Here is a 110,426-nt window from a genome sequence, read left to right as displayed (position 1 = left end):
CAGCGCATCGCGCAGGCCGTCACCCAGATAATTTACACTGAGGACGGTAAGTGAGATCGCCAGTCCGGGCCAGAACACGCGCTCGGGGTATTGCTGCAGATAGTCGACGCCATCGAAGAGCAGCCGACCCCATGTCGGGAAGTCCGGCGGAAATCCGAGGCCGAGGAAGGAAAGCGCGCTTTCGGTGATGATCGCAGTTGCAATCCCCAGCGTGGCCGACACCATGATCGGAGACAGAACATTCGGCAGGATGTGCCGGGTGATGATCTGGCCATTGCTGGTGCCGATGGACCGGGCGGCCAGAACGAACTCACGCTCTTTGATCGCCAGCACATCGCCGCGCACGATCCGCGCTGTGGGCATCCATGAGGTGATGCCGATGGCGCAGACGATCAGGATGAAGATTCCACGCTCTAACCCGAAGGCAGCAGATAGCGGCTCGCGGAAGAGCAGCATCATGACCAGCAGCAGCGGTAGCAACGGCAAGGCCAAGAACAGATCCGTCAGGCGCATCAGTGGGCCATCCAGCCGTTTGAAAAACCCGGCCAGAACACCGATGAACGAGCCCAGAAACAGCGCCAACAGCATCGCGGTGATGCCGACTGACACCGATGTCTGACCGCCTGACATCATGCGAGCTAGGATATCGCGGCCCAACTGGTCGGTGCCAAAGGGATGCGCCCAACTGGGGCCCTGATTGCGCGAACGGATGTCGATCTGAGTGGGGTCGATGCTCCATAAGTATGGGCCCAGATAGACGCCTGCGACGATGAAGATGAACAGAATCGCTCCGATCATCGCGCCTTTGTGGGTCTTGAACTGATCCCAGACATCGCGCCATTGGCTCCGTGGTGGGGTGGCCAGTTCTTCCATCACATCGGTGGTTGGCAGCGCTGTCGAGGCGGGCGCAAGCCCTTCGTCCGGGACCAGGGTATCGGTACGATCATGATCAGTCATAACGAATCCTCGGGTCCAGAATGCCATAGAGAACGTCGGCGATCAGATTGAACAGGACGATCAGCACGGCAAATATGAAGGTCAGGGTTTGGACCATCGGCAAGTCATTGGCCTGAATAGCCCCGATCAGCAACTGGCCAATGCCGTTCACTTTGAACACCTGCTCGGTAATGATCGCTCCGCCGAAGATGGCCGGAATACCCAGCGCGATAACGGTGACCACAGGGATCATCGAGTTGCGCAGGACGTGGACCATGACGACCGTGTATTCGCTGAGGCCCTTGGCGCGGGCGGTGCGGACATAATCCTGATTAAGGTTGTCCAGCATCGAGGCGCGCATGAATCGGCTGAGCTGCGCGGTGATCTGCAGAGCCAGAACCATGACCGGCATGATCATCTGTTTCAGCTGTACAACAAAGCTGTCCCAGCTATTGACCACATGGGTGGTGTCATAGATCGACGGGAACCATCCAAGCTGGACTGAGAAGATCACGATCACCAATACGCCCGAGAAGAACGGCGGTACCGAGAAGCCGACCATCGACACGAATGTGCCCATTTGGTCGAACCAGGAATACTGGCGATAGGCCGAATAGATGCCGATGGGCAGGGCGATCAGGATGGCGACCACATAAGCGGTGCCGACAACCCACAGGGTCTGCGGGATGCGCTGAACGACGATGTCCATGACGGGTGAGCGGGTCTGCCACGAAATCACGCGCAGGTCACCTTCGGAGAAGGTTGTACCAAAGATCGAGTCGACCAGAACCTGCGGTTCGATCCAGAAGAACTGCACGATCCATTTCCAGAACCGGATATGCATCGGCTGACCGAGGCCCAGTGCCTCGCGCATCTTCTCTTTGACTTCGGGAGGGACGGTAAGTGGAACCTGCGCCATCGGATCGCCGGGTGCGAGTTCGAGGAGCAGGAAGATGACGAGGCTGATGAACAGTAGCGTGGGAACGGCCAGCACCAGTCGTCTGATGGTAAAGTTGAGCATTAAGAGGCGCCTTTATATGCGTCTTCTTGTTGGAGTGGTCTGCAAATGACCGCGCCCCGATATGGGTCGGGGCGCGGTTTTGCAAGATTAACGCTTAGGAACCGGTCTTGCGGTACCAGTCCGCAATGTTCCACAGCTCGCTGTCCCAAACGTTCAGGACAACGCCACCCAGCGTGTTGGCGTGTGCCGACAGACGACCACGGTGCACCAGCGGGATCATTCCGCCATTTTCAACCATGATGTCGTTCAGCTGACGCGCGATCTGCGCGCGCTCATCCGCACCTGCGGTTTCGGCCAGTTTGCCATGCAGCTTGTCGAACTCTTCGTTGCAGAAACGGCTGATGTTCTCGCCCTGCCACTGGCTTTCAGGCTTGGGTGCCTTGTCGCACAGGCCGTTGCCCAGATAGGACTGCGGGTCAGTGCCGTTGAAGGTGTTGGCATACATTTCAACGTCGGCATAGAACTTCTGGAAGGTGTCAGGCGAACCCGGATCACCACCAAAGAAGACCGAAGCATTGATGTTGCGCAGCTCAGTTTCGATACCGATTTGGCTCCACCATTCTTTGATCAGCGCCTGGAAGTCCTGGCGAACTGCGTTGGTAGAAGTCTGGTAGACAATCTTCAGCGGTACACCGTCTTTTTCACGGATGCCATCGCCATCGGAATCAACGATACCCGCGTCATCCAGAAGCTTCTTGGCACCTTCGATATCTTGAGTATCGCAGCTGAATGTGTCGGAATTCACCGCGGCAGGCGCAGGTACCCAGTTGCAGGTAACCTTACCGGCCTGACCGTAGCCGATTTCAACCAGCAGCGGCCGGTCGATGGCCAGCGACATGGCCTTGTAAACAGCAGGGTCCTGCAGGAACGGGTGCGGATGCTTTGCAGTCGAACGCTCGCCCTCCGGCAGATCTGGCGACGGGTTGGTCTGGTTCAGCATGATGCGTTCCACCAGCGGGCCGAAGCCTGCGACCGGAGTACCTTTGCCGCCTTCCTGCATCTGCGCGATCACTTCAGGCGCAAGCTGCAAGTTCCAGGCATAGTCAAATTCGCCGGTTTCCATGACCGCACGACCAGCAGCAGTTGCATCGCCACCGCCTTTGAATGTTACCGTTGCGAACGCAGGCTTTGCCGGGTCACGGTAGTTATCATTGGCCTTGAAAGTGATCACGTCATTCGGCTTGAATTCGGTGACAACAAATGGGCCTGTGCCGATCGGGTTAAAGTTCTGCTCGGTGCATTCGGGCGCTTTGGCTCCCATGCAATCCGCGAACTGTGCCGCCTGGATGATCGGGCTCTCACCACCCACGAACGGGCCGTAAGGGAACGGGGTCGGCGCATCGAATGTGACTTTGACGGTCAGATCATCGACAGCCTCGACATTGGTGACACCTTCAAATTTGGTCACCTGAGCACAACCGCCTTCTGGGTCCATGCAATAGTTTGCAGTGAACACAACATCAGCGGAGGTGAATGGCGTGCCGTCTGACCAGGTGATTCCCGGCGCGATTTTCCAAGTGATCGAGGTCAGGTCTTCGCTGACGCCACCATTTGCAACTGTCGGAATTTCGGATGCCAGGAACGGAACCATTTCGCCATCTTGATTGTACCGGGCGAGCGGCTCAATCACTAGCGACGCGGATTCCACATCCTTGGTGCCACCCGAAAGGAACGGGTTCAGGATCGATGGGGCTTGCCAGTAAATGATGCTGACATTGCCGTCCGATCCACGCTCGGCCATGGCCATCGGGGCCATTGCCGTGCTTGCAATCGCACCAAGCAAAAGGGTTTTGATTTTCATCATACACTCCATGTTGGACACATACGTGTCTCGATTATCTCCGCGATGCCCGCGGGTTAGGCGTGGCCGTCAAAAGGGATAAGGATTTGGAATCAAACGGAAACGATTGTATCGCCTTCGTGTATTCAGACCTCTCCCCAGAACGGTTACGCGGCGTATCGAAACAGAGTTTTGGAAAATTGCAAGCCTTGCCTTGCGAAATTTGACCTATCGGTTTGACTTTTCACATCTGCCCGCCTTAGCGTTTGGCACCCAATCCGAAAAGCCGCCAAGGGGAGAGCGCGCGTGCTGGATCAGCCAATTGCCCAGATCAAAAAACTGCGGGTCGAATTTCAAACTAAAGATGGCCCGGTGGTGGGCGTCGAGGACGTCTCGTTCGAGGTTAACCCAGGCGAAACCGTCTGTATCGTGGGCGAATCGGGGTCGGGCAAATCAGTCTCATCTCTATCGCTGATGCGCTTGGTCGAGTTCGGCGGCGGTGAAATTGCTGGCGGACAACTGCTTTTCGATCGCCGCGGCGGCGAGGAAATGGATCTGTCCCACGCCGATCAAGATCTGATGAAGCAGATTCGCGGAAATGAGATCGGAATGATCTTTCAGGAGCCGATGACGGCCTTGAACCCGGTTTTCACCGTCGGACGGCAGCTCACCGAAGGATTGCGAATCCACAAGGACATGAACAAAGCGCAGGCCGAAGAGCGCGCGCTGGAACTATTGCGTCAGGTGCGCATCCCCGAGCCCGAGCGACGTTTAAAGCAATATCCGCATGAACTGTCCGGTGGCATGCGCCAGCGTGTGGTGATCGCCATGGCCATGGCGTGTGAGCCTCGCCTGCTGATTGCGGACGAGCCCACCACCGCGCTGGATGTGACCATCCAGGCCGAGATTCTGGCGCTGATGGACCGCCTCAAGCGCGAGACCGGAACGGCAGTAATGTTTATCACCCATGACATGGCTGTGGTCGCGCAGATGGCGGACCGCGTGGTGGTTATGTTCCGCGGCAACAAGGTCGAGGAAGGCACCGTCAAAGAAATCTTCGAAAACCCGCAGCACGATTACACCAAGGCGTTGCTGGCGGCGGTTCCGAAATTGGGCGAGATGCAGGGCAAAGCCGCGCCCGAGCCAATGAAACTGCTGGGTGAGGAAGGCCAGAAGATCGCTCCGATCCCGGGTACGAACGAAGTGTTGCTGACGGTCAAGAACCTGACCACGCGATTTGCGGTGAAAGGCGGATTGCTGCGCCGGACCATCTCGAACGTGCATGCAGTCGAAGATGTCTCGTTCACGCTGAACCGGGGGCAAACACTCAGCCTCGTTGGCGAATCTGGGTGTGGCAAGTCGTCGGCAGGGCGCTCGATCCTGCGGTTGGTGGAGCCGATGGCGGGTGAGGTTGATCTGGACGGTGTCGACATCATGAAGCTGGACCAGGCCGGCCTGCGCAAAGCGCGGCTGGACATGCAGATGATCTTTCAGGATCCGTTCGCCTCGCTGAACCCTCAGATGCAGTTGGTTGATCAGGTCGCTGAACCGATGCGGAACTATGGGGTTGCCTCGGGGTCAGAACTGCAGGACCGGGTAGCGCAACTGTTCGACAAGGTGCAACTGCCGCGCAGCTTCATGCGCCGCTTCCCGCATGAGATGTCGGGTGGTCAGCGGCAACGGATTGCGATTGCGCGAGCACTGGCGCTGAATCCCAAGCTAATCATCGCGGATGAGGCCGTTTCGGCGCTGGACGTCTCGGTTCAGGCGCAGGTGCTGAACCTGATGATGGAGCTGCAATCGGAACTTGGCCTAAGCTATCTGTTCATCAGCCATGACATGGCGGTGGTCGAAAGGGTCAGTCACCATGTCGGTGTGATGTATCTGGGCCGCATTGTCGAACTGGGTCCGCGTGCTCGGGTGTTTGAGAACCCACAGCACCCTTATACGCAGGCGCTGATGAAGGCGGTACCAATTGCCGACCCGAACAAGCGCAAGTCGGAAAAAGACCTGAACTTCAAACCTATTCCGTCCCCGATTCATCCCATCGGCTACAAGCCAGAACCATCTGAATACAATGAGGTCGAGCCGGGTCATTTCATTCTGACCACTGACAGCGGATATTGACCCTCATGGTTGAACGCTTGACGCCGTTAGAAATCATGACCCGGCTGATTTCGTTCCCGACAGTCAGCCGCGACACGAACCTGCCTCTGGTGGATTGGGTCGAAGACTATCTAACAAGTCATGGGATCGAACCACATCGCTGGCCTGATCCGGATCAGCCTCACAAGGCGGCACTATTTGCGCATGTCGGTCCGTGGGAAGAAGGTGCAATCGTCTTGTCGGGGCATACGGATGTCGTGCCCATCGATGGTCAGCCCTGGGATACCGATCCTTTCGTTGTGACCGAGAAAGACGGCAAATACTTCGGTCGCGGTACTTGCGACATGAAGGGCTTCGACGCTCTGGCGATTTGGGCTTTGGTCGAGGCACATCATTCAGGTATCAAACGTCCGCTTCAACTGGCGCTGAGCTTTGATGAAGAGGTCGGATGCACCGGCGCGCCGCCGATGATCGCCCACATGCAGGAGGATCTGCCCAAAGGATCAGCCGTGATTGTGGGCGAGCCGTCGATGATGCAGGCCGTCACCGGCCATAAAGGCGGGTTTGGCTTTGACACGCATGTGGTGGGGTTCGAAGTTCACAGCTCAATCATGCACACAGGCGTCAATGCGATCATGGAGGCCGCGCCGCTGATCAATTGGGCCAATGATCGGAACGCCGAGAATATGGCGACGCAACCTTCAGACATTGCGTCAGTGTTCGATCCGCCTTGGACTACCTGCCATGTTGGTATGATCGAAGGCGGGACCGCGCATAACATCACCGCCAAGGATTGCCGGTTCATGATGGATTTTCGCACCGTTCCGGACGATAAAAAATCGGTCTGGCAGAAGGCCTATTTCGATAAGGTTCGTGAGATCGAGGCGCGGATGCAAGCGGTTCATCCCGACGCCCGGATCGAGCTGTCCGAGCATTTTTCGATCCCAGGTCTTGTGCCTGAAGAAGATGGCGAGGCTGAGACGCTGGTGCGCGCGCTCACCGGTGACAATGCGACACATGTGGTAAGCTATGGCACTGAGGCGGGGCAGTTTCAGGAAGCCGGTTATTCCGCTGTTATCTGCGGCCCAGGTGATATCGCGCAGGCCCATCAGCCGAATGAGTTCATTACGATTTCTCAATTCAACGCAGGTCAAAAATTTATGGAGCGTCTGGTAAAGAGGCTCTGCGAATAACATCTCAAAGGAGAGGTTAAAGATGCCCGTCAAGAACCGGCTCGCCGAAATGCATGGCGAGATCACCAAATGGCGTCGTCACCTGCATATGCATCCCGAGCTGATGTATGATGTTGAGGAAACGGCAGGGTTTGTGGTCGACCGACTGAAGGAGTTCGGTGTGGATGAGATCACGCCCGGCATCGGCAAGACTGGCGTGGTTGCCGTCATCAAGGGACGTCAGGATACGCTAGGCCGTGTTATCGGGCTGCGTGCCGACATGGATGCGCTGCCCATAGAAGAGGCGACGGGACTGGACTATGCTTCGACCGTTTCTGGTAAGATGCATGCCTGTGGTCATGACGGTCATACCTCGATGCTGTTGGGCGCCGCGCAGTATCTGGCCGAGACGAGGAATTTTGACGGTACCGTTGTGTTGATTTTCCAGCCTGCCGAAGAAGGCGGGGCAGGTGGTCTGGCCATGTGTCAGGACGGGCTGATGGAGCGCTGGGGTATTCAAGAAGTCTATGGCATGCACAACATGCCTGGGATGCCGGTTGGTGAGTTTGCCATTCGACCAGGCGCATTGCTGGCTTCTTCGGATGAATTCGAAATTGTTGTAACGGGTAAAGGCGGTCATGCTGCCGCCCCGCATGAGGCGGTAGATACAACGCTGATTGCGTCGCACATTGTTGTAGCTTTGCAATCAGTGGTGTCGCGTACCGTGGACCCTATCAAAAGGGTGGTGCTGACCGTCGGGACTTTTGAAACCGATAGTGTGGCCTCGAATGTGATTGCCCATACGGTGCGGTTGCGGGGAACTGTTCGTACACTTGACCCAGAATATCGAAAGGTCGCTGAAGAACGCGTGCGCAGGATCGCCGAGGACACTGCCTCGGCCTTTGGAGCTTCGGCTAAGATGACGTGGACACCAGGCTATCCGGTGACGGTGAATTCGGACGATGAAACCATCTATGCTGCTGAGGCCGCGCAGGCCGTGGCAGGCAAGGTCAATGACAGCACCGATCCAATTATGCCGTCAGAAGATTTTGCTTACATGCTTGAAGAACGGCCCGGAGCCTACATCTTTATCGGAAACGGGGACACGGCCATGTGCCATCACCCAGAATACAACTTCGACGACGACGCCATTCCCGCCGGTTGCAGCTGGTTTGCCGAGCTGGTGGAACGACGATTACCCGTCGCCTGATTTGGGAGGATCAGATGCCAATCAAGAACCGACTTGCCGAAATGCACGAAGAAATCACCGGTTGGCGGCGGGATATTCATCAACACCCTGAGATCCTCTATGACACCCACCGCACCAGCGCCTTGGTGGCTGAAAAGCTGAAAGAGTTCGGTTGCGATGAGGTTGTGACGGGCATTGGCCGCACCGGAGTTGTTGGCGTCATCAAGGGCAAGACCGACACGCAGGGTCGAGTGATCGGCCTGCGTGCGGATATGGACGCGCTGCCGATGCAGGAGCAGACGGGCCTTGATTATGCCTCGAAAACCGATGGCGCCATGCATGCCTGTGGCCATGATGGCCATACGGCGATGGTGTTGGGCGCGGCGAAATACTTGTCTGAGACGCGGAACTTCGACGGCACGGCCATTGTGATTTTCCAACCAGCGGAAGAAGGTGGCAATGGGGCCGAGGCGATGTGCAAGGACGGTCTGATGGATCGGTTCGGCATTCAGGAAGTCTATGCCATGCACAATGTGCCAGGTGTGCCGACGGGGCAGTTTGCGATCCGGTCTGGCCCGCTGCTGGCGGCTGCGGATGAGTTCGACATTCATCTGGAAGGCCGGGGCGGCCACGCGGCGAAACCGCATGAAACAATTGATACTACAGTGATGTTGTCGCAACTGATCGTGGCACTTCAGACCATCGTGTCGCGTAACGCGGACCCTATTTTACAAGCGGTTCTGTCTGTGACTTCGGTCGAGACCTCATCCAAAGCGTTCAATGTGATCCCTCAATCGGCGCAGGTGCGCGGTACTGTACGAACGCATTCGAACGAAATGCGCGACCTGATCGAGACGCGGCTGACCGAGGTGGCTGAGGGTATTGCTGAAACCTTCGGTGGCACTGTCAAAGTCTCATACACGCGTGGAGTTCCGGTGACGATCAACGCCGAAGAACAGACGGAATTTGCCGCTGAGGCCGCCATTTCCGTAGGTGGCAGCTGTGATGAGGCGCCGATGGTGATGGGGGGCGAGGATTTCTCGTTCATGCTGGAAGAACGCCCCGGGGCCTTCATCGTGCTGGGCAATGGCGACAGCGCCGGGCTGCACCACCCTGAATACAATTTCAACGATGAGATCATCCCGATGGGATGCTCATGGTTTGCCGAAATGGTCGAGCGCCGGATGCCGGCGGCTTGAATTAGGAGAGAGAAGACATGCCAGTTAAGAACCGCTTTGCCGAATTGCAGGCCGAAATCACCGAATGGCGACGGGATATTCATGAAAACCCCGAGATTCTGTTTGAAACCCACCGCACCAGTGCTTTGGTCGCGGACAAACTGAAAGAGTTCGGCTGCGACGAGGTCGTTACCGGGATCGGTCGCACCGGGGTTGTCGGTGTGATCAAGGGCAAATCAGACTCGAGTGGCAAAGTCATCGGTCTGCGTGCTGATATGGATGCGCTGCCGATTCACGAGGCGACGGGGTTGGATTACGCCTCGAAAACCGATGGGGCGATGCATGCTTGTGGCCATGATGGACATACGGCGATGCTGCTCGGGGCGGCGAAATACCTTTCGGAAACGCGTAATTTTGACGGTACTGTAGTGGTGATCTTCCAGCCCGCTGAAGAAGGTGGCGGCGGTGGTCGCGAAATGTGCGAAGACGGCATGATGGCGCGCTGGAACATTCAGGAAGTCTACGGCATGCACAACTGGCCGGGCCGTCCGGTCGGCAGTTTCTCTATCCGTCCGGGTTCGTTCTTTGCCGCGACCGATCAGTTCGACATCACCTTTGAAGGTCGCGGTGGCCACGCCGCGAAACCGCAGGAGACCGTGGATACGACCGTGATGACCGCGCAGGCCGTGTTGGCGTTGCAGACGATTGCCTCGCGCAATGCCGACCCGATCGATCAGGTCGTGGTGTCTGTGACATCGTTCGAGACATCCTCGAAGGCGTTCAATGTCATTCCTCAAACAGCGCAGATCAAAGGCACCGTACGCACCATGAGCAAAGAGATGCGCGATCTTGCCGAGAAACGGATCAACGAGATTTGCGCAGGAGTTGCAGCGACCTTTGGTGGCACGGCGGATGTGACCTATATTCGTGGCTATCCGGTGATGGTGAACAGTGACGAGCAGACCGATTTCGCGGCCGAGGTGGCGAAATCGGTCTCGGGCAGCTGTGACGAGGCGCCCCTTGTCATGGGGGGTGAGGATTTTGCCTTTATGCTCGAAGAGCGTCCGGGGGCTTATATTCTGGTGGGCAATGGAGATACGGCCATGGTTCATCATCCCGAGTATAATTTCAACGACGAGGCCATTCCTGCCGGGTGTAGTTGGTGGGCCGAGATTGTTGAGCAGCGGATGCCTGCTGCTTGATGGGAAGGGTGGGGGCTCTGCCCCACCCCCCCGAGGTATTTTTAGCCAGATGAAGAGGGATCGGTGCGTTTTGTCAGCCGAGAGACAGGCGGGAGCAGAGCGTTTCGATCACCGCATCCAAAGCCGAACTCTGTGTTTTCACGCAGGCATCGGCTGCCATTCGAGCGGTGTGCAGTTCGGCTTTGTCCGACAGCCAGAGGGTGACAGCATCTGACAATGCGTTGGCCGAGTTGATCCGGACGGCGCCGCCCGTTTTGATGAGCGGCTCAAATGTCTCGGCAAAATTGAAATAACCAGGGCCGGTGATCACCGCAGCCCCCGCCTGAACCGGTTCAAACGGGTTATGGCCGCCGATCTCTTTCAGCGATCCCCCTAGGAAAACGATGGGGCAGAGGGCGTACCAGGTTCCGGTTTCACCCAATGTATCCGCGACATAGACCTGTATGTCTGATGCTATCTGTTGGTCAGCGCTGCGTCGTGCATGCGAAAGACCAGCATCACTCACCAATTTAGCAACGTCGTCTCCACGCTCCGGATGGCGAGGGATCAGCAGCAATAGCAGGTCGGGCCAGCGCTGTAGCAACGCTTTGTGGGCTGCCAGAACCGTTTCTTCTTCCCCTGCATGGGTCGAACTGGCAATCCATATCGGGCGACCATCTATCTGCGCTTGGGTTTCGGTCAGGACATCCTGATTTACGGGCAGCGGGTCAGACATGGCCTTGAGGTTGGTGCCGGGCTGTACGCGATTCGCGTCGGCACCAATTGCGATCAGATTAGCGGCGGTTTTGTCGTTCTGGGTCAGAAATACCTTGAAATGATCCAGAATGAAGCGCGCCGTGTTCGGGCGCTTGTTCCAACTATCCACTGATTTGTCAGATAGCCGGGCATTCAAGAGCGCCGGTGGCGTGCCGCGATTTGCGGCCTCTACGATCAGCCGGGGCCAGATTTCACTTTCTACAAAGATGCCTGCATCGGGTTTCCAGTGGTCCAGAAACTCGCGCACCGGAGCGGCGCTGTCCAATGGCGGATACTGGTGGCGCGTCCGGGCAGGCAAGCGCTTAGCAATCAACGTCGCCGAGGTCGGGGTGCCTGAGGTGATGAGAAACTCAGCATTCGGCAGGCGCTGCCCCAGACGGTTGATCAGGCTTAGAACCGATAGGCTTTCACCCACACTGGCCGCGTGAAACCAGATCAGCTGCCCATCTGGGCGCGGCAAACTGGCATGGCCAAGCCGTTCTTGCTGGCGGCTTTCGGGAACACCCGCAGCGTGCAGTTTGTTGCGTACTTTCCGCCAAATCAGGGGTTCGGCAATTGAAATGAGGCCGCAGTACAGTTTGTACAGCAGCGTTGGCTGCGCGGGTGTGCCGGGCATCTCAGCCGCCCGTATGACTCATGTGGCGGCTCATCTGACCGTCGACGGCTTGCCGGGAATAGTCGAAATCATGGCCCTTGGGCTTGAGGTTGATGGCTGCGCGGATCGCGTCTTCCAACGGTTTCTCGGTATCGGGATGATCGCGCAGGGGTGCGCGCAGATCAGCCATATCTTCCTGGCCAAGGCACATGTAGATCTCACCAGTGCAGGTCAGGCGCACGCGGTTGCAGCTTTCGCAGAAGTTATGGCTGAGTGGCGTTATGAAACCGATCTTTTGTCCGGTCTCCTCAAGCCTGACATACCGCGCCGGACCACCTGTCCGTTCGGCCAGATCAGTGACCGTATAGTGGTTCTGGTATTCCTTGCGGACGTCCTTGAGCGACCAATACTGATCCAGCCGGTCTTCGTTGCCTATGTCGCCCATGGGCATCACCTCGATCCAGGTCAGATCCATATCACGTTCGGCACACCATTCGGTGATCTTGGGTAGCTCGGGCTCGTTGAACCCTTTCAGAGCGACAGCGTTGATCTTGATCCGCAGGCCAGCCTTCTGCGCTGCGTCAATGCCGTTCAGCACCTGTTTCAGGCGGCCCCATCGGGTGACCTTGGCAAATTTGTCTTCATCCAGCGTATCGAGCGATACATTCACGCGCCGCACGCCCGCTGCGTAAAGATCATCCGCAAATCGGTGCAATTGTGATCCGTTGGTTGTCAGCGTCAGCTCCTTCAGGGCGCCGCTGTCCAGATGTCGGGTCATGCTGTTGAAGAATGACATGATGTTTCGCCTAACCAGTGGTTCGCCCCCGGTGATGCGCAATTTCTCGACGCCCAAATTGACGAAAGTCGTGCACATACGATCCAACTCTTCCAGAGTCAGAAGGTCTTTCTTGGGAAGAAACTTCATATCTTCGGACATGCAGTAGACGCAGCGGAAATCGCAGCGATCCGTAACGGAGACGCGAAGATAGGTGATGGCGCGGGCAAACGGGTCTATAAGCGGAGCTGTCATGGCTCATAGGTAAAGCGGAGGCATGTTCGCGGCAAGTGCCATCTGCGTTTTGGACTGGTACAGTTAGGCGCAGCGCTCTAGGTTTTGTGTTATGAAATATGCTTTGGTTTTAGCTTTTAGCCTCGTTGCCGGTTGCGATGCCGTTCGGTCCACGACGGATCGGGTGTTCGGAAGTTCATCCAACGAGACGGCGGCTGAACCCGTTACAGCAGAGGCGACGGAGGTAACTCCTGAGCCTGTGGCTGCCGCAGGGTGGTCTGGCGCCAAAACGACCGTTGCCGGGCTGGGCGATCCCAACACACCGGGGCGCTGGTTGCAGACGCCTCTGGTACAAACTGAAATCAACGGCCGCGTGGTTGTGCCGCGCACGGGTGCGCAGGCTTATGTCACGCTTGTTCCCGCACCAGGCCCCGAAGGCGGTGGCGGACGGCTGTCGCTTGAAGCCATGCGCGCGTTGTTGGTGCCATATGACGAGTTGGTGGAACTGGAAGTCTATTCCGACTGAGCGCGCAGGTATTTCCCAGCCTCTTTGCGGGCAAAGGGTTTCATGTTTGCGCCGTGCGTTTCCAGAAACGCGACTACGCGCCCTGGATCATGCTTTGACAATTCGCGCAGCCACCATGCGATGGCCTTCTGGATGAACCATTCCCGATCGGAGACATACGTGGCAGCCCAGCCGAGTATACGGTCGCGGCATGCCAGGTCTTTCGGTTTGGGATGGTTCTGTTTGGTCCAGGGCAAGGTGGCGACCAGCGCGGCGCGTTTGGTCCACATGTGGCCCGACGTGGTCCAACGTTCGACCTGGTCCAGCCGGATTGGATCAGCCGAAAGACGCTTTTGCATCGCCATACAGGCATGATCGGCCACGGCCCAGGCGTCAAAATCCGGTAGCCAGCTTTGCAGCAGGTCCCACACCGCGTCATCCGGTCGGATACGGGCTTGGGTCAGCAGCTTTGCTGCCGCGACCCGCGCTTCATGAATGTTGGTCTGCCATAAGCCATCGGCGACAGCGATGCGGTCGATGACTTCAAGTTCGCGCCGCCAAGCCTTGGTCAGATCGTTCAGAACCGGGTTCGGAACACCCAGATAGGCGCGGTCTACCTTGTGATAGGCCGCCACCTGTTCTGCGCGTTCGGGTTCGGCATGGGCTTTGATCTGATCAAGATAGGCTTGCATGCCTGATCACTCAACCGTGACGGATTTTGCCAGATTACGGGGCTGATCAACATCTGTGCCTTTGGCCACCGCCGTGTGGTAGGCTAGCAATTGCGCGGGCACCGAATAGAGAATCGGGGCAAGGCTGGTGTGCACATGTGGCATACGGATCGTGCTCCAAACTCCATCTTCTGCCTCAGCGATACCGTCATCATCCGAGACAAGGATTACCTTGCCCTTGCGCGCCATCACCTCCTGCATGTTCGAAACTGTCTTGTCGAAAACTGCGTCGCGCGGTGCCATGACAACAACCGGCATATGCTTGTCGATCAAGGCGATGGGGCCGTGCTTCAACTCACCCGAGGCATAGCCTTCGGCGTGAATATAGCTGATTTCCTTGAGTTTCAGCGCGCCTTCCATCGCCAGCGGGTACATGAGGCCACGGCCCAGGAACAGCACGTCGCGCGCTTCGGACAGGCGTTGGGCGGATTGGCGAATAGCGTCGTTCTGATCCAGCGCAGCATTCAGCACAGTCGGCAATCCGCGAAGGGCGGCCGCGTGATCCGCGATCTCTTCATCGCTAAGCGTGCCTCGATCTGCAGCGGCCTTAAGGGCAAGCATGAGCAACACGCTAAGCTGGCAGGTGAACGCCTTGGTCGAGGCAACACCGATCTCAACACCCGCATGGATCGGCAACGCCACATCGCTTTCGCGCGCAATCGAGCTTTCCGCGACATTCACGACCGAGACAATCTTGTCCGCCTTGCCTTCGCAATAGCGCTGGGCAGCAAGCGTGTCGGCGGTTTCGCCCGACTGGCTTACAAACAGCGCCAACGTCCGGTCCGAGATCGGAGGTTCGCGATAGCGGAACTCGCTGGCGATATCGACTTCAACCGGCATCTTGGCCAGCTGTTCGAACCAGTATTTTGCCGTCAGGCAAGCGTAGAATGCCGTGCCGCAAGCCACCATGGTCAGACGGTCCAGCTTGGTGAAATCCAGACCGTCACCGGGCAATACAACCTGATCGCCTCCGGTCGGAAGATACGAGCGGATGGCTTCGGCCACCACAACAGGCTGCTCGGCAATTTCCTTGGCCATATAATGCTTGTGGCCGCCTTTGTCGGCACGGGTCTGATCGATTTGAATTTGCCGAATTTCGCGGTTGGCAAGCTCTCCCGATTCGGTTCGAATCTCAAGCGAAGTGCGGGTCAGAACCGCCCGATCGCCTTCCTCAAGATAGGTGATGCGATCCGTCAGGGGGGCCAGCGCGATCGCATCAGACCCAACAAACATCTCACCGTCGCCGTGACCAATTGCCAGGGGCGAACCCTTGCGCGCTGCGACAATCAGGTCTTCTTGACCGTCGAACAGAAAGGCGAGCGCAAATGCACCCTTGAGCCGATCAATGGTTTTAAACGCGGCGTCGACCGGAGACAGCCCTTCGGACATGTAGCGTTCCGTCATCAGGGCGACGGTTTCAGTGTCGGTATCCGTCACGAAACCGACCCCATTATCGGCCAGTTCGGCCCGCAGTTCACGATAGTTTTCAACGATGCCGTTGTGCACTACGGCGACAGGCCCGGCCTTGTGCGGATGTGCATTGTTAACCGATGGGGCACCATGGGTGGCCCAGCGGGTATGACCGATACCGGATTTACCCGGAAGGGGGTTGTGAACCAGAAGGTCGCTTAGGTTCACCAACTTGCCGACGGCCCGTCGGCGGCCCAAAGCGCCATCGTTCACGGTCGCAATACCGGCGCTGTCATAACCGCGATATTCAAGCCGCTTCAGTGCTTCGACCAGGATAGGGGCAGCTTCGTGACTGCCCAGAACACCAACAATTCCACACATAACTCAGGCTCCTTTGTCGCGGCGAGCCTTCTTCGCCTTCAACATTTCAAACAATTTACGCGCATAGCCGGGTTTGTTTTCCTGCTTGGAACGCGCTACGGCCAATGCGTCTGGCTCAATATCCTTGGTCACTACGGTCCCCGTGGCGGTCATTGCGCCATCACCCAGAGTGACCGGGGCCACCAGCATCGTGTTCGATCCGATGAACACGTTTTCCCCGATGGTCGTTTTATGCTTCATCACGCCGTCATAGTTGCAGGTGATGGTTCCCGCACCAATATTTGTCGCCGCCCCGACTGAGGCATCGCCAATATAGCTGAGGTGATTCACCTTAGCGCCTTCGGCGATTTCGGCGTTCTTGATCTCGACAAAGTTGCCAATTTTGGCGTTTTCAGCCAGCTCTGTTCCCGGACGCAGCCGGGCATAGGGTCCTACCACCGAACCTCGGCTGACATGGCAGCCTTCGAGATGTGAAAACGCCCGGATCGTTGCGCCGCTTTCCACGGTCACTCCGGGGCCGAAAACCACATTGGGTTCAATGACAGTGTCGCGGCCAATGACGGTATCTGCGGCCAGATACACGGTTTCAGGGGCCATCAGAGTGACCCCCAGATCCAGCAATGCAGACCGTGCTTGCACCTGAAACACCGCATCAGCCGCCGCCAGGTCAGTGCGCGAATTGATGCCCAGCGTCTGAGCTTCGTCGCAGGCAACCGCAGTTACGGACAGCCCTTGGCTGCGGGCGATCTCGACTACGTCGGTCAGGTAGTATTCACCTGAGGCATTGTCATTTCCAACGGCATCGATCAGCGAGAACAAAGTCTCAGCATCACATGCCAAAAGACCAGAGTTACAGAAGGTTATAGTGCGCTCTTCATCTGTGGCATCCTTGAACTCGACGATCCGCTCTAGGGCGTCTCCGTTCATCACAAGGCGGCCATAACGGGCGGGGTCTGCAGCTTCGAATCCAAGAATGACCAGATCGTTTTTTGCGCGCGCTTCGATCATCCGCTGCAGGGTGTCGGGCTGTAGAAACGGGGTATCACCATAGAGGACGACCACATCCCCCTGAAAGCCCTCCAGCGCTGCACGCGCCTGCGCAACAGCGTGGGCGGTGCCAAGTTGTTCTTCCTGCACCGCAATGCTGGCGTTTTCATCTTCGGCTTCAGCCACACGCGCGACTGCTTCCGCACCGTGGCCGGTAACAATCACCGTGCGCTTGGGCGACAGGACAGCACCGGCGCGCATGGCGTGAACCAGCATTGGGGCCTGAGCGATCGGATGCAGGACTTTGGGAATATCAGAGTTCATCCTTGTGCCTTTTCCGGCGGCAAGAATGACAAGGGCAGTGCTCATGAAATCGTTTTCTCTTTTGTTTTGTCGCCGCCCGTTTTATCCGCTGTGGGCAAAGGCGCAAGCGGTTCAGCCATCAAAGAAGATTGCCGTTTGCAACACGACATGGCGGAATCCCGCCGGTTCAGGAGGTGAGCATGCGAACGGTAATCTTTGATCTGGATGGAACTTTGGCGGATACATCTGGTGATTTGCTGGCCGCTGCAAACCATTGTTTTCGCGAGATGGGTCATGGGGATGTTCTGTCGCCCGAGCTTGATGCGGCGGTATCGGTACGCGGTGCACGCTTGATGTTGTCCCATGGATTGAAGCGGGTCGGCGCCTATGACGCGGACGTCGTTGAAGCCTATTATCCGGTCTTTCTGGACGTCTATGGGCAAGCGATCGATACGCATACCTATTTCTATCCCGGTGCGCTTGAAGCCGTCGAAGCACTGAAAGATGCAGGTTATGGCGTGGGGATTTGCACCAACAAGCCCGAAGGCCTGGCTGATCTGCTGCTGACCCGGATGGGTGTCCGTGATCACTTTGCTTCACTGATCGGTGCAGACACATTGCCGGTGCGGAAACCCGACCCTGAACCGTTACGCGAAGCAGCGCGCCGCGCCGGAGGGCACCCTGACCACTGCGTATTGATCGGCGACTCAGATACCGACCGAAATACGGCGCGGGCTGCGGGAGTGCCGTCGGTACTGGTGACATTCGGCCCGTCGGGCGATGAGATGGCTGCGCTGGAGCCCGAGGCGTTGTTGCATCATTTTGATGATTTACCGAAACTGGTCTCCGATTTGATCGGAGCGGCGGCCTGATCCCTTGACCCGCTTAACACTCAGCATAAAAACGGATTCATGACTGAGACATTCACAGGTAATTTCACCCAGCAAGAACCCATTCCCGAAGAGGCGATCGAGGCCGCCATGGCCGTTTTGCGCCATGGTCGTTTGCACCGCTACAATGTTGCCCCTGGCGAATTGAGCGAGACGGCTTTGTTGGAGCAGGAATTCGCCGCCCAAATGGGTGCGAAATACTGTCTGGCAGTCTCATCTGGGGGGTATGCTTTGGCCACAGCTCTGCGGGCGGTGGGGGTTAAGCCGGGCGATCCGGTTTTGACCAACGCGTTCACTCTGGCCCCGGTGCCCGGGGCGATCGCGTCGGTTGGGGCAAAGCCGGTCTTTGTTGGTGTGACCGAAGCCCTGACCATCGATCTGGATGATCTTGAGGCCAAGCTGGATCAGGCGAAAGTACTAATGCTTAGCCACATGCGAGGGCATCTGTGCGATATGGATCGGCTGATGCAGATGTGCGACGCCGCCGGCGTGATCGTGATCGAGGATTGCGCGCATACCATGGGTGCGGCGTGGCGCGGACAACTGTCTGGGCGGCAGGGGGCCATTGGATGTTACTCGTGCCAGACCTATAAACATGTCAATTCGGGCGAGGGCGGGTTGCTGATCACGGATGATCCGGAACTGGCCGCCAAGGCTACGATGTTGTCCGGGTCTTATATGCTTTATGAACGCCATCTGGCCGCGCCTGGGCCGGAGGTGTTCGAGCAGATCAAATACACCACCCCCAATGTCTCGGGCCGGATGGATAATCTGCGTGCGGCGATCCTGCGCCCGCAGTTGCGCGATCTGGACCGGCAGGTGCAGCGCTGGAACGAACGCTATGTTGAGATTGAGCGTGGCCTGCGTGAAACGCCGGGTTTGACGATGGTGGAGCGGCCTGATGCTGAGACCTATGTCGGTTCATCGATACAATTCCTGTTGCTGGACTGGACACCCGAGCGCATTGCCGAGGTAATCCAGCGTTGCGCCGCGCGCGGGGTCGAACTGAAGTGGTTCGGGGGGGCTGAACCGTCGGGCTTTACCTCACGCTATGACAGTTGGCGTTATGCCGACAGCGCCCCGATGCCGGTCAGTGATCGGATATTGGCAGGGATCATGGATATGCGCGTTCCACTGACTTTTTCGCTGGAAGATTGTGCCCAAATTGCACGCATTATCCGGGCTGAAGTCAGCGCTGTCTATCAGTCATAGTCCAGCGGAGCGCGCTTTCAGCGCACGCTCGATTTATCTGAAAACGCCGCCCCTTGCCGGGCGGCGTTTTGCGTTGGCCTGCGTGTCGTCATTGACCAGAGGAGGAAACGCTGCTATCTGATTATTGAACGTTTGTTCATTAATGCAATCGGAGGAGCCCTGCATGTTTATGGCCACAATGCAATTCGATCTGGGCGAGGACGTGAACGCCCTGCGTGAGATGGTGCACCGCTGGGCTCAGGAACGGGTCAAGCCGATGGCGGCCGAGATCGACGCGTCCAATGCCTTTCCGAATGAGCTGTGGAAAGAGATGGGTGAGCTTGGTTTGTTGGGCGTCACAGTCCCTGAAGAATATGGCGGGGCCGGTATGTCCTATCTGGCGCATACGGTGGCAGTTGAGGAAGTGGCGCGCGCCTCGGCCTCGGTATCTTTGTCATATGGGGCGCATTCGAACTTGTGCGTGAACCAGATCAAGCTGAACGGAACGGATGAGCAGAAGAAAAAATATCTGCCCCGTCTGATTTCGGGTGAGCATGTCGGGGCGTTGGCTATGTCCGAGCCCTCGGCTGGGTCGGATGTGGTTTCCATGAAGCTACGTGCAGAAAAGCGAAACGATCACTATCGGCTGAATGGCAACAAATACTGGATCACTAACGGGCCGGATGCAGACACTCTGGTCGTCTATGCCAAGACCGATCCGGACGCCGGGTCAAAGGGGATCACGGCTTTTCTGATCGAGAAAGAGATGACCGGGTTTTCGACTTCGCCTCATTTCGACAAGCTTGGCATGCGCGGCTCGAACACCGCTGAGTTGATCTTTGAAGATGTTAAAGTGCCGTTCGAGAATGTTCTGGGCGAAGAAGGGCGGGGTGTAGCCGTTCTGATGTCCGGTCTGGACTATGAGCGTGTGGTTCTTGCGGGAATTGGAACCGGGATCATGGCCGCCTGCTTGGATGAAGTGATGCCCTATCTGGCCGAGCGTAAGCAGTTCGGAAAACCGATCGGGAGCTTCCAGCTCATGCAAGGCAAGATCGCGGATATGTACACAGCCATGAATTCGGCGCGGGCCTATGTCTACGAAGTTGCCAAGGCATGCGACCGCGGGGATGTAACCCGTCAGGATGCTGCAGCGTGCTGCCTATATGCCTCGGAACAGGCGATGGTGCAGGCGCATCAAGCCGTTCAGGCGTTGGGTGGTGCCGGATTCCTGTCGGATTCGCCGGTCAGCCGGATTTTCCGAGATGCAAAGCTGATGGAGATCGGCGCGGGCACCAGCGAAATCCGCCGCATGCTGATTGGGCGCGAAATGATGAACGAGATGTTGTGACGGAAAACCCCGCAGTTCATTGAACCACGGGGCTTTTTGCGATTGGATCAGAAACGATGAACGTAGGACAGGCCAATCAGGAACGGGTCGATTTCGGCGGTGCCGATGTTGTTGCCGTCAAGTTTGACGTCCGAGTCGATGTCGAACCAGCGCACGTTCAGACGCACCGCGCCTTTTTCCGTGACCATGTAATCCAGACCGGCCTGCAGAGAAACGCCGAAGGAGTTGTCCAGATCGAGATCGCCCAAAGGCGAGTCTTCCTCGAAGAAGATGGTGTAGTTCAGACCGGCGCCGACATAGGGCTTCCACGCGCTATTGGTCGGGAAGTGATAGTTCAGCGACAGAGTAGGCGGAAGATGCTTGACGCTGCCCGCGTCAACGCTGCCACCGAGAGTGACGTCATGCTTGTAGGGGGTCGAGGCCAAGAGCTCGATCCCGAGATTGTCCTGAACGAAGTATTCGACGGTGAAAATCGGACGGGTGTCCGAGTCGATTTCGGCGTCGAACCCGGCCAGAGTTCCATTGTCGGATTTGGGGTCCAGATAGCCGACACCAACACCGACAGTCCAATCGCCCTGGGATTGGGCGAAGGCTGGGGCAGCCAGAGCGACAAGTGCGGTAGAAAGGGTCAAAGCGGCGAGTTTCTTTGTCATATTCGTGCCTTTGCTTGCGTTGATGCCGATGTTTTGGATGCCGCGGCGCAGAAACGCTCTGATCTGCATCAAACTCCGGAAATTGCTGAAGCGGGGAGGCTAGCTGCAACCGCTAATGAAATAAGGGAAAATCAGCATGCATCCCGCTGAGCGCATACCGGGTTTGCGCGGCGACCAAAGCTGGGCGATCCCTGATCGGCTGAACATGGCGCAGCAATGCCTGTCGCAACAATCCGATCGGGTTGCTTTGCTGGATCTGACCCGGGGCGATCCGAGCGTGGTAACATTTGGCGAACTGGAGCTTATGGTTGACGGCATCGCTCGCGCGTTGATAGCTCGGGTCCAGCCAGGGGACCGGGTTGGCGTCTTGCTCAGCCAGTCGCCGTGGTGTGCCGCCGCGCATCTGGCGATCTGGAAGATCGGCGCGATTTCGGTGCCGCTGTTCAAGCTGTTCAAACACGATGCGCTGGCATCGCGCGTCAGAGATGCAGGTGCGCGGATCGTTTTGACGGATGCAGAAGGGGCCGCGTTGCTGGGGGATCTGGCCCAGCCACTTTTGGTTGACGAGATCAGGCAGGAGGGGGAACCGGTGCCCTTTGCCGATACCGGCCCCGAAGATCCGGCGGTTCTGATCTACACGTCCGGCACCACTGGCAGTCCCAAGGGTGCGCTGCATGGCCATCGTGTGCTGATGGGCCACCTGCCGGGCGTCTCGATCAGCCACAACCACCTGCGTGATGGGGATTGTCTGTGGACTCCTGCAGACTGGGCGTGGATCGGCGGTTTGTTCGACGTTCTGATGCCCGGGCTTGCGCTGGGTGTTCCGGTGGTTGGCACGCGTTTGGACAAATTCACCCCAAAGGCCTGCGCCGATGTGATCGCGCGGGCGGGGGTGCGGAACGTCTTCTTTCCGCCGACGGCTTTACGGATGCTCAAAGCTGCGGATCAGTCGATACCGGGATTGCGGTCAGTGGCGTCCGGGGGCGAGCCTTTGGGGGCTGAGATGTTGGCTTGGGGCCAGCAGGCGTTTGGTCTGACGATCAACGAGTTTTATGGCCAGACCGAGTGTAACATGGTCGTATCCTCCTGCGCCGAGGACTTCCCCGTTCGCCCCGGCTGTATCGGTAAACCGGTGCCGGGTCATGAGGTGGCGGTAATTGACGATCATGGCCAACCGACGACGGAGGAAGGCGACGTCGCCATCCGGCGAGGGTCGGCCTCAATGCTGCTGGAATACTGGAATAATCCGCAAGCAACGGCTGAGAAATTCCGAGGTGATTGGCTGATCACCGGTGACCGTGGCGTGTGGGAGGGCGATTATCTGCGCTTTGTCGGTCGTGATGATGACGTGATTACCTCGGCAGGATACCGGATTGGCCCGGCTGAGATCGAGGATTGCCTGCTGACCCATCCGTCAGTGGCAACTGTGGGCGTGGTCGGCAAGCCCGATGAGCTGCGGACCGAGATCGTGAAGGCCTATGTGGTATTGAAGCCGGGGGCTGAGGCGTCGGGCGCTGAGTTGCAGAATTGGGTTAAGGACCGTTTGGCGCAGTATTCCTATCCGCGTGAGGTGTCGTTTCTTGAAGAGTTGCCGATGACGGTGACGGGAAAGGTGATCCGGAAGGAATTGAAGGCGCGGGCTGTAGGGGAGGCAATTACATGATGCGAATTGCACTTGCTACGATGCTAGTACCATCGCTTGTTTCCGCTCAGAGCGCTTGGGTAGACCAGTCGTATATTCAACAATGTTTTTCTCAGACGCAGCATGGCGATAGCTTGTCATCATGTCTCGGTACAGCTGCCAATGCCTGCCAAACTCTACCGGGAAATGAAACAACCCTTGGCATCACCGAGTGTATTCAAGCCGAAACCCAAATTTGGGATTCATTTCTAAACGAACAGTATAAACTGCGTCGAGCAGAACTGGCTGAACAAAGTCCCGAACTTTCGGACCAGTTGCGAGATGCTCAACGCGCATGGATCGGATTTCGGGATGCTGAATGTGCTCTGGCCTACGGCATATGGTCTGATGGAACGATACGCTCGATTGTTGCCGCAAATTGCCTGCTGACCGAAACCGCTGAACGCGCTGTGGAATTGCGCGACTTGGGGAAGATGGAATGAAACTAAAATCCAAAGCCATACCAACCTCTGAGGGGTTTAAGGCGAACCGAGCCGCACATCTGGATGCGCTGGCACATATTGCGGATGCCGCCGAAGCGGCCCGCATGGGTGGCGGTGAAAAATCGCGGGCGCGGCATGAATCGCGGGGCAAGATGCTGCCGCGTCGTCGGGTGGCGAACCTGCTCGATCCGGGTTCTCCGTTCTTGGAAATCGGCGCGACGGCGGCACATGGGATGTATGGAGATGCCGCGCCCTGTGCCGGGGTGATCGCGGGGATTGGCCGGGTGCAGGGGCGCGAGGTCATGGTGGTGTGCAACGACGCCACTGTGAAAGGCGGCACATATTATCCGCTGACGGTCAAGAAACACCTCCGCGCGCAGGAGATTGCCGAGGAAAACCATCTGCCCTGCATCTATTTGGTCGATAGCGGCGGTGCGAACCTGCCCAATCAGGATGAGGTTTTCCCCGACCGCGATCACTTTGGCCGCATCTTCTATAATCAGGCGCGGATGAGCGCGAAGGGGATTGCTCAGATCGCCGTTGTAATGGGGTCGTGTACGGCGGGCGGGGCTTACGTTCCGGCGATGTCCGACGTGACGATCATCGTGAAAGAGCAGGGGACGATCTTTTTGGCCGGACCGCCTTTGGTCAAGGCCGCGACGGGGGAGGTTGTGACAGCCGAAGATCTGGGTGGCGGCGATGTGCATACGCGCCTGTCCGGCGTGGCGGATTATCTGGCCGAGGACGATGCGCATGCGTTGGCCTTGGCTCGGCGGGCCGTCGGGTCGTTGGGGGGTGCAGGGCTGAAGCCTGGCCTACAGTTCGAAACACGGGAAGAGCCTGCCTATGATCCCGAGGAAATTTTGGGCGTAGTTCCGGCCGATCTGCGGACGCCCTATGACATCCGCGAGGTGATTGCGCGGCTGGTCGATGGCTCTCGGTTCGACGAGTTCAAACCGCGATTTGGTGAGACGCTGGTGACCGGATTCGCCCATGTCAAAGGTTGCCCGGTTGGGATCATTGCCAACAATGGCGTGCTGTTTTCTGAGGCCGCGCAGAAGGGTGCGCATTTTGTCGAACTGTGCTCGCAGCGCAAAACCCCGCTGGTCTTCCTGCAGAACATCACCGGCTTCATGGTCGGCCGCAAATACGAAAACGAAGGCATCGCGCGGCACGGGGCCAAGATGGTGACGGCGGTGGCGACGACGAGCGTTCCAAAGATCACAATGCTTGTCGGAGGGTCCTTCGGAGCTGGAAACTACGGCATGGCAGGACGCGCCTATCAGCCTCGGTTCCTGTGGACTTGGCCGAATTCGCGTATCTCAGTGATGGGGGGCGAGCAAGCTGCAGGTGTCCTAGCGACTGTCAAACGCGACGGGATTGAACGGCAGGGCGGTACGTGGTCCGCCGATGAAGAGGCTGAATTCAAACGCCCGACGCTGGACATGTTCGAGGAGCAATCTCACCCGCTTTATGCCTCGGCCCGGCTCTGGGATGACGGCATCATCGACCCGCGCAAAAGCCGCGACGTGCTGGCCTTGTCGCTGAGCGCCGCACTAAACGCCCCGATCGAGGAGACACGTTTCGGCGTGTTCAGGATGTAAGATGAGCGTTTCATTGAATGAAGTAATGGCCCGCTACCCGGGCGCGCAGACCTTCAAGTTTGGAGACAGCGCATCGCTAAGCGCCGAGCTGCTGGCGTTGGTAAGATCAGGCCGAAAAACGGCGACATGTGGTGCTTTGCGAGACTACCCAGAAGGCAGTGCTGATACCCCGGTCGTTGGGCGGCAGGATATTGCACTGGAATGGGATGATCGCCCGGCTTTGGTGATCGAAACTATCGAGGTCTCGACCTGCCGATATTGCGATGTGACCGAAGACTTTGCGTTGGCCGAGGGTGAGAATGAAACGCTTGAGGGATGGCGCGAGGATCATCGCCGGTATTTCGAACGCAATGGCGGGTTCGATCCCAAGATGGAATTGCTGTGCGAACGCTTCCGCCTTGTCGAAGATCTGGCGGTTAAGGGGTAAGCTATGTTTAACAAAATCCTGATTGCCAACCGCGGCGAGATCGCCTGCCGGGTCATGGAAACTGCTCAGAAGATGGGCGTATCTTGTGTGGCTGTGTATTCGCATGCTGATGCATCGGCCAAGCATGCGCAAATGGCGGATGAAGCGGTGCATATTGGTGGCGCGGCCCCAGCCGAAAGCTATCTGAAGGGTGATGTGATCATTCAGGCGGCGCTGGATACAGGAGCGCAGGCGATCCATCCTGGTTATGGGTTCTTGTCCGAAAACCCGGATTTTGTGGATGCAGTCGAGGCTGCAGGTCTGACCTTCATCGGGCCATCGGCGGACGCGATCCGCAAGATGGGCCTTAAGGATGCAGCCAAGGTATTGATGGAGGACGCAGGAGTTCCCGTCGTCCCCGGCTATCATGGCGAAAATCAGGACCCTGAACATCTGGCTGGCGCGGCAGACACAATCGGTTATCCCGTTTTGATCAAGGCCGTTGCGGGTGGTGGCGGCAAGGGGATGCGGCTGGTCGAGGCGCCCGAGGAGTTCTCGGCTGCATTGGACAGCGCGCGCGGTGAGGCAAAGACGGCGTTCGGTAACGATGCTGTACTTGTCGAGAAATTCGTCGCCAAGCCCCGCCATATCGAGGTGCAGGTGTTCGGCGATGGCACCCATGCGGTGCATCTGTTTGAACGCGACTGCTCGTTGCAGCGGCGACATCAGAAAGTGATCGAAGAGGCCCCAGCCCCTGGAATGACAGCCGAGATGCGTGAGGCGATGGGGCAGGCGGGCGTGCGTGCGGCTGAGGCGATTGGCTACAAGGGCGCAGGGACGGTTGAGTTCATCGTCGATGCCTCGGACGGGCTGCGCCCGGATCGGTTCTGGTTCATGGAGATGAACACGCGCCTGCAAGTCGAGCACCCGGTGACCGAGGCCATTACCGGCGTTGATCTGGTCGAATGGCAGTTGCGCGTAGCAGCGGGTGAAAGCCTGCCGAAGCGGCAGGGCGATTTGTCGATCCGCGGGCATTCCTTTGAGGCGAGACTTTATGCCGAAGATGTGCCCAAAGGCTTTCTGCCTGCGACGGGTACGCTGACTCATCTACAGTTCCCGGAAGGCTGCCGTGCCGACAGTGGCGTGCGCGCCGGGGATACGATCAGCCCATGGTACGACCCTATGATCGCCAAGGTCGTGGTGCATGGCCCGACACGCGCGGTCGCTTTGGAAAATCTCCACCGGACCTTGCGCCAGACCGAGGTCGCCGGGACTGTCACAAATCTCGCCTTCCTTGGTGCTCTGACGCGGCACAGCGGGTTTGCGTCGGGCGACGTGGATACCGGGCTGATCGGGCGCGATCTTGAGGCTCTGGTAGAGGTCGCTGATTCAGGTCATGCGTCAACGGTGGCTGCGGCGATGACGGCGCTGGGCCTGATAGAGACTGCCTCTGAGACAGGCTTCACCCTTTGGGGGGCATTGCACCGGGCTGTGCAGCTAATGCGCGACGGAGAGGTCATTGATTTGGACGTGCAGGTTGAAAACCCGCATCGGCAGGTTTGGACTGTTAACGGCGCGCAGGTGATTGCGCAGCGAAATGGCGGTTGGATTATTGACGGAAAGCCAATGCCCAACGTCGCCATCGCAGGATCTCAGGTCACCGTGTTCGACGACTACGGGCAGGTGTTTGACGTTATCGATCCTCTGGATCGCGATGCAAGTGCGGCGGGCGACACCAACGTGATCGAGGCGCCGATGCCCGGTTTGGTCAAGGCCGTCTTTGCCGCAGCAGGGCAAGCGGTGAAAGAGGGCGACCGGCTGGCCATTCTGGAAGCCATGAAGATGGAGCATTCTTTGTTGGCCGCCCGAGATGGGGTGGTCGCGGAAGTGCTGGCCGAGGCGGGGGCACAGGTCGAGGCCGGTGCAGCGTTGGTTCGGTTGGCCGAGGATTGATCTGTTCGGCCCGCGGATTGCGTGGCAAAGTCGGGCCATCCGCAATTGAAACGATAAGAAACCGGGAAGGGATGCGCTGATGAAAGAACGGGTCGAAATATTCGAGGTCGGGCCACGCGACGGCCTGCAGAACGAACAGCGCGAGATCCCGGTGGCCGAGAAGGTCGCCTTGGTCGATTGCCTCAGCCGGGCCGGTTTCAACCGGATCGAAGTTGCCAGTTTTGTCTCACCGAAATGGGTCCCGCAAATGGCGGGCAGCGGTGAAGTTATGGCTGGAATCACACGGACCGAAGGCGTGCGGTACGCTGCGCTGACGCCGAATATGCGCGGGTATGAGGACGCGTTGGCAGCCAAGGCAGATGAGATCGCGGTGTTTGCTTCGGCGTCCGAGGGATTCTCGAAAGCGAACATAAACGCGACGATTGCCGAATCCATCGAACGGTTTGTGCCCATTCTTGAAGCGGCACGACATATTGATCTGCCCGTCCGGGGCTATGTCTCGTGCGTGACCGACTGTCCCTATGACGGCCCGACCCCACCCGAGAAGGTGGCCGAGGTGGCGGACGCGCTGTTTGCCCATGGCTGCTATGAGATTTCGCTGGGGGACACAATTGGGCAGGGAACGCCGGACAAGATTGCTCATATGCTGCTGGCCGTGCGCGAACGAGTGCCGGTTACCCGGCTTGCAGGACATTTTCATGATACCAACGGGCGGGCAATCGACAACATAGACGCTTCGCTTGCCTTGGGTGTGCGGGTATTTGATACCGCCGTGGGCGGGCTGGGTGGTTGCCCTTATGCGCCGGGTGCGGCCGGTAATGTCGCAACCGAAGCCGTGACCGCACATCTGGAACGGTTGGGATATGAGACCGGTCTGGATGTGCCGGTTCTGGAACAGGCGGCGCGCATGGCGCGGGCAATGCGGGCGGAATAAGATATGTTCGAGACCATTACGCTGAACACAGACGCGCGTGGCGTGGCTACTCTGACGCTGGATCGACCCGAGAAGCACAACGCACTGTCGGCGCAGATGATTGCAGAGCTAACCCAGGCCGCTGGGCAATTGGCAAATGATGATGCGGTGCGGGTGGTGGTTCTGGCCGCCGCGGGCAAGAGCTTTTGCGCCGGGGGAGATCTGGGTTGGATGCAGGCGCAGATGGCTGCAGATCCCGAGACGCGTTTTGCCGAAGCGCGCAAGCTGGCTGAGATGCTGAATGCCTTAAATACGCTGCCCAAACCCTTGATCGGCGCGTTGCAGGGAAACGCGTTTGGTGGAGGTGTCGGGATGGCCTCGGTCTGCGATGTGGCGATCGGTGTGGAAAGCCTGAAGATGGGTCTGACCGAGACGCGGCTTGGCCTGATCCCGGCGACGATTGGACCCTATGTCATTGCCCGAATGGGCGAAGCACGGTCGCGGCGCGTCTTTATGTCTGCCCGCCTGTTCGAAGCGGCGGAAGCGGTCGAACTGGGCCTGCTGGCCCGCGCAGTGCCCGCTGAAACGTTGGCCGAGGCGGTTGAAGCCGAGGTGCTTCCCTATCTGTCCTGTGCACCCGGTGCAGTGTCTTCGGCCAAGCAGCTGATCCAGTCACTTGGGCCGCGAATTGATGACGCGGTGATTGACCACACCATTCGACAGCTTGTCGCGCGTTGGGAAACTGATGAGGCGCAAGAGGGAATCGGCGCCTTTTTCGACAAACGAAAACCTGCATGGATTAGTTAGGTTTAGCCGATCACTTTGTTCCAGAAGTATTCTCCGCAATAGCCCGCTGGATGATTGTAACAATGCCGACCTGCGCGTTTCTGTTCGGTTGACCCTCTGACCCCACAGGGATAGAGAATGTCCAGTCAAATCGCCAATTGACGGCGCACCCTTTCGGGACTTGCGCAGGAAAGGAGCTATACGTGGAAGACCTGCTGCGGGAGTACCTCCCGATTCTGGTGTTTCTGGCCGTTGCCGTGGGCCTTGGAATCGTACTGATTCTGGCTGCTGTGGTCCTGGCTGTCCGCAATCCCGACCCCGAAAAGGTCAGCGCCTATGAATGTGGCTTCAACGCATTCGACGATGCGCGGATGAAGTTTGATGTCCGATTCTATCTGGTCGCGATTCTCTTCATCATCTTTGATCTGGAAATCGCCTTCCTGTTCCCCTGGGCCGTTGGCTTCAAAGACATCAGCGATGTTGGGTTCTGGTCGATGATGGTGTTCCTGGCGGTGCTGACCATCGGCTTTGCCTATGAATGGAAGAAAGGGGCCCTGGAATGGGAGTGATGACGGGCGCAAACACCGCCGGCGTCGACAAGGAAGTCGCCACCCAGGCCCTGAACGCAGAACTGCAGGACAAGGGATTTCTGCTGACCTCGACCGAGGACATCATCAACTGGGCGCGGACCGGATCCTTGCACTGGATGACCTTTGGTCTGGCCTGCTGCGCGGTAGAGATGATGCACACGTCGATGCCACGGTATGACGCGGAACGGTTCGGCATCGCGCCTCGTGCGTCTCCGCGCCAGTCTGATGTGATGATCGTCGCTGGAACGCTGACCAACAAGATGGCCCCGGCGCTGCGCAAGGTTTATGACCAGATGCCCGAGCCGCGCTATGTGATCTCGATGGGGTCCTGCGCGAATGGCGGTGGGTATTACCACTATTCCTATTCCGTTGTGCGTGGCTGTGACCGGGTTGTTCCGGTGGATATCTACGTGCCCGGCTGCCCTCCAACCGCTGAGGCGTTGTTGTATGGACTGATGCAGCTGCAACGCAAAATCCGCCGAACCGGCACCATCGTACGCTGAGGGAGAGGATAGATGAGCGAAGCACTCAAAGAACTCGGCACTCAGTTGGAGCTGAAACGTGCAGATTGCGTTCTGGCCTGGGATGTGACCCATGGCGAGCTGAACGTCGATGTGGCTCCTTCGAATCTGGTGGAATTCATTGAGTTTCTCAAAAGTGAGCGGACCTGCCAGTTCTCGACCCTGGTTGACATCACCGGCGTCGACTACCCCGAACGGGCCAAGCGGTTCGATGTGGTCTACCACTTCCTGTCAATGTATCAGAACCAGCGCATTCGCTTGCGAGTCTCGATCCGAGAAGATGACATGGTGCCTTCAATCGTGGACGTGCACCCCTCTGCCAATTGGTTCGAGCGCGAGGTGTTCGACATGTTCGGCATCCTGTTCTCGGGTCATCCAGACTTGCGACGCATCCTTACGGATTATGGTTTCCGCGGCTATCCACTGCGCAAGGATTTCCCGACCACTGGCTATACTGAAGTCCGCTATGACGAAGCGCAAAAGCGCGTGGTCTACGAACCGGTCTCATTGGTTCAGGAATACCGTCAATTTGATTTCATGTCCCCGTGGGAAGGTGCGAACTACATTCTTCCGGGGGATGAAAAACAGGAGTCGTAAGTCATGGAGTTCCTGATCTGGATTGCCGTCACGGTTGCCACGATTATCCCGATGCTGAAGCTGCTACCGCATTTCGGGATCGAGAAATACTGGGTCGTAGCCTGCGTCATCCCGATTGGAACGCTGATCCTGATTTGGATCATGGCCATGAAACTGCAAGAGATGGAGCGCCGCTGATGGGTCTGGGGGAACTGATTGCGTTGGGGGCGCTTGGGGTTCTGCTGGCTGGGGCCGCTGCCAAGGCAGCTGAGGCGGAAAAGGTCCGGGTACGGGCCGAAGCGAAGAAGAAACGAGGGCGTTGATGGACGGCTCAAGATACGATGACGGCAGCACGGACGCGCTGAGCGGAGAACAGAAGATCCGCAACTTCAACATTAACTTCGGCCCGCAACACCCTGCGGCGCATGGAGTTCTGCGACTTGTGCTTGAGCTGGACGGCGAGATCGTCGAACGTTGCGACCCGCATATCGGCCTATTGCACCGTGGTACCGAAAAGCTGATGGAAAGCCGGACGTATCTGCAGAATCTGCCGTATTTCGACCGTCTTGATTACGTGGCACCGATGAACCAGGAACATGCCTGGTGTCTGGCCATCGAAAAACTGACCGGTGTTGAAGTGCCGCGTCGCGGCTCGCTAATCCGCGTTTTGTATTCCGAGATCGGGCGTATTCTTAACCACCTGCTGAACGTGACTACTCAGGCCATGGACGTTGGCGCGCTGACCCCGCCTCTGTGGGGTTTTGAAGAGCGTGAAAAGCTGATGGTGTTCTACGAGCGTGCCTGTGGTGCCCGCCTGCACGCCGCCTATTTCCGCCCCGGTGGCGTTCATCAGGACCTGCCGCCGGAATTGCTGGATGATATCGAGGCTTGGAGCCACGAGTTTCCCGCCGTTCTCGATGACATTGACGGCCTGTTGACCGAAAACCGCATATTCAAACAGCGCAACGCTGATATCGGCGTCGTGACCGAGGATGACATTCAAAAATACGGCTTCTCGGGCGTGATGGTCCGTGGCTCGGGGCTGGCATGGGACCTGCGTCGCGCGCAACCCTATGAATGCTATGACGAGTTCGAGTTTCAGATCCCCGTCGGCAAGAACGGCGACTGCTATGACCGATATCTTGTCCGCATGGAAGAAATGCGCCAGTCACTGCTGATCATCCGTCAGGCCATCACCAAAATCCGCGACTGTCCCGGAGATGTTCTGGCGCGCGGCAAGATCACCCCGCCGAAACGGTCGGACATGAAGACTTCGATGGAAAGCCTGATCCATCACTTCAAGCTGTATACCGAAGGCTTCCACGTCCCCGCGGGCGAAGTCTATGCCGCCGTTGAGGCTCCTAAGGGCGAGTTCGGCGTCTATCTGGTCGCCGACGGCACCAATAAGCCCTACCGCGCCAAACTCCGCGCGCCGGGGTTCCTGCACTTGCAAGCCATGGACCACGTTGCCGGAGGGCACCAACTGGCCGACGTCGCCGCGATTATCGGCACCATGGACGTCGTATTTGGAGAGATTGACCGCTAATGCTCCGCCGTCTTCACGCCGAACAACCCGAAAGCTTCGCCTTCACCGCTGCTAACCAGCAATGGGCCGAAGCGCAAATAACCAAATATCCCGAGGGGCGTCAGGCCAGTGCGGTCATCCCGCTGCTGTGGCGCGCGCAGGAGCAGGAGGGATGGCTGAGCCGTCCGGCGATCGAATCCGTCGCCGACATGCTTGGTATGGCCTATATCCGCGTTCTTGAGGTTGCCTCGTTCTACTTCATGTTCCAACTGCAGCCGGTTGGTTCGGTTGCGCATATTCAGGTCTGTGGCACTACGTCCTGCATGATTTGCGGGGCCGAGGACCTGATTGCGGTTTGCAAGGAAAAGATCGCTGCAAAGCCGCATGAACTGTCTGCTGATGGCAAGCTGAGCTGGGAAGAGGTGGAATGCCTCGGATCTTGCACCAATGCCCCGATGGCGCAGATCGGTAAGGATTACTACGAAGATCTGACGACCGAGAGCTTTGGCAAGATTCTCGATGATCTGGTGGCGGGCAAAGTGCCGACTCCGGGTCCTCAGAACGGGCGCTATGCGGCGGAACCTCTGAAGGGGCTGACCAGCCTGACGGAGTATGAAAGCGGCAGAACGCAGTATAACGCAAGTGTTCAGCTTGCGAGCGATCTGGGTGATACCGTCAAGCGCATCGACGGGACCGAGGTTCCGATCCTGACCCCGTGGCTGGGCAAGGATGGCAAAGCAGCAGCGACCAAAGCCGCGCCGAAGCCACCCAAAGCGCCGACCCCCGCGAAACCTGCTGTGAAACAGGCCGCAGAAGCGAAAGCAGCGAAAGAGGATCAGCCGGAAACGCTGAAAGAAGCGCGGGGTGGCAAGCCGGATGATCTCAAGATGCTCAAGGGCGTTGGTCCGAAGCTGGAAGAAACCCTGAACGGGCTGGGCTTTTATCATTATGACCAGATCGCTGCATGGACGCCTGAGCAGGTGGCCTGGGTCGATGCACGGCTGAAATTCAAAGGCCGGATCGAGCGGGACGGGTGGATCGAACAAGCCGCGAAACTGGCTGCAGGTGAAGAAACCGAGTTTGCCAAACGTGCCAAAGAAGACGGCACTTACGAAGATTAAACGAGTGCCCGCCTAGGGCATCAGGACAAGATGGATACGGACAAGGAACTGGCCATAGCCCGCAAGGGCCGACATATCGGCATCGTCATTGCGGTGACGATGGTGATTTGGCTTGGAATGACCTTGTTCATTGGCCCTGCAATCGGATTGCCGGGGCGTTATGCGCTGCTGTTTGATTTTGCCGCTTTGGCAGGATTCATCTATGCGGGCGTCAACATATTTCAACTCTGGCGCATGCGTCAGGACAGCCAAAGGTAACACGCGATGCTGAAGGATCAGGACAGGATCTTTACCAACATCTACGGGATGCATGAGCGCACGTTGAAAGGCGCGCAGGCCCGCGGGCATTGGGACGGCACCGCTGGCCTGATCGAGAAAGGCCGCGACTGGATCATCCAGACAATGAAAGACTCAGGTCTGCGCGGCCGTGGTGGTGCGGGTTTCCCGACCGGTCTGAAATGGTCTTTCATGCCCAAGGAAAGCGATGGTCGCCCGGCTTATCTGGTGGTGAACGCGGATGAATCCGAACCCGGGACGTGCAAAGACCGCGAGATTATGCGTCATGATCCGCACACGCTGATCGAGGGGTGCCTGATCGCGTCTTTCGCAATGAACGCGCATACTTGCTACATCTACCTGCGCGGCGAATACATCCGCGAGCGTGAGGCTCTGCAGGCCGCGATTGACGAAGCCTATGACGCGGGTCTGCTCGGGAAGAATGCTGCTGGTTCCGGCTGGGATTTCGACCTGTTCCTGCATCACGGCGCTGGGGCTTATATCTGCGGCGAGGAAACTGCTCTGATCGAAAGCCTTGAGGGCAAGAAGGGTATGCCGCGCATGAAGCCTCCGTTTCCGGCGGGAGCGGGTCTTTATGGCTGCCCGACCACGGTGAACAATGTGGAATCGATTGCCGTTGTGCCCACGATTCTGCGGCGTGGTGCCGACTGGTTCGCAGGCTTTGGCCGTCAGAACAACGCGGGCACCAAGCTGTTTGCGATCTCGGGCCATGTGAACAACCCCTGTGTCGTCGAAGAGGCGATGTCGATCTCCTTCGAAGAGCTGATTGAAACCCATTGCGGCGGCATTCGTGGCGGCTGGGACAATCTGCTGGCGGTAATACCCGGCGGGTCTTCGGTGCCATGCGTGCGCGGTGAGAACATGCGCGACGCGATCATGGATTTTGACTATCTGCGCGGAGAACTGGGTTCGGGTCTGGGCACGGCAGCGGTCATCGTGATGGACAGGTCCACCGACATCATCAAGGCAATCTGGCGGTTGTCGAAGTTCTACAAGCACGAAAGTTGCGGCCAGTGTACGCCATGTCGTGAAGGCACTGGTTGGATGATGCGCGTGATGGACCGTCTTGTACGCGGTGAAGCCGAACTGGAAGAGATCGACATGCTGTTTGACGTCACCAAACAGGTTGAAGGCCACACAATCTGCGCCCTTGGCGATGCCGCCGCTTGGCCGATCCAAGGTCTGATCCGCAATTTCCGAGAAGAAATAGAGGACCGCATCAAGGCCCAGAAATCGGGCCGCATGGGTGCGATGGCAGCGGAGTAAAATCGATGGAAGTCTATGCCGAATATTCCCACGCGATCGCCGCTTTGGTGATCTTTACCCTGATCGTTCTGTTCATGTCGCCGTTCTCGGCGCTTGCAAAAGCGGGCAAGGGGCTGGCACCGGGGGCCACTCCGGATCAGGATTATTCGGACAGGGCCTATCGTTTGAACCGCGCTTATCTGAACGGCACTGAAACTCTGCCTGCCTTTTTGACTGTTACAGTCGCGGCGATCCTGTTGGGGGCCAGCCCGTTCTGGGTGAACCTGCTGGCCTCAATAGCGCTGCTGGCGCGGGTTGTTATGTTGGTGATTCACCTGCGCGGGATCGGCAAGCCGCATAGCGGGGTCCGGTCTGTTGCTTATGTGGTTGGATGGGCCTGCATGTTCATTCTTGGCCTTATTGCGTTGGTGGCCGCGTTTTGATCCAGCCCGAAGGATATCATCTGGCCGAGTTGAATGTCGGCCGTTTGTTGGCGCCAACAGACGATCCGCGCGTGGCTGAATTCATGGCCAACCTGGATCGCGTCAACGGGCTTGGCAAGCGGATGTCCGGCTTTGTCTGGATGATGGAAGGGTCCGGAGAACCGGGAACAGGCAACACCGAAAACAGCATCGGGGATGATCCGCAATTCGTCGCGAACCTGACGGTTTGGGAAGACGTCGCCAGCCTTGAGAAATTTGTTTGGGGGACTATCCACAAACAGTTCTACGAGCGTCGGCAAGAGTGGTTCGAAATCCTTGGCGAACAACATTTTGTCATGTGGTGGGTGCGGGAAGGGCATTGCCCCAGTTTGGCCGAAGCGCTGGATCGTCTGGAAAAGCTGCGCTCGGAAGGACCCAGCGAGCATGCCTTTGGGTGGGCAGAATTGAAACAGGCCAGCAAGTGGCGCGACAATCGTTGCGTACAGGTCGCGGCGGAGTGAACGGGATGTTGATTCATACGCTTTCTCCTGCGCATCAGCGGATGCCACAAGCGCCAGCCACGAAACAGGAGTGGTCATGATGGCGAAACGCGTATTCGTAATGACAATGGTATTGGTGGGAAGCTTACTTGTATCTGCCTGCGGTACAGCGAAATCGAGGGCGACCCGCGTGGCGTTTGACGGCATTTTCTTCAACGCCAACGCTAAACACGTGGATAAGAAGACGACACCTACCGATTTCACTGTGACTGTGAATGGCGTTTCGCAGTCATTGGAAGGCGCACGCGAAGCAGGCCGTTATGAGGGCACAAAATTCTGCATTCAGAATTTTGGATCGTCCAGAATTGTATGGAAGGTTGGGCCGGAGACCGAGCCGCAAAATCTACGGATCGAAAACGATAAGCTCACATATGCCGGAAGCTGTCAGCGACCATGAGCCACCGTATCGCATATCACGGCAAAACCCATGGGCTGTTATTGCATAGCAGCCCGGCTGACCGCCGTCTTGGGAATCCCAAGACGAAAGGAAATGTCATGACCGTTGTACGACTTCTGGCCGCGATTTGCGCGATTTCGATGCCTGTAATGGCCGAAGCCAAACCACCCTTGAGGGATGTCAAAGAGATCGACAACGAACTCTACTACATCGCGATCGCAAATGAGATTTCGGAGTACTGTCCGTCGATCAGCGGGCGTCGACTTAAGGCGATTGGGGTGATGTGGGATCTGCGGTCCAAGGCGAACAAATTGGGATATTCGGACAAGGAAATCCGCGCCTATGTGGACTCGGATGCCGAAAAAGACAGGATGCGCGCCAAGGGTGAGGCGTATCTGATCCAAAACGGCGTGTCTTATGAAAATCCCAATTCTTTCTGCACGTTAGGGCGGAAAGAGATTGAAAGAAACAGCGCCATAGGCGTGTATTTGAGGGCGAACTAGCGATGTCTGACCTCCGCAAAGTCAATATCGACGGGCAGGAAATCGAAGTCGATGGCGCGATGACACTGATCCAGGCCTGCGAGCAGGCCGGGGTCGAGGTGCCGCGCTTTTGCTATCACGAGCGTCTGTCGATTGCCGGGAACTGCCGGATGTGTCTGGTCGAGGTCGTGGGCGGCCCGCCGAAACCGGCGGCCTCCTGCGCGATGCAGGTGCGCGATCTGCGTCCGGGTCCGGAAGGGCAGGCACCGGTGGTCAAGACGAACTCGCCCATGGTCAAGAAGGCCCGCGAAGGGGTGATGGAGTTTCTGCTGATCAACCACCCGCTGGATTGCCCGATCTGCGATCAGGGCGGTGAGTGTGACCTGCAGGATCAGGCCATGGCCTATGGTCTGTCAGGGACGCGCTTCAAAGAAGCCAAGCGTGCCGTGGATGATCTGGACCTTGGTCCGCTGGTTGGCACCGCGATGACTCGCTGCATCAGTTGTACTCGTTGCGTGCGCTTCACCACAGAGGTCGCCGGGATCACCCAGATGGGTCAGACCGGACGCGGCGAAGATGCCGAGATCACCTCGTACCTGAACCAGACGCTGGATTCGAACCTGCAGGGCAACATCATCGATCTGTGCCCGGTAGGGGCGTTGACCTCGAAGCCATATGCCTTCACCGCTCGCCCTTGGGAACTGACCAAAACCGAGAGTATCGACGTGATGGACGCTTTGGGCTCAAGCATCCGTGTAGATACCAAAGGGCGTGAAGTGATGCGCTTTCTGCCGCGCAACCATGACGGTGTGAACGAGGAATGGATCAGCGACAAGACCCGCTTTGTCTGGGACGGCTTACGGCGTCAGCGACTGGACAGGCCTTATGTGCGCGAAAACGGCAAGCTGCGTCCTGCCACATGGCCAGAAGCACTGAACAAAGCTGCTGAGGTTCTTAAGGGGGCCGAGAAACTGGCTGGGATCGTAGGTGATCTGGCTCCGGTAGAGGCCATCTATGCGCTGAAACAGATGATCGAAGGGCAAGGCGGTATCGTTGAGTGCCGCACCGACGGCGCCAAACTGCCTGCGGGTAACCGAGCAGCCTATGCCGGGACCGCGGCAATCGAAGATATTGATGCGGCTGAACGTATCCTGTTGATTGGGACCAACCCGCGTGACGAGGCTCCGGTTTTGAATGCTCGTATCCGCAAGGCCTGGGCACACGGCGCCGAGGTGACCCTGGTCGGGCCTGCCGTCGATCTGACCTATGAGTATCACCATGTAGGCAGCGACCGTGCCGCGCTGCAGACCATCGTTGATATGGGTGGTGATGATGAGATCAAGGGCAAGCGCTCTCTTGTCATCGTCGGGCAGGGCGCGCTGCAGGAGGCCGATGGCTCTGCCATTCTGGCCGCCGCGCAAGCCATTGCAAGCAATACCGAAAGTGGGCTGATCGTTCTGCACACCGCGGCATCGCGCGTAGGTGCGATGGATGTGGATGCGACCAACGAAGGTGGCATGGAGGCGGTCAACGCGGCCGATGTGATCTATAACCTCGGTGCTGACGAAGTTGAGATCGGCGAGGGTGCCTTTGTGATCTATCAGGGCAGTCACGGCGATCGTGGCGCGCACCGCGCAGATGTGATCCTGCCGGGGGCGGCTTACACAGAAGAAAACGGTCTGTTCGTGAACACCGAAGGGCGTCCTCAACTCGCCATGCGCGCAGGCTTTGCACCGGGAGAGGCCAAGGAAAACTGGGCAATCCTAAGGGCGTTGTCTGCCGAGCTGGGGGCTACGCTGCCCTACGATACATTGGCTCAATTGCGAACCTCCTTGCTCGAATCTGTTCCGCATCTGGCGCGCATTGATGAGGTGATTGAGAATGAAGCAGCGGCGCTACAAGCCGGAAAATTGGGTGAAGCCAGCTTCCGCAATGCAATCAAGGATTTCTACCTGACCAACCCGATTGCCCGCGCCTCGCAATTGATGGCCGAACTATCGGCACAGGCGCAGACCCGCAAGACTGAGAAGATTGCGGCTGAATGAACCAGAAACGTTTCATATTGCAGACGTACGCGGTGCCCGGGTGGCAGATAGCCGCGCCGGATTTGCGTGTGAAATTGAAGATTAAGGGTGGCGTACAGACGGCAGATGCTGTTTACACCAACGCGCCGACCCAGCCGCAGATTGCGCAGGCATCTGGCCTTTGCATCGCACGCGGAAACCAAAATACCCACGGTGTGAGGACCAATGGCTGACTTCTTTAACACCCCAGGCGGAATAGCCATCATCATTCTGGCGCAAGTGCTTGCTGTTGTTGCGTTCGTGATGATCTCGCTGTTGTTCCTCGTTTACGGCGACCGCAAGATCTGGGCCGCCGTCCAGATGCGTCGCGGCCCCAACGTTGTCGGCGTATACGGCCTGCTGCAATCGGTGGCGGACGCACTGAAATATGTGGTGAAAGAGGTCGTCATTCCCGCCGGTGCCGACCGTACAGTGTTTATCCTCGCACCATTGACCAGTTTTGTCCTCGCGATGATCGCCTGGGCGGTGATCCCGTTCAACGATGGCTGGGTCCTGTCGGACATCAACGTCGCCATCCTCTATGTCTTCGCAGTCTCATCCCTTGAGGTTTATGGCGTGATTATGGGTGGTTGGGCGTCGAACTCAAAGTATCCATTCCTTGGGTCGCTGCGCTCTGCCGCGCAGATGATTTCATACGAGGTATCCATCGGTCTGATCATCATCGGCATCATCATCTCGACCGGTTCGATGAACTTTGGTGATATCGTCCGCGCACAGGATGGCTCGTTCGGGTTCTTCAGCTGGTACTGGCTGCCGCATTTCCCGATGGTGTTCCTGTTTTTCATCTCGGCATTGGCTGAAACCAACCGTCCACCCTTCGATCTGCCCGAGGCGGAATCGGAACTGGTTGCAGGCTATCAGGTCGAATACTCGGCCACGCCTTTCCTGCTTTTCATGGCTGGTGAATACATCGCCATCTTCCTGATGTGTGCTCTGACCACACTGCTGTTCTTTGGCGGCTGGCTGTCCCCGATCCCAGGCCTGCCTGACGGCGTATTGTGGATGGTTGCCAAGATGGCGTTCTTCTTCTTCATCTTCGCGATGGTCAAGGCGATCACACCCCGCTACCGCTATGACCAGTTGATGCGCCTGGGTTGGAAAGTGTTCTTGCCGTTCAGCCTCGTCTGGGTCGTTTTCGTGGCCTTCGCGGCGAAATTCGACTGGTTCTGGGGCGCGTTTGCCCGTTGGAGCGTAGGAGGCTGATATGACTCAAATCGACTACACCCGCGCCGCCAAGTATTTCCTGCTGCAGGACTTCTGGGTCGGAATGAAATTGGGCTTGAAGTATTTCTTCGCCCCAAAAGCCACCGTGAACTACCCGCATGAAAAGGGGCCCTTGTCCCCGCGGTTCCGGGGTGAACATGCCCTGCGCCGTTATCCGAACGGTGAGGAACGCTGCATCGCCTGCAAACTGTGCGAAGCGATCTGTCCTGCACAAGCCATCACCATCGATGCCGAGCCGCGCGAAGACGGAAGCCGCCGCACCACGCGCTATGACATCGACATGACCAAATGCATCTATTGCGGTTTCTGCCAGGAGGCATGTCCGGTTGATGCCATCGTCGAGGGCCCGAATTTCGAATTCGCCACCGAAACCCGGGAAGAGTTGTTCTACGACAAGCAGAAACTGCTGGATAACGGCGAACGCTGGGAAGCCGAAATCGCTCGCAATCTGGAAATGGACGCGCCGTACAGATGAGTGACAGTCCGACAAATCCGTTCGAGCTGATGATGAAGCAAGCTCAGGACATGGCAAAGGCGATGAACCCGGCGATGGAGAATTTCTCGCCCAAAGGGTTCGAGGCGCTGTGGCCAACCATGCCCAAAGAGGTCATGGAGATGATGTTCGGCAATACCGTCAACAAGGACGGGCTGGACGCCAAAACTCGCCTTCTGCTGACGCTGGCCGGGCTGACCTGTCAGGGCGCTCAGGCGGACTCGGCGGTGCGTCAGACCGTGCGCCATGCGCTTGAGGCTGGCGCCAAGAAACAAGAGATCGTGGAAACGATCGGTCAGATGTCGGTCTTTGCCGGCATCCCGGCCATGACCCGCGCGCTGGATCTGGCGCAAGAGGTCATGGGCGACAACGAGGATGAGGATCAATGACCGTCTTTGCCTTCTATCTGTTTGCCATCAGCGCCATCACCGGCGGGCTGTTCACGGTGATCAGCCGCCAGCCGGTGCATTCGGTGCTGTGGCTGATCCTGTCCTTTCTGTCCTCGGCGGGCCTGTTCGTGCTGCTGGGGGCTGAGTTCGTGGCGATGCTGCTGATTATCGTTTATGTCGGCGCGGTTGCGGTTCTGTTCCTCTTCGTGGTGATGATGCTGGATGTGGACTTTGCCGAGCTGAAGGCCGAGATGGCGCGCTACATGCCGCTAGCGCTGTTGATCGGATTGGTGATCCTGATGCAGTTCGTCATGGCCATCGGAGCATGGGACAGCGCGCAGGGTGCCGCCGCCAATCTGGCGCAGCCGGTACCGAGCGACCGCCACAACACTGAGGCGCTAGGCGTCATTCTATACGATCAATACTTCCTTCTGTTCCAACTGGCGGGCCTGATCCTGCTGGTGGCCATGATCGGTGCCATTGTGCTGACACTGCGCCACCGTCAGGACATCAAGCGTCAGGACATCATCGGCCAGATGATGCGCGACCCGGCCAAAGCGATGGAGTTGAAGGACGTGAAACCGGGGCAGGGACTTTGAGACGATGATCGGACTTGAACACTATCTTACGGTCGCGGCGACGCTATTCGTCATCGGCATCTTCGGTCTCTTCCTGAACCGCAAGAACGTCATCATCCTGCTGATGAGCATCGAGTTGATGCTGCTGGCGGTGAATATCAACCTCGTGGCGTTCTCTAGTTTCCTCGGCGATCTGGTCGGGCAGGTCTTTACGCTGTTCGTGTTGACAGTTGCGGCGGCTGAGGCGGCGATTGGTCTTGCCATTCTGGTCTGCTTCTTCCGCAACCGTGGCACCATCGCGGTTGAAGACGTCAATATGATGAAGGGGTAAGAGAATATGGAAACCACCATCCTCTTTGCCCCGCTCGTGGGTGCGTTGATCTGCGGTTTTGGCTGGCGCTTCATTGGTGAGAAAGCCGCCATGTGGACTGCCACGGGCCTGCTGTTTCTGGCCTGCCTGCTCAGCTGGATCGTCTTCCTTTCATTTGATGGCCACACCCAGCAGATCGAGATCATGCGCTGGATCGAAAGTGGTTCGCTGTCGACAAGCTGGGCCATTCGTCTGGACCGTCTGACGGCGATCATGCTGATCGTGGTGACGACCGTTTCGGCGCTGGTTCACTTGTATTCGTTCGGCTACATGGATCACGACCCGCAATGGCGTGAAGGCGAAAGCTATAAGCCGCGTTTCTTTGCCTATCTGTCGTTCTTCACCTTCGCCATGCTGATGCTGGTGACGGCGGACAATCTGGTTCAGATGTTCTTTGGCTGGGAAGGCGTGGGTGTCGCCTCGTACCTGCTGATCGGGTTTTATTATCGCAAGCCCAGCGCCAATGCAGCGGCGATGAAAGCGTTCATCGTGAACCGAGTGGGCGATTTCGGCTTTGCGCTGGGGATCTTCGCGCTGTTCTTCCTGACCGACAGCATCAATTTCTCAGACATATTCGCGTCGGCCCCGGCATTGGCGGAGGAAAAACTGAGCTTCCTCTGGGGTGAGTGGACTGCGATCGAGGTGATCTGTGTTCTGCTGTTCATTGGCGCGATGGGTAAATCGGCGCAGTTGATACTACACACCTGGCTGCCGGATGCGATGGAAGGTCCGACCCCTGTGTCCGCGCTGATCCACGCTGCGACCATGGTTACCGCAGGTGTGTTCCTGGTCTGCCGTATGTCGCCGCTGATGGAGTTCGCACCGGGGGCCACCGGGTTCATAGCCTTCCTTGGCGCTTCGACTGCGTTTTTCGCAGCAACCGTGGGCTTGGTGCAGACCGATATCAAGCGGGTCATTGCGTATTCGACCTGTTCGCAATTGGGTTACATGTTTGTCGCCGCCGGCGTTGGCATGTACTCAGCCGCGATGTTCCATCTGCTGACGCACGCGTTCTTCAAGGCGCTACTGTTCCTTGGTGCCGGTTCAGTGATCCATGCGATGCATCATGAGCAAGAGATGACCGAGTACGGCGGTCTGCGGAAGAAAATCCCCTATACGTTCTGGGCGATGATGATCGGCACGCTGGCCATTACCGGTGTGGGCATCCCGCTGACCACGTTTGGCTTCGCCGGGTTCCTGTCGAAGGATGCCATAATCGAAAGCGCCTTTGTAGGTGGCACAGGTTATGCCTTCTGGATGTTGGTAATCGCAGCGGTGTTCACCTCATTCTACAGCTGGCGTCTGATATTCCTGACCTTCTATGGCGAGCCGCGTGGCGACAAGCATACGCATGAGCACGCGCATGAAAGTCCGATGGTCATGCTGGTCCCGCTGGGGGTACTGTCTCTGGGCGCGGTGTTCTCGGGGATGCTGTGGTACAATCAGTTCTTCGGCTACACCGATAAAGTGGCCAAGTTCTACGGTATTCCGCTGGCGGAAGAGACTGGCGGTCATGGCGAAGTTGCCGCAGACGCATCTCATGGTGAGGCCAAGGCAGATGACGACCAAGGCGACGCGAAGGCTGATAAAGGTGAGGGTGACTACAAGGCGGACAAAAAGCATGCCAGCTTTGGCGGTGAGCCGGGCGAAGGCGCGCTGTATATGGCACCTGACAATAATGTCCTGAACGATGCGCATGAGGCTCCGAAATGGGTCAAAGTATCGCCTTTTGTTGCCATGCTGCTGGGTTTTGTCGTCGCCTATTGGTTCTACATCGTGAACACGTCGCTGCCCGCTCGTCTGGCGGCGAACCAGCGGCCGCTGTACCTGTTTCTCAAGAATAAGTGGTACTTTGACGAGATCTACGACGCGATCTTTGTCAAACCTACCATTGCGCTAGGTCGGTTCCTGTGGAAACGCGGTGACGGCAACACGATTGATGGCTTCCTGAACGGGGTTTCGATGGGCGTCGTGCCCTTCTTTACTCGCCTCGCAGGCAAAGCTCAGACGGGTTACATCTTTACTTACGCCTTCTGGATGGTTTTGGGCATCGCCGCTCTTGTCACCTGGATGTCGATCGGCGGAGGCGCAAACTAATGGACAATATCCTATCTATTGTCACCTTCATCCCCGCCATCGCAGCAGGCATTCTGGCCCTGTTTCTGCATGGCGAGGACGTAGCCGCGCAGCGCAACGCCAAATGGGTTGCGCTGGTTGCCACAACCGTGACCTTTCTGGTCTCAATCGGCATCTATACCGGCTTTGATCCGTCCAACACCGGCTTCCAGATGGTGGAAGAGGGCGAGTGGCTGCTGGGCCTGAAGTACAAGATGGGTGTCGATGGTATCAGCGTTCTTTTCGTGCTGCTGACCACCTTCATCATGCCACTGACCATTCTGGCCAGCTGGCAGGTCACGGACCGGGTCAAGGAATACATGATCGCATTCCTGCTGCTGGAAACGCTGATGCTGGGCGTGTTCATGGCGCTGGATCTCGTGCTGTTCTACCTGTTCTTCGAGGCGGGCCTGATCCCGATGTTCCTGATCATCGGTATCTGGGGCGGCAAAGACCGCATTTATGCCAGCTTCAAGTTCTTCCTATACACCTTCCTCGGCTCGGTGCTGATGCTGGTGGCGATGGTTGCGATGTATGCGGATGCGGGCACCACGGATATCGAGGCGCTGATGAGCCATCAGTTCTCGTCCGAAGGGTTTAGCGTACTGGGCATCTATATCGTCGGCGGCATGCAGACGCTGATGTTCCTGGCCTTCTTCGCGTCGTTCGCGGTGAAGATGCCGATGTGGCCGGTGCATACCTGGCTGCCGGATGCGCACGTTCAGGCGCCGACGGCAGGTTCGGTCGTGCTGGCGGCGATCCTGTTGAAGATGGGCGGCTATGGCTTCCTGCGCTTCAGCCTGCCGATGTTCCCGGTGGGGTCTGCGGTGATGACCGATGTGGTGCTGTGGATGTCGGCGATTGCTGTTGTCTACACCTCTCTGGTCGCGCTGGTGCAGGAGGATATGAAGAAGCTGATCGCCTATTCCTCGGTCGCGCATATGGGCTTTGTGACCATGGGTATCTTTGCAGCGAACCAGCAGGGCATTGATGGCGCGATCTTCCAGATGCTCAGTCATGGGTTCATTTCCGCAGCGCTCTTCCTGTGTGTTGGCGTGATCTATGACCGGATGCACACCCGCGATATCGAGGCGTATGGCGGTTTGGTCATCCGGATGCCGGCTTACGCTCTGGTCTTCATGCTGTTCACCATGGCCAATGTTGGCTTGCCTGGTACATCAGGCTTCATCGGGGAATTCCTGACCCTGATGGGCGCATTCCAGGTCAACACCTGGGTGACGGCTGTGGCTGCAACCGGTGTGATCTTCTCAGCGGGCTATGCGCTGTGGCTCTATCGCCGGGTAGTCTTTGGAGATCTGATCAAGGAAAGCCTCAAGGCCATCACAGACATGAGTTCGCGCGAGCGGCTGATCTTCGCGCCGCTGATCGTGATGACCATTCTGCTTGGGGTTTATCCCTCGCTGGTGACCGATGTGATCGGGCAATCCACCGCAGCGCTAATCTCGAACTATGACACGGCTCTGGCCGCGGCTGAAGCCGCAACCCAGACAGCCGCTTCGCATTAAGGGGGCTTTGGAGACATGATCCAGGCTGATCTGACAATCATCCTGCCGGAAATTGTTCTGGCAATTTATGCGATGGCGGCGCTGATCGGGGCTGTCTACACCACCAAGGATGCTCTGGCTCCCATACTGGTCTGGGCCACTTCAGGTCTGATGGCGGTGTTGGCAATCTGGATTGCGATGAATGGCGAAGGTACCAACGTGGCCTTCAACGGCATGTTTGTGGATGACGGCTTTGCCCGATTTGCAAAGGTTGCGATTCTGCTGTCTGCCGCTGCGGTATTGCTGATGAGCCAGGAATATATGGCGCGCCGCGATCTGCTGCGCTTTGAATATCCTCTGCTGGTCGCACTTGCGGCTGTCGGCATGATGATGATGGTTAGCGCAGGCGATCTGATGTCGCTTTATATGGGGCTTGAGCTGCAGTCGCTGTCGCTTTACGTCGTGGCCGCCTTGCGGCGCGACAGTGCCAAATCCACCGAAGCCGGTCTGAAATACTTCGTGCTGGGCGCGTTGAGTTCTGGCTTGCTGCTCTATGGTGCGTCGCTGGTTTACGGCTTCACCGGCACCACGCTGTTCTCGGGCATCATCCAAACGGTGCATCATGGAGATGTCTCGATTGGCCTCCTGTTTGGCCTAGTGTTCATGATCTCGGGTCTGGCGTTTAAGGTCTCGGCCGTGCCGTTCCATATGTGGACGCCGGATGTGTATGAAGGGTCTCCGACCCCGATTACTGCGTTCTTCGCTACCGCTCCGAAAGTGGCTGCGATGGCCCTGTTCGCGCGCCTGATGCATGATGCCTTCGGAGGCGTGATCAAGGATTGGCAGCAAGTGATCGTGCTGCTTTCGGTCCTGTCGATGCTGCTGGGCGCGGTTGCGGCCATCGGGCAGCGGGACATCAAGCGGCTGATGGCGTTTTCGTCGATTGCCCATATGGGATATGCTCTGATCGGACTGGCCGCCGGGACCGAGATGGGCATCAAGGCAATGCTAATGTATCTGGCCATCTATGTGACGATGAATATCGGAACCTTCGCATTCATCCTGATGATGGAGCGTGATGGCAAACCGGTCACTGATATTGATGCGCTACGTCAGTTCTCGAAGCGCGATCCGGGTAAAGCTCTGGCGGTCCTGATCCTGATGTTCAGTCTGGCGGGCGTGCCACCGATGCTGGGCTTCTTCGCCAAGTTCGGCGTCTGGCAAGCGGGTATCGATGCCGACCTGTTCGGGCTGGTGATCGTCTCGGCCATCGCCTCGGTCATCGGTGCGTTCTACTATCTGCGGATCGTGTTCTACATGTATTTCGGGGCGGAGAATGAAGACCCGATCGAGATCCGCTCGACCCCGGTTTTGTGGGCAGCGCTGATGGGCTCTGCGGCTCTGATGTTGATTGGCGTATTTTATCAGTTCGGTGTGGAAGGGGCAGCTGCAGCTGCTGCGGCGACGCTTGTCAACTGATACTGCCGCGTTTCGATCAACCGAGGCTCGGTCGCGCGACCGGGCCTTTTTGACATGAGCGAATGGCCGCAGGGATATGGCCTGCATATACTGAAAGAAGTCGACAGTACTCTGAATGAGGCGGTGCGGCTTGCGCCAACAGCGACCGGTCCGGTCTGGATCATGGCACATCATCAGACCGCCGCGCGTGGTCGGCGCGGGCGAGCTTGGGCCAACCCAAAAGGTAATCTGGCAGCGACTTTGCTGATGCGCCCGCCGGGTGATCCGGAACAGGCGGCCCTTCGAAGTTTTGTCGCAGCGCTCGCCCTGTATGATGCCTGTGTGGCGGTAACGGGGCGCGCAGTAGGTTTGGCACTGAAATGGCCCAATGACGTGCTGCTCAACGGCGGAAAACTAGCGGGTATCCTGCTAGAAAGCACGGGGCAGGGCCGGGGGGTGTCACATCTGGCGATAGGTATTGGGGTGAACCTGTCCGAGGCACCGGGCACTGATCGCGTCGAAGCCGGAGCGGTGCGACCTGTTTCTCTGCTCTCGGAAACCGGCGCGCTCACCACCCCCGAGGATTTTCTGACCGAACTGGCGGTAGCTTATGCGCATTATGAGACCCAGTTCATGACCTACGGGTTCGAACCGATCCGCACCGCCTGGCTATCCCGAGCAGCGCGGTTGGGCGAAGTCATAACCGCTCGTACAGCCACGTCCGAAACGGTTGGAACCTTCGAAACGGTAGACGTGGGTGGCAGCCTTGTCCTAAACACCGCCAAGGGCCGGGTCAGCATTCCGGCTGCGGATGTGTACTTCTGAAAGGGGCGCGGGATGCTTCTGGCGATTGATTGCGGCAATACCAACACCGTTTTCTCGATCTGGGATGGCGAAAAGTTCCTGTGCACTCTGCGCACCTCAACCCACCATGCCCGCACAGCGGATGCCTATTTCACCTGGTATTCAACCTTGGTGAAACACTACGGTATCGAAGCTGATATCTCGGATGTGATCATCGCCTCAACCGTGCCACGCGTGGTGTTCAACCTGCGGGTCTTTGCTGATCGCTTTTTTGGATGCCGGCCGATTGTTGTTGGCAAGCCAGATTGCCTGCTGCCGGTCAATCCGCGCGTGGACGAAGGCACCGTGCCCGGTCCGGACCGGTTGGCCAACGCGGCGGCGGCGTTCGACCGCCATGGCGGCAATGTGGTTGTGGTTGACTTTGGGACCGCCACGAATTTCGACGTGGTCGCAGCCGACGGCGCCTACGTCGGTGGTATCATCGCCCCTGGCGTGAACCTGAGCCTTGAGGCACTGCATCAAGGTGCCGCGGCGTTGCCGCATATCGACATCACGAGACCCGAAAAAGTGATTGGAACAAACACGGTTGGCTGTATCCAGTCCGGCGTGTATTGGGGATATTCCGGCCTGATTGAAGGGCTGATCTCGCGCGTGAAAGCTGAATACGGAATGGCGATGAAAGTCGTCGGTACCGGGGGCCTGGCGCCTCTGTTTGATCAGGCTGACGTGGGTTTTGACGCTATCGAGGATGATCTGACGATGCACGGGTTGACCGTGATACATCGCTATAACAAGGAAAATGGCTCAACATGAGCAGTGAACGACTGATCTATCTGCCGCTGGGCGGTGCAGGCGAAATCGGCATGAATGCCTATGTCTATGGTTACGGCAAGCCGGGGCAAGAGCGGTTGATCCTTGTGGATCTTGGCGTTGCCTTCCCGGACATGGACACCTCGCCCGGCGTGGATCTGATCTTTGCAGACATCACCTGGCTTAAAGAGCGTGCCGATCAGCTGGAAGCAGTTTTTGTCACCCACGCGCACGAAGATCATGTCGGGGCGGTGGCCCACTGTTATGAGGCTTTGGGCGCGCCGGTCTACGCGCGCGCTTTTACCGCCAATATCGCGCGTCGCAAGATGGAAGAACGCGGCCACCCGACCGAGGCGGTGCAAACTGCGTCTCCATGGCCCGAACAGATCAAGGCTGGCCCGTTTACCGTTGGTTTCCTGCCGGTTTCGCATTCCATCCCTGAAAGTGCAGGGCTCGTTATCGACTCGCCTTCCGGGCGCGTGGTGCATACGGGGGATTTCAAGCTCGATTCCAACCCGGTCGTGGGCGAACCATTCGATCCCGATCTGTGGGCCGAGGTGGCAAAGCCCGGCGTCAAAGCGTTGGTCTGTGACAGTACCAATGTGTTCTCAAGCCATCCCGGGCGTTCGGAATCCGAAGTCGGACCCGAGATCACCCGTCTGGTTCAAGAGGCCAGCGGCATGGTCATCGCAACCACGTTTGCCTCGAACGTGGCACGCGTGAAAACGCTGGCAGAGGCGGGACAGAAAGCCGGCCGTTCGGTCGTACTGCTGGGTCGTGCGATGCGGCGTATGATCGAGGCGGCGACCGAGACCGGCATCCTGACCGATTTTCCAAAGGTTATCAGCGCCGAAGAGGCCGTCGATGTGCCACGCGCGAACCTGATGTTGATTGTGACTGGCAGCCAAGGCGAACGCCGCGCAGCCAGCGCCCAACTGGCGCGCGGTAAGTATCGCGGACTAGAAGCGAAAGAGGGCGATCTGTTTCTGTTCTCGTCCAAGACTATTCCCGGCAATGAACGTGGCGTGATCCGCATCATGAACCAGCTCAGTGAGAAGGGAGTGGATGTAGTCGATGACAGCTCTGGTCTGTATCACGTCTCGGGTCACGCCAACCGGCCTGATCTTGAGAAGGTTCACGCTCTGATCGATCCGCAGATGGTCATCCCGATGCATGGCGAACACCGCCACTTGCGTGAGCATGCCAAACTGGCCGAAACGGGCGGACGTACTGGGATTCTCGCTGTTAACGGCACTATGCTGGATCTGACTGGGAATGCGCCCAAAGTGGCGGATTATATCGAGACTGGCCGGACCTATCTGGATGGTACAGTCAAAATCGGCGCCTTGGACGGCGTGGTGCGCGACCGGATTCGCATGGCGCTGAACGGCCATATCACCATCACGGTGATATTGGACGAAGAAGACGAACCGCTGGGTGAGCCGTGGTGCGATACGATGGGCCTGCCCGAAATGGGATCATCCCGCGCGGGGCTGATTGAGGTGCTGGAAGAGGACCTGAACCAGTTCCTGATGCGTGCGGGCGCAAAGACGCTGCGTGATGACGACAAACTGGAAGAAGGGTTGCGCCGGATCGCACGTCAGACCGCGCAGGCCGAGATCGGCAAGAAACCCGAGGTAACAGTGGTTGTTAGCCGAATGCGTTAATCTGCATAGGGCATCGGATAGCCCCGAAGCTGCAGGAAAAGGCTGGCCTCTTCGTTGTTGAGAAAGAAGGGAACGGTTTCAGGCGGGTTCGGGTCCTCTGCACGGGCAGCGACTTCGGCCAGAACAACTTCGGTGATGAAGGGCAGGTCGAACTCTCGTGCTTGGCTGATCTTGACCCATTGCAAATGCGATAGCTCGTCCGAGGCATGCGTGAAGTCGTCAAGATCCCCCTGAATCGCGTCCGCATCGACCAGAAAGAACCTGGCGTCGAACCGGCGGGGTCGCCCCGGCGGTGTGACTGCGCGAAAGACAAATTGCAGTGCTTCTGCAGACGGCAGGTAGCCCATCGCCGCAAAGCTTTGCCAATCGGCCGGGATCGCGCCTTGCCAATCCCCTTGTTGCCCCAGAACAAGCCCGGTTTCTTCCCACAACTCTCGGATCGCCGCGACAGCCAGAGAGGTCTGCAAGTTTGGCGCTGATTGTTGTGACAGGCGATCGGTGCATAGATCGGGCAATGGCGTACTGAGCGGGATGCCTGCATCGGAAGCATCAACCGCGCCGCCCGGGAATACGAATTTGTTCGGCATGAACGCAGCCTTGGCGCCGCGTTGGCCCATCAGGATCGACGGGTCTCTGAACCGATCACGCAATACGATTACGGTAGCAGCATCCCGGATTGCGGTTTTATCCGTCGTCATCCGGCCTTGCCAAACCCGTGCATCCGCCGCGCCCATTGATAGGCGACAACGGCCCCTTTGAGACGGGGCAGAAGGAACAGGGATAGCGCGACGCAGCCGATCGAGAATGCAATCGCCATGGTCCATGGATCGGGACGCCACTGCACGTAAGAGACATGAAGGGCGGGTGCCAGAAGGTGCCCCACCAGCAGGATCGTCAGGTAGGCCGGGCCGTCATCAGCGCGATGATGGAACAATTCCTGCCCGCATTCCGAACAGGTGTGATTCACCTTGAGATAGCTGTGCAACAGCGCACCCTCACCGCAATTCGGGCATTTGCACCGGAACCCTCGGATCAATGCGGGTTTTGTTGGGCGGTCTTCTTCGAGCGAACTGTCAATAGTTTGGTCAATCATATGTATCTCGCGCATCTTTCCTGAAGGCATTTAGGCAGGATCAGACCCAACGGAAAAGGGGGGTGCGTCGCTTTGTGGCGCTGCTGCTTAGCGTATCATTTTCTATTGGCGTTTCAAATAAACCAAAAAAAGTTGTGCCGGAAGCGACGGAAACCCGCCCAAGCCGCGTTTGAATAGGTATCAACAGCGGCAAATGGCCGCCAAATTCAGGGAACTATGTAATGAAAACCAAAAGCTTCATTTCGGCAATCGTCGTAGCTGCAGTTACTGTGACCGGCACTTCCGCTTTGGCCAAGGGCCCGCGTGCGACATTTCAGGAACTGGATGCCGACGGGGACGGGCAGGTGACTCAGGCCGAGATCGAGACACATCGCAACCAGAAATTCACCGCTGCCGATACGGATGGCGACGGCCAACTGAGCGTCGAAGAAATGCAGGCTGCGGCGCAGACCAAGGCCAACGAGCGTGTTACCAAGATGTTCGAAAAGCACGACGCAAATGCGGATGGTTTCCTTAGCGAAGATGAATTGCCGAAACCGCGCCGCGCCTCCAAGATGTTCGAGCGCATCGATGCCGACGGCAACGGTTCGATCTCAGAACAGGAATACGCGGATGCAAAAGATAAAATGGGCCGGAAACACAAGCGGCATCAGAAGTCGGACACCGACAACAACTGATACGGGATGGAGGATCTGACCTCTTATCCCGACATCGAGCATGGCGGAACACCTGCCATGCCCGAGCCCAGCGACGAAGAGTTGCTGGGCCGGTTTTCTGATGGCGATGCTACGGCGGCCCGCCTGCTGACCGGGCGGTTGGGGCCGCGAAGTTATTCCGTGGCTTTGCGAATGCTGGGAAACCCAGCAGAAGCAGAGGACGTGACGCAAGAAGCGATGATGCGCCTTTGGAAGATGGCACCTGACTGGGTGCCGGGGCAGGCGCAGTTATCGACCTGGCTCTATCGCGTAACACTGAATCTATGTGTGGACTTGCGCCGGAAAAAGCGGCCTCAAGCGTTGGACAATGTGGCCGAACCCGAAGATGAGACTGCCAGTGTGGTCGACCAGATGCAGGAGAGTGCCCGCAAGGACGCGTTGCAGGCTGCATTGGAGCATTTGCCGGACCGGCAGCGGCAGGCTGTGGTTCTGCGGCACATCGAAGAATTGTCCAATCCCGAAATCGCGGGGATCATGGATATTTCGGTCGAGGCGGTTGAAAGCCTGACCGCGCGTGGCAAACGATCTCTGACCGCGATACTGGCGGGGCGTCGGGATGAACTGGGGTACGAACATGGCTGATCAAGATAACGAACTCGACCATCTGTTTGCACGGGCGCGTGCGGCGCGGGATACGTTTCCTGACGATCTTGCGGTTCGCATCGAAACGGATGCCGAAGCCATACGTCTGGCCCGGACTGCAAGACCGCAGCGGCGGACATGGCGGCAAAAGATAGGCGTTATCGGGGGGTGGCAAGGGTTGAGCGGTCTTGTGGCCGCAAGCGCAGCTGGCGTCTGGATCGGGTTCTCCGCTCCGGCCTTCTTGCCGGACCCTGTTGATTATTTCATCTCACAAGAGACGACCTATCTGATGGCCGATCTGAATTTAGACGAAAACTATCTGGAGGACGCAGAATGAGCGATCATCCCGCACCCAAACGCAAATGGATGCCGATATTGCTGGTTGTCTCTCTTGCTTTGAATCTGCTGATTGTCGGAGTCATTTTGGGTGCGGCATTGCGCTTTAAAGGAAGCGCTCATGCCGATGCGCCTCCGGGATTTGGCCCGGCGCTGTATTATGCGCTGCCAAAGTCGGATCGAAAGGCTCTGAGGGTTGAGTTGTCGGACCTGCGCGGAAAAGGATCACATCGTCGCAAGCAGGATTTTACTGCTCTCAGTCAAGTGCTGAGGGCCGTGCCTTTCGATCCCGCAGCGGTTGCGAGTCTTTTGGCACAGCAGTCGAAGGCAACTGCTGATCTGCAGACTGCGCTTCATCAGCAGTGGCTGGCCCAGATCTCGGCCATGAATGATGACCAACGTGCCGCTTACGCGGACCGGCTGGAGGACGTGGTTAAACGCGGCCCGCGTAAACACAAAAAACGGGACTGACTAGTCACGCTGCGCTTTGCCGAATCTGTACCTGGTTGCGGCCCGCTTTTTTGGCGGCATAAAGTGCTTTGTCCGCCGAGCTGATCAATCGACCAACCGGGTCTGTTTCGCCTGGATGAGAGAGTTCGGGCGGGGTACATAATTTCACCCCCACGCTGATCGTTACGGGTACTGGGGCCGGACGATCCGGCAGCTGAAAAGGTTTTTCGCAAATTGTTTCACAAATCTGTTTCGCTTGCTTCAGCGCTTGGTCGGTTGAGGTATTCGGTAGCCCGATCATGAACTCTTCGCCGCCGATACGTGCGACAAAACCGGTTTTTCCTATCACGACTCGCAGCCTTTTCGCGGTTTCGGTCAGAACTAAATCCCCCGCAGCGTGACCGTAACGGTCATTGATTGCCTTGAAGTGGTCCAGATCGGCCAGCATCACAGCGAATCCGTGTTCCGTTTCTGGGGCCTGAAGCGCGATCTGGTCCAGCGCGCGCATCGCATAGCGGCGATTGAACAGTCCGGTCAGCGGATCGATCAGGGATTCGGCCAAATCCCTGCGCAATGTCGCTCGCAATCTGTCGTCTCGGGTCTTGCGGGCGATCAGAGTTTCAAGCCGCAAGCATATCTCATCTGTCTGAAACCCGCCCATGCAGACCGCATCAGCGCCTCGGTCCAGCGCCTCGGCCGCAAGTGCGGGATTATCATCCGGCAACACACCGATCAGCACCGTATTTCGTGTCGCACCGCGCGACCGAAGATCTGCCAGTAGGTTCCGCCCCGAGCTATTCGGTGCAAGCTCAACAATAATCGCGTCCGGGATCGTTCCGGACAGGATGCCTTTGAGATCAGGCATAGTATGGCCGGTCACACGATGCCGGGTTTGATGGGTCAGAGCATTACTCCACAACGCGCTGGTTCGAACTGTTTGCGTCAGGATCGCGATCTCTGCCATCGATGGCGGGGCGATCAGCACCTGTGGCGCCTCGCCAAAGCCAATGGTTTGGGCCGAACCTTCGATGTTTAATTCCTGCCGTTCGGCGCGCGTACGTAACAAGCTGCGCACGCGGGCCAATAGAAGTGTATCCTTGAACGGATAGCCAAGCACATCATCCAGCCCGTCAGACAGTGCCTTCAAACGCGCTGCTTTGTCGTTTTGCGGTGCAATCGCAACAATCGGCACATCGATCAGAGCAGGATCTGCCGCCATCACTTTCTTAACATCCGCAGCGCTTCCGTCGGGCAGAGTTTGCGCTGTAAGAACCAGATCAGGCCGTGTCCGCCGCAGCAATGCACCAAGCCCGGCCAGTTTCTCTCCCTGCACGACATGGTACCAGGCGGCCGTCAACTGAACCTTGAGCATTATGCGATTGGTCGAAACACCGTCGAGGACGAGTATGGTGCCTTGTACAGACATAGCCATTCACCGTTTGATTGCATGCGTTGCTAAAGTGTTTATGAGTCTGGTTAACAAACCCTTTCCAACACAGTGTCCGAGGCCAGTTTATGCCGATCTCCGCCAATTCCGCTGAAACTCTGGCCCTGAATGTGCTGGGCTGGCTGGTGGGAAATGATGAGTTGCTGCCCGTTTTCCTGGGGGCGACAGGTGCCTCGGAACAAGATTTGCGCGACCGTGCGGGTGAGGCTGAATTTCTTGGGTCTGTGTTGGACTTTCTGCTGCTTGACGATTCATGGGTGATCGCTTTTTGTGACGCCAATTCCGTGCCCTACGAAGAGCCGGGTCAAGCCCGTGCCGCGTTGTCCGGAATTTCGGATATGCACTGGACCTAACCCAAAGGAAATTTGTTTCATGGCAATCGACGCCCTCGTGTTCGACAAGGACGGTACTCTTTTTGATTTTGCAGCCACTTGGGGTGCGTTCGGGCGTATCGCGATGCTGCAGCTCTCTGATGGAGATGTGCAGCGCGCGACAGAGTTGGGGAAGGCCATCGGATTTGATTTTGAACAAGAGAGCTACGACCCGAATAGCGTAGTCATCGCCGGAACGGTCGATGAAGTTGCTGCAGCCCTGACACCGCATTTGCCTGAGGTATCTCTGGGGCACCTGATCGAAACACTCAACCGGGCGTCAGCGAACGCAGAGCAGATCCAAGCCGTTCCCTTGGCACCATTCCTTGCCGAGCTGCGGCGCGCCGGGCTGAAACTGGGCGTTGCGACGAACGATGCTGAAATGCCGGCCCTGCGGCACCTGCAGTCCGTTGGTGTGCGGGACCATTTTGATTTTGTAGCCGGATATGACAGCGGACATGGTTACAAGCCAGGTCCGGGGCAGCTATTGGCCTTTGCTCAGCATGTCGAGGTCGCGCCATCTCGTGTTGCGATGGTTGGTGACAGTCTTCACGATCTAGAGGCGGGACGCGCCGCAGGGATGGTCACCATCGGGGTTCTGACCGGCATGGCGACGGCCAAAACACTCGAACCGCTGGCGGATGTCGTCTTGCCCAACATCGGGCACATTCCCGGCTGGTTGTCGAAAACCGAATAACCTCGGTTCCAAATCGCCGGGTTGGATAATAAAACCGACAACTCTTGTCGCAGACAGAACGGCGATACTGAATCTTCGGGGCTTTCATAGGAGTGAAAGCGCGGAGGATGGTGATGGCTGAGAGCAAGACACGCAAACGTCGCGGTGGTGGACGCGCGGGCGCAGCCGCGAGGCGCGGCGCGGCGGTGATCGAGCAGATGCCCTGGAACCCGCCCACAAACATCGACAAGCCAATCGAGCCGTTGGGACCCGAGGGAATCGAAGCGGTTCACGAAGGTGCCATGCGGATTCTCGAAGAGATCGGCATCGAGTTCTACAATCAAGAAGCCATCGGGATCCTGCGCAAGGCGGGCTGTACAATTTCCGGCGACAACGTCCGTATGGACCGGGATTTCGTGATGGAAATGGTGGGCAAGGCGCCCAGCAAATTTACCATCACGCCGCGCAACCCGGAGCATCAGATCGAGATTGGTGGCAGGACCATTCTGTTCGGCAATGTTTCATCCCCACCAAATTATTGGGACATGGAAATCGGAAAAAAAGTGCCCGGCACCCGGCGGATGTGTCAGGACCTGCTGAAGCTGACGCAATACTTCAACTGTATCCACTTTGCAGGTGGATATCCGGTTGAGCCGGTCGATATCCACGCCAGCATACGGCACCTTGATGTGCTTTATGACAAGCTGACCCTGACCGACAAGGCAATGCATGCCTATTCGCTGGGGAAAGAGCGCGTCGAAGACGTGATGGAGATGGTGCGTATCGCGGGTGGCCTGAGCCACGAGGAATTCGAGGCCACGCCCCGCATGTACACTAACATCAACTCGACCTCACCGTTGAAACACGACCATCCAATGATCGATGGCTGCCTGCGGCTTGCGCGGCGTGGGCAGGCAATTGTCGTGACGCCTTTCACTCTGGCCGGGGCGATGGCCCCTGTAACGATGGCTGGCGCAGTGGCACAATCGCTTGCCGAAGCGCTGTGCGCGATTGCGTTGTTTCAGTATGTTCGCCCGGGTATTCCATGCGTGATCGGGACCTTTACTTCGAATGTCGATATGAAATCCGGTGCGCCTGCATTCGGGACACCGGAATACATGCGCTCGACCCAGATGACTGGGCAGATGGCACGGTATTATGGCTTGCCTATGCGGTCCTCGGGCGTTTGCGCGGCAAATGTGCCCGATGGGCAGTCGGTTTGGGAAACCTCGAATTCCCTTTGGGCGGCGGTGCAGTCAGGCACCAACATGGTATATCATGCGGCAGGCTGGCTTGAAGGAGGCCTTATCGCAAGCCCCGAGAAATTCATCATGGATTGCGAAATCCTGCAGCAGATTCAGCGGTATATGCAGCCGGAACTGACAGCAACGGGCCCGGATGACATCGCCCTTGAAGCGATCCGGTCTGTTGGAAACGACGGGCATTTCTTTGGCATCCAACATACGCAAGATCGCTATACCACCGCATTTTATCAGCCGTTCCTGAGTGACTGGAAAAACTTCGAAGCCTGGGAAGCAGCTGGTGGTATCTGGACTGCGGAACGTGCCCATCGGATGTTCAAGGAGATCGTGAACAATTTCGAAGCCCCGAAGATGGATGAGGCGATCCGCGAGGAGCTGGCCGAGTTTGTTGAGCGCCGCAAGGCCGAAGGCGGTGCGCCGACCGATTTCTGATCGCTGCCCAATCCGCCCCTCAGTTTGGGATTAGATCGGATTCTCATAATCCCGTATCGGATTTTGGGTTTTTGTTAAGTTTTCTGCGATCACTTGAGAGTGTCTTTCAATCTGAGGCGACTCATGCACGGGCTGATCAACAGGGCGATCCAATCCTTTGTCTGCGCCACCTACGGGCGTCAATGCTGGTTGCGCGCGACTCATACGGCCGGGCTGGGATTTGACGAGTTCGAGGCGATGTTGATCTATGACGCGGAGATATCGACCCGAGTGCTCGACGCTTTGTGCGCTGACTTGAACCGCCCAAAATCCGAATTTCTTGAGGATTTGGGCACTTATCTGGTCTCACACTCGAACATGGAAGATCTACGCAGGCTATTGCGTTTTGGCGGGGTCACCTATTTGGAGTTTCTGCATTCGCTTGATGATCTGTCGGATCGCGTCCGCCTCGCTGTGTCCGATCTGAGATTGCCGGATTTGGAACTGCAGGAACACTCGCCCGGGGAATATCACCTGCACTGTACTCCTGATTTGCCGGGGTATTCCAGCGTCATGACAGGTGTACTACGAGCCATGGCGGATGACTATGGGGCGTTGGTGATCCTGTCCAATGAAGGGTGCCAAAACGGGGCTGAGTTGATTTCTATCACATTGATCGAAAGCGCGTTTGCCGAAGGGCGTCACTTTGATCTTGGGGCACGTAAATCATGATCAAGACCGCAGATCTTGGACAGTTGCTGGACACCTTATGTCCGATGTTCGTCCTTGTAGATGACATGGGGCGGATCGGGCAGGTTGGACCAACTCTGCAGAAGCTACGTCCGGATCGGCCTATGGTCGGCCGAAGCTTTCTGGATGTCTTTGAACTGGTGCGCCCTCGCTCAATCACGACAGTAGCTGCGCTGATGATGGTGCCGGACCGAAAGCTACACCTCAGGTTTCAAGACCGGCCGCAGACTGCGTTCAAAGGTCTGATTGCGCCGTTTCCTGGCGGAAGCGGGGCGGTCATCAACCTGTCGTTTGGAATTTCGATACTGGATGCGGTACGCGACTATTCTCTGACCAGCACCGATTTCCCGGGCACTGATCTGGCCATAGAATTGTTGTATCTGGTCGAGGCAAATTCTGCCGCGATGGAAGCGTCACGCTCACTGAACTTGCGTCTGCAAGGTGCGATGCTGGCGGCAGAAGAACAAGCCTATACGGACACGTTGACCGGGCTGAAAAATCGACGTGCGATGGATCATATTCTGGGGCATTTGATTTCGTCGAAATCGAGTTTTGCAATGATGCATCTGGATCTGGATTTCTTCAAATCGGTCAATGATCGATTGGGGCATGCTGCAGGGGACTATGTTCTGCAGCAAGCCGCAAAGATCATGCTGGACGTCACACGCAGCGACGACACGGTTGCCCGAGTCGGGGGTGATGAGTTTGTCTTGATTTTTAAGGGCATGAACGATCGTACAAAGCTTGATGGTATTGCAGGGCGCCTGATTTCACGCCTGTGCAAGCCGATGCAGTTCGATGGGGCAACCTGCCGTATATCGGCAAGTATTGGTACAGCACTCTCGAGACAATTCGAAGTGCCCAAGGCCGAGGATATTCTTCATGCCGCCGATCTGGCTTTATACGCCGCGAAACGAAGCGGGCGATCCTGCCACCGTTTCTATTGCGAGCTATCGGATGCGCAGCATTCCGGTTGACGCAGGTGGCCCCCCTTTGCTTCGCTACAGTGTATCCAACGTCGCCGCGATGTGTCGCTTGACCTGAGGAAGCTCTGAAATCACGGGCATTACGTGTCCGTGAAAGCTGGCGCGGGCAAGTTCCTCGGGTACATCTTCCAAAACATGGCCTCCGGTGCAGGCAAAAAACGGCAGGCACAGCGCCTTGCCACCGCACCCGGTGGCGGCGTCCGCAATTGATGGGGTTTGCTCAACGAACCCGGTGCGAATGCTATTGAACGCGGTAAGCCGACCCAGATTCTCGGCGAAACCCTTTGCGACAATGGCCGGATTGGCGCTGCGGCCCGAGCCATGTGCAGCGATCACAAGATCTGTGTCCGCCGCGCTCCAAACCCTGTTCGTCAGTTCCTGATGTATGGCCGCTGTAATCAGGGCAGGCAGTTCGGGATCGATACCCATGGGGTCCAGAATCGTGACAGAACGCTGGCCAATCCGCTTTGGCAGAGCGCTGGTGACAAACCAGCCGCGCGCCATGAATAAGGGGTAGATAACCGTGTCGCTGGTCAATCCATCAAGGCAATTTTCCAACGCCTGCGGGGCTGCCAATGTGGCCGACGATACCGAAACCCGTTGACATAACTCATCTACCTCTCGCGCAAAGGCTGCTAGCGCAGCTTCTGCAGGTGCAGGGTCCGAGGGTTGGCCATGGGCGACGATAACGGCGTGTGTCATGCAGGGCTCCGGATAGGTTCTGCGATAGATGTATTGCTGGTGGGCAGAGTCAATGCGGTGTTGGCAATTTCGTCATCCCAGCAGAGTCAGCCACAACCAGACCGTCAATATCGACGCGGTCGTTCCGATCAGAACCGACGATGCGGCGACGCGTTTGGCATGGCCATACATGTTAGCGAAAATATACGAATTGATCCCCGGCGCCATGGCCGCCGTCAGTACGCCCGAGCGGAACAGGTCTTGCGGCAGCGCCAGAGATGATCCGAAGAACCAAACCAGGCTTGGGTGCAGCATCAACGAGATACAGCAAACGAAGATAATGGTGCGCAGATCGCCCTCGGGCCGGTACTTGACCAGCACGCCCCCCAGCGCGAACAGGGCACCGGGCAAGGCCGCGCGGGTGATCAGGTTCAAGGCTTCGTCCACAACTCCGGGTATGGCCAGTCCAGTGAGGTTTACGACAAACCCCAACGAGATCCCAAGAATGAGTGCATTCTTGAACATGGCCGACAGCACGGATTTCAACATCCGCACTCCGCCGTTGCCGCGGTTTCGAAGCACCTCCATCACCGTGATGCCGAGACAATAGCAAAAGGGTGAGTGGAACGCGATGATTGTGAAGTTGCCAACTAGATTTTCGACCCCATAGGCGCGCTCGGTAATAGGCAACCCCAAGAGGACCGAGTTTGAAAACAGACAGCAAAATCCAATAGCAACCGAATCCTCCCACGCGCGTCCGAAGATCAGGCGCGCACCGATCATACCAGCGACAAAACACAGACCAGCTGCTGAATAGAAACTGACCAAAAGCCGAGGATCGAAGCTGGTGCCGAGATCGAGATTGGCAATGGCGAGAAACAGTAGGCAGGGAATGGCAAAGTTCTGCGTGAAACTCATTAACCCATCGATATGGGTTTCGCGAAAATAGCCGAACTTCGTCGCCGTGTATCCGGCACCGATGACCAGAAACACCGGCAGGATGACATCAATCAGGCTTTGTAACATGGCGGAGCCATACGGGGTATCGTAAGCGCGTGTAGCAGCATGCCTTACAGGGCGTGCCGGATCACCATGCCATCATAGGCAGGCGTGATATGATCCGGTGTTTCCGCATCGACCGTCGCATAATCCAGATCGATATGCATGTTGGTCAAAACGGCGCGTTTAGGTTTCAACTGGTCAATCCAGCCCAGCGTCTTTTCCAGATGGGCATGTGTCGGATGCGGGGAACGACGCAGAGCGTCAATAATCAGGCAGTCCAGATTCGCCAGTTCAGTCATGCTCTCATCATAAAGCTCTGCTACATCAGGCAGATAAACGACGTTTCCCATCCTGAAGCCAAGCGCATCGATTGATCCGTGGTTTACGCGAAATGGTCGAAGCGGGATCAGGCCGCCAGGGCCGGAAATTTCGAACGGCCCATTGATTGTCTTGAGATCGAGTATCGGCGGATACGGCGATCCCTCGGGCTGAACGAAGGCATAGCCAAACCGGCTGAGCAGATCGTTCTGCGTGTCACCATCGGCCCAGACAGCGACGCGGGTTTTCATGTTGAAGACGATCATCCGCAGATCGTCGATCCCATTCATGTGATCCGCATGGGAATGCGTGTAGACGACACCGTCCAATCGCCCCGTCCCGGTGTCCAGCAATTGGCTGCGCATATCCGGTGATGTGTCGATCAGAACCGAAGTTGTCCCATCCGGCCCGTCACGTTCGACCAGTAACGAGCATCGCCGCCGCTGGTTTTTCGGGTTTTCCGGATCACAATCACCCCAATGCCCCCCAAGACGGGGGACGCCACCGGATGACCCGCAGCCCAGAATTGTCAGGCGCAGCTCGCTCATGCAGCCGCCTTGTATGTGGCGGCTTTAGTGAAGAGCCGATCAAAATTGGCCTGCGTTTTTGCGGCGAAATCTGCGTAATCCAATCCGAAGACCTCAGCTCCTTTTCGGGCGGTGTGTGCCGTATAGGCGGGCTCATTCCGTTTACCGCGATATGGTGGGGGGGCAAGATAGGGCGCATCGGTTTCGACCAGAATTCGGTCAACAGGTGCCGAAGCGAAGATATCGCGTAGTTCTTGGCTTCTTGGGAAGGCCGCGATGCCGGACATGGACAGGTAAAAGCCCAGATCAAGCGCGGCCCGGGCCAGTTCTGCCGACGAAGAAAAGCAATGCATGACGCAGGAATAGGGCGCATTGCGATGCTCTTCGGTCAGAATGCGGGCCATGTCGTCATCAGCAGCGCGCGCGTGGATGATCAATGGCAGGCCGGTGCGCTGGGCGGCCTCGATATGGATGCGCAGTGATTGTTTCTGCACATCCGCCGACTCGGCCGTGTAGTGATAATCAAGCCCGCTTTCCCCAATGCCCACGAACTTGGGATGCTTAGCCAATGCGACCAGCTCATCGACCGTGGCCATCGGCTCATCAGCGGCGCTCATCGGGTGGGTGCCTGCAGCGTAGAAGACTGGGGAGTGAGCCTCGGCGATGGCGCGCACAGCGGGTTCGTTGCGCAGCCGGGTGCAGATGGTCACCATGCGGGTCACGCCAGCCTCGGCAGCGCGGGCGACGATATCATCCAACTGACCGTCGAAATCAGGGAAATCCAGATGGCAGTGGCTGTCGGTAATTTCGGGGGTGAGGCTCATCAGCTGTGACCGGCGGTTTCCTGTATCTTGAACACCGTATCTAGGACAAGCGAGGCAGGGTCAAGGTTCACCGCCTGCCCATGCCGCGCGCGCGTCGTGATGAGCGCGGCGACCTCCGCCCATTGGCGGGCCTTGTGCTGCGAGTTAGAGAGGCGCGACAGAGTTTCAGCCTCATTCGGGGCGGCCTCGGGTATGGGGGCGGCACCTTTTGCACCTGTCAGCGCCAAACGCGAGAGCGCAACGTCGATCAGCGAAAGCAGCAGATCAAACCGTTCCGCAGCACCTCGCGGAGCAGCCGCTTCTGCCAGTTTTAGGGTGCGCTGGCGGTCGAGCCGGGGAAGGGAGCCCAGAATTGCAATCAGCTCGGCATAAAGCTCTAGCCCGCCGAGATTGATCAAGCGGACGGCATCACCCACTGACCCGGCGGCGAGGGCTGCCAAATGTTCAGCCCGACTAGGGATTTCTGTGCCGGTCTGCACTAGCGCGGCCTTCATGTCATCTGCGTCAAGGGGTGAAAGCCGCAGCGTGCGGCAACGCGAACGGATGGTCGGCAGCAGGCGCGAAGGTTGGTGTGAAATCAGCAGCAGCGTCGTGCGCGCTGGCGGCTCTTCGAGCATCTTCAGCAGCGCATTGGCAGCACTGACATTCATTTCATCCGCTGAATCGACGATAACAACCCGGCGACCACCATCGGCAGAGGACAGGCCGAAGAACTTGCCCAATTTGCGGATGTCATCGACAACGATTTCGTTGCGCAGCCGTCCCTGATCGTTGACGGACCGGGTGATTGCGGCAAGGCCGGGCTCGGCCCCCGCCTGGATTCGGTGAGCGACGGGGTGGTCCGGGTCGATGTCCAACGTCTCAGGCGCAGGAGGGGCGCCAAACAACCCGCCGTCATCTGCCGGAGGTGTGGCCAACAAAAACTGTGCAATGCGCCAGGCAAGGGTAGCCTTGCCCACACCCCGCGACCCCGTCAGCAACCAGCCGTGGTGCAGCCGGCCCGAGTTATACGCGGTTAAAAACGCCTCTTGGGCCGCATCCTGTCCGAACAGCTTGAGAGTTTCGCGCGGATGCGGGGCACCAGGGGCCTGATCCGGTGTTTGGATATCGTCGCTCATGTCAGCTCAATTGCAGGGACGTCATGACAATATCTGTCACATCCCGCGCAACGCTGTCCATGTCCCGATTGCCGTCGACCACGTGGAAACGGTCAGAGAATTCATGGGCCAGACCCAGAAAACCTGCCCGCATCTGTTGTTGAAGCTCCAAACCGAAATCTTCGAACCGTTCTTCGGTGCCCTGTCGACCTTTGGCGCGCAACAGGCCGGTTTCCGGGTCCATATCGATCAGCAAGGTCATATCTGGCTCTCGCCGGATCATCAAGCTGTGCAACTGATCCACCAAACCCCGCAGATCGCCGCGCGACAGACCTTGATACATCCGGGTACTGTCGGCAAAGCGATCGCAGATCACAACCTTGCCCTCTGCCAACGCGGGTTCAATCGTGCGCTCAAGATGATCGCGCCGGGCGGCGGTGAACAGCAGGATCTCGGTCTCGGCCGACCAGCGGTCCGGATCACCCTGCAGCACAAGGCTGCGAATTTCTTCTGCCCCGTCCGATCCGCCGGGCTCGCGCGTCAGAACGACGTCGCGGCCTTGATGCCGCAAGTGCTCGGCCAGCAGGCGCGCCTGCGTGGACTTGCCTGATCCGTCAATGCCTTCGAAGGTCAGAAACGTTCCGCGCGCTGTCACATTTGCTCCAGCGGAGTGTTGATCACTTCTTTCAGAACGATGCCACCCACGGTCAACATACGCACGACAAACCCGCCCAAGGGAACATCCTTTTCCGCAACCAGCGGGCGGCGGATTTCGGGCAATCCCTCGGGTTGGATCACAAGCTCGGCCAATTGCTGGCCTTTGCTGACCGGTGCGTTGATAGGGCCGTCATAAACAACCTCGGCCTTGATGTCCTTGTCGCCCAAAACGGGGAACAGCAAGGTCAGATCACCCTCGGGCACCAATCCCACAGTCTTTTCCGCCCCCATCCAAAGCTTGGCCTGGGCTACCGGTTCTTCTGATTTGGCAACTGTCCTCTCGACAAAATTTCGAAACGACCAGTTAACCACGGCCTCAGCCTCCTCTGCGCGCTTGGCAGTGCTGTCGAGCCCTGAAAGAACAAAGACAACCCGTCGGTCGCCTTGTTTTGCAGAACCGACCAAACCATATCCTGCCTCTTGGGTATGGCCAGTCTTGAGGCCATCGGCCCCGATATCAAGCTTCAGCAGCGGATTGCGGTTTCGCGCGTTCGAGGGCGCTCGGCCATCGAATTCGAACTCTTCTTCGGCAAACAGCGGATAGTACTCGGGGAAATCGGTGATCAGCCGGTCGGCCAGAACTGCCAGATCGTGCACTGACATCATGTGCCCAGCAGCAGGCCAGCCGTTGGAATTGGCAAAGTTCGAGTTGTTCATGCCCATCTGCTGCGCCCGCTGAGTCATGAAACGGGCGAATCCGGCTTCGCTTCCGTCGGGGCTGAGCGCTTCGGCGATCACGACACAGGCGTCATTGCCCGAAAGCACGATGATCCCGCGCAAAAGATCCTCGACCCGGACACGATCCTGCGTGTTCAGGAACATGGTCGAGCCGCCATAGCTCATTGCATGTTCCGAGACGGGCAAAGTTTCGTCCAGCGTCAAACGGCCATCGCGCAAGGCCTCAAACGCCACATAAAGCGTCATGAGTTTCGACATGGACGCTGGAGGCAGAGGCTGATCGGCGTCTTTAGACAACAGCACAGTGCCGGTTTTCTGGTCCATCACATAAGCCGCACGCGCGGTGGTGTCGAAGGCATGGGCGGGCAGTGCCAACAGCGCCAACCCGAGGGCCAGTGTGGTGGATCGCAAAGCGGAAAGCATCATGGGCCTCCTTTTTGATCAGTTCTTTGCCGTGAAAGCATCGGTAAACCCAAGGTCTTTCACATCGTTCAACATCGCCCGACGTTCCGCGCGGGTTGCAACGGGTCCAACCAAAACGCGCCAGACCGACTTGTCCTCGCTTTTCAGTTCCATGACTTCGGCAGCCATGCCATTGCGCCGGATCTTGTCCGCCGCGCTCTTGGCGTTGGATTCTACGCTGAATGTGCCCGCCTGAACAAAAGGTTTTGCCAACCCACTTGTCGTCGCAGCACTCGCCGTCGCTGGTGCCGCCGCCGTTGGTTCAGAGGCCTCGATGGCCGCTGCCGCTCCGGCAATCGGGTCCAGAGGCGTTTCGGTGATTGCGTTAGGGTCTTTCTTTTGCCACCACTTGCGCTTGGCCGGTTTTTCAGCCGGTGCCGTCAGTTCGGGATCCGACAATGCTGCCGTCTGTGTTTCTGACGAAGGGGATTCGGTCTCGGCAGCCGCTGCGGTTGCTGCGCCAGCTGCAGCGACTGCAGTCTCGTCGCTTGGCTTTTTCTGCCACCATTTGCGTTTGGCCGGTTTCTCTGGGGCTGGGGCCTCATTCGCGGCCAATTCACTGGTCGGGGCTTCTGCATTGGTCGGGGCTTCTGCACTGGGCGCATCTTCATTCGACGATGCAGCAACGGCAGCCCCAGCAACGACCGCAGCTCCGGTCGCTGCTTCGGTGCTTGGCTTTTTCTGCCACCATTTCCGCTTTTGAGGCTTTTCAGCAGCGCCCGTTTCCGACGCTTCTGCGGTTTCGGTTGTTTCCGAACTCTCTGCACTATCTGTCTCTTCGGCAGGTTCCGCGGCGACAGGTGCAGGGGGTTCTTCAATAGCCTCACGTCGCAACGCGACAACCTGCACCCTGGTTGGAGCACCAGCCAGCATTCCCAATTGCTCGGCAGCGGATGACGAGACCTGCAGCGCGGGTCCCGGCAAATTCCGCTCACGGCGGAACAGGGCACCCGTTACCGATTTGTTGTTGGCTGTATTCTTGATTAGCACCCGCTCGGGTTGAGTCACATCAGGGTGCGCCACCCAGATACCACCCAGCGATGGCCGCCCGTCCCACAACCCTGCTTCGGTGACCTGAAAAACCTCGGGGGCTTCAACATCGCGCTGATTGGTCGCGGCAGCCTCGGGGAACAGTTCGAACCGGTTTGTGTTGTCCGCATCTTCGGCGGCCGTATCCTCAGGCGGGTCCTCTGTTGTAAGTAGCCCTTCTTCGCATCCAGCCAATGCTGCCATGGTCACGACCAAAATTGCCAGCCGTTGTGGCCCAAAGCGTGTGCCCGTAGCTCGCTCCATTTTCTCAATCCCTTGCCTGACAAGGCCATTCCGGCCGCGCCCCACCGCGTCATTGCTGGTTCTTGTTGCCAGTCTTGTGCGGTCTTTCCCGCAGATCATAGCGCGGGCATCGGGCCATGGAAAGACTGCTACATTCGCTTCGGCAAGATTTCCCGCTTTATGGCTTGCCACCGCGCTCAACTCGTCATAGACCCAGCCTCACGCGGGGAGGTGGCAGAGTGGTCGAATGCGGCGGTCTTGAAAACCGTTGAACGTGAGAGCGTTCCCAGGGTTCGAATCCCTGTCTCCCCGCCACTCATACCCGTCTCACTTCAGTTGTGTTTTCTGACCCGGAATTGTGTCGCAATTCCCGCGAGTAAGCGCATGCGCTTTCAATCAGAGACGAAGCAGACCGTACACTCAGAGTGCAATTCAGGCCCAAGTCTCAGTGACGCATTTTGGCGGGGTCGCTTTGGACTGGGTTTCCCTGATAACCTGCAATTTACAGGGAATTTTCGCAAAACAGGTCTGGAACCCGGCATTTCAGATGTCACAACTCTATTTTTTCCAATGGCTTAAGTTGCAAATTCCCTAAAACGTGAAACAGGGAATTTTTTTGTGGGAACAGGGAAATGTTTATTCGGATCAGGGAGGCCGAACCCTGTATCAGGGACGCCGGATCTGGAGGTGTCAGAAGCCGAATAGGCGCTCCTGTTCAGCCCAATCAAGTGGATGGGTCACGCTGACAAGACGCTTGAGTGTGAGTTCGGGCGGCTGGGTGCCGTCGAGAATCGCGGCCTGAATCTTTGGTGAGAGAAAGGCGAGCTGGGCGCGTGTGCGGATGAAGGCGCCGGGGAGGTTTTCCTGCCGCGCAATTTCCATCAGTTGCATCCCGGCTTTCAGATCACGGGCCCAGCCATGGGCACGGATCAGCATGGACCGGAGGTGAGGATCGGGTTGGGGTGCCATGTCTCCGGCGATGACCTTGGCCTCGACGCCGCGGCGGCGCAGATCGAAGGGTGCGGTGATGTGTGTGAGATCCGGGTGCAGTTGGTCAGCAGTGATGCCAAGTGCGCTTGCCAGAGTCTCGGGATTCAGTTCGAGGTCGATCTGTCCTCGCGCAATTATACCGTTGGCCAGGATATCTGCGCCAAACAGATCGCCCTGGCCTTGACGCCGGATCACTAAGTCCGCAACTAAAGTCTGCACTGCCTCGGCTGATCCGGCCTCCGGCTGCGCCAGTACCCGGTGCGCGACGGCGGCGTCTTGCAGATGTCTGACGATGACATCAATGACCGCGTTTTCCAGCGCCGGTCCGGGCAGTCGCCAGCCGCAAGTATCCTTGCCGCCCGAGGTCAATCTATTGGAGACATAGTAGCGCAACCGTCTGCCTTTGCGCGTGGTGTGGGTTGGCGTCAACCGATCACCTGTCTCATCCCTCAGACGACCCGTGAGCCAGGCGCCGGGGTCATTGGTACGTTGGCGCTCATTGGGTGTAGGGTCTGCACGGGATCGCCGCGAGGCTTGGCGCATTTTCTCCTGCACCCGGTCCCAGATGTCCTGGTCGATGATCGCCGGATGTTGTCCGTTCCAGATCTTATCCTTGTGGCGGATTTTACCGAGATAGACCGGGTTGCGCAGCAGATAGTAGATCTGGCCGCGTGACAGCGTACAATCTCCCTTCACGCTTCCATCTTCCCGAACTACCCGTTTTGACCGCAGCCCTTCTGCTGTTGCCCGTTCTTCTACTTTGCGCAGGCACCCCAGTTCCCCATAAAGACCAAAGAGAAGCCGGACGGTTCCGGCCTCCTTCTCATTCACCACCAGCGTTCTTGCCTTCGGATCGGGGTGGCGGTCGTAACCAAGGGGCAGGTTACCACCCATCCAGAGCCCTTTTTTCTTGGAGGCGGCAATCTTGTCACGAATACGTTCCGCAGTGACTTCCCGTTCGAACTGGGCAAAGGACAACTGCACATTGAGGGTCAGCCGGCCCATGGACGATGAGGTGTTGAAGGCCTGTGTAACCGAGACAAAAGAACAGTTCGCCTTTTCCAACCGTTCGACCAGCTTGGAGAAATCGGCGAGCGATCGGGTCAGCCGGTCGATCTTGTAAACCACAACCATGTCGATACGCCCGGCATCGATCTCTTCAAGAAGACGCTGAAGGGCAGGGCGCTCTAGGGTGCCGCCCGAAAGGCCACCGTCATCGTAGCGGACTGGCAATAAGGTCCAGCCTTCATTTCGCTGGCTGGCGATATAGGCTGCGCAGGCCTCATATTGCACGTCCAGGGAATTAAAGTCCTGATCCAGACCATCTTCTGAGGACTTGCGCGTGTATATGGCGCATCGGATTTTGCGGCGCGGGCTCATTTGGCCCCCTTGCTGGTGAGCCCAAAGAAACGCGGCCCTGACCAATGCGCGCCGGTAATCTCTCGGGCGATGGCGGAGAGCGAGCGATAGGACCGACCGTTCCAAGTGAAGCCGTTCCCTGTCACATCGACCATATGGGTCACGCCATTCCACTCGCGCAGCAAGCGCCCGCCGGGTTTTAGGGTAGGACAGGCAGGCCGGGGCTTCTTCTCAGCGCCCTTGTCCAGCGAGGCTTTGACCTGCCGGGGTAGCCCGCCATGACGGCGGGACTGCATCTCAAAGGCGATAAAACGGCGCAGGAAGGGTTGGCTGAGCATGGCCGGGGCGGGTTGATCAAACAGTTGTTGCCAAATCGTGACCAGATCCGATCGACCCATGGCGACGAGATCGGCGACATCGCTAGTCGTGGTCATGACTCTTCTCCTGTTCCCACCGTCAGGTGATATGTGGAAGACCCATGTGGTTTGTCGGATGCGCGTCGTTCTATCGTGACGCCGCTTTTCTTTCGCAGGCCGCTCAACGCGGCTCGAACCGAATGGGGCTGCCACCCTGTTGCTTTGCAGAGCGCCTCCAGGCTGGCGCCACTTGGGCGACGCAACAAAGCTTGTAACTTTTCAATCTTGGTTTGTTTGGAATTGGACATGTACTGTCTCCTCTGATTTTGGGTCAGCGAGATGCTGAGCCCCGGTACCGAGGAGCGCCCGAATGGCTCGGGCGTAGGACCAGTGATGCGTGGTTTGCAGTAATAGTCCAGCGCTTTCTGGAGCAGTCTCAGGAGGGGGGTGTATTGTAGGGTGTTGCTGCCGTACCCTCGATTATTCGTCAACAATCTTAATTGGTTACTTTTGGTTTTGGGGTTGCGTCTCGTATTGATGGCGCCTACATGTAGCACAATCGCCCGGACTATCAGGGCGGGAAACTGCTCCCGCAGGCAACACTCATTGGAAACACAGGTTTCCGCAGAGAGCATTCGAAGGGGCAACGAACCGGATCGATTGGTCCGGAGAGTTGTTAATCGTGCTCTCTCCGAATTCCCAACACGATCCTTTCTTGTCGACGCTAAAGAGCGTCAAATGAAAGGAGGCGGCTATGCCGGCTAAGAAACCACAGAGCGACGCCAAGGCGTCCAACACGCCGATCTGGATGGCAGAAAAAGTCATCCAATCTCAGATCAGCAAGATCAAACCCTACGCCAACAACAACCGCGTGCACGCGGCCAAGAACATTGACAAGCTGAAGGCGTCGGTGGCCCAGTTTGGCTTTGTCACCCCGATCCTGTTGGATGGTTCGGGCACAATCATCGCGGGTCATGGCCGCTATGAAGCCGCCAAGGCTCTGGGATTGATGTCCGTTCCAACTGTTGTCGCGGATCACGTGTCAGACGCAGAAGTGCGCGCTCTGCGCATTGCGGATAACAAGCTGGCGGAATTGTCGGACTGGAACGAAGCGGCCCTCCAGATTGAGTTTGCCGAGCTGATGGATCTCAGCCTTGATGGCGAGCTGGATTTTGATCTGGGTATCACCGGGTTCGAAACGCCGGAGATTGAAATCATCATCGACGGCGCAGACGAGGCCACGGAGACTGAAGCAGAAACTGTTGAGACGCCGGACCCTGCGGCACCCCTAATCACTCAGCCGGGCGACCTCTGGGTTCTTGGAGATCATCTCATCTTCTGCGGGGATGCCATGCAAGCCCAGAGCTACGACACCTTGCTGGATGGCGAGACCCCGCAGATGGTCTTCACCGATCCTCCTTATAACGTGCCGGTCAATGGGCATGTCCGCTGTGGCACCGGTGGCGATCATCGCGAGTTTGCCATGGCGTCAGGGGAAATGTCGGACAGCGAGTTCCGCGGCTTTCTTGCAGACGTTATCACCCGGGTGTTTGGCCGTCTGACTGACGGGGGTATTGCGATGATCTGCATGGACTGGCGTCATATTGAAGAGTTGATTGCGGGGGGCAAGGCAGGTGGATTGGAACTCATCAATCTCTGTGTCTGGAATAAGACCAACGGAGGCATGGGCAGCCTTTACCGGTCCAAGCACGAGCTGGTTTGCATCTTCAAGAAGCCCGGTGCGCCGCATGTCAACAATGTCGAACTGGGAAAACATGGTCGCAACCGGACCAATGTCTGGGACCATGCCGGTGTGAACAGCTTTGGGTCAGGGCGCGAGGCGGATCTTGCTGATCATCCCACGGTGAAGCCGACAGCTTTGGTGGCAGACGCCATCATGGATGTGAGTCATCGCGGCGATGTTGTGCTGGACGCCTTTGGCGGGTCCGGCGCGACATTGCTGGCAGCTGAGAAAACCGGGCGCCGGGCGCGGCTTATTGAGCTCGACCCGGCCTATGTCGATGTCGCCATTCGCCGCTGGCAGGAGATGACCGGTGAGAGCGCCGTGCATTCGGTGACAGGCCAGACGTTCGATGCGCTTTCTGCGGCCAGCGACACCACTTCTGCTCAGGAGGTGGGTCATGTCTGACGATACGAAAGACTACGAGGTGGGTTACGGTAAACCGCCCAAAGCGACCCAATTCAAAAAAGGCCGCTCTGGCAATCCGAATGGACGACCAAAAGGTGCCAAAGGGGTGAATGCCAGTCTGAAACGCGAGCTGGAAGCCAAAATCACCGTCCGTGAAGGCAGCCACGAAACTCGGATTTCCAAGGCGGAGGCAATTGCCAAGCGGCTCACGGCTGGCGCGTTGAAGGGCGACACGAAATTGCTGATGGCGCTTCTCAAGGTCGACGCCGATCTGTTCGGCGGGACAGATGATGGAAGCGAACAGGCTAGCGCTGCTTTGAATGGGCCGGAGACAGTTGATTATGATATCCTCCGGGATTTCTTTTCCAGCCAACTGAACAGTGACGGCGGTCCTGAAGATGGGGAGGTGGATGATGTCAGCTCCTGATCCCAAAATGGTCCGGCAAGCCGCGCGCGAGATTTGCCGGGACAATTTCTTTCCCTTCGTGTGGCGCGTGTTTGACACGCTGCACCCAGGGACCGACCGCAGCTTTGATCCGGCCTGGCATGTGCGTGCCATGTGCCATGAGTTGGACAACGTTCGCGTCGGCGAGAACAAGCGATTGATCATCAACATCCCGCCGCGGTGCCTGAACTCCGTAACAGTGGCTGTTGCGTATGTTGCCTATCTTCTTGGGCATAACCCCAGCGCCAAAATCATTGTTGCCAGCTACGGGCTGGATCTGGCGCGCAAGCATTCCGAAGATTGTCGACGGATCATGTCTGCGCGCTGGTACCGGGAAATGTTCCCTGAAACTGTCTTGGCTAAAAAGGGCAACACCTCAGAAGAAATCCGCACCACAAAGGGAGGCAGCCGAAAGGCTGTCTCCATCGGCAGTTCTGTGACTGGACATGGCGCTGATTACATCATCATCGATGACCTGCTGAAAGCCGGAGATGCGGGCTCCGAGGCCGAACTGATCAAGGCGCAGGAGTTCATTGAGGGGACCTTGCTATCGCGCTTTGACAACCCGGCTGAGGGGCGTGTGGTTATGGTTGCACAGCGGTTGCACGAGATGGACCCGCCGGGCCACCTGCTGGAACGCGGGACCTATCGGCACCTAAATCTGCCTGCCATCGCCGAAGACCATGAGACGGTGCCTCTTGGGCATGGAAAGGTCATGCACCGCAAACCGGGTGATCTCCTGTGCCCGTCGCGCCTGGACCAGAACACGCTGGATACCAAGCGTCGTGAAATGGGCGCAGCCGTGTTCAATTGCCAGTATCAGCAGAACCCCATTGCTCCAGACGGGTCACCCCTGCGCTGGGAGTGGTTTGGCACCTATGAGATCCTCGAAGATCGTCGCTGGTTCCAACTGGTCGTTCAAAGCTGGGATACAGGCATGTCTGCGGATCCCCGGTCCGACTTCTCGGTCTGTACAACATGGGGGTTCCGCGAAAATGCGTGGTACCTTGTCGACGTCTGGCGTGGGCAGGTGGACTACCCGGACCTGAAAGCTAAGGCGCTGCAGCTTGTCGGCCGTTGGGATCCCGATCGTGTTCTGATCGAGGATGCTGCCTCAGGCAAACCGCTATTGGACGAGCTGTTTCGTGATGACCGTCGGCGATACGAACGCATTAAACCCGACAAAGACAAGGATACCCGGTTCCAGTCCGCTTGCGGCCATGTCGAAGAGGGCAAGGTGTATCTGCCTGTAGACGCGCCCTGGCTGCGGACTTTCAAGCGGGAGCTGCAGTCCTTTCCACGCGGGCGCAAAGACGATCAGGTCGACAGCTTTGCCCATTTTCTGAACTGGTCCAAGGGACTAGGCTTCTACCGGGCGCTGGGTCGCGATCACCAGATCAACATCGAACGTCGGGAGCGTAACCGCGAGAGGGTTAGGCGACGGTAGAACAGAAATCAAAGTTCGAGGCCGATAGTCGGCCCTGAACCGCCCAGCGAAACCTTGGCCATTGGGCCCAAAAGGGCGAGGAGCGGTCATTCGCCGTGCTTGTCGCCAACGTCCGCAATGCAGAGTTGCTGTTCAAAGTAAATCAACGACTAAATGCTCTGAGACTGAACACATGGCCGATACCGGTTTCACCATCACCAAATATGTCTTCATCGCTGTGAATGCGGCGGACAAACGGATTGCGCATTCACACGCGGGTCTCCGGCATCAAGGGAAGGACGTCGACCAAGGTAATCTTCATCGTGCCACTTCTGTTTACCAGATTTAGTTGAACTCTGTCATATCCACCTTACGACGGGCCATGGCATGGAAATTCTCCATGGTGAACTCCACCTCCTCACCGGTGGTCCATTCAAAAAGAGAGCGTTGGACCTGCGTCAATGGGCCCTCGTAAACATGGATGGCCAAGCTTTGCTCATCGTCTGCCGTGATCGCGTGGATCGCATCAGGACCAAGGCGCACGACGTCACCCGCCCTGACAAATCTGTTGCCGCCATGGCGCATTTTGCCGGGTTCGCGCTTGTACAGCACCTCGACCTCGGCGCCACGATAAACGGCGATGTGCACCCCCATGCAATGTTCGTGAGGGGCGAAAACCACATCCGAATTGTAGCGACACGTCCAGATCGAACAGGTTTCATCCTCGAACACCATCACCTCGTCTTCGTCCAATTTGGCGATGGCATCAGCTAGATCTTCATTGCTCGACTGGCTGTCTTGCAGCACTGTACGAATGGCCGCGGTGCGGTCTGGAGACGCGGCAGCCTCGCGGATGGTCCCGGCAAGTTCTTCCAAAATCTGCTTCTCCATATGACTACTCCCCATCAACCATTTGTCCGTTGCTACCATCCAAAACGAACTTCATTCGCCGGGCTCGCCTAATTGCGACCGCTGCAGCAGCTCCATCAGGTTAGATGGTGAAGTGGCTTCGCCGGGATTGGACAGAATATTTGAAATGTTTTTGCGTGCTTCTACATCAAGGACAGGCTCGGCATAATTATCCAGTTTTTCGATAAGTTCCTGATCGGAGAGAGGTGCGTCATGGTTCCCCCGTGCGGCCTTGAAGTCGGAACCCAGTCGGCTGCCGTCTTTTAACGTCAGTGTCACACGTGCATAGCGCTCGGCCGGAAAGGCTGAATTGCATCTGTCGTCCTCTTCCAAGATCACCATGTCGACGAGACGCCAGATTTCCGGTTGATCATAGTGGTCCGGCAACAAGTGATCAGGTTGGATCGTGCCAAATCGTAGAGCAAGCGCCACCGCAAGCGGCAGGCTGTACTGAGCAGCATCGCTGTCTTCGGGGCGACGTGTCGCCAGTTTTGTTGCTTCATGGAAGGTTGGCACCGTGATCTTTGTGATCTCGTCTCGTGGAATGTCATGTTCGCGCAGGACGGATAGGATCGCCTCGACCGGCGGATGTGCCCATCGGCAAACCGGGTAAGCTTTGAAATTGCTTTCAAGGATCCGCCAGTTTACGCCGAGGTCGCTCCAGGTGGCGTCGACTTCGGCAGCCTCAACAGTCATGGCAGGTGCCCCTGTAAACCCGTCTTCGGCCAGATCTGCGGCGGAAAGGCCGGTCAGAGCCCCCCAGGAACTGCTATCCTTGACCATGGTAGGGTGCTCAATACAGCGCATCATTGGAGCACGGGGACCATAGTATTCGGCAATACCCAGTGCCTGCCGGGTCTGCTCTTGGGACAGCCTCCGCAGACGGCTGGCAATGGCGGCGCAGCGGAGCGCGTTCCAGGCCCCGGATGAGTGATAGTCAGGCGCAGTTGCGTGCAGGGAAAGACCGGCACGAATTGCGATTTCCTGACCCACGACGAGATGGCAAAGCAACTCGTCCATGGTACACGCGGCATTGCTCAATTCGGCAAAAAGCGCGGGTACCAGTGCAACGCTTGCATGCCCTTTGCAAAGCTGGTGGCCGTCATGGGCATCCAGCGCATCAACCGTCGCCGCCCCGGAAAAGGCAAAGCCTACTGAGTTCACTGGGCGACCGTCGAAGGGCATCGGCAACGTGCCGGGATAGCGTTTGGCTGCGTGGTTCCGTGCGATCCGGCTGGCATCGGTCATCGCCCCGGCGGCCCAGACCGCCAGCGTGTCGACGAGACAACGGCGCGCCATATGAAGCACCTCCGGGGGGATCTGCGCCGGAGTCAGATCGTGGATGAAGCCGGTGATATTGATGGGCGATGTCACTTAGCGATCCTGCCAACGAACCTGCGCGGCCCGCTTCGCGGCGGACATGAAGGTGTCGTGATACATGTAACTGTTGCAGATAGGATCTGAGATCACCCATGAGGCACTCGCACCGGCCTGAACCGTCAAGGTATCGCCTGCCTGAATATCAACCGCTTCACCATCCGCGAAGGTTAGGACAGCGGCACCTTTGAGCACATACATGGTTACCGTGCGATCATAGTCATAGCTGAAGGCCGGATCGGCGCATTCCCAAATCTCCCAGCCATCAATCTTGCGCTTGGTGTCTTCGGTCGCCTTTCGGCGTTTGAAATGGGTTGAATCCAGCAGACGCTCGGTGAGTCGTGTCATGTTCGGTCTCCAGTCAGACGGCGCGGTGATAGGGCACCGTTTCCGGGGGGCAAAGGTTGTCGGCCAAGGATCATGTCAGCCGCTTTTTCAGCGATCATGAATGTGGCAGCGTTGATATTGGCGCTTGGCACGGCGGGGATGACAGAGGCATCAACGATGCGCAGCCCATCGATACCGCGGAATTTGAGCTCAAGATCAACCACGGCGCGCGGGTCGCCAGTGGGCCCCATGCGTGCAGTACCACAAGGGTGATAGGCGGACGACGCATCTTCCCGGATGAACTCATCCCAGTCTGCATCGGTTTTGACTTGGTTGCCGGGCAGATCTTCGCGGACGTGGAAATCCTTGAACGCGTCCTGTGCCAACACCTCGCGGCCGAGTTTCAGACCTTTGCGCATGACAAACCAGTCGTGATCGGTCGCCAGATAGTTGGGATCAATTAGTGGTGCGTCATTGGGGTTGTTTGTCGCTAACCGAACAGTGCCCCGGCTTTCTGGCCGCATGGGGCCAGCACCAAGGCGGTACCCGTTCTTGGCCGGATCCGGAATCCAGTTCGGCCCGAACAGGATCGGGAAGAAGTGGAACTGGATATCCGGGTGTGTCGTTTCAGGTGTGGAGCGCAAGAAAGCCCCAACATGGCATTGGTTCACCGCTGCCACGCCGCCTTTCCAACCAAACCATTGGATACCGGCCCAAAGCATGAGATGTGGTTTAAGATACTTGTTCAGCGAAACAGGTTTGTCGGTTTCGACCTGTACATGGGCCTCTAGGTGGTCATGCAGGTTCTCGCCCACCATCGGTGCGTTGAAGACAACGGGTACATTGCGGTCGCGAAGATGCGCCTCGGGGCCAATGCCGGACAGCATCAGAATTTGAGGCGTGCCAAAGGCACCAGCAGAAAGGATGACCTCTCTATTGGCGCGCACGGTCTGGTTCTTTCGCCCTTTTGAGAACTCCACCCCTACCGCGCGGCTTTTTTCTACCAGCACCCTCAGCACCTTGGCGCCGGTCGTGACCGTCAGGTTTTCACGCTTGGCTTGCGTATGCAGATAGGCGCGGGCCGAGGTGCTGCGATATCCCCCTTCGACGGACATTTCAAACCGGCTGACGCCTTCCTGGGAATAGCCATTCACATCTTTGGTAAGCGCATGACCTGCCTGCTGCCCAGCCTCAAGAAAGGCGGTGTTCAGTGGATTCAGATCCTCCATGGGCTGCGCTTTGACCCCGACCATGCCAGCATTGTTACGGTATTCGTTGGCCGAACCGTCGCGGCGCTCGGATTTCTTGAAATAGGGCAGGCAGTCGGCAAAGGACCAACCGTCGCACCCCTCGACCTCGGCCCAATCGTCATAATCCCGCGGGTTGCCACGCAGGAACGTCATGCCATTTATCGCGGACGACCCGCCAAGCGCCTTGCCTCGGGGCTGGTCGATCTCGCGGTTGTTTAGATGCTTTTGCGGCGTAGTCTTGAACCAGTAATTGTATTTGCTGGTCGGCTTGAAGGCTGATCGTAGCCCGGCAGGCATTTGCAGAATCCAATTGCGATCATCGCCCCCATGTTCCAACAGCAGCACCGAATAAGTGCCGCCTTCGGTAAGCCGATGCGCCAGCACACAGCCCGCCGTGCCTGCGCCGACAATGACGTAATCATAGCTGCTCACAGGTAGTCGTCCTCGAACGGGCAATCTGTCAGGGGCACGGGGCCGTTCTTGGTGATCAGTACTGGTTGTTCCAGCTTCACGCCCTCGTCCCCGCCCACCGGGCCGATATAGCTTTCGACACAGACGCACATACCCTCCTGGAAGGTGCCCGAATATTGCCAGGTCTCGTGGTCTTCAGGGTAATAGATTACCGGGTACTCCACGCCGAAGCCAATGCCGTGGATCATTTCGGCATAGCGGTTGGGTACATAGATGTCGTGCATCTTCCAGCTCAGCTCGCCGAACTCTTCAAAGGTCATGCCGGGACGCAGCAACGCCATGTTGTGCTCCATCTGCTCATAGGCATGCGCATAAAGCACCCGCTGTTCGTCAGTCGGTTTGCGGTCTCCAATGACAAAGGCGCGGGTCTGGTCGGCAAAGACGCCATCCGGCCCGATCAGATCGCTGTCGAACACCAACATCTCACCGTTTTCGATCTTTTTGTCGGTGGATTCGGTGAACCACGGGTTGGTGTGGTGGCCCGAGGCTAACAACCGGGTTTCCTGATACTCGCCCCCGTGGCGCATATTGTATTCGTTCATTTTGGCCAGAAGAAAGTTCTCGGTCACGCCGGGTTCGGCAAAGCTGCGCATATAGGCGATCGCATCTGTGCAGACTTGCATTGAGTTCTTGATGATCGCGACCTCGTCCATCGACTTGATGGAACGTGCCATTTCCATCGGGCCTTTTGCATCCTTCATCTTGATGCCGCGATGCTGAAGCGCGAGCATCGGCAACAGGTCAGCCCGGTCGATACCCAGCGTCGCCCCGCGCCCGCAGGCCCGATGCAGCAGGTCGACAATCTCGTCTGCCCATTTGTTCGCGTGTTCCTCGGCACGATGCCCCGACCCGAAATAGTCCCAGCTTTTCGCGGGGCGTGTTTCCTGGATTGTCTCCAGATCGTCGGACAGGTGCTTGGCACCACCATAATCGAACAGAACCACAGGCCCCTCGATCGGCACAAAAACGTATCGGGACATGTGATGCGAGGTCCAGACCTGCATGTTGCGGCAACCGGTGGCGTAGCGGAGATTGAGAGGATCGAACAGTACCGCCGCATCCATCTTGAACTGGGCCAGCAACTCGCGTGTTCGGTTCAGGCGATAGGCGCGCACGCGCTTCTCGTCAATGATGTTGGGTAGATCCAGCATAGGGTCCTCGCAGCTTGGGACTATTCCATATTGCGTCAGGATTTGTGGTTAAATCAAACAAAACAATCTTAATAAGTGAGTAAGGAAAATAATTTCACAGGACGCCGCTTGAACGCTTGATCGCAATGTATTCGAACTTCGTGTATCGCGCGGAGGGCACACGTCTCTGCACCAAATCAACCAGACCCCCCTCGTACAGTGCCCAAGCAGCAGAAGCTAACGATCGATTGAAAAGGCACCAATCACGAGCATAAATTACCTTCTGTCCTGGCCTCCCCAATTCGACGGCACGTTCAAGTGCTTGGCCAGGTTGATCATGAGACGAAACATCTACTACAGGTTCAATTTGTTCAGGCATGCCCTTCCTTCCAGATTTTTCTCGCCAAGCGTGGCTAATTTCAGTAAATCAGGCAAACGAAACAACCTTAACATCTTATGTCGGATTTACTTAATCATGCCCCCTGCGCTTGATCTTGATCTCATCAAAACATTTCTAACTGTGGTCGACGCAAAGGGTTTCAAACCTGCCGCCATACAATTGAACAAGACCCCAGCGGCCATCAGTCAGCAGATCAAACGCCTCGAAGAAATTCTTGGAAAACGTGTGCTGGAGCGCAGCAATCAAGGCATCTCACTAACTTCAGCCGGAGAGGTGCTCAGGGCAAAGGGGCTGAGACTGATGTCGCTCAACTATGAGCTGCTTGGGGAGTTGCGGCAGGATGAATTGGCTGGGCCTCTCAAGTTCGGTGCGCCGACCGATTATGCGCCAACCTTGCTACAAAAGCTGTTGCCGATCTTTCAGCGCGAATTCCCAAGAGTGTCCCCGAGCATCGTTCTTGAGCCAAGCAGATCACTTCGGCCGAAAGTCGCCTCTGGGGTTCTGGACATGGCCATTGTGGCTCGAGAACCTGATAGTGAAGAAGGCCATGAGCTCTGGTCCGAAGAAATCACATGGTTTGGGTCTTCGAAGAGTGAAAACGGAAAAGCTCGCTGCGGTCTGCTAACCACTGACTGCGTCCTGAGAGACGGTGCGCTGCGCGATCTGAGGGATGGGCGCTATGCTCATGAGCTGGTTCTTGAAGCTGCTACCGTTGCGTCCTTACGGGATGCGGTTGAAGTAGAGTTCTGCCGAGCGTTTCTTCCAGCTTCTGTTGCCGAAGGGTTCTCCCGGGCACAATCGACTGAACCCAGTTCCACATTGCAGTTGACTTTCTGCTTGATCGCCGGACCACGGTTTGACGAGGGCACCGCCGTGCAGATGGCCAGGAAGTTTCGAAAGGTAATGTAAGCGGACATACGGCGTCGTATGAACGAATGTCTGGAATATGCCGTCATCACACTTCCCAACAAGCTGACTTATCGGCAGCTTTTTCCGCCAAGCGGTCATTGTGCGGATTTTGCAGAACGTCGGCTCTTGGAACTGATCAGACATCGATTCAACTCGAACCAATGTCTGCTCTTTGCCTTCAGAACTTGCTGATGGAGTTGCCCCCATCGACAAGCATCGCACTTCCGGTAACAAATGAGGCGCCGTCCGACAGAAGAAACTGAGCTGCTGCGGCGACTTCGGAGGGTTCAGCCATGCGCTTGAGCGCATGAAGCCCCCTGACAACCTCATGGAAAGAGGCGTCTTCACCTGCCATAGGGGTCATCGTTCCACCGGGAAGAAGTGCATTGACTCTGATGCCCTCGGAGCCATGTTCAGCTGCCAGGACTTGTGTCATGCCGATCAAGCCTGCCTTCGCAGCAGCGTAGGCTCCCATTCCCGGAAGACCAATAGTGTGCCCGACAAATGACGACGTAAACACAATAGAACCACCACCTCTCTTGCGCAGCGCTGGAACCTGAAACTTTGCAGCAAAAAAACCACTGTTCAGGTTAACAGCTATCACTTTGTGCCAGTTGTCACTTCCCATATCTGGAATAGACTCCATGTCGCCAGTGGTGCCGGCGTTGTTGAATGCTCCGTCTAAGCCACCAAAACTCTTTTCCGACAATTCAACGAGCGCACAAGCGTAAGCCTCGTCCGTGACATCGCCCGCAAGCGAAACAGCGTTGCCGTTGCCTTGCCTTATTTGCCCAACAATCTCATCCAGTTGAGCTTTACGACGCGCGCCCAGAACAACGTTTGCTCCGCTCTTGGCAAAGAGAAAAGCTGCAGCAGCGCCGATCCCGCTGCTGGCACCAGTGATGATGATGGTTTTGTTTTCGAGTTTCATTGCCATGCCTTTCCTTAATTGCATGACACTCCACTAAGGTGGCGACGAACTGTTCTTCGACCCGATTCATGCGCATGCCCAACTGGCAGAAATGAAAGCGCAAAATTCGGGTCGGCACGATGACAGAAAGATTTACGCTTTATTGCTACAAGCGAGTTGTATGCAAAAAAATCATTTTAGAACAAAGCTCTAAGAAAATTCACTGATGGGCGCGTCACAAAAGCCGACCGACAATCGTCACTAGTGCATAGGATAGTCAAACAAAGGAAAGTGACGATGAGTACTTCAACTACGACTCAATATGAACAGACGATCCCCGACGTACTCCAGACGATGGCCAGCGTGCATCAGGTGCTCGACAACCATGGCCTTGATCTGAAAGTCCGCCACCTCGTTCAACTTCGGGCATCTCAGATTAATCGCTGCGGTTTCTGCATCAAAATGCACACGAAAGAGGCTCGGCAAAACGGCGAGACCAGCGAACGTCTGGACAGGGTAATTGCCTGGGACCAGGTGAGTGATTTCACCGACGCAGAGAAAGCGGCGCTGGAATGGACAGAGGCTTTGACAAGCCTGCACTTGAAATCAGACCTTGCGGCCATGCGCGCACGTTTGAGCAGGCATTTTGCCGACGCTGAGATCGGAGCGCTGACTGCCGAAATCGCCATGATCAATCTGTGGAACCGGATAAATGTATCAAAGCACTGAACTCACAAAGTCGGAACTTGATGCTTTCGAAAGCATGCGTCCAAGACTGTCGGGCCTCGCTTACAGAATTCTGGGGTCTCTAAGCGATGCTCAGGATGCGGTGCAAGACACGTTTCTCAAATGGGCGGGCACGAACCGTGCGGCGATTGAGAATCCAAGTGGTTGGCTTGTCACCGCTTGCACTCGGCGCTGCCTCGACATGCGACGCTCGGGCGACCGGGCACGCATGAACTACGTGGGGGCCTGGCTGCCGGAACCGATTCAGATTTCCAGCGAGAATGATGCAGAGAAGGAAGCGGAGTTAACATCCAGTCTCTCGATGGCTTTTCTGATCATGCTTGAACGGTTAACCCCGAAGGAGCGTGCGGCTTTCCTGCTTCACGACATTTTCGAAATGTCTCATGCCGCCGTCGCGGAAACACTAGAAACCTCTGAAGTTAGCAGCAGAAAGCTGGTATCTCGGGCGCGTGGAAACGTCGGCCGAGCGGTTACTCGCCACAAGGCATCCCCAGAGCGACAGATGGCTTTCCTGACGGCGTTCAAGGCGGCCGTTACGGAAGGTCGGATCGACAAACTTTCCCAGATGCTGGCCGCAGATGCTCGTCTGAGCGCAGATGGCGGCGGCAAGGTGCCGGCAATCCTCGAAGCGATTGAAGGCGCTACGCCACTCTGCAATTTCGTCTCCTCTAACCTGCACCGATACTGGGTCGATCACGAATGGGTGCTTGTCAATCTTAACGGCATGCACGGTGCCTTGATAAAACTCGGGAAAACGACAACGGCGGCGCTCTCTTTTGCGTTCGACGACGAGGAGAAGGTTCAAGAAATCTACATCGTCCGAAACCCAGACAAACTCACCCATCTCGACGTGGTTCATATCCAATGATCCGCATAATCGGAGAATAGTTATGCGAAACGTTATCCAAGCCATTGGAGCCATTACGATGTTCACATTTTCAACCAACCCGGGTTTGGCCGGTGAAATTCAAACCATCAATCCGTCGTCGCTCTATGATCCTGTGCCAAACGGATACAGTCACGCGATGACTTCAAACGGTCTTGTTTTCATTGCGGGTCAAGGCGGTGAGAACCAAAAAGGCAACCTCGCACCTGATTTCGAGATGCAGGTCGCCCAAGCCTACCAGAACCTTGCCATAGCGCTTGCGGCTGCCGGGGCGGGTCCCGAGCAAGTGGTCAAACTCACTACCTACGTTGTTGATCACGATCAGACGAAATTGGCGGCGTTAACACGTCAACTCAAGTTGGTCTTCGGAGGCCATCTGCCGACGCAAACGTTAGTGCCGGTACCAAGGCTTGCCCTCGACGGAATGTTGTTCGAGGTCGATGCCATCGCCGTTCTGGATTCCGGCAACGTCCAGCGCTGATTTGTCCAGTCGCTATTGAAATTGTTGGGAGGCACCCACGCAGGTGCCTCCCTGATCAAGCGAATGGCTCGTGCCTCAGGTCTCAGTTGTCCTCAGGAGCATGCTGATGCCACATGTCGGTAATGATTTCCCAACCATCGTCTTCCGGACGTAAGACAAACAGGTAGGTGCCTGTTGCATCCATACCGACGGCTTCGATTTTTGCCTCAACGAACCCGATCATCACCGCCAAGGTCTCGTCGTCCGAGACGTAAACGTGGTCAATCGTGTGGGTGACGTCGCCTTTATTGGCGGTGACGAATTCGAACAACTCACGAGGACCTTCCAAACCCTGACGAACAGGTTTGCCCTGTTCGATCCAAAGCGTGTCTTCGGAATAGAGCGACACCAGGCCAGGCGCGTCGTGATTGGCGGCGAAGGCGTTGAACTGGTCGTTAACAGCGCTCAGGCTGGAGGCTGTGTCATCTGCAACGACGACACCGGTCGATAGCAGGACAGCCATAATGGGGGTCATCATACGCATAATGCGTTCCTTTTTTTTGATGGGGAGGTGTCAGGAAATCGGATCTGGGTCAGGGCGCGCGAAGATCACCTCTCGCGTGACCTGCCAGCGGTCGTCTTCGAAAATCAGATCGATGCTGAGCTCAAGCGCTTTGCGTGCATCGCCGATTGGCACGCGTCGGGTGATCAGGACATGTCCTTGGTCTCCATTGGCTTCAACAGCGTTGAACCGGGCCCATTTGTGATCATCCGGGTTTGTGTCTTTGACCGAGCTGGCCATCAGAGCCATGAAGCTGGGTTTGTCAAAACGTGCCAATTCGCCGCTGATGTCCAGCATCAGGATTTGTATGTCTTGGTGATAGATGCGGTCCAGACCGCTGGTATCGCCGTGGATCGCGACATTCATCAGGTCCTCAACCGCGGCGCGCACGCCTGTTTCTGTTCTGTCTGCCATTTCAGTTCTCCTTCAGGCGTGGCTGCCGTTGACTGGGAAGTCGCCCGACAACCCCCGCAGGAATCGGATACCCATCACAAGGCTGGTCAGGCTGGGTCGGGCAAAGGGGACGTTCGAGATGTCGACGATTTGCAATACGCCTTGACCGTTGATGACGAACAGACCGGGCTCGGCAAATGGCCCCTCGACATCCATACCGTTGCGCGGGCCAGAGATGTACAGACCCAGCGCCTGCATCTGCGCAACGCTCAGGCCATAGCCAACATCGAATACCGGTGAGACATCTTGCATTTGTGCCGTGGCACGCTCTGCGCTATCGGCTGAGACCACCAGCACATCGACACCTAAATCGTTCAGGTCAGGGAGCGCGCTGTTCAATTCTCTCAAGTAGATCGTGCAAAGCGGGCAGTGTTTGCCGCGATAGACGACGGTCAACATCCAGTCGTACCCGTCCCGGGGTGCGGACAGGCTTCGAGTGTTACCGCCAAGCACAGGTATATTGATCGTCGGAAATGCCTTTCCGACGGCAGGTTTAGGGCTGGTCATGAGGAGCCTTTCTTGTTATATATTGATTGATACATAATTATCGCAGCAACGCGAGAGTCAAGGAATTATATATTGACCGTTACAAAAAAAATTGGTCGACCGAGAAACTTCGACTATGACGAAGCCCTTATGCAGGCGATGTCGGTCTTCTGGACCAAGGGTTATGACGGGGCGTCTCTGCGTGATCTGACGCAGGCGATGGGGATCACTGGGCCAAGCCTTTATGCGGCCTTTGGTGATAAGCGAGAGCTGTATCTCAAAACCATCGACCTCTACGCCGACGTGGATGGCTGCGCCCCCGTGGTGGCCTTCGAGACCGAGGAAGATATTACTAAAGCCATCAAGGGGTTTCTGTCCGAAGTGGTGCACTATGCCACTGAGCATGAAAGCGGCGCGAAAGGGTGCTTTTTGGCCTCAAGCGTGGTCACGACGGTCGGGCAGGTCGAAGGCGTGGCCGAACGCATTGAGGCGGCGATTGAAGATACCGAGAAACGCCTTGCCGCTCGGTTCGACCGGGAGATCGAAAAGGGGACCTTGCCCGCAGATTTTCCGTCTCGTGAACGGGCCGCGCTTCTTTATGACCTGAGGCAAGGCTACATGTTCCGAGGGCGCGCTGGTTGGAGTGGCGAACGCATGCAACAAGACCTCGATTCCAGAGTTCAGATGCTGCTGTCTTAATGCCGATCAGTTCTAAAGCCTCCTCTGCTGAAACATTGACCTATTGGGACTTGGACTGAAAAGTTGAATGCTTCTCAGCGCGTTTTTTGCGAACCGAGAACGGCGCATAAAGGGGGGTGCACCTTCACAAAGTTGAGCTCGATAAAGGCCCCCACTTAAGTCGACCGCCAATTTATGTTGAGCAATAACTGTAATTTCGCTCCACCGTCGTCTGTCGAGCTAGCGATGAATTTGGGTAAGATCAGCATCGGTCTTAGCTTGTATTGAACTCAACCGCCTTGGCGTTCATTTGGTGAACCTGAACGCATCGTGTTTGGGTATCCGTACTCCGGTTATGCGCCGAAACAACGGTGAAATTGGGTTTGGATTTGCAATTGCCTCAATTGTCTGTCCTTCAACCCGTTATTTTAGCGAAGTATTCTGGATTCTGAAGTACTTGCTGTTTTTCGAGCGTGATTGGCTTTTCTTGCAGTAACTCGAAGCAAGCTAAGAAATGAATACCAACCAAATGCACAGAATTTGAGCGAGAATTCTCTGCTCTCTGACCCCAATGGAGGGTTCCACAGTCGAGACTGTTGACTCGTTGCGACAAGTTGTACATTCTCTATATCAATACGTATGTGCTGAAATACAGAACAACAGTGGAGTGAAGAAAAATGCATGTCAAAGGTGTAGTGGCAAGTTTAGCTGTTGCCGCGGGGTTCGCTTTCCCAAGTTTGGCACTTGCGGAAAGCCCGACCATCAAAGCAATCCAGGAGCGTGGCAAAATGCTTTGCTCAGGTCACAACGGCTCATATTTTGGTTTTGTCGAAGTGAATGACAAAAATGAGTGGAAAGGCTTGGACATTGACCTTTGCCGAGCGATGACCACCGCGCTGCTGGGTGATCCTGGCAAGGCGCAGATTGTTCCTTTGAGTTGGGCTCAGCGTTTCCCTGCGCTGCAATCGGGTGATGTTGATATCATTATAAAGGCAACCGGCTGGACTATGGGTCGCGACACTGAACTTGGGCTGCAATTCTCGATCCCATACTTCTTTGGCGGTGCGCAATTCATGGCGCATGGAAATTTGGGCATCACCGAAGCCAAAGACTTGGAAGGCGGTACGATTTGTGTTGAGGCGGGTACGACTATTGAGCGCATCGCTGCTAACTACCTTGAGAGCCTTGGAGTAGAGCACACGATGGTGAGCTACGAAAAAGCATCGGAACTACGCGCGGCTTATCTGGCCAACAGATGCGATAGCTTCGTCGCCTGGGGCCCGTTCCTGGCCGTTCTGCGCGCCACCGAGATTGAAAATCCAGATGCGCACGTGATCTTAAACGATCAACTTTCGAATGAACCGATCTCAGCCGCGATGCGTCAGGGCGACGAGGACTTTGTCGACTTTACCAACTGGATGCTGGCCGCTCTGCTGATTGCCGAAGAAGAAGGCATTACATCGGAGAATGTCGAAGAAATGGCATTAAACCCGCCGAACCCCAAAATTGCGCGTCTGCTGGGTGCGGAGCCGGGCATGGGTGAGCGTCTAGGCATCCGTGACACATGGGCGAAAGAGATGATCGCAGCCGTCGGTAACTATGGTGAGATTTACCACCGAAACCTTGGTGACAACAGCCCGTATAGGCTGGAACGCGGTCTGAACAATCTCTGGAGCCACGGCGGTGTTCTGTATGCTCCACAGCTTGACTAAGAGGTAACTTAGACACGGGGCCGCGTGGTATTGCGGCCCCGCATTCCCCCCCAAAAATCAGAAGATTAAAAGCCATGGACGCATCCGAACTGAAGGCGCGCGCCAACAGGCGCAAATTGATCATCCAAAGCGCACTGATCGTGTTTTCTGCGCTGGTCGTCATCAGCGCCATCCAAAGTGCCAAGATCAATCTGAATGCTTTGGGGCTGGCAAGTGGTTTTGGGTTCCTCGAGCGGTCTACCGGTTGGTCCTATTCGTTTTCGCTGATAGACCGGGATATCAATGACAGCTATGCTCGGACCCTGACGATCGGGTTCCTGAACACTGTTTTCTTAGGCTTTCTGACGATTGTGCTTTCCACTGTCTTTGGGTTTCTCATCGGGACGTTTCGCGACGCGCGGAACCCGGCGCTGAAAACCGCTGCGACAGTCTATATCCAAACATTCCGGAACATTCCGCTGATCCTGCAGGGCATCTTTTGGTACGCCGTTGTGATCCACCTGCCGGGACCAAGGCAGGCGATGAATCTGTGCGAAGCGATTTTCCTGTCAAACCGCGGGTTGATGATCCCGCTGCTGAACGTGTCTCTGACCGTCGTTCTTGTCATGGTATTGGTCCTGATCGCGGCGGCATTTTTTCTGTCGAGGATGAAGATCAGCCTTGCCAAAATTGCGCTGGCGCTGATCGGTCTTGGCTTTTTCATGGTTCTTATCGCAACCGGCCTGACAGTTCCGGCGGGTGAGGGGGCAATCTCCTGGCCCGCGCTCAAGGGCCTGCGGTTTGAGGGCGGTTTGACGATTTCACCCGAACTACTGGTGATGATCATCGCCATTACGCTATATGGCTCTGCCTATATCGCTGAGGTTGTACGTGGTGGCCTTGCCGAAGTGCCCAAGGGGCTAATTGAGGCCGGTGAGGCGCTGGGGCTAACCCAGCGTGCGATCTGGGCGCGGATCAAGATGCCCATGGCGCTGCGGACGATTATACCGCCGCTTGGAAACCAGTGGATTTTCATCATGAAAGCCACAACCATCGGTGTCGCCATCGGGTTCTCTGACCTGTTCTACATCGTCTCTACCTCAATCACGCAGTCCGGGCAGACACTGGAACTGATTGCTATCCTCATGGGCGCGTTCCTGCTGGTCAATTTCTCGATTGCTCAGTTCATCAACTGGCTGAACGAAAGCCTCAAACTGAAGGCGCATTGATATGGCTGACGCGGTAGTTACCAATAATTTCGACTGGGAGAAAATCCGCCGCCGTTCGTTCGCCACGCCGACGGATTCGGTCATCACAGTTGTTGTATTTGCGGGCCTCGCTTGGTTGGTCTGGCAAGCGCTCAGCTGGGGGGTCTTCCACGCGGTGTGGAGCGCAGACAATGTCGAAGAATGCGGCCATGGCGGTGCGTGCTGGTCGGTTATCGACGCCCGGCATCGGCTGATCCTGTTTGGTCTTTATCCGTATGATGAACACTGGCGTTCAGCGTTAGCTTGTTTGTCGATTGTTGGCACGGTTATTATCTCGTGCTTTCCCTGGACCTGGACGGCCAAGCGCCTGTCGACCATTTGGATAGTGGGTTTCGCCATCTACTACCTGCTGATGGAGGGCAGTCTGCTGGGCTTGCCGCAGGTCACCACGGATCAATGGGGCGGTCTGGCGCTGACGCTGTTTCTGTTCTCAAGTGTTGTTCTGATCGGGATGCCAATGGGGCTGGGCCTTGCGCTGATGCGCAGGTCCGAGATGCCCGTTGTGCGCGGCTTTGCCTCGTTGGTGATCGACATTATCCGCTCTCTGCCGCTGCTGACGACACTTTTCACAGCCGCGGTAGTCATCCCGATCCTGCTGCCAAGTTGGCTGGAAGGGGATAAAATCTGGCGCGTGATTATTGCGTTTGGCCTGTTCTTCGCCTGCTATCAGGCGGAAGTGTTACGCGGTGGGTTTCAGGCCATCCCCAAGGGTCAGTTCGAAGCGGGCAAGGCGCTGGGTCTGACATATTGGCAGATTTTGGGGCGCATTGTTCTGCCGCAGGTGTTCCGTCACGCGCTGCCGGCAACGGTCAACAACGTTGTTGTGACCTTCAAGGAAACTGCGATCGTGATCATCATCGGGTTCTTTGATGTGCTCGCCTCGGCCAATGCGGCCTTCGGAACGGGCGAATGGGCGCCTTATTATATCGAGGTATTGGCCTTTGTCGCCGCGATCTACTGGGTGTTCCTGTTCGGCCTTGGCCAATACGGAGAATACCTCAAGCGGCGCATGAAAGTTGCAGAGCGGTAATCTCCCCGTCTTCCTTCACCGCGTCTGCAAAACCGCCCATCTTGAAACAGATGGGCGGTTTGTTCTTTGCATGTTCAGTTGCTTATAATTTATTGATAGGTGTCTTGAGCATCATGTTCCCATCTTTGTCCTCGGGCACCTCACCGGCCCGCATGTTCACCTGAAGCGAGGGCAGGATGAGTTTTGGAACGGCCAGCTGCGCGTCGCGTTCCGTGCGGAACTTGATGAATTCTTCTCGCGATTTGCCGCCGCCAACATGGATGTTCTTGGCCTTCTGCTCGCCAATGGTGGTTTCCCACGCAATCGCTCGCCCTCCGGGGCCGTAATCATGGCAGATGAAAAGCCGCATCTCGTCGGGCAGCGAAAGAACCCGCTGGATCGAGTCGTAAAGCTGCCCGGCATCGCCGCCGGGGAAATCGGCGCGCGCTGACCCTCCGTCCGGCATGAATAATGTGTCTCCGACAAAAACGGCGTTACCGATTACATGGACCATGCAGGCCGGTGTGTGACCCGGTGTGTGCAGCGCAAAGCAGGACATACCGCCCAGCTGATACGCCCCGCCATCCGCAAAAAGCGCATCAAACTGCGAGCCGTCGCGCTTAAACTCTGTCCCTTCGTTGAAGATCTTGCCAAACGTGTCCTGAACGGTCTGTACATGCTCGCCTATGCCGATCTCGCCGCCCAACCCCTGCTGCAGGTAAGGCGCGGCTGACAGGTGGTCGGCATGGACGTGTGTTTCGATGATCCATTCAAGGGTCAGATCGTTCTCGCGAATGTAAGCAATGACCTGATCGGCGCTTTCAAAGGTTAGGCGACCGGCCGCAAGGTCAAACTCCATCACCGGATCGACAATGGCACAGGCCGTCGAGTCAGGGTCGCGCACGACATAGGTGATCGTGTTGGACCCCGGATCAAAGAAACCGGTAACTTCCGGTTTTTGCGACAGATTGACCGATGGGATCGTCATAGAGCACCTCTTGTTTAGTCGAGCGTTACCGTTCCGTTTGGGCTTTCCAGAACAAAGGAAAGCGCGGTGGGGCCTTCGGAAATCTCGGCCAAATGCGAGATTTGAAGTGTTTCAAAAATGTCCTTCAAACGCGCGGCATCCGGCGTCTGTACCTGCACCTTTGCAAGCGTCACGCCCAGGTTCTGCTGCCCCGTTGACGGGTGCGGACCGGGGGACCATTCGATGAATGCCGGAAGCAGGCCGTTCTCCGGCAGATGTCCGTCTTTTGGCACGGTCAGACGCCAGGTCCGGTCACCGCGCTGGAAATGGACAACTTCACCCAGATCAACCGGGCTGGCGGCGATAACAGCATCCAGATCATCGGTGTTCACCACCCAGCACAGCGCCCGTGGGCGCGCATTCAGCCGGTCTTGCGTGGCGGGATCATCCAGAGTGAACCAGCGCACCCGGCCCGGATCCGGGGCATCGGGGTCGATTGCGATCAGTTCAAAGAAGCTCTCGTTCCCCGCCTGCATGACGCAGTTATGCGTGCTCATCGCATCGTGTTTTGAGCCTTGAGGCACTTCGACACCCAGCGCGTCCTTCATGGCCGCAACGCCTTCGGCCAGAGTGTCTGCGCCGATGGCAAAATGGTCGATCTTGTTGAGCATTCTCAAATCCTTACTGATCAAGCAGGGGGAGGGCGTTGACGACGTCTGCTTTCAGATTGTCAAGGTCCTCCAATCCGATATTGAAACGGACAAGCTGGCCGGTTTCCGACCATTCGGTCGCTGTGCGCAAAGGCGTGACCGGCAGGGCGAGGCTTTCATATCCGCCCCAACTGACCCCTATTCCGAAATGGTGCAGCGCGTCGACAAAGCGATGCACGGCGCTTTCGCTCGTGGTGTGGAAGACGACGCCAAACAGCCCCGCGGCGCCAGTAAAATCTCGCGTCCAGTTTTCATGACCGGGGCAAGAGGGCAGCGCTGGGTGCAGAACGGTTTTCACCCGCGGCTGGTCCGCAAACCACTGTGCCATTTCGCGACCGGCTTTATCGAAATACTCCATCCGCAGCTTCAGCGTTCTGAGTCCGCGCAGGGCAAGCAGGATTTCCTGGCCGCCGGTTTTATCCCCGACCTGCATGACTGCCTTGCGAATAATCTTGGCATAAGCGGCGTTGCCGGCGGTGATCCCCAGCATACAGTCCGAGTGGCCCGAGATGTATTTGCTACCCGAGTAGACAACGATATCGACGCCCCATGACAATGGTTGGCTGAAGACGGGCGTCCCCCATGTGTTGTCGAGGATCGTGGGCACATTCGCGGATTTTGCCGCTGCTGCGATGGCCCGGATATCGGGCATCTCGAAAGTACCGGAGCCGGGGCTTTCAAACATAATAGCAGCGGTTCCCGAGCGGATCAGATCGCTGATCGTGCCGCCCATCATCGGGTCGAAATACTCGACCTCGACCCCTTGCTGGGTCAGCAGCCCGTCGCAAAACCCACGCGTGTTGCCATAGACGTTGTCAGCGACCAGAACGTGGCAGCCTGGGCGGGTCAGCGCCATTAGGGTCGTTGTGATGGCGGCCACGCCTGAGGATGTCAGCGTGATCGCCTCGGCGCCTTCAAGCTTTGCCAGCATCTGCTCAAGCTTATAGGTCGCGGCATTGCCATAGCGCCCATAATAGAGTGTACCGCTTTCATAGCGCGCGTCGCGCGCGGCGTCGAATTCAGCAAAGCTGTCAAAAACCATTGTCGAGCCAAGCTCGATCGGCATATTCACATGCCGACCCTCAACACGATCAGGACGCCCATCCTGCACAAGGCAGTCTGCTAGATTAAATGGGATGTCTTGCACTTTTGTGCCCTCTAATGCTGTTCAGCATGATGACAGGTCGCCAAATTTGTGTCAATATTTGGAAAGACAGTTTTTCATACCGGAACAAAGACGTGACCGCAGAGACGACCCGGACCCTGACCGGAAACCATTGGGGTGCTGGTATTTCAGAAACAAAAGGCGGCAAACTGGTCGCGGTTCACCCGCATCCTGACGACCCGAATCCCTCAGACATCAATCTCAATGTTGCTTCAAGCCTGAATGGCCGCGCCCGTGTGCTGCGCCCGGCTGTGCGGCGCGGCTGGCTGACCGGGGAAGGCGTTCGCGGGCGCGACAGTTTTGTCGAAGTCAGCTGGGATGATGCGCTGGACCTGATCGCCGCCGAGCTGACCCGTGTGCGCAAGACCCACGGCAACGAGGCGATCTTCGGCGGCTCCTATGGTTGGTCCAGCGCGGGCCGCTTTCATCATGCCCAGAGCCAGCTCAAGCGTTTCTTGAACGGGCAGGGCGGGTTTGTGCGCTCGGAGGGCAACTACAGCTACAATGCCGCTTTGGTGCTGATGCCGCATATTGTCGGGCCGTTCAGAACACATGTCGCGCAGGCGACCCGTTGGCAGGTGGTCGCGAAACACACAGATCTTGTGGTGATGTTCGGCGGCATGGCTACGCGAAACACGCAGGTCAGTGACGGCGGTGTGGCGCGGCACCGGATGATGGACAACCTGAAGGCCTGTGCCGAAGCGGGTGTGAAGTTCGTGAATTTCAGCCCGTTGAGAACGGACGCCGCAGACGAGATCAACGCAGAGTGGCTGCCGCCCAAACCCGGCACGGATACTACTGTGATGATGGGGCTGGCGCATACGTTGCTGACCGAAGGCTTACATGACCGTGAGTTCCTTGATCGCTACACTGTCGGGTTTGACAAATTTGCGGCTTACCTGTGCGGCGATGACGACGGGATCGTCAAATCAGTAGATTGGGCGGCGTCGATCTCGGGCGTTTCTGCCAAACGCATTGCAACCTTGGCGCGGGAAATGGCTGCCGGGCGAACAATGATAACTTGCGCTGCAGCGCTTCAGCGGGCGGACTACGGTGAACAGCCGTTGTGGATGACGGTCACTCTGGCAGCGATGCTCGGACAAATCGGACTACCCGGTGGCGGATATACCGTCGGCTATGGCGTGAACGCCAATATCGGTAATATCGAACGACCGTTTCGCTGGGGTGCCTTGCCACAGGGTAAGAATCCGATTTCTGATTTCATTCCGGTGGCGATGATTTCAGACATGCTTCTGAACCCGGGTGGCAAATATCAGTACAACGGTGAAAGCCGTGTGTTTCCTGACATTCGGATGGTCTGGTGGGCCGGAGGAAATCCTTTTCACCACCATCAGGATCTGCGGCGCCTTCACAATGCGTTTCAAACCCCTGAAGCAGTGATCGTAAACGAACTGAACTGGACCGCGACGGCGCGGCACGCCGATATCGTTCTACCGGTGGCCGCGCCGCAAGAGCGCACGGATTTCGGTGGGGGCAAATCAGACAACGCATTGGTGCCTATGCCTGCCAGCGCTGAGCCGCGCGAGGAGGCACGGATCGAGTTTGAGCTGTACGCTGAACTCTCCAGGCGAATGGGCAACGCGGATTTGTTCACTGACGGGCTGGATCAAGAGGGCTGGTTACGCCGCATATGGGGTCAGACACAAGAGGCTGCTTTGGCAAGTGGCGAGCGTCTGCCGAATTGGGAAGCTTTTATCACTGGTGATGTCGTAGAACTACGCGACCCGTCCCCAACGCAGGTATTCTTGGCGGAGTTTCGGCAGGATCCGGATGCCAACCCGCTGCCAACACCTAGTGGCCGAATTGAGATATTCTCTGACAGAATTGCAAGTTTTCAGTTGGACGATTGTCGCGGGCATCCGACCTGGTTCGAGCCACGCGATACTGCTGCGGGCACGCAACCGCTGTATCTTCTTTCGGGCCAGCCGGGCACCCGACTGCATTCGCAACTGGATAATGGGGATTATAGTCTCAGCCTGAAGGTGCATGGGCGGGAACCGGTTCTAGTCCATCCGGAAGACGCGGCGGACCGAGGGATCGATGATGGTGATGTCGTTGAGCTGTTCAATGATCGCGGGCGGTGTCTGGCCGGAGCGCGCGTCACGCCGGATATCCTGAAAGGCTGCGTCTTTCTGTGGACGGGTGCCTGGTACGACCCGGACTACAAAGCCCCGCAGCAGCGGGACCGGCACGGCAATCCAAACGCCTTGACCCATGACATGCGCACATCGAGCCTGACGCAGAGCCCTGCGTCGCATTCGGCAATGTTGGACCTACGCCTCTTTGACGGTGAGGTGCCCGAGCTGACGGTTCATGACCAGCCTGCATTTGAAGCTGTTTCGCGTTCTGCTATACAGAACAAGTTGCGAGGAAAGGACGAGCAGTGAACGAAACACCAAAAGCCCCAAAAGTGGATTCCACCCTGTCTAAGGGGCTGGCCATTCTGGAGAATCTCGCAGCTCATCAGGGCAGCAAAGGTGTCACCGAGTTGTCTCGGGAACTGGAATTGACGAAATCAAACACGTTCCGCCTTTTGCAGACGTTAATCACGCTTGGGTATGTCAAGCATCTGGACGACAAAACCTATGCTGCAACCCTTAAAACCTGGCAGGTTGGGCGCAGTTCGGTTGAAAACTTGAACTTGCGGGCGGTCGCCGCGCCCGAGATGGCATATCTTAGCCAGGAGACGGGCGAAGCGATTTACCTCGCGGTGCCAGAGGGTTTGAGCGTCATCTACATTGACAAGGTTGAAAGCCTGAAGCCAATCCGGTCTTGGAACCCGGTTGGCGGCAGCGCACCCATTCATTGTGTTGGTACAGGCAAGGCTATCCTGTCGAGCAATTTCGATCAGCTACGCGACAAGCTGGATGGTCAACTGGCCAGATACACCGATAAAACCCTGACGACGCTGGAGGAAGTCACCGCAGATGTAGAGGAAACGCTCAAGCGGGGGTTTGCCTATGATCGCGGAGAATTCCGAGATCGCATTCTGAGCTTTGGAGCGCCTATACTGCTGCCCGACGGTGAGGCAATCGCAGCGCTTGGAATCTCGCTGCCCGATATCAACATGAGCGACGGTGGCGAAGAACGGTTGGGAATGTTGGTACACCACGCTGCGGAAGGCGTAACCCAGAAACTGCGCCAACTCTGAGGCGCAGCTTCCGATTTAAACTCAATCCTTTTTCTCGACGGGTCCGCCGGATTTCTCCCAAGACCCGAAGCCGTCCTTCAGATGTGCGGCTTCAAAACCCATGTCTTGCAACGTGGCTACGGTAAGAGCCGAGCGCCAGCCTGAAGCGCAATGGAAGACGTATTTCTTGCCCTCCTGCGCAAAAATGTCCTTGTGATATGGGCTGTCGGGGTCGACCCAAAATTCGATCATCCCGCGCGGGGCGTGGAAACTTCCTGGAATGAAGCCGTTACGTTGACGCTCGCGTACATCACGGATGTCTACAACAATAACATTGGGATCGCTGAGCATTTCAATCAGGTCCGCTGTTTCGATTTCCTCAATACGGTCCCGAGAGTCCTGCACCATTTGGGCGGCAGTTATTTTGAGCTTTGCCATGATCATTTGTTCCGCTATATAAAACACATTTTTCGTATATTGACACATTGAGAAGATCGTTGCAACTTGAGTTAACAGGAATCGTCAGTTTGTCTGGCGTTTTCTTCAGTTCAATAAAGAGGGTGCCCGCGCATGAATACAGACAGCCCGATCTCCCTTTGGCATATGTCAGCTGAAGAGCCGGACATTCGGAACCCATTGACAGGCGACGCGGAAACGGACGTCGCCATTGTTGGTGGTGGGTTCACCGGTTTGTCGACCGCGCTTTATTGTGCAGAGCGGGGATTGGGTGCCCACGTGCTTGAAGCCAAGCATATCGGGTTTGGTGGCTCAGGGCGCAATGTGGGTCTGGTCAATGCAGGGGTTTGGCACCCGCCAGCTGCGGTCCGGAAAAAGCTGGGTGACACTTACGGGCCTCGCTTTGTAAAGCGGTTTGGAGAGGGACCCGCGCAAGTCTTTGATCTGGTCGAAAAGCACCAGATCCGCTGCGAGGTTACCAAAACTGGAACCATTCACGCAGCGCATGCACCGTCTGGCTTCGAAGATTTGAAGGCGCGCCATGCGGAATGGGCACGTCTGGGCGAACCAGTCGATTTGCTATCCGAAAAAGAAATGGTGGCGAAAACAGGGACTCGCGTGTTTTTTGGTGGCCTGTTGGACCACCGAGCAGGCACCATAAACCCGATGGGTTACTGCCGGGGTCTTGCGCGTGCCGCAAAGGGCGCGGGCGCCGAAATCAGCACGGGTGTGCGCGCAACCAACCTTCGGCGAGACGGTGGAAAATGGGTTGTCGAAACCGATAGAGGAGCGGTCAAGGCCAAGTACGTTGTGCTGGGTACCAATGCCTACAGCGATACGCTTTGGCCGGGCTTGAATCGCGTGTTCACTATGATCCGCTATTTTCAGCTGGCCACGAAGCCTCTGGCCGCGGATATGTCGCACATCTTACCTGGTCGTCAGGGTATCTGGGACACAGGTCAGATTATGTTCAGCATACGGCGCGATGCACATGACCGCCTTGTGATCGGCTCCATGGGTGCGGTCGTCGGGTCAGTCGGTCGAGGATTGTCGCACCGTTGGGCCAAGAAACAGCTTTCGCGCCTCTATCCAGAACTCGGCCCCGTAGAGTTCGAGGAAGCGTGGCATGGGAAAATAGCCATGACCCCGGATCACCTGCCTCGTATCTATCAGTTGGCGCCCAATCTACTTACTCCGATCGGTTACAACGGGCGTGGCATCACCACCGGGACGATATTTGGCGAATGCATGGCCAAACTGATTTCGGGCATGGACCCCAAGGACCTTCCACTTCCCATGACCGAATTGTCGACCGTGCCATCGGCCCCGATCATGTCCCGCCTTTACCAAACGGCTTTCACGGCCAACCAAGTCCTCAAGAGCCTTTAGAGACCCATGAGCAATTCAAAAATACGCGTCGGCGTTGACATTGGTGGAACCTTTACGGATGTAGCGCTGCAACATCCTAGCGGTTTGTCCACCTGCAAAGTTCTGACCAACTACATTCAGCCCGAACAGGCCATTCTGGACGGGATCGTCAAGGCTGCGGATCAGGCGGGTGTCGCATTGGGTGACATCGGTCAGGTTATCCACGGCACCACTCTAGTGACCAATTCGCTGATCGAACGGCGCGGTGCAAGAACTGCATTTATCACCACCGAAGGGTTCCGAGACGTGGTCGAGATGCGCTCGGAAAACCGGTTTGAGCAATATGACCTGAACCTCAACCTGCCGAAACCTCTGGTGCCGCGTCAGGACCGCTTTACGCTGAACGAACGCATGGGGCCGGACGGAGAGGTGCTGCTGGCGTTGGACCTGTCCGAGGTCAACGCGATGGTCGATAGGATCAAGGCAGGTGGGTTCGAAGCGGTCGCCATCGGCCTGATCCATGCCTATGCCAATGACGCGCACGAGGTGGCCATGGGCGAGGCGCTGCGCAAGGCGATGCCAGACCTGTCGATTTCGTTGTCTTCGGTGATCTCGCCGCAGATGCGGGAACTGCCACGTTTCAACACGGTAATCGCCAATGCCTATGTGCAACCGCAGGTCGCCGACTACTTGGGCCGTCTGGTGGCGCGCTTGCGCGACACCGGAGTGACGGCGCCTGTGTTTATGCTGCATTCTGGCGGCGGTCTGATCTCGGTCGAAACCGCTGCGGAACAGCCTGTGCGCTTGCTGGAATCCGGCCCGGCTGGTGGGGCGATCTTCGCAGCTGATTTTGCGCGGGCACATGGTCTGGACAAAGTACTCAGCTTTGACATGGGCGGAACCACCGCCAAGATTTGCCTGATCGAAGACGGCGCGCCCAAGACAGCCAATACCTTCGAAGTTGCGCGGACCTACCGGTTCAAAAAAGGCTCGGGCATGACCGTGTCGACACCCGTTGTCGAGATGGTCGAAATCGGGGCGGGCGGCGGTTCGATTGCCTCGGTCGATAGCATGGGCCGTTTGCAGGTTGGGCCCCGCTCAGCGGCGTCGGAACCTGGACCAGCCTGTTATGGGCGTGGCGGGACCGAGCCGACAGTGACGGACGCGAACCTGCTTCTGGGCCGTCTGGATCCGGACAATTTTGCCGGGGGTGCTATCCCATTGCACACGGCGGAATCCGAAAAAGCCGCCACCAAACTTAACCTCTCCGCCGGGGATGCCGCCTTTGGGATCACTGAACTGGTGGATGAGAATATGGCCAACGCAGCGCGAGTTCATACGGTCGAGAACGGGCGCGACATCGAGCATTTTACCATGATCGCCTTTGGTGGCGGTGCGCCGCTGCACGCCTGTCGCCAATGCGAAAAGCTTGGGATCAAGGCGCTGATCATCCCTCCGGGTGCGGGTGTAGGCTCGGCCATCGGGTTCCTGAAAGCGCCGTTTAGCTTTGAGGCGACACGCGGGCTGTTCCAGCGACTGGACGATTTCGACGCTGGCGCGGTGAACGCTGCGTTGATCGAGATGGAAGCTGAGGCGCGCGCCTTCGTCGACGAAGGTGCCAAGGGTGCAGAGACCGAAATCCGTCTGACCGCTCAAATGCGCTATTTTGGTCAGGGATGGGAAATTCCCGTGGTGCTGCCGCACAAGCAATTTGAAGACAGTGATGTTTCGCTGATCCTTAAGGCGTTCGAAGACGCCTACCGTACGCTCTTTGGTCGGATCATCGACGGGTTGGCAGTTGAGATCACCAATTGGCTTTTGACAGTCTCCACGGTTTTGCCGGATGCCGAACCTGTTATCAGCCACAACAGTGGGTCGGACGCGGATGTCGCGCGGACGCGCGAGTTCTTCGATGCCGCCCTGCGCAAATCGGTTGAAGCACGCGAGGTTGATCGGCCCAGCATGGCGCCGGGCAAGGCGGTCGAAGGCCCTGCGATCATCGTCGAATCCGAAACGTCGACCGTCGTTACCTCGGGCTATCGCGCGGTTGGGCAGGGCGATGGAAGTTTGCTGTTGCTGGCGAAGGAGGTTTAAGCCATGGGTGCGTCAGATATCGATCATCAGATCATGTGGAACCGCCTGATAGCGGTTGTGGAGGAACAGGCCACAACACTTATCCGTACGGCCTTTTCAACTTCCGTCCGCGAGGCGGGCGACCTGTCGGCGGGTCTGTTCGACCGCGAGGGCCGGATGATCGCGCAGGCTGTGACCGGAACTCCGGGCCACGTGAATGCGATGGCAGAAAGCGTCACGCATTTTACTGCTCAAATCGGGCCACAGAACACGTTCGACGGCGATGTCTTCATCACCAACGATCCTTGGCTGGGCACCGGGCACCTGCATGACATCACCGTTGTCACTCCGGTGTTCCGCAAGGGCGCGCATATTGGGTATTTCGCATGCACCGCGCATGTGGTGGACATTGGCGGGCGCGGATTTGGCCCGGACGGCAATGAGGTTTTCGAAGAGGGTCTACTGATCCCCATCACCAAATTCGCCGAACGTGGTCAGGTTCAACCTCTGCTGATTGAAATGATCCGCGCCAATGTGCGGACCCCGGATCAGACTGTGGGCGATATGTACTCGCTGGCCGCCTGTAACGAGGCTGGTGACCGCCGCCTTCAGGCGATGATGGATGAGTTCGATATTGACGACCTGCAATCCCTGTCGGATTTCGTCATCGAGACAAGCCGTAAGGCGACGCTGGAGGCGATCGCCAAAGTGCCCTCGGGCACCTATCACGAGACGATGCAAGTCGACGGCTATGACGCCCCGGTGCATATGGAGGTGACGCTTAGCGTCGATGGCGATCAACTGCTGGCGGATTTCGCGGGCACATCGGGGATGAGCCGGTTCGGCGTGAACTGCCCCGAGGTCTATACCCGCGCCTATGCCTGTTACGCACTAAAATGTGTAATTGCACCCGAGGTGCCGAACAACACAGGCTCGCTTGAGCCGTTTCAGATCACCGCGCCAGCGGGCTGCATCTTAGCGGCCAAACGTCCCGCGCCAGTTTCGGTGCGCCACGTCATGGGCCATTTGGTGCCGGATGTGGTTCTGGGCGCGTTGCACAAGGCGATGCCCGACACAGTTCCGGCCGAAGGTGCGAGCGCTCTGTGGAACATTCAGATTTCTGCGCGGGCCTCGAACCCCGAAAGCGGCCTGCCAAACCGCGAGGTGCTGATGTTCAACTCGGGCGGCACCGGTGCGCGCCCGGCCTTTGACGGGCTGAGCGCCACGGCCTTCCCCTCCGGCGTATCAACCATGAGCGTCGAGGCGACCGAACATGTCGGGCCAATCACTGTCTGGCGCAAGGACCTGCGCGACGGCTCAGGTGGAGCTGGGGCTTTGCGCGGCGGTCTGGGTCAGACCATCGAGATCGAACCGCGCGAAGGTTATGATTTCTACTTCAACGCCATGTTCGACCGGGTAGTCAACCCAGCGCGCGGGCGGAATGGCGGGCTGGCCGGTGGTGCAGGGGCAGTCGAACTGTCCGATGGGACAAAGCTGCGCTCGAAGGGTCGGCAACTGGTCAAGAACGGCCAGCGGCTGAGACTCAGTCTGCCGGGCGGCGGTGGTTATGGCGCACCCGAGCAAAGGGATCGTGATGCGGTGGCAGGCGACTTGGCCGCCGGGTTCATCACAGCCGAACAGGCAAAGCGAGATTACGGATTTGAAGGGTAAACGCAGATGGCTGACACTCCTATAGCAGTTGTAACCGGGGCCGCGCAGGGCATTGGGCTGGCCTGCGCCGAGGCGCTGAGCGAGGATGGCTACAAGGTCATTCTGGTCGACATTCAGGACAGCGTGCGCGAAGCCGCCGCGACCGTTGGCGGGGTAGGAATGGTCTGCGACATGGGCGATGTGGACGCCATCAGCGCGATGTTCGACACGGTTGAGGCCGAGCATGGCCCGGTCGCGGCGTTGGTGAACAACGCGGGTGTCGCGATGCCGGGGAATTTCCTGGACTATGATCTGGCCGCCTACGACCAGGTGATGGATATCAACCTGCGTGGCGTGTTTGTGGCGATGCAGCGGGTTGCGAACACGATGGTCGAGAAAGGCATCGAAGGTGCGATTGTGAACATGTCGTCGATCAACGCGCAGGTCGCGATCCCTGCGATCCCGGCCTATTGCGCCTCGAAAGGCGGGGTAATGCAGCTGACCAAGGTTGCTGCACTGGCGCTGGCTCCGAAAAACATTCGTGTCAATGCGGTTGGTCCCGGCTCGATTGATACCGAGATGATGGCTGGTGTGAATGCCAACCCCGAAGCCTTCAAGATGGCGATGTCGCGCACGCCGATGGGCCGCGCAGGCACCGCGCGCGAGATCGGCGATGTGGTGGCGTTCCTGTGTTCCAAAAAGGCCAGTTATGTCACTGGTGAAACGATCTATGTCGATGGCGGTCGCCTCGGCCTGAACTATGTGATGTCATGAGCTACACAGACGCATATGCAAGCTGGCAGGCCGACCCCGAGGCGTTTTGGGGAAAGGCCGCCGAGCAGATCGATTGGTTCACGCCAGCCGAAAAGGTCTTTGACCCGGATAAAGGCGTCTACGGGCGCTGGTTTGCAGGGGCGACCTGCAACACCTGCTGGAACTGTGTCGACCGCCATGTCGAGGCCGGGCATGGCGACCGCAAGGCGCTGGTCTATGACAGCCCGGTCACGGATACGGTTCGGACCTTCAGCTTTGCTGAATTGCAGGCCGAAGTCGGCGCGTTGGCCTCGGTCATGCGGGCGCATGGCGTCGGTAAAGGCGACCGCGTTGTCATCTACATGCCGATGGTGCCGCAGGCAGTGTTTGCAATGCTGGCCTGCGCTCGTTTGGGAGCGATCCACTCGGTCGTATTCGGCGGCTTTGCACCCCATGAACTGGCCACCCGCATCAATGATGCCGCACCCAAGATGATTATCTCGGCCTCCTGCGGGATCGAGCCGGGTCGGATCGTGCATTACAAACCATTGTTGGATGCTGCGATTGAGGAAGCCACCACCAAGCCCGCGCACTGTCTGATCCTGCAACGCGACATGGAACTGGCAGAACTCACTCCGGGTCGCGACCTGGACTATGCCGAACTGGTCGGCGCAGCAAAGGCAGCATGGGAAACCACGGAATGTGTGCCGGTCGATGCGACCGATCCGCTGTACATCCTGTACACTTCCGGCACGACCGGCCAGCCTAAAGGCGTTGTGCGCGACAATGGCGGGCACATGGTGGCGCTGAAATGGACGATGCAGCACCACTATGGGATCAAACCCGGTGAGGTGTTCTGGGCAGCATCAGACGTGGGCTGGGTCGTTGGGCACTCCTACATCTGCTACGGGCCGCTGCTACATGGCTGCGCCACCGTGGTCTACGAGGGCAAGCCGGTGGGCACGCCCGACGCAGGCGCCTTCTGGCGAGTCATTCAGGATCATGAGGTTGCAGCGCTGTTTACCGCCCCGACGGCCTTCCGGGCGATCAAGAAAGAGGACCCAAAAGGCCAGTTGATCGGTCAGTATGACTTGTCCAAATTCAGCACACTCTTTCTGGCCGGGGAGCGCTCGGATCCAGCGACGATCCAGTGGGCTGAGCAGAAACTGCAACGTCCGGTGATCGACCATTGGTGGCAAACCGAGACCGGTTGGGCCATGTCGGGTAACCCGGTGGGATTGGGGCAGTTTCCAGTCAAATACGGCTCGCCCGGCAAGCCGATGCCTGGGTACGACATACAGGTTCTGGACGACGAGGGGCATGGGGTCAAACCCGGCACTCTCGGCAACATCGTGTGCAAGCTGCCGCTGCCGCCCTCGGGTTTTCCGACGCTTTGGAACGCGCCGGAACGGTTCCTGACCTCGTATATGAACGAATTCCCCGGCTACTACGCCACGTCGGATGCGGGGATCATTGATGAGGACGGGTATGTCTTCATCATGGCGCGCACGGATGACATCATCAACGTGGCCGGGCACCGCCTGTCGACCGGCGCGATGGAGGAGGTGATTGGGGCGCATCCCGACATCGCGGAATGTGCTGTAGTCGGCGCGGCGGACGCTCTGAAAGGTCAAATGCCGTTGGGTTTCTATGTGACCAATGATGGAGCCGAACGGGATTCGGCAGAGTTGGAAAAAGAGTTGGTCGCGCTGATGCGGGAACAGATCGGGGCAGTCGCATCCTTTAAAACCGCCATTCCGGTCAAGCGGTTGCCGAAAACGCGCTCTGGCAAGGTTTTGCGCGGGACGATGCAGAAGATTGCCGACGGTGTTGAATTCAAGATGCCGGCCGCAATCGACGATCCGGCCATTCTGGATGAGATTTCCGATGCGCTGAAGGGCCGGGGGCTGCTGAAATGATAGAACGTCTCCACACCGGTGGCCGAATGTCGAAGATCGTCAAGCACAATGGCGTCGCCTATTTGTGCGGTCAGGTTGGTGCGGGTGACAACGTCACCGAACAAACGCAGGACTGTCTGTCGCGCGTTGATGCCCTGCTGGCAGAGGCGGGCTCGGACCGCGAACATATCCTGCAGGCTATCGTCTGGCTGCGCGATATGGCGGATTTTGCTGAAATGAACGCCGTCTGGGATGCCTGGGTGCCCGAAGGCCATGCGCCCGCCCGAGCCTGTGGCGAGGCCCGTCTGGCGCGGGATGTATTGAAAGTCGAGATCATCATCACAGCCGCAATAAAAACCTGAAGGGGGGGATTGCCATGTCCGAAACACCAGCCGTCAGACTAAGCAAAGTGGAAAAATACTACGGATCTTTCCACGCCCTCAAGAACATTAATCTGACCGTGACGAAGGGCGAGAAAATCGTCGTCTGCGGACCTTCCGGATCGGGTAAATCGACAATGATCCGGACAATCAACCAACTTGAGGAACATCAGTCCGGTCAGATTGAGATAAATGGCCACGCGATCAGCGCCGAAGATCCGAACATAGACAAGATGCGGCAGGAAGTAGGTATGGTGTTTCAGCACTTTAACCTTTTCCCTCACATGACGATCCTTGATAATTGTACTCTGGCCCCGATGCTGGCCCGCAAAATCTCGCAGGCCGAGGCCGAAAAGACCGCGATGATGTATCTGGAAAAGGTCCAGATCGCTAATCAGGCCCCGAAATATCCCGGCCAGCTGTCCGGCGGCCAACAGCAGCGCGTGGCCATCGCGCGGGCGCTTTGTATGAAGCCCGACATTCTACTGTTTGACGAACCTACTTCGGCTCTGGACCCTGAGATGATCGGCGAGGTTCTGGACGTTATGGTGACGCTGGCCCAGGAAGGGATGACTATGATTTGCGTTACTCATGAAATGGGTTTCGCACGGAAAGTAGCAGATCGGGTTATCTTCATGGATGCTGGTGAAATCATCGAGGAAGACGACCCGGAGAGCTTCTTCAACAACCCCAAGAGCGAGCGCACAAAAAACTTCTTAGAGCAAGTTTTAGTCCATTAGGGAGTAAAAATTCGCTCTTTTGAAAACCCAATCAGCATGTCGCCGAGCTATCGCGCTTTTTGCTGAAACTCTTGGTGTGGCTGTTTCTTTGGAACATGCAAATTCTTCCTAGGTAGAAGGCAATATGCCCAATGAAAATGCTTATCTTCGCTCATACTCAGTTTAGGTTGGCATTCGAAATGCTCGATAGAAATGGCTATGGTCCATTTCTCTATACAAACTGAACGCTTGGTGGAGACTTGTCAGGAGAACTTTTTCTTGGGTCTTGTCAGAAGAACTTTGCTTGAGCGGGGTAGGGGTGTTGCGTAGCTTTTGCCTATGACCAATCCTGCCTCTTTCAAGTACTTTAAAACCAGTCCCGAAATCATCCGCCTTGCGGTGATGTTGTACATCCGTTTCCCGTTCTCGCTTCGGAATGTCGAAGATCTGTTGCAAGAGCGAGGCATCGACGTGAGTCACGAAACTGTCCGGTATTGGTGGAACAGGTTTGGCCCAATGTTTGCTGCTGAGATCAGACGGAAGCGTGTTCAGCAACTGCGCGCGTTCTCCAAATGGAAGTGGCACGTGGACGAGGTTTACTAAATCCGCAACTGAAGTCTGTACCGCCTCCGCTGACCCGGCCTCCGGCTGCGCCAGCAAACGTTCGAAAATTCCGGAGGTATTGTCAGAAGAACTTGGGTTGAGCGGGGCAGGGGTGTTATGTCACTCTCCGTCGACTGCGAAGAGGAAAACGCTCATCTTTTCAAGTTCTTAATTCGATGCGAAGTTTCGGAAGCTGATTGTGCGAGACGCAACAATGCCCGGACCGTGTACTCTACCAATCCGGAAAACGTGTCGTGAAATAGCTGGGGGTCTGACTGTAAACAGCCGTTTCAGCGTGGATCTTAAGACAATGCCCACTGTTGTTTTCGCGGGGCTTCCGTTCTTTGGAGAGTAGCCAATCGCTTGCCGCGTTTCGGTGATATCCCAGCGCATCCCCGGGTTATCTGACATTAGGTTCAGGGCTGCGAAGGAAATGTCCTTGGCATCTATTGCGGCGCGCATTCCGCCTAAAAAGTCCCGATCGCTCAGCCACATTTCCTGACCCCATCGGCCCATCGCCATATGCGTGCCGGGCTGATTGTCATGAGTCCATTGCGTCCATCCGATGCGCAGGCAGATGACCGACAGTCCGTGATGCTCGGCGAAATAGGCTCCTGTCCGGGTCTTGTCAGAAGAACTTTGCTTGAGCGGGGCAGGGGGGGTGCGTAGCTTTTGTCCATGACCAGACCTGCTTCTTTCAAATACTTCAAAACCAGCCCTGAGATCATCCGCCTTACAGTGATGCTGTACATCCGTTTCCCGCTCTCGCTTCGGAATGTCGAAGATCTGTTGCACGAACGCGGGATCGACGTTAGCCACGAAACCGTCCGATATTGGTGGAACAGGTTTGGCCCAATGTTTGCTGCTGAGATCCGAAGAAGGCGTGTTCAGAAATTGAGAGCATACTCCAAATGGAAGTGGCACGTGGACGAGGTTTTCGTGAAGGTGAATGGCAAACGCCACTACCTCTGGCGGGCCGTCGATCATGAGGGCGAAGTGCTGGAAGCAAACGTTACCAAACGTCGAAACAAGCAAGCAGCATTGAAATTCCTCAGGAAATCGATGAAGCGGCACGGTAAAGCTGAAGAAGTAGTCACCGATCGCTTCGCGTCGTATCGAGCTGCTCTTAGAGAGCTCGGCGCTACCGAAAAACAGCAGACGGGCAGGTGGCTCAATAACCGTGTCGAGAATTCGCACCTTCCTTTCCGACGGCGTGAACGCGCCATGCAACGTTTCAGGCGCATGCGAAGTTTGCAGAAATTCGCCTCCGTCCATTCCTCTGTCTACAACCACTTCAACCAGGAAAGATCGCTGACCAGCCGAGACACCTTCAAGCTGACCCCTGCCGCCGCTCTTAGCGAGTGGCGTCAACTTGGTGCTGGATAAAGGACAGCGTCACTGGCCTAATAGAGACTGGTTCGAATTCGTCTGACAGCACCGCCAAGGCAACTATCGACCCGAAAGACCAAGAAGGGAAGATCGCATGCGGTTATGACGTAACGCGAAAGCGCTTTCAAGCGACCTGGGATTGGATATCAAATCTTCGACCTCGAACGTCTGCGATGAAGCGCAAAGCTGCCGTTTGGGCCAACTGCTGCGATGGTCCGCTCCGAGCCAGAAGCAGACTCCAGTTCACGACACCAGACCAACTCACGTTCAATAATTTATCCGCGAGCCGAGATGGTCTGCAAGCTGATCAAAAACCAACCTGATCCTTCGCGCTGTTTGTAACTCAGAATGTGTGGCCAACCAGATAGGAAATTTGAATGGCTCACGTTCGGGTAGAACTCGCTCCACGCCGGGTGTAAGGGCCGCCACATCGTCTGACATAACACTAATGCCGAAGCCTTGGCGCACAAGCTCCCATGACACTATCCCGCTCTGCGATCCAATGCGGAAATTCTTGCGGGTTACTTCGATGCCAGCCGGATTGAGAAATCCAATCATCGTGTCAATGTCGCCAAAACCGACGAAATCCAACTTGGCAAGTTCGTCTTCATTTCTTGGTCGTCCAACGTGTTCGAGGTACGAAGGGGCAGCGTAAAAATGTGCCGTCGCTTCTGCCACCAGCTTTGCAATCAGGTCCGGCTGTGTAGGGCGTACATGCCGAATGGCGATATCTGCCTCGCGCCGCTGTATGTCTCGTATGTCATTTGCTGCCACCACGTCGATATCAAGCCGCGGTGCCGCGAGCCTGATTTGCTTAAGAATGGGCGGCAGCTGATAAGCTGACATCACGTCAGAGGCAGTGATCCTGACTTGCCCTTCAATGGCTTGCGACTGGCTTGTCGCGGTCAGAGAAATCCTGTTCGCAACAATTGCCATTTCACTGACATGTACCAACATCTCAGCACCAGCGGTTGTCAGATTAAGCGACTTGCCAACCCTTTCAAACAAGATGACGCCGAGCGCCTGTTCCAGCGCGGCGACTTGCCGACCGACGGTTGGTTGGGTCTGCCCAAGCACGCGCGCTGCCGCGGAAAACGAACCTTCTTCTGCCGTTGCAAGAAAGGACCGAGCCTGGTTCCAATCGAAATTGATAGCGTTCCAATTCATGCATTAATGCATAACAGTTCTGCAATATCTGGCAATTCCATAAAATCGCGTTTTAATTTACTGGCTGCTGTGAAAAGTTTGAAAGAGAGATCAAAGATGGCTGCATTGTCCAAAGATGCCGAGTTCTGGAGCAAGATTTCGCGCAAATATGCGGCTGATCCTATCCGGAACATGGAAGGGTATCTGAACACGCTCGAACGTTCAAAGTCCTACCTGCAAGCCGAAGACAGTGTATTGGAAATCGGGTGTGGAACGGGGTCAACCGCGTTGCTACTGGCACCGCATGTGGCGCAAGTCACTGCCTCCGATCTCGCACCGGGGATGATCGAAATCGCAAACGAGAAACTCGCTGAAGAAGAGTTGGAGAATGTCACGTTCAAAGTGGCCGAGGTTCTACAGCACGATCCTGACGACGGTTCTTACGACGCTGTCCTCGCACATAATCTACTGCACCTTGTACCCGATATGGGCCATGCACTCGAACACATTGCGACCCTTACAAAACCCGGTGGGGTATTCATTTCCAAGACCGTCTGCGCTCCAGAGAGTGGAAGGTTCAAATATGGCATAATCAGCCGAATAGCGATCCCGATTATGCAGGTGCTCGGGAAAGCTCCGTTCGTAAATTTTGTATCCGTAGCTCAACTCCAGCACGCTGTTGAACGTGCGGGCTTCGATATCGTTGAGACAGCGGATCAAGCCGGGTTGTTGCCGAGCCGGTACATTGTCGCGAGAAAGCTGTGAAACAGTATTCGCGCCAGAATTACTTTGCATGCGAGGGACATCTCGGGCCATCAAATGAGTACAATGATGAACGATGGGATTTCATTTGCGCGCCTTTCGGAAATCGACCCGAATGACATTTCGGTTCATATGTCCGACCCCCGGGTAGCAGAGCATATGCCGCTTTTGACGTTCAAATGGAATGTTGAGGTCGCAAGAGAATTTATCGCCAAAAAGGAAGGCTACTGGGCGCGGGACGGTCTTGGACATTGGGCGTTTTTGTCAGGCGGTCGGTATGTTGGATGGGGGGGCTTTCAAAAAGAAGGTGGCGAGTGGGATTTTGGGTTGGTTTTGCGGCCCGACGCCTTTGGACTTGGGAAACGGATTTCCAAAATGGCAATCGACTTTGCGATCGCTGACAAACGTATCCCCTTTGTCACGTTTCTGCTGCCACCAAGTAGAAAAAACCTGGGTGCACTCCGGAAACTCGGTGCCAAACACATCGGCGAGATCGAATACGAAGATGCTCAGTTTCTCAAGTTTCGGCTGGATACGGAGTGAACTCTGTTCTTCCTGATTTTTCCCGGTGGTGCGCCAAATACCCGTTTGAAGGCTTTGTTGAACGCAGGCTCAGACAGGTATCCGATGTCAACGGCAATCTGCGAGATAGGCTGATCGGTGGACACCAACCTTTCGCGCGCCAGATGCATACGCCACGTTGCAAGATACTGGATTGCCGGAACGCCTACCAACTCAGTAAACCGCGCCGCGAACGCGGATCTGGACATCCCAGCAACCTCCGCGAGAGACTCGACTGTCCAAGCCGCAGCAGGCGTACGGTGAATGGCGACTATCGTGCGCCCGATCTGCGGGTCTCGCGCCGCTTTCAGCCAGCCGCGGTTTGCGTCTGGTGCGCTGTTCAGCCAACGACGAATGGCCTCAATGACAACCACATCGGCCAGTCGCGTGATCACGGTTTCGCCGCCCGGTCTCAATACCCGTGCCTCTTTTGCGATGAATTGCAAAGTTGCTTGTAGCCAGCTTCCGGCATCCTCTTCCCACGGGTCGATTTTGAGCACATCCGGAAGCAAGTGCATCAACATACCACTGGCGGCGTGATCGATCCTGACGAGGCCGTACATGATGCCCGTCTCCGCGCCGCTGCCGCCGTATTCCAGTGTTTCATAAAGCTCGGTCACCTTGCGTATCGGCAGCTCTTCCAGAGTTAAAAGCGGGGTGTCTTCCGAGCTGAAGAAACCGACCGGTGCGCCGCTGGTCATCAGCACCAAATCGCCTTTTTCGACCTCGAACGGGTCATCGTAACCGACCTTCATGAAACACCGCCCGTGTGTGATAACCGCAAAGCTCAGTACGCCGGGAAAACCTGGGATGGATACGCCCCATGGCGCTGTCATGCGAGACTGGCAATAGAATGTACCTGTCAATTTCAGCAAATGGAGGATTTCCCCCAGCGGATCGCCGATCGGCTGTGCCAGTGCATCTGGGTCAGGGACATGCGGTTCAACCTTGTTCATGTGGGGACCTTGGCTGAAATTTAGCTCTTCGTCTATTTACTTTGGACGATC

The 110,426-nt window shown here is 57.2% G+C and carries 112 protein-coding genes, 1 tRNA gene and 2 pseudogenes (1 of these 115 running past the window's edge); 76 read left to right on the top strand and 39 right to left on the bottom strand.

The features are described from left to right. The 3 genes from ACR0I1_RS06235 to ACR0I1_RS06225 form a co-directional block, all read right to left on the bottom strand. Positions 1-957 carry the 5' portion of an ABC transporter permease gene (locus ACR0I1_RS06235; RefSeq protein ID WP_170397109.1) on the bottom strand. Its footprint begins 24 nt before the window's first position, so only the first 957 of its 981 coding nucleotides appear in the window; its start codon is at positions 955-957; the stop codon falls past the left edge of the window. Next, complete coding sequence (locus tag ACR0I1_RS06230; RefSeq protein ID WP_170397107.1) at positions 950-1,957, bottom strand: ABC transporter permease; 1,008 nt, start codon at positions 1,955-1,957, stop codon at positions 950-952. Before ACR0I1_RS06230 ends, ACR0I1_RS06235 begins: the two co-directional genes overlap by 8 nt. A gap of 94 nt (positions 1,958-2,051) precedes the next feature. After that, a complete protein-coding gene (locus tag ACR0I1_RS06225; RefSeq protein ID WP_170404084.1) occupies positions 2,052-3,758 on the bottom strand; it encodes a peptide ABC transporter substrate-binding protein in 1,707 nt (568 codons plus the stop codon). A 285-nt stretch (positions 3,759-4,043) separates the two neighbouring features. Between ACR0I1_RS06225 and ACR0I1_RS06220 the strand changes: the two genes are divergently transcribed. From ACR0I1_RS06220 to ACR0I1_RS06200, 5 genes are read left to right on the top strand one after another with little or no spacing between them, the layout of a single operon-like run. Then, the gene (locus ACR0I1_RS06220) at positions 4,044-5,864 is read left to right on the top strand and encodes an ABC transporter ATP-binding protein (protein WP_170511247.1); all 1,821 of its coding nucleotides are present in this window, start codon (positions 4,044-4,046) and stop codon (positions 5,862-5,864) included. A gap of 5 nt (positions 5,865-5,869) precedes the next feature. Next, the gene (gene argE / locus ACR0I1_RS06215) at positions 5,870-7,036 is read left to right on the top strand and encodes an acetylornithine deacetylase (protein WP_480705465.1); all 1,167 of its coding nucleotides are present in this window, start codon (positions 5,870-5,872) and stop codon (positions 7,034-7,036) included. Positions 7,037-7,058: 22 nt separating this feature from the next. Next, complete coding sequence (locus ACR0I1_RS06210; protein WP_170424149.1) at positions 7,059-8,225, top strand: M20 aminoacylase family protein; 1,167 nt, start codon at positions 7,059-7,061, stop codon at positions 8,223-8,225. A 14-nt stretch (positions 8,226-8,239) separates the two neighbouring features. After that, positions 8,240-9,403: a M20 aminoacylase family protein gene (locus tag ACR0I1_RS06205; protein ID WP_480705463.1), complete on the top strand. Its 1,164-nt coding sequence runs from the start codon at positions 8,240-8,242 to the stop codon at positions 9,401-9,403. A 17-nt stretch (positions 9,404-9,420) separates the two neighbouring features. Further along, entirely contained in the window at positions 9,421-10,584 is a 1,164-nt protein-coding gene (locus ACR0I1_RS06200) for a M20 aminoacylase family protein (RefSeq protein WP_480705461.1), read from the top strand. Positions 10,585-10,657: 73 nt separating this feature from the next. Here the strand turns inward: ACR0I1_RS06200 and ACR0I1_RS06195 are convergent, their stop codons facing one another. Together ACR0I1_RS06195 and moaA are read right to left on the bottom strand one after the other, a co-directional pair. Beyond that, a complete protein-coding gene (locus tag ACR0I1_RS06195) occupies positions 10,658-11,956 on the bottom strand; it encodes a 3-deoxy-D-manno-octulosonic acid transferase (protein WP_480705459.1) in 1,299 nt (432 codons plus the stop codon). Between the two features lies 1 nt (position 11,957). Continuing rightward, on the bottom strand, positions 11,958-12,965 hold the full coding sequence (gene moaA, locus ACR0I1_RS06190) for a GTP 3',8-cyclase MoaA (protein WP_170404063.1): 1,008 nt from the start codon (positions 12,963-12,965) through the stop codon (positions 11,958-11,960). A 91-nt stretch (positions 12,966-13,056) separates the two neighbouring features. On the opposite strand from moaA, the gene ACR0I1_RS06185 reads away from it, so the two are divergent. After that, entirely contained in the window at positions 13,057-13,470 is a 414-nt protein-coding gene (locus tag ACR0I1_RS06185) for a hypothetical protein (RefSeq protein ID WP_170404060.1), read from the top strand. On the opposite strand, the gene ACR0I1_RS06180 is transcribed toward ACR0I1_RS06185, so the two are convergent. Genes ACR0I1_RS06180 through glmU form a run of 3 tightly spaced genes read right to left on the bottom strand, consistent with a single transcriptional unit; the run spans position 13,458 to position 17,327 of the window. Then, complete coding sequence (locus tag ACR0I1_RS06180) at positions 13,458-14,141, bottom strand: DNA alkylation repair protein (RefSeq protein ID WP_480705457.1); 684 nt, start codon at positions 14,139-14,141, stop codon at positions 13,458-13,460. The two genes, ACR0I1_RS06185 and ACR0I1_RS06180, sit on opposite strands and share 13 nt — an antisense overlap. 6 nt (positions 14,142-14,147) lie before the next feature. Beyond that, positions 14,148-15,971, bottom strand: coding sequence for a glutamine--fructose-6-phosphate transaminase (isomerizing) (gene glmS, locus ACR0I1_RS06175; RefSeq protein WP_480705455.1), 1,824 nt, complete (start codon positions 15,969-15,971; stop codon positions 14,148-14,150). A gap of 3 nt (positions 15,972-15,974) precedes the next feature. Beyond that, positions 15,975-17,327 (bottom strand): bifunctional UDP-N-acetylglucosamine diphosphorylase/glucosamine-1-phosphate N-acetyltransferase GlmU, encoded by a 1,353-nt coding sequence (gene glmU / locus ACR0I1_RS06170; RefSeq protein ID WP_480570730.1) that lies wholly within the window; start codon positions 17,325-17,327, stop codon positions 15,975-15,977. Between the two features lie 134 nt (positions 17,328-17,461). Between glmU and ACR0I1_RS06165 the strand changes: the two genes are divergently transcribed. The 3 genes from ACR0I1_RS06165 to ACR0I1_RS06155 all read left to right on the top strand — a co-directional run bounded on the left by ACR0I1_RS06165 (position 17,462) and on the right by ACR0I1_RS06155 (position 20,690). After that, positions 17,462-18,133: an HAD-IA family hydrolase gene (locus ACR0I1_RS06165; protein WP_170424133.1), complete on the top strand. Its 672-nt coding sequence runs from the start codon at positions 17,462-17,464 to the stop codon at positions 18,131-18,133. A 39-nt stretch (positions 18,134-18,172) separates the two neighbouring features. Next, positions 18,173-19,363 carry a DegT/DnrJ/EryC1/StrS family aminotransferase gene (locus ACR0I1_RS06160; protein ID WP_480705453.1) on the top strand — a complete coding sequence of 397 codons (1,191 nt, stop codon included), beginning with the start codon at positions 18,173-18,175 and terminating at the stop codon, positions 19,361-19,363. A 163-nt stretch (positions 19,364-19,526) separates the two neighbouring features. Beyond that, positions 19,527-20,690, top strand: a complete 1,164-nt coding sequence (locus ACR0I1_RS06155) for an isovaleryl-CoA dehydrogenase (protein WP_480705452.1) — start codon at positions 19,527-19,529, stop codon at positions 20,688-20,690. 47 nt (positions 20,691-20,737) lie between these two features. Here the strand turns inward: ACR0I1_RS06155 and ACR0I1_RS06150 are convergent, their stop codons facing one another. Beyond that, a complete protein-coding gene (locus ACR0I1_RS06150; RefSeq protein WP_170597050.1) occupies positions 20,738-21,343 on the bottom strand; it encodes an OmpW family outer membrane protein in 606 nt (201 codons plus the stop codon). Between the two features lie 136 nt (positions 21,344-21,479). On the opposite strand from ACR0I1_RS06150, the gene ACR0I1_RS06145 reads away from it, so the two are divergent. From ACR0I1_RS06145 to ACR0I1_RS05985, 33 genes are all read left to right on the top strand, one after another. Then, entirely contained in the window at positions 21,480-23,006 is a 1,527-nt protein-coding gene (locus ACR0I1_RS06145; protein WP_480705450.1) for an AMP-binding protein, read from the top strand. Continuing rightward, the gene (locus ACR0I1_RS06140; RefSeq protein ID WP_480705448.1) at positions 23,003-23,467 is read left to right on the top strand and encodes a lysozyme inhibitor LprI family protein; all 465 of its coding nucleotides are present in this window, start codon (positions 23,003-23,005) and stop codon (positions 23,465-23,467) included. Before ACR0I1_RS06145 ends, ACR0I1_RS06140 begins: the two co-directional genes overlap by 4 nt. Next, the gene (locus ACR0I1_RS06135; RefSeq protein ID WP_480705446.1) at positions 23,464-25,071 is read left to right on the top strand and encodes a carboxyl transferase domain-containing protein; all 1,608 of its coding nucleotides are present in this window, start codon (positions 23,464-23,466) and stop codon (positions 25,069-25,071) included. The genes ACR0I1_RS06140 and ACR0I1_RS06135 overlap by 4 nt, the downstream gene beginning before the upstream one ends. A gap of 1 nt (position 25,072) precedes the next feature. Continuing rightward, a complete protein-coding gene (locus ACR0I1_RS06130) occupies positions 25,073-25,498 on the top strand; it encodes an ASCH domain-containing protein (protein ID WP_170597054.1) in 426 nt (141 codons plus the stop codon). 3 nt (positions 25,499-25,501) lie between these two features. Then, positions 25,502-27,430, top strand: a complete 1,929-nt coding sequence (locus ACR0I1_RS06125) for an acetyl/propionyl/methylcrotonyl-CoA carboxylase subunit alpha (RefSeq protein ID WP_480705444.1) — start codon at positions 25,502-25,504, stop codon at positions 27,428-27,430. Between the two features lie 79 nt (positions 27,431-27,509). Then, positions 27,510-28,364 carry a hydroxymethylglutaryl-CoA lyase gene (locus ACR0I1_RS06120; protein ID WP_170397063.1) on the top strand — a complete coding sequence of 285 codons (855 nt, stop codon included), beginning with the start codon at positions 27,510-27,512 and terminating at the stop codon, positions 28,362-28,364. A gap of 3 nt (positions 28,365-28,367) precedes the next feature. Beyond that, positions 28,368-29,150 (top strand): crotonase/enoyl-CoA hydratase family protein, encoded by a 783-nt coding sequence (locus tag ACR0I1_RS06115; protein ID WP_480561217.1) that lies wholly within the window; start codon positions 28,368-28,370, stop codon positions 29,148-29,150. Positions 29,151-29,332: 182 nt separating this feature from the next. Further along, on the top strand, positions 29,333-29,698 hold the full coding sequence (locus ACR0I1_RS06110; RefSeq protein WP_010442778.1) for an NADH-quinone oxidoreductase subunit A: 366 nt from the start codon (positions 29,333-29,335) through the stop codon (positions 29,696-29,698). After that, positions 29,689-30,222 carry a NuoB/complex I 20 kDa subunit family protein gene (locus tag ACR0I1_RS06105; RefSeq protein ID WP_010442777.1) on the top strand — a complete coding sequence of 178 codons (534 nt, stop codon included), beginning with the start codon at positions 29,689-29,691 and terminating at the stop codon, positions 30,220-30,222. Before ACR0I1_RS06110 ends, ACR0I1_RS06105 begins: the two co-directional genes overlap by 10 nt. A 12-nt stretch (positions 30,223-30,234) precedes the next feature. After that, positions 30,235-30,837: an NADH-quinone oxidoreductase subunit C gene (locus ACR0I1_RS06100; protein ID WP_170424113.1), complete on the top strand. Its 603-nt coding sequence runs from the start codon at positions 30,235-30,237 to the stop codon at positions 30,835-30,837. Between the two features lie 3 nt (positions 30,838-30,840). Further along, positions 30,841-31,014: a hypothetical protein gene (locus ACR0I1_RS06095; protein WP_170397057.1), complete on the top strand. Its 174-nt coding sequence runs from the start codon at positions 30,841-30,843 to the stop codon at positions 31,012-31,014. Next, entirely contained in the window at positions 31,014-31,139 is a 126-nt protein-coding gene (locus ACR0I1_RS06090; RefSeq protein ID WP_010442774.1) for a hypothetical protein, read from the top strand. The genes ACR0I1_RS06095 and ACR0I1_RS06090 overlap by 1 nt, the downstream gene beginning before the upstream one ends. Beyond that, entirely contained in the window at positions 31,139-32,362 is a 1,224-nt protein-coding gene (locus ACR0I1_RS06085; RefSeq protein ID WP_480705441.1) for an NADH-quinone oxidoreductase subunit D, read from the top strand. The genes ACR0I1_RS06090 and ACR0I1_RS06085 overlap by 1 nt, the downstream gene beginning before the upstream one ends. After that, positions 32,362-33,462: an NADH-quinone oxidoreductase subunit NuoE gene (gene nuoE / locus ACR0I1_RS06080; RefSeq protein WP_480705439.1), complete on the top strand. Its 1,101-nt coding sequence runs from the start codon at positions 32,362-32,364 to the stop codon at positions 33,460-33,462. The genes ACR0I1_RS06085 and nuoE overlap by 1 nt, the downstream gene beginning before the upstream one ends. A 30-nt stretch (positions 33,463-33,492) precedes the next feature. Further along, positions 33,493-33,720 (top strand): DUF5337 domain-containing protein, encoded by a 228-nt coding sequence (locus ACR0I1_RS06075; RefSeq protein ID WP_170404000.1) that lies wholly within the window; start codon positions 33,493-33,495, stop codon positions 33,718-33,720. A gap of 6 nt (positions 33,721-33,726) precedes the next feature. Further along, positions 33,727-35,025, top strand: a complete 1,299-nt coding sequence (gene nuoF, locus ACR0I1_RS06070; protein WP_170403997.1) for an NADH-quinone oxidoreductase subunit NuoF — start codon at positions 33,727-33,729, stop codon at positions 35,023-35,025. A gap of 5 nt (positions 35,026-35,030) precedes the next feature. Then, on the top strand, positions 35,031-35,447 hold the full coding sequence (locus tag ACR0I1_RS06065; protein WP_170397051.1) for an MAPEG family protein: 417 nt from the start codon (positions 35,031-35,033) through the stop codon (positions 35,445-35,447). Then, positions 35,444-35,947 carry a DUF3291 domain-containing protein gene (locus ACR0I1_RS06060; protein ID WP_170403991.1) on the top strand — a complete coding sequence of 168 codons (504 nt, stop codon included), beginning with the start codon at positions 35,444-35,446 and terminating at the stop codon, positions 35,945-35,947. Before ACR0I1_RS06065 ends, ACR0I1_RS06060 begins: the two co-directional genes overlap by 4 nt. A 79-nt stretch (positions 35,948-36,026) precedes the next feature. Beyond that, positions 36,027-36,383: a hypothetical protein gene (locus ACR0I1_RS06055; RefSeq protein ID WP_255612030.1), complete on the top strand. Its 357-nt coding sequence runs from the start codon at positions 36,027-36,029 to the stop codon at positions 36,381-36,383. Between the two features lie 98 nt (positions 36,384-36,481). After that, positions 36,482-36,886, top strand: a complete 405-nt coding sequence (locus ACR0I1_RS06050) for a DUF5333 domain-containing protein (protein WP_255612031.1) — start codon at positions 36,482-36,484, stop codon at positions 36,884-36,886. 2 nt (positions 36,887-36,888) lie between these two features. Further along, on the top strand, positions 36,889-38,910 hold the full coding sequence (gene nuoG / locus ACR0I1_RS06045) for an NADH-quinone oxidoreductase subunit NuoG (RefSeq protein WP_480705437.1): 2,022 nt from the start codon (positions 36,889-36,891) through the stop codon (positions 38,908-38,910). Continuing rightward, entirely contained in the window at positions 38,907-39,122 is a 216-nt protein-coding gene (locus ACR0I1_RS06040; protein WP_480705435.1) for a hypothetical protein, read from the top strand. The genes nuoG and ACR0I1_RS06040 overlap by 4 nt, the downstream gene beginning before the upstream one ends. Next, positions 39,115-40,152 (top strand): NADH-quinone oxidoreductase subunit NuoH, encoded by a 1,038-nt coding sequence (nuoH, locus tag ACR0I1_RS06035; RefSeq protein ID WP_039534288.1) that lies wholly within the window; start codon positions 39,115-39,117, stop codon positions 40,150-40,152. Before ACR0I1_RS06040 ends, nuoH begins: the two co-directional genes overlap by 8 nt. Position 40,153: 1 nt before the next feature. Further along, positions 40,154-40,648, top strand: coding sequence for an NADH-quinone oxidoreductase subunit NuoI (gene nuoI, locus ACR0I1_RS06030; protein ID WP_170397042.1), 495 nt, complete (start codon positions 40,154-40,156; stop codon positions 40,646-40,648). Continuing rightward, a complete protein-coding gene (locus ACR0I1_RS06025) occupies positions 40,645-41,055 on the top strand; it encodes a carboxymuconolactone decarboxylase family protein (protein WP_010442761.1) in 411 nt (136 codons plus the stop codon). Before nuoI ends, ACR0I1_RS06025 begins: the two co-directional genes overlap by 4 nt. Then, positions 41,052-41,654: an NADH-quinone oxidoreductase subunit J gene (locus ACR0I1_RS06020; protein WP_170397038.1), complete on the top strand. Its 603-nt coding sequence runs from the start codon at positions 41,052-41,054 to the stop codon at positions 41,652-41,654. The genes ACR0I1_RS06025 and ACR0I1_RS06020 overlap by 4 nt, the downstream gene beginning before the upstream one ends. Before the next feature lie 4 nt (positions 41,655-41,658). After that, positions 41,659-41,964: an NADH-quinone oxidoreductase subunit NuoK gene (gene nuoK / locus ACR0I1_RS06015; RefSeq protein ID WP_005984024.1), complete on the top strand. Its 306-nt coding sequence runs from the start codon at positions 41,659-41,661 to the stop codon at positions 41,962-41,964. Between the two features lie 6 nt (positions 41,965-41,970). Beyond that, entirely contained in the window at positions 41,971-44,100 is a 2,130-nt protein-coding gene (nuoL, locus tag ACR0I1_RS06010; protein WP_480705432.1) for an NADH-quinone oxidoreductase subunit L, read from the top strand. Next, a complete protein-coding gene (locus ACR0I1_RS06005) occupies positions 44,100-45,644 on the top strand; it encodes an NADH-quinone oxidoreductase subunit M (protein ID WP_170403976.1) in 1,545 nt (514 codons plus the stop codon). Before nuoL ends, ACR0I1_RS06005 begins: the two co-directional genes overlap by 1 nt. A 15-nt stretch (positions 45,645-45,659) precedes the next feature. Further along, positions 45,660-47,102, top strand: coding sequence for an NADH-quinone oxidoreductase subunit NuoN (gene nuoN, locus ACR0I1_RS06000; protein WP_480705430.1), 1,443 nt, complete (start codon positions 45,660-45,662; stop codon positions 47,100-47,102). 54 nt (positions 47,103-47,156) lie between these two features. Further along, positions 47,157-47,906, top strand: coding sequence for a biotin--[acetyl-CoA-carboxylase] ligase (locus ACR0I1_RS05995; protein ID WP_170397030.1), 750 nt, complete (start codon positions 47,157-47,159; stop codon positions 47,904-47,906). A gap of 12 nt (positions 47,907-47,918) precedes the next feature. Further along, positions 47,919-48,698, top strand: coding sequence for a type III pantothenate kinase (locus ACR0I1_RS05990; protein ID WP_170397028.1), 780 nt, complete (start codon positions 47,919-47,921; stop codon positions 48,696-48,698). Next, positions 48,695-50,362 (top strand): ribonuclease J, encoded by a 1,668-nt coding sequence (locus tag ACR0I1_RS05985; RefSeq protein WP_480705428.1) that lies wholly within the window; start codon positions 48,695-48,697, stop codon positions 50,360-50,362. Before ACR0I1_RS05990 ends, ACR0I1_RS05985 begins: the two co-directional genes overlap by 4 nt. Here the strand turns inward: ACR0I1_RS05985 and ACR0I1_RS05980 are convergent. Together ACR0I1_RS05980 and ACR0I1_RS05975 are read right to left on the bottom strand one after the other, a co-directional pair. Beyond that, positions 50,359-51,060 (bottom strand): NUDIX hydrolase, encoded by a 702-nt coding sequence (locus ACR0I1_RS05980; protein WP_480705426.1) that lies wholly within the window; start codon positions 51,058-51,060, stop codon positions 50,359-50,361. The two genes, ACR0I1_RS05985 and ACR0I1_RS05980, sit on opposite strands and share 4 nt — an antisense overlap. After that, entirely contained in the window at positions 51,057-51,455 is a 399-nt protein-coding gene (locus ACR0I1_RS05975) for a DUF983 domain-containing protein (RefSeq protein ID WP_480705424.1), read from the bottom strand. Before ACR0I1_RS05975 ends, ACR0I1_RS05980 begins: the two co-directional genes overlap by 4 nt. 221 nt (positions 51,456-51,676) lie before the next feature. Between ACR0I1_RS05975 and ACR0I1_RS05970 the strand changes: the two genes are divergently transcribed. Genes ACR0I1_RS05970 through ACR0I1_RS05955 form a run of 4 tightly spaced genes read left to right on the top strand, consistent with a single transcriptional unit; the run spans position 51,677 to position 53,560 of the window. Continuing rightward, the gene (locus tag ACR0I1_RS05970) at positions 51,677-52,132 is read left to right on the top strand and encodes an EF-hand domain-containing protein (RefSeq protein WP_170403961.1); all 456 of its coding nucleotides are present in this window, start codon (positions 51,677-51,679) and stop codon (positions 52,130-52,132) included. 6 nt (positions 52,133-52,138) lie between these two features. Continuing rightward, complete coding sequence (locus ACR0I1_RS05965; protein WP_170403958.1) at positions 52,139-52,753, top strand: RNA polymerase sigma factor; 615 nt, start codon at positions 52,139-52,141, stop codon at positions 52,751-52,753. After that, positions 52,746-53,090 carry a hypothetical protein gene (locus ACR0I1_RS05960; RefSeq protein ID WP_170397018.1) on the top strand — a complete coding sequence of 115 codons (345 nt, stop codon included), beginning with the start codon at positions 52,746-52,748 and terminating at the stop codon, positions 53,088-53,090. Before ACR0I1_RS05965 ends, ACR0I1_RS05960 begins: the two co-directional genes overlap by 8 nt. Further along, positions 53,087-53,560, top strand: a complete 474-nt coding sequence (locus tag ACR0I1_RS05955; RefSeq protein ID WP_480705421.1) for a periplasmic heavy metal sensor — start codon at positions 53,087-53,089, stop codon at positions 53,558-53,560. The genes ACR0I1_RS05960 and ACR0I1_RS05955 overlap by 4 nt, the downstream gene beginning before the upstream one ends. 4 nt (positions 53,561-53,564) lie before the next feature. Here ACR0I1_RS05955 and ACR0I1_RS05950 read toward each other — a convergent pair whose 3' ends face one another. Then, a complete protein-coding gene (locus ACR0I1_RS05950) occupies positions 53,565-54,971 on the bottom strand; it encodes a diguanylate cyclase (protein WP_480705419.1) in 1,407 nt (468 codons plus the stop codon). 83 nt (positions 54,972-55,054) lie between these two features. Here ACR0I1_RS05950 and ACR0I1_RS05945 point away from each other — a divergent pair, with 83 nt between their 5' ends. From ACR0I1_RS05945 to ACR0I1_RS05925, 5 genes are all read left to right on the top strand, one after another. Beyond that, complete coding sequence (locus ACR0I1_RS05945) at positions 55,055-55,339, top strand: DUF3572 domain-containing protein (RefSeq protein ID WP_170397013.1); 285 nt, start codon at positions 55,055-55,057, stop codon at positions 55,337-55,339. 19 nt (positions 55,340-55,358) lie between these two features. Then, positions 55,359-56,054 (top strand): HAD family hydrolase, encoded by a 696-nt coding sequence (locus ACR0I1_RS05940; RefSeq protein ID WP_480705417.1) that lies wholly within the window; start codon positions 55,359-55,361, stop codon positions 56,052-56,054. A 113-nt stretch (positions 56,055-56,167) separates the two neighbouring features. Then, entirely contained in the window at positions 56,168-57,727 is a 1,560-nt protein-coding gene (locus ACR0I1_RS05935) for a trimethylamine methyltransferase family protein (protein WP_170403942.1), read from the top strand. A 123-nt stretch (positions 57,728-57,850) separates the two neighbouring features. Then, on the top strand, positions 57,851-58,438 hold the full coding sequence (locus ACR0I1_RS05930; protein WP_170403939.1) for a heme NO-binding domain-containing protein: 588 nt from the start codon (positions 57,851-57,853) through the stop codon (positions 58,436-58,438). Continuing rightward, on the top strand, positions 58,435-59,433 hold the full coding sequence (locus ACR0I1_RS05925; RefSeq protein ID WP_480705415.1) for a diguanylate cyclase domain-containing protein: 999 nt from the start codon (positions 58,435-58,437) through the stop codon (positions 59,431-59,433). The genes ACR0I1_RS05930 and ACR0I1_RS05925 overlap by 4 nt, the downstream gene beginning before the upstream one ends. Positions 59,434-59,457: 24 nt before the next feature. Here the strand turns inward: ACR0I1_RS05925 and ACR0I1_RS05920 are convergent, their stop codons facing one another. The 8 genes from ACR0I1_RS05920 to ACR0I1_RS05885 all read right to left on the bottom strand — a co-directional run bounded on the left by ACR0I1_RS05920 (position 59,458) and on the right by ACR0I1_RS05885 (position 67,041). Further along, positions 59,458-60,144 (bottom strand): CbiX/SirB N-terminal domain-containing protein, encoded by a 687-nt coding sequence (locus ACR0I1_RS05920; protein ID WP_480705413.1) that lies wholly within the window; start codon positions 60,142-60,144, stop codon positions 59,458-59,460. Between the two features lie 72 nt (positions 60,145-60,216). Then, the gene (locus ACR0I1_RS05915) at positions 60,217-61,149 is read right to left on the bottom strand and encodes an AEC family transporter (RefSeq protein WP_170800016.1); all 933 of its coding nucleotides are present in this window, start codon (positions 61,147-61,149) and stop codon (positions 60,217-60,219) included. Positions 61,150-61,193: 44 nt separating this feature from the next. Next, positions 61,194-61,991, bottom strand: a complete 798-nt coding sequence (locus tag ACR0I1_RS05910; RefSeq protein WP_480705411.1) for an MBL fold metallo-hydrolase — start codon at positions 61,989-61,991, stop codon at positions 61,194-61,196. Beyond that, positions 61,988-62,794: a TatD family hydrolase gene (locus ACR0I1_RS05905; protein ID WP_480705409.1), complete on the bottom strand. Its 807-nt coding sequence runs from the start codon at positions 62,792-62,794 to the stop codon at positions 61,988-61,990. The genes ACR0I1_RS05910 and ACR0I1_RS05905 overlap by 4 nt, the downstream gene beginning before the upstream one ends. After that, positions 62,794-63,912, bottom strand: coding sequence for a DNA polymerase III subunit delta' (locus ACR0I1_RS05900; protein ID WP_480705407.1), 1,119 nt, complete (start codon positions 63,910-63,912; stop codon positions 62,794-62,796). The genes ACR0I1_RS05905 and ACR0I1_RS05900 overlap by 1 nt, the downstream gene beginning before the upstream one ends. Position 63,913: 1 nt before the next feature. Next, a complete protein-coding gene (gene tmk, locus ACR0I1_RS05895) occupies positions 63,914-64,546 on the bottom strand; it encodes a dTMP kinase (RefSeq protein ID WP_170663793.1) in 633 nt (210 codons plus the stop codon). Beyond that, positions 64,543-65,709: a D-alanyl-D-alanine carboxypeptidase family protein gene (locus ACR0I1_RS05890; RefSeq protein WP_170396992.1), complete on the bottom strand. Its 1,167-nt coding sequence runs from the start codon at positions 65,707-65,709 to the stop codon at positions 64,543-64,545. Before ACR0I1_RS05890 ends, tmk begins: the two co-directional genes overlap by 4 nt. A gap of 18 nt (positions 65,710-65,727) precedes the next feature. Next, the gene (locus ACR0I1_RS05885; RefSeq protein WP_170635360.1) at positions 65,728-67,041 is read right to left on the bottom strand and encodes an SPOR domain-containing protein; all 1,314 of its coding nucleotides are present in this window, start codon (positions 67,039-67,041) and stop codon (positions 65,728-65,730) included. Between the two features lie 204 nt (positions 67,042-67,245). Here ACR0I1_RS05885 and ACR0I1_RS05880 point away from each other — a divergent pair. Continuing rightward, positions 67,246-67,335 (top strand) — tRNA-Ser (locus ACR0I1_RS05880). A gap of 375 nt (positions 67,336-67,710) precedes the next feature. Here ACR0I1_RS05880 and ACR0I1_RS05875 read toward each other — a convergent pair. The 3 genes from ACR0I1_RS05875 to ACR0I1_RS05865 are packed head-to-tail and all read right to left on the bottom strand — an operon-like array spanning position 67,711 to position 70,033. Beyond that, positions 67,711-69,390, bottom strand: a complete 1,680-nt coding sequence (locus ACR0I1_RS05875; protein ID WP_480705405.1) for a recombinase family protein — start codon at positions 69,388-69,390, stop codon at positions 67,711-67,713. After that, the gene (locus ACR0I1_RS05870) at positions 69,387-69,803 is read right to left on the bottom strand and encodes a DUF2924 domain-containing protein (protein WP_480705403.1); all 417 of its coding nucleotides are present in this window, start codon (positions 69,801-69,803) and stop codon (positions 69,387-69,389) included. Before ACR0I1_RS05870 ends, ACR0I1_RS05875 begins: the two co-directional genes overlap by 4 nt. After that, positions 69,800-70,033 carry a DUF3489 domain-containing protein gene (locus tag ACR0I1_RS05865; protein ID WP_170597081.1) on the bottom strand — a complete coding sequence of 78 codons (234 nt, stop codon included), beginning with the start codon at positions 70,031-70,033 and terminating at the stop codon, positions 69,800-69,802. The genes ACR0I1_RS05870 and ACR0I1_RS05865 overlap by 4 nt, the downstream gene beginning before the upstream one ends. 446 nt (positions 70,034-70,479) lie before the next feature. Between ACR0I1_RS05865 and ACR0I1_RS05860 the strand changes: the two genes are divergently transcribed. The 3 genes from ACR0I1_RS05860 to terL are packed head-to-tail and all read left to right on the top strand — an operon-like array spanning position 70,480 to position 73,766. Beyond that, positions 70,480-71,874: a site-specific DNA-methyltransferase gene (locus ACR0I1_RS05860; RefSeq protein WP_480705401.1), complete on the top strand. Its 1,395-nt coding sequence runs from the start codon at positions 70,480-70,482 to the stop codon at positions 71,872-71,874. Continuing rightward, positions 71,867-72,301: a DUF5681 domain-containing protein gene (locus ACR0I1_RS05855; RefSeq protein ID WP_170597082.1), complete on the top strand. Its 435-nt coding sequence runs from the start codon at positions 71,867-71,869 to the stop codon at positions 72,299-72,301. Before ACR0I1_RS05860 ends, ACR0I1_RS05855 begins: the two co-directional genes overlap by 8 nt. Further along, entirely contained in the window at positions 72,288-73,766 is a 1,479-nt protein-coding gene (gene terL / locus ACR0I1_RS05850; protein WP_480705399.1) for a phage terminase large subunit, read from the top strand. Before ACR0I1_RS05855 ends, terL begins: the two co-directional genes overlap by 14 nt. A gap of 324 nt (positions 73,767-74,090) precedes the next feature. On the opposite strand, the gene ACR0I1_RS05845 is transcribed toward terL, so the two are convergent. The 5 genes from ACR0I1_RS05845 to ACR0I1_RS05825 are packed head-to-tail and all read right to left on the bottom strand — an operon-like array spanning position 74,091 to position 79,230. After that, positions 74,091-74,636: a hypothetical protein gene (locus ACR0I1_RS05845; RefSeq protein ID WP_480705397.1), complete on the bottom strand. Its 546-nt coding sequence runs from the start codon at positions 74,634-74,636 to the stop codon at positions 74,091-74,093. Positions 74,637-74,687: 51 nt separating this feature from the next. Continuing rightward, complete coding sequence (locus tag ACR0I1_RS05840) at positions 74,688-76,028, bottom strand: MmgE/PrpD family protein (protein WP_480705395.1); 1,341 nt, start codon at positions 76,026-76,028, stop codon at positions 74,688-74,690. Further along, positions 76,029-76,379, bottom strand: a complete 351-nt coding sequence (locus ACR0I1_RS05835; RefSeq protein WP_480705393.1) for a cupin domain-containing protein — start codon at positions 76,377-76,379, stop codon at positions 76,029-76,031. After that, positions 76,376-78,040, bottom strand: coding sequence for a choline dehydrogenase (locus tag ACR0I1_RS05830; RefSeq protein ID WP_480705391.1), 1,665 nt, complete (start codon positions 78,038-78,040; stop codon positions 76,376-76,378). Before ACR0I1_RS05830 ends, ACR0I1_RS05835 begins: the two co-directional genes overlap by 4 nt. Next, entirely contained in the window at positions 78,037-79,230 is a 1,194-nt protein-coding gene (locus ACR0I1_RS05825) for a M24 family metallopeptidase (protein ID WP_480705389.1), read from the bottom strand. Before ACR0I1_RS05825 ends, ACR0I1_RS05830 begins: the two co-directional genes overlap by 4 nt. Before the next feature lie 316 nt (positions 79,231-79,546). Between ACR0I1_RS05825 and ACR0I1_RS05820 the strand changes: the two genes are divergently transcribed. Continuing rightward, positions 79,547-80,518, top strand: a complete 972-nt coding sequence (locus ACR0I1_RS05820) for a LysR family transcriptional regulator (protein ID WP_480705387.1) — start codon at positions 79,547-79,549, stop codon at positions 80,516-80,518. Positions 80,519-80,696: 178 nt separating this feature from the next. Here ACR0I1_RS05820 and ACR0I1_RS05815 read toward each other — a convergent pair whose 3' ends face one another. Beyond that, a complete protein-coding gene (locus tag ACR0I1_RS05815) occupies positions 80,697-81,449 on the bottom strand; it encodes an SDR family oxidoreductase (RefSeq protein WP_480705758.1) in 753 nt (250 codons plus the stop codon). 276 nt (positions 81,450-81,725) lie between these two features. Here ACR0I1_RS05815 and ACR0I1_RS05810 point away from each other — a divergent pair, with 276 nt between their 5' ends. From ACR0I1_RS05810 to ACR0I1_RS05800, 3 genes are read left to right on the top strand one after another with little or no spacing between them, the layout of a single operon-like run. Further along, entirely contained in the window at positions 81,726-82,157 is a 432-nt protein-coding gene (locus ACR0I1_RS05810; RefSeq protein ID WP_480705756.1) for a carboxymuconolactone decarboxylase family protein, read from the top strand. Further along, positions 82,141-83,043 (top strand): RNA polymerase sigma factor SigJ, encoded by a 903-nt coding sequence (gene sigJ / locus ACR0I1_RS05805; RefSeq protein ID WP_170597091.1) that lies wholly within the window; start codon positions 82,141-82,143, stop codon positions 83,041-83,043. The genes ACR0I1_RS05810 and sigJ overlap by 17 nt, the downstream gene beginning before the upstream one ends. A gap of 22 nt (positions 83,044-83,065) precedes the next feature. Then, positions 83,066-83,542, top strand: a complete 477-nt coding sequence (locus ACR0I1_RS05800) for a RidA family protein (RefSeq protein WP_480459707.1) — start codon at positions 83,066-83,068, stop codon at positions 83,540-83,542. A gap of 82 nt (positions 83,543-83,624) precedes the next feature. Here the strand turns inward: ACR0I1_RS05800 and ACR0I1_RS05795 are convergent, their stop codons facing one another. The 3 genes from ACR0I1_RS05795 to ACR0I1_RS05785 are packed head-to-tail and all read right to left on the bottom strand — an operon-like array spanning position 83,625 to position 85,043. Then, complete coding sequence (locus ACR0I1_RS05795) at positions 83,625-84,065, bottom strand: nuclear transport factor 2 family protein (RefSeq protein WP_170597092.1); 441 nt, start codon at positions 84,063-84,065, stop codon at positions 83,625-83,627. A 30-nt stretch (positions 84,066-84,095) separates the two neighbouring features. Further along, positions 84,096-84,497, bottom strand: a complete 402-nt coding sequence (locus ACR0I1_RS05790) for a nuclear transport factor 2 family protein (protein ID WP_480705385.1) — start codon at positions 84,495-84,497, stop codon at positions 84,096-84,098. Positions 84,498-84,509: 12 nt separating this feature from the next. Beyond that, positions 84,510-85,043 carry a peroxiredoxin-like family protein gene (locus tag ACR0I1_RS05785; protein WP_170597094.1) on the bottom strand — a complete coding sequence of 178 codons (534 nt, stop codon included), beginning with the start codon at positions 85,041-85,043 and terminating at the stop codon, positions 84,510-84,512. Between the two features lie 72 nt (positions 85,044-85,115). On the opposite strand from ACR0I1_RS05785, the gene ACR0I1_RS05780 reads away from it, so the two are divergent. The 4 genes from ACR0I1_RS05780 to ACR0I1_RS05765 all read left to right on the top strand — a co-directional run bounded on the left by ACR0I1_RS05780 (position 85,116) and on the right by ACR0I1_RS05765 (position 89,689). After that, positions 85,116-85,721 carry a TetR/AcrR family transcriptional regulator gene (locus ACR0I1_RS05780; RefSeq protein WP_480705383.1) on the top strand — a complete coding sequence of 202 codons (606 nt, stop codon included), beginning with the start codon at positions 85,116-85,118 and terminating at the stop codon, positions 85,719-85,721. Positions 85,722-86,377: 656 nt separating this feature from the next. After that, positions 86,378-87,412, top strand: a complete 1,035-nt coding sequence (locus ACR0I1_RS05775) for an amino acid ABC transporter substrate-binding protein (RefSeq protein WP_170597095.1) — start codon at positions 86,378-86,380, stop codon at positions 87,410-87,412. A gap of 74 nt (positions 87,413-87,486) precedes the next feature. After that, positions 87,487-88,620, top strand: a complete 1,134-nt coding sequence (locus tag ACR0I1_RS05770; RefSeq protein WP_480705381.1) for an ABC transporter permease subunit — start codon at positions 87,487-87,489, stop codon at positions 88,618-88,620. Position 88,621: 1 nt separating this feature from the next. Then, positions 88,622-89,689, top strand: coding sequence for an amino acid ABC transporter permease (locus ACR0I1_RS05765; protein WP_170597097.1), 1,068 nt, complete (start codon positions 88,622-88,624; stop codon positions 89,687-89,689). 82 nt (positions 89,690-89,771) lie between these two features. On the opposite strand, the gene ACR0I1_RS05760 is transcribed toward ACR0I1_RS05765, so the two are convergent. Genes ACR0I1_RS05760 through metC form a run of 3 tightly spaced genes read right to left on the bottom strand, consistent with a single transcriptional unit; the run spans position 89,772 to position 92,492 of the window. Further along, positions 89,772-90,656, bottom strand: coding sequence for an MBL fold metallo-hydrolase (locus ACR0I1_RS05760; RefSeq protein ID WP_170597098.1), 885 nt, complete (start codon positions 90,654-90,656; stop codon positions 89,772-89,774). 14 nt (positions 90,657-90,670) lie between these two features. Next, entirely contained in the window at positions 90,671-91,306 is a 636-nt protein-coding gene (locus ACR0I1_RS05755) for a VOC family protein (RefSeq protein ID WP_480705379.1), read from the bottom strand. A 10-nt stretch (positions 91,307-91,316) separates the two neighbouring features. Then, positions 91,317-92,492, bottom strand: a complete 1,176-nt coding sequence (gene metC / locus ACR0I1_RS05750) for a cystathionine beta-lyase (protein ID WP_480705377.1) — start codon at positions 92,490-92,492, stop codon at positions 91,317-91,319. Between the two features lie 92 nt (positions 92,493-92,584). On the opposite strand from metC, the gene ACR0I1_RS05745 reads away from it, so the two are divergent. Together ACR0I1_RS05745 and ACR0I1_RS05740 are read left to right on the top strand one after the other, a co-directional pair. After that, a complete protein-coding gene (locus tag ACR0I1_RS05745) occupies positions 92,585-94,918 on the top strand; it encodes a molybdopterin-dependent oxidoreductase (protein ID WP_480705375.1) in 2,334 nt (777 codons plus the stop codon). Next, the gene (locus tag ACR0I1_RS05740; protein ID WP_170597102.1) at positions 94,915-95,682 is read left to right on the top strand and encodes an IclR family transcriptional regulator; all 768 of its coding nucleotides are present in this window, start codon (positions 94,915-94,917) and stop codon (positions 95,680-95,682) included. The genes ACR0I1_RS05745 and ACR0I1_RS05740 overlap by 4 nt, the downstream gene beginning before the upstream one ends. A 21-nt stretch (positions 95,683-95,703) precedes the next feature. Here ACR0I1_RS05740 and ACR0I1_RS05735 read toward each other — a convergent pair whose 3' ends face one another. Further along, on the bottom strand, positions 95,704-96,099 hold the full coding sequence (locus ACR0I1_RS05735; protein ID WP_170597103.1) for a rhodanese-like domain-containing protein: 396 nt from the start codon (positions 96,097-96,099) through the stop codon (positions 95,704-95,706). A 132-nt stretch (positions 96,100-96,231) separates the two neighbouring features. Here ACR0I1_RS05735 and ACR0I1_RS05730 point away from each other — a divergent pair, with 132 nt between their 5' ends. The 9 genes and pseudogenes from ACR0I1_RS05730 to ACR0I1_RS05690 all read left to right on the top strand — a co-directional run bounded on the left by ACR0I1_RS05730 (position 96,232) and on the right by ACR0I1_RS05690 (position 106,947). Then, entirely contained in the window at positions 96,232-97,506 is a 1,275-nt protein-coding gene (locus tag ACR0I1_RS05730; protein ID WP_170597104.1) for an NAD(P)/FAD-dependent oxidoreductase, read from the top strand. Positions 97,507-97,512: 6 nt separating this feature from the next. Next, complete coding sequence (locus tag ACR0I1_RS05725) at positions 97,513-99,579, top strand: hydantoinase/oxoprolinase family protein (RefSeq protein ID WP_480705372.1); 2,067 nt, start codon at positions 97,513-97,515, stop codon at positions 99,577-99,579. Positions 99,580-99,582: 3 nt separating this feature from the next. Beyond that, complete coding sequence (locus ACR0I1_RS05720) at positions 99,583-101,229, top strand: hydantoinase B/oxoprolinase family protein (RefSeq protein ID WP_480705370.1); 1,647 nt, start codon at positions 99,583-99,585, stop codon at positions 101,227-101,229. 6 nt (positions 101,230-101,235) lie between these two features. After that, on the top strand, positions 101,236-101,982 hold the full coding sequence (locus ACR0I1_RS05715; RefSeq protein ID WP_170597107.1) for an SDR family oxidoreductase: 747 nt from the start codon (positions 101,236-101,238) through the stop codon (positions 101,980-101,982). After that, on the top strand, positions 101,979-103,880 hold the full coding sequence (locus ACR0I1_RS05710; protein WP_170597108.1) for a propionyl-CoA synthetase: 1,902 nt from the start codon (positions 101,979-101,981) through the stop codon (positions 103,878-103,880). The genes ACR0I1_RS05715 and ACR0I1_RS05710 overlap by 4 nt, the downstream gene beginning before the upstream one ends. Then, on the top strand, positions 103,877-104,221 hold the full coding sequence (locus ACR0I1_RS05705; RefSeq protein ID WP_170597109.1) for a RidA family protein: 345 nt from the start codon (positions 103,877-103,879) through the stop codon (positions 104,219-104,221). Before ACR0I1_RS05710 ends, ACR0I1_RS05705 begins: the two co-directional genes overlap by 4 nt. Positions 104,222-104,235: 14 nt before the next feature. Then, positions 104,236-104,979 carry an amino acid ABC transporter ATP-binding protein gene (locus ACR0I1_RS05700; protein ID WP_170597110.1) on the top strand — a complete coding sequence of 248 codons (744 nt, stop codon included), beginning with the start codon at positions 104,236-104,238 and terminating at the stop codon, positions 104,977-104,979. Between the two features lie 318 nt (positions 104,980-105,297). Then, a pseudogene (locus tag ACR0I1_RS05695) lies at positions 105,298-105,558 on the top strand (IS6 family transposase); the annotation flags it as partial. A 681-nt stretch (positions 105,559-106,239) separates the two neighbouring features. Then, positions 106,240-106,947, top strand: coding sequence for an IS6 family transposase (locus ACR0I1_RS05690; protein WP_480705367.1), 708 nt, complete (start codon positions 106,240-106,242; stop codon positions 106,945-106,947). 270 nt (positions 106,948-107,217) lie between these two features. Here the strand turns inward: ACR0I1_RS05690 and ACR0I1_RS05685 are convergent, their stop codons facing one another. Beyond that, on the bottom strand, positions 107,218-107,907 hold the full coding sequence (locus tag ACR0I1_RS05685) for a substrate-binding domain-containing protein (RefSeq protein WP_480705754.1): 690 nt from the start codon (positions 107,905-107,907) through the stop codon (positions 107,218-107,220). A 66-nt stretch (positions 107,908-107,973) separates the two neighbouring features. Continuing rightward, positions 107,974-108,117, bottom strand: a pseudogene (locus ACR0I1_RS05680) (LysR family transcriptional regulator); the annotation flags it as partial. A 6-nt stretch (positions 108,118-108,123) separates the two neighbouring features. Between ACR0I1_RS05680 and ACR0I1_RS05675 the strand changes: the two are divergent. Both ACR0I1_RS05675 and ACR0I1_RS05670 read left to right on the top strand, forming a co-directional pair. Next, entirely contained in the window at positions 108,124-108,861 is a 738-nt protein-coding gene (locus ACR0I1_RS05675) for a class I SAM-dependent methyltransferase (protein WP_480705365.1), read from the top strand. A gap of 66 nt (positions 108,862-108,927) precedes the next feature. Continuing rightward, positions 108,928-109,401 (top strand): GNAT family N-acetyltransferase, encoded by a 474-nt coding sequence (locus ACR0I1_RS05670; RefSeq protein ID WP_480705363.1) that lies wholly within the window; start codon positions 108,928-108,930, stop codon positions 109,399-109,401. On the opposite strand, the gene ACR0I1_RS05665 is transcribed toward ACR0I1_RS05670, so the two are convergent. Further along, positions 109,368-110,375 (bottom strand): AraC family transcriptional regulator, encoded by a 1,008-nt coding sequence (locus ACR0I1_RS05665; RefSeq protein ID WP_480705361.1) that lies wholly within the window; start codon positions 110,373-110,375, stop codon positions 109,368-109,370. The two genes, ACR0I1_RS05670 and ACR0I1_RS05665, sit on opposite strands and share 34 nt — an antisense overlap. Between the last annotated feature and the right edge of the window lie 51 nt (positions 110,376-110,426).

It is taken from the genome of Ruegeria sp. B11 (assembly GCF_056539785.1).
The sequence above is the reverse complement of the archived record's forward strand: the minus strand, read 5'-3'. Positions and strand labels throughout refer to the sequence as shown.

What these genes read in the sequence shown, in the direction of transcription:
- ACR0I1_RS06230 (WP_170397107.1), bottom strand. Translation starts at nt 1,957, where the DNA reads ATGCTCAACTTTACCATCAGACGACTGGTGCTGGCCGTTCCCACGCTA.
- ACR0I1_RS06225 (WP_170404084.1), bottom strand. Translation starts at nt 3,758, where the DNA reads ATGAAAATCAAAACCCTTTTGCTTGGTGCGATTGCAAGCACGGCAATG.
- argE (WP_480705465.1), top strand. Translation starts at nt 5,870, where the DNA reads ATGGTTGAACGCTTGACGCCGTTAGAAATCATGACCCGGCTGATTTCG.
- ACR0I1_RS06210 (WP_170424149.1), top strand. Translation starts at nt 7,059, where the DNA reads ATGCCCGTCAAGAACCGGCTCGCCGAAATGCATGGCGAGATCACCAAA.
- ACR0I1_RS06205 (WP_480705463.1), top strand. Translation starts at nt 8,240, where the DNA reads ATGCCAATCAAGAACCGACTTGCCGAAATGCACGAAGAAATCACCGGT.
- ACR0I1_RS06200 (WP_480705461.1), top strand. Translation starts at nt 9,421, where the DNA reads ATGCCAGTTAAGAACCGCTTTGCCGAATTGCAGGCCGAAATCACCGAA.
- ACR0I1_RS06195 (WP_480705459.1), bottom strand. Translation starts at nt 11,956, where the DNA reads ATGCCCGGCACACCCGCGCAGCCAACGCTGCTGTACAAACTGTACTGC.
- moaA (WP_170404063.1), bottom strand. Translation starts at nt 12,965, where the DNA reads ATGACAGCTCCGCTTATAGACCCGTTTGCCCGCGCCATCACCTATCTT.
- ACR0I1_RS06185 (WP_170404060.1), top strand. Translation starts at nt 13,057, where the DNA reads ATGAAATATGCTTTGGTTTTAGCTTTTAGCCTCGTTGCCGGTTGCGAT.
- ACR0I1_RS06180 (WP_480705457.1), bottom strand. Translation starts at nt 14,141, where the DNA reads ATGCAAGCCTATCTTGATCAGATCAAAGCCCATGCCGAACCCGAACGC.
- glmS (WP_480705455.1), bottom strand. Translation starts at nt 15,971, where the DNA reads ATGTGTGGAATTGTTGGTGTTCTGGGCAGTCACGAAGCTGCCCCTATC.
- glmU (WP_480570730.1), bottom strand. Translation starts at nt 17,327, where the DNA reads ATGAGCACTGCCCTTGTCATTCTTGCCGCCGGAAAAGGCACAAGGATG.
- ACR0I1_RS06165 (WP_170424133.1), top strand. Translation starts at nt 17,462, where the DNA reads ATGCGAACGGTAATCTTTGATCTGGATGGAACTTTGGCGGATACATCT.
- ACR0I1_RS06160 (WP_480705453.1), top strand. Translation starts at nt 18,173, where the DNA reads ATGACTGAGACATTCACAGGTAATTTCACCCAGCAAGAACCCATTCCC.
- ACR0I1_RS06155 (WP_480705452.1), top strand. Translation starts at nt 19,527, where the DNA reads ATGTTTATGGCCACAATGCAATTCGATCTGGGCGAGGACGTGAACGCC.
- ACR0I1_RS06150 (WP_170597050.1), bottom strand. Translation starts at nt 21,343, where the DNA reads ATGACAAAGAAACTCGCCGCTTTGACCCTTTCTACCGCACTTGTCGCT.
- ACR0I1_RS06145 (WP_480705450.1), top strand. Translation starts at nt 21,480, where the DNA reads ATGCATCCCGCTGAGCGCATACCGGGTTTGCGCGGCGACCAAAGCTGG.
- ACR0I1_RS06140 (WP_480705448.1), top strand. Translation starts at nt 23,003, where the DNA reads ATGATGCGAATTGCACTTGCTACGATGCTAGTACCATCGCTTGTTTCC.
- ACR0I1_RS06135 (WP_480705446.1), top strand. Translation starts at nt 23,464, where the DNA reads ATGAAACTAAAATCCAAAGCCATACCAACCTCTGAGGGGTTTAAGGCG.
- ACR0I1_RS06130 (WP_170597054.1), top strand. Translation starts at nt 25,073, where the DNA reads ATGAGCGTTTCATTGAATGAAGTAATGGCCCGCTACCCGGGCGCGCAG.
- ACR0I1_RS06125 (WP_480705444.1), top strand. Translation starts at nt 25,502, where the DNA reads ATGTTTAACAAAATCCTGATTGCCAACCGCGGCGAGATCGCCTGCCGG.
- ACR0I1_RS06120 (WP_170397063.1), top strand. Translation starts at nt 27,510, where the DNA reads ATGAAAGAACGGGTCGAAATATTCGAGGTCGGGCCACGCGACGGCCTG.
- ACR0I1_RS06115 (WP_480561217.1), top strand. Translation starts at nt 28,368, where the DNA reads ATGTTCGAGACCATTACGCTGAACACAGACGCGCGTGGCGTGGCTACT.
- ACR0I1_RS06105 (WP_010442777.1), top strand. Translation starts at nt 29,689, where the DNA reads ATGGGAGTGATGACGGGCGCAAACACCGCCGGCGTCGACAAGGAAGTC.
- ACR0I1_RS06100 (WP_170424113.1), top strand. Translation starts at nt 30,235, where the DNA reads ATGAGCGAAGCACTCAAAGAACTCGGCACTCAGTTGGAGCTGAAACGT.
- ACR0I1_RS06095 (WP_170397057.1), top strand. Translation starts at nt 30,841, where the DNA reads ATGGAGTTCCTGATCTGGATTGCCGTCACGGTTGCCACGATTATCCCG.
- ACR0I1_RS06090 (WP_010442774.1), top strand. Translation starts at nt 31,014, where the DNA reads ATGGGTCTGGGGGAACTGATTGCGTTGGGGGCGCTTGGGGTTCTGCTG.
- ACR0I1_RS06085 (WP_480705441.1), top strand. Translation starts at nt 31,139, where the DNA reads ATGGACGGCTCAAGATACGATGACGGCAGCACGGACGCGCTGAGCGGA.
- nuoE (WP_480705439.1), top strand. Translation starts at nt 32,362, where the DNA reads ATGCTCCGCCGTCTTCACGCCGAACAACCCGAAAGCTTCGCCTTCACC.
- ACR0I1_RS06075 (WP_170404000.1), top strand. Translation starts at nt 33,493, where the DNA reads ATGGATACGGACAAGGAACTGGCCATAGCCCGCAAGGGCCGACATATC.
- nuoF (WP_170403997.1), top strand. Translation starts at nt 33,727, where the DNA reads ATGCTGAAGGATCAGGACAGGATCTTTACCAACATCTACGGGATGCAT.
- ACR0I1_RS06065 (WP_170397051.1), top strand. Translation starts at nt 35,031, where the DNA reads ATGGAAGTCTATGCCGAATATTCCCACGCGATCGCCGCTTTGGTGATC.
- ACR0I1_RS06055 (WP_255612030.1), top strand. Translation starts at nt 36,027, where the DNA reads ATGGCGAAACGCGTATTCGTAATGACAATGGTATTGGTGGGAAGCTTA.
- ACR0I1_RS06050 (WP_255612031.1), top strand. Translation starts at nt 36,482, where the DNA reads ATGACCGTTGTACGACTTCTGGCCGCGATTTGCGCGATTTCGATGCCT.
- nuoG (WP_480705437.1), top strand. Translation starts at nt 36,889, where the DNA reads ATGTCTGACCTCCGCAAAGTCAATATCGACGGGCAGGAAATCGAAGTC.
- ACR0I1_RS06040 (WP_480705435.1), top strand. Translation starts at nt 38,907, where the DNA reads ATGAACCAGAAACGTTTCATATTGCAGACGTACGCGGTGCCCGGGTGG.
- nuoH (WP_039534288.1), top strand. Translation starts at nt 39,115, where the DNA reads ATGGCTGACTTCTTTAACACCCCAGGCGGAATAGCCATCATCATTCTG.
- nuoI (WP_170397042.1), top strand. Translation starts at nt 40,154, where the DNA reads ATGACTCAAATCGACTACACCCGCGCCGCCAAGTATTTCCTGCTGCAG.
- ACR0I1_RS06025 (WP_010442761.1), top strand. Translation starts at nt 40,645, where the DNA reads ATGAGTGACAGTCCGACAAATCCGTTCGAGCTGATGATGAAGCAAGCT.
- ACR0I1_RS06020 (WP_170397038.1), top strand. Translation starts at nt 41,052, where the DNA reads ATGACCGTCTTTGCCTTCTATCTGTTTGCCATCAGCGCCATCACCGGC.
- nuoK (WP_005984024.1), top strand. Translation starts at nt 41,659, where the DNA reads ATGATCGGACTTGAACACTATCTTACGGTCGCGGCGACGCTATTCGTC.
- nuoL (WP_480705432.1), top strand. Translation starts at nt 41,971, where the DNA reads ATGGAAACCACCATCCTCTTTGCCCCGCTCGTGGGTGCGTTGATCTGC.
- ACR0I1_RS06005 (WP_170403976.1), top strand. Translation starts at nt 44,100, where the DNA reads ATGGACAATATCCTATCTATTGTCACCTTCATCCCCGCCATCGCAGCA.
- nuoN (WP_480705430.1), top strand. Translation starts at nt 45,660, where the DNA reads ATGATCCAGGCTGATCTGACAATCATCCTGCCGGAAATTGTTCTGGCA.
- ACR0I1_RS05995 (WP_170397030.1), top strand. Translation starts at nt 47,157, where the DNA reads ATGAGCGAATGGCCGCAGGGATATGGCCTGCATATACTGAAAGAAGTC.
- ACR0I1_RS05990 (WP_170397028.1), top strand. Translation starts at nt 47,919, where the DNA reads ATGCTTCTGGCGATTGATTGCGGCAATACCAACACCGTTTTCTCGATC.
- ACR0I1_RS05985 (WP_480705428.1), top strand. Translation starts at nt 48,695, where the DNA reads ATGAGCAGTGAACGACTGATCTATCTGCCGCTGGGCGGTGCAGGCGAA.
- ACR0I1_RS05980 (WP_480705426.1), bottom strand. Translation starts at nt 51,060, where the DNA reads ATGACGACGGATAAAACCGCAATCCGGGATGCTGCTACCGTAATCGTA.
- ACR0I1_RS05975 (WP_480705424.1), bottom strand. Translation starts at nt 51,455, where the DNA reads ATGATTGACCAAACTATTGACAGTTCGCTCGAAGAAGACCGCCCAACA.
- ACR0I1_RS05970 (WP_170403961.1), top strand. Translation starts at nt 51,677, where the DNA reads ATGAAAACCAAAAGCTTCATTTCGGCAATCGTCGTAGCTGCAGTTACT.
- ACR0I1_RS05965 (WP_170403958.1), top strand. Translation starts at nt 52,139, where the DNA reads ATGGAGGATCTGACCTCTTATCCCGACATCGAGCATGGCGGAACACCT.
- ACR0I1_RS05960 (WP_170397018.1), top strand. Translation starts at nt 52,746, where the DNA reads ATGGCTGATCAAGATAACGAACTCGACCATCTGTTTGCACGGGCGCGT.
- ACR0I1_RS05955 (WP_480705421.1), top strand. Translation starts at nt 53,087, where the DNA reads ATGAGCGATCATCCCGCACCCAAACGCAAATGGATGCCGATATTGCTG.
- ACR0I1_RS05950 (WP_480705419.1), bottom strand. Translation starts at nt 54,971, where the DNA reads ATGGCTATGTCTGTACAAGGCACCATACTCGTCCTCGACGGTGTTTCG.
- ACR0I1_RS05945 (WP_170397013.1), top strand. Translation starts at nt 55,055, where the DNA reads ATGCCGATCTCCGCCAATTCCGCTGAAACTCTGGCCCTGAATGTGCTG.
- ACR0I1_RS05940 (WP_480705417.1), top strand. Translation starts at nt 55,359, where the DNA reads ATGGCAATCGACGCCCTCGTGTTCGACAAGGACGGTACTCTTTTTGAT.
- ACR0I1_RS05935 (WP_170403942.1), top strand. Translation starts at nt 56,168, where the DNA reads ATGGCTGAGAGCAAGACACGCAAACGTCGCGGTGGTGGACGCGCGGGC.
- ACR0I1_RS05930 (WP_170403939.1), top strand. Translation starts at nt 57,851, where the DNA reads ATGCACGGGCTGATCAACAGGGCGATCCAATCCTTTGTCTGCGCCACC.
- ACR0I1_RS05925 (WP_480705415.1), top strand. Translation starts at nt 58,435, where the DNA reads ATGATCAAGACCGCAGATCTTGGACAGTTGCTGGACACCTTATGTCCG.
- ACR0I1_RS05920 (WP_480705413.1), bottom strand. Translation starts at nt 60,144, where the DNA reads ATGACACACGCCGTTATCGTCGCCCATGGCCAACCCTCGGACCCTGCA.
- ACR0I1_RS05915 (WP_170800016.1), bottom strand. Translation starts at nt 61,149, where the DNA reads ATGTTACAAAGCCTGATTGATGTCATCCTGCCGGTGTTTCTGGTCATC.
- ACR0I1_RS05910 (WP_480705411.1), bottom strand. Translation starts at nt 61,991, where the DNA reads ATGAGCGAGCTGCGCCTGACAATTCTGGGCTGCGGGTCATCCGGTGGC.
- ACR0I1_RS05905 (WP_480705409.1), bottom strand. Translation starts at nt 62,794, where the DNA reads ATGAGCCTCACCCCCGAAATTACCGACAGCCACTGCCATCTGGATTTC.
- ACR0I1_RS05900 (WP_480705407.1), bottom strand. Translation starts at nt 63,912, where the DNA reads ATGAGCGACGATATCCAAACACCGGATCAGGCCCCTGGTGCCCCGCAT.
- ACR0I1_RS05890 (WP_170396992.1), bottom strand. Translation starts at nt 65,709, where the DNA reads ATGCTTTCCGCTTTGCGATCCACCACACTGGCCCTCGGGTTGGCGCTG.
- ACR0I1_RS05885 (WP_170635360.1), bottom strand. Translation starts at nt 67,041, where the DNA reads ATGGAGCGAGCTACGGGCACACGCTTTGGGCCACAACGGCTGGCAATT.
- ACR0I1_RS05875 (WP_480705405.1), bottom strand. Translation starts at nt 69,390, where the DNA reads ATGAGCCCGCGCCGCAAAATCCGATGCGCCATATACACGCGCAAGTCC.
- ACR0I1_RS05870 (WP_480705403.1), bottom strand. Translation starts at nt 69,803, where the DNA reads ATGACCACGACTAGCGATGTCGCCGATCTCGTCGCCATGGGTCGATCG.
- ACR0I1_RS05865 (WP_170597081.1), bottom strand. Translation starts at nt 70,033, where the DNA reads ATGTCCAATTCCAAACAAACCAAGATTGAAAAGTTACAAGCTTTGTTG.
- ACR0I1_RS05860 (WP_480705401.1), top strand. Translation starts at nt 70,480, where the DNA reads ATGCCGGCTAAGAAACCACAGAGCGACGCCAAGGCGTCCAACACGCCG.
- ACR0I1_RS05855 (WP_170597082.1), top strand. Translation starts at nt 71,867, where the DNA reads ATGTCTGACGATACGAAAGACTACGAGGTGGGTTACGGTAAACCGCCC.
- terL (WP_480705399.1), top strand. Translation starts at nt 72,288, where the DNA reads ATGTCAGCTCCTGATCCCAAAATGGTCCGGCAAGCCGCGCGCGAGATT.
- ACR0I1_RS05845 (WP_480705397.1), bottom strand. Translation starts at nt 74,636, where the DNA reads ATGGAGAAGCAGATTTTGGAAGAACTTGCCGGGACCATCCGCGAGGCT.
- ACR0I1_RS05835 (WP_480705393.1), bottom strand. Translation starts at nt 76,379, where the DNA reads ATGACACGACTCACCGAGCGTCTGCTGGATTCAACCCATTTCAAACGC.
- ACR0I1_RS05825 (WP_480705389.1), bottom strand. Translation starts at nt 79,230, where the DNA reads ATGCTGGATCTACCCAACATCATTGACGAGAAGCGCGTGCGCGCCTAT.
- ACR0I1_RS05820 (WP_480705387.1), top strand. Translation starts at nt 79,547, where the DNA reads ATGAGACGAAACATCTACTACAGGTTCAATTTGTTCAGGCATGCCCTT.
- ACR0I1_RS05815 (WP_480705758.1), bottom strand. Translation starts at nt 81,449, where the DNA reads ATGAAACTCGAAAACAAAACCATCATCATCACTGGTGCCAGCAGCGGG.
- ACR0I1_RS05810 (WP_480705756.1), top strand. Translation starts at nt 81,726, where the DNA reads ATGAGTACTTCAACTACGACTCAATATGAACAGACGATCCCCGACGTA.
- sigJ (WP_170597091.1), top strand. Translation starts at nt 82,141, where the DNA reads ATGTATCAAAGCACTGAACTCACAAAGTCGGAACTTGATGCTTTCGAA.
- ACR0I1_RS05800 (WP_480459707.1), top strand. Translation starts at nt 83,066, where the DNA reads ATGCGAAACGTTATCCAAGCCATTGGAGCCATTACGATGTTCACATTT.
- ACR0I1_RS05795 (WP_170597092.1), bottom strand. Translation starts at nt 84,065, where the DNA reads ATGCGTATGATGACCCCCATTATGGCTGTCCTGCTATCGACCGGTGTC.
- ACR0I1_RS05790 (WP_480705385.1), bottom strand. Translation starts at nt 84,497, where the DNA reads ATGGCAGACAGAACAGAAACAGGCGTGCGCGCCGCGGTTGAGGACCTG.
- ACR0I1_RS05785 (WP_170597094.1), bottom strand. Translation starts at nt 85,043, where the DNA reads ATGACCAGCCCTAAACCTGCCGTCGGAAAGGCATTTCCGACGATCAAT.
- ACR0I1_RS05775 (WP_170597095.1), top strand. Translation starts at nt 86,378, where the DNA reads ATGCATGTCAAAGGTGTAGTGGCAAGTTTAGCTGTTGCCGCGGGGTTC.
- ACR0I1_RS05770 (WP_480705381.1), top strand. Translation starts at nt 87,487, where the DNA reads ATGGACGCATCCGAACTGAAGGCGCGCGCCAACAGGCGCAAATTGATC.
- ACR0I1_RS05765 (WP_170597097.1), top strand. Translation starts at nt 88,622, where the DNA reads ATGGCTGACGCGGTAGTTACCAATAATTTCGACTGGGAGAAAATCCGC.
- ACR0I1_RS05760 (WP_170597098.1), bottom strand. Translation starts at nt 90,656, where the DNA reads ATGACGATCCCATCGGTCAATCTGTCGCAAAAACCGGAAGTTACCGGT.
- ACR0I1_RS05755 (WP_480705379.1), bottom strand. Translation starts at nt 91,306, where the DNA reads ATGCTCAACAAGATCGACCATTTTGCCATCGGCGCAGACACTCTGGCC.
- ACR0I1_RS05735 (WP_170597103.1), bottom strand. Translation starts at nt 96,099, where the DNA reads ATGGCAAAGCTCAAAATAACTGCCGCCCAAATGGTGCAGGACTCTCGG.
- ACR0I1_RS05730 (WP_170597104.1), top strand. Translation starts at nt 96,232, where the DNA reads ATGAATACAGACAGCCCGATCTCCCTTTGGCATATGTCAGCTGAAGAG.
- ACR0I1_RS05725 (WP_480705372.1), top strand. Translation starts at nt 97,513, where the DNA reads ATGAGCAATTCAAAAATACGCGTCGGCGTTGACATTGGTGGAACCTTT.
- ACR0I1_RS05720 (WP_480705370.1), top strand. Translation starts at nt 99,583, where the DNA reads ATGGGTGCGTCAGATATCGATCATCAGATCATGTGGAACCGCCTGATA.
- ACR0I1_RS05715 (WP_170597107.1), top strand. Translation starts at nt 101,236, where the DNA reads ATGGCTGACACTCCTATAGCAGTTGTAACCGGGGCCGCGCAGGGCATT.
- ACR0I1_RS05710 (WP_170597108.1), top strand. Translation starts at nt 101,979, where the DNA reads ATGAGCTACACAGACGCATATGCAAGCTGGCAGGCCGACCCCGAGGCG.
- ACR0I1_RS05705 (WP_170597109.1), top strand. Translation starts at nt 103,877, where the DNA reads ATGATAGAACGTCTCCACACCGGTGGCCGAATGTCGAAGATCGTCAAG.
- ACR0I1_RS05700 (WP_170597110.1), top strand. Translation starts at nt 104,236, where the DNA reads ATGTCCGAAACACCAGCCGTCAGACTAAGCAAAGTGGAAAAATACTAC.
- ACR0I1_RS05690 (WP_480705367.1), top strand. Translation starts at nt 106,240, where the DNA reads ATGACCAGACCTGCTTCTTTCAAATACTTCAAAACCAGCCCTGAGATC.
- ACR0I1_RS05685 (WP_480705754.1), bottom strand. Translation starts at nt 107,907, where the DNA reads ATGTTGGTACATGTCAGTGAAATGGCAATTGTTGCGAACAGGATTTCT.
- ACR0I1_RS05675 (WP_480705365.1), top strand. Translation starts at nt 108,124, where the DNA reads ATGCATAACAGTTCTGCAATATCTGGCAATTCCATAAAATCGCGTTTT.
- ACR0I1_RS05670 (WP_480705363.1), top strand. Translation starts at nt 108,928, where the DNA reads ATGAACGATGGGATTTCATTTGCGCGCCTTTCGGAAATCGACCCGAAT.
- ACR0I1_RS05665 (WP_480705361.1), bottom strand. Translation starts at nt 110,375, where the DNA reads ATGAACAAGGTTGAACCGCATGTCCCTGACCCAGATGCACTGGCACAG.